Source organism: uncultured Ramlibacter sp. (assembly GCF_936925435.1).
Lineage (GTDB): Bacteria > Pseudomonadota > Gammaproteobacteria > Burkholderiales > Burkholderiaceae_C > Ramlibacter.
In genome coordinates this window covers 165,919-277,212 of the sequence record NZ_CAKZHQ010000004.1, presented here as the reverse complement: position 1 = coordinate 277,212, position 111,294 = coordinate 165,919, and the positions used below count along the sequence as shown (strand labels likewise).

The 111,294-nt window shown below is 67.9% G+C and carries 108 protein-coding genes (2 of these 108 cut by a window edge); 41 read left to right on the top strand and 67 right to left on the bottom strand.

Features of this window, described 5'->3' with window-relative positions:
• From Q0632_RS04945 to Q0632_RS04925, 5 genes are all read left to right on the top strand, one after another.
• Positions 1–321, top strand: the end of a protein-coding gene (locus tag Q0632_RS04945; protein ID WP_298925027.1) for a tripartite tricarboxylate transporter substrate binding protein BugE. 651 nt of this gene lie to the left of the window's left edge; 321 of the gene's 972 nt are visible here — the last part of the coding sequence; the start codon falls outside the window, past its left edge; its stop codon occupies positions 319–321.
• Between the two features lie 174 nt (positions 322–495).
• Positions 496–3,648, top strand: coding sequence for a response regulator (locus Q0632_RS04940; RefSeq protein ID WP_298925024.1), 3,153 nt, complete (start codon positions 496–498; stop codon positions 3,646–3,648).
• The gene (gene xerD, locus Q0632_RS04935) at positions 3,638–4,552 is read left to right on the top strand and encodes a site-specific tyrosine recombinase XerD (protein ID WP_298925022.1); all 915 of its coding nucleotides are present in this window, start codon (positions 3,638–3,640) and stop codon (positions 4,550–4,552) included. Before Q0632_RS04940 ends, xerD begins: the two co-directional genes overlap by 11 nt.
• 42 nt (positions 4,553–4,594) lie before the next feature.
• The gene (locus Q0632_RS04930; protein ID WP_298925020.1) at positions 4,595–5,554 is read left to right on the top strand and encodes a tripartite tricarboxylate transporter substrate binding protein; all 960 of its coding nucleotides are present in this window, start codon (positions 4,595–4,597) and stop codon (positions 5,552–5,554) included.
• A gap of 2 nt (positions 5,555–5,556) precedes the next feature.
• Positions 5,557–6,009 carry a MaoC family dehydratase gene (locus tag Q0632_RS04925; protein WP_298925018.1) on the top strand — a complete coding sequence of 151 codons (453 nt, stop codon included), beginning with the start codon at positions 5,557–5,559 and terminating at the stop codon, positions 6,007–6,009.
• Between the two features lie 18 nt (positions 6,010–6,027).
• Here Q0632_RS04925 and Q0632_RS04920 read toward each other — a convergent pair whose 3' ends face one another.
• On the bottom strand, positions 6,028–6,882 hold the full coding sequence (locus tag Q0632_RS04920) for a hypothetical protein (RefSeq protein ID WP_298925016.1): 855 nt from the start codon (positions 6,880–6,882) through the stop codon (positions 6,028–6,030).
• A gap of 200 nt (positions 6,883–7,082) precedes the next feature.
• Here Q0632_RS04920 and Q0632_RS04915 point away from each other — a divergent pair, with 200 nt between their 5' ends.
• On the top strand, positions 7,083–7,574 hold the full coding sequence (locus tag Q0632_RS04915; protein ID WP_298925014.1) for an MAPEG family protein: 492 nt from the start codon (positions 7,083–7,085) through the stop codon (positions 7,572–7,574).
• 32 nt (positions 7,575–7,606) lie between these two features.
• Here Q0632_RS04915 and Q0632_RS04910 read toward each other — a convergent pair whose 3' ends face one another.
• The 3 genes from Q0632_RS04910 to Q0632_RS04900 form a co-directional block, all read right to left on the bottom strand.
• Positions 7,607–7,870, bottom strand: coding sequence for a hypothetical protein (locus Q0632_RS04910; protein WP_298925012.1), 264 nt, complete (start codon positions 7,868–7,870; stop codon positions 7,607–7,609).
• A gap of 296 nt (positions 7,871–8,166) precedes the next feature.
• The gene (locus Q0632_RS04905; RefSeq protein ID WP_298925009.1) at positions 8,167–8,976 is read right to left on the bottom strand and encodes a ferritin-like domain-containing protein; all 810 of its coding nucleotides are present in this window, start codon (positions 8,974–8,976) and stop codon (positions 8,167–8,169) included.
• Positions 8,976–10,214 (bottom strand): EAL and HDOD domain-containing protein, encoded by a 1,239-nt coding sequence (locus Q0632_RS04900; protein ID WP_298925006.1) that lies wholly within the window; start codon positions 10,212–10,214, stop codon positions 8,976–8,978. Before Q0632_RS04900 ends, Q0632_RS04905 begins: the two co-directional genes overlap by 1 nt.
• A gap of 132 nt (positions 10,215–10,346) precedes the next feature.
• Between Q0632_RS04900 and Q0632_RS04895 the strand changes: the two genes are divergently transcribed.
• Positions 10,347–10,871, top strand: coding sequence for a gamma carbonic anhydrase family protein (locus Q0632_RS04895; RefSeq protein ID WP_298925002.1), 525 nt, complete (start codon positions 10,347–10,349; stop codon positions 10,869–10,871).
• 16 nt (positions 10,872–10,887) lie between these two features.
• Positions 10,888–11,865 (top strand): Hsp33 family molecular chaperone HslO, encoded by a 978-nt coding sequence (locus Q0632_RS04890; RefSeq protein ID WP_298924999.1) that lies wholly within the window; start codon positions 10,888–10,890, stop codon positions 11,863–11,865.
• Positions 11,866–11,869: 4 nt separating this feature from the next.
• Here the strand turns inward: Q0632_RS04890 and Q0632_RS04885 are convergent, their stop codons facing one another.
• The 8 genes from Q0632_RS04885 to Q0632_RS04850 form a co-directional block, all read right to left on the bottom strand.
• Positions 11,870–12,241: a response regulator gene (locus Q0632_RS04885; protein WP_298924996.1), complete on the bottom strand. Its 372-nt coding sequence runs from the start codon at positions 12,239–12,241 to the stop codon at positions 11,870–11,872.
• Between the two features lie 95 nt (positions 12,242–12,336).
• The gene (locus Q0632_RS04880; RefSeq protein WP_298924993.1) at positions 12,337–12,645 is read right to left on the bottom strand and encodes a hypothetical protein; all 309 of its coding nucleotides are present in this window, start codon (positions 12,643–12,645) and stop codon (positions 12,337–12,339) included.
• Positions 12,646–12,748: 103 nt separating this feature from the next.
• Positions 12,749–13,219: a hypothetical protein gene (locus Q0632_RS04875; RefSeq protein ID WP_298924991.1), complete on the bottom strand. Its 471-nt coding sequence runs from the start codon at positions 13,217–13,219 to the stop codon at positions 12,749–12,751.
• Positions 13,220–13,237: 18 nt separating this feature from the next.
• Positions 13,238–13,513 (bottom strand): septum formation initiator family protein, encoded by a 276-nt coding sequence (locus tag Q0632_RS04870; RefSeq protein ID WP_298924988.1) that lies wholly within the window; start codon positions 13,511–13,513, stop codon positions 13,238–13,240.
• 8 nt (positions 13,514–13,521) lie between these two features.
• On the bottom strand, positions 13,522–14,805 hold the full coding sequence (gene eno, locus Q0632_RS04865) for a phosphopyruvate hydratase (RefSeq protein ID WP_298924983.1): 1,284 nt from the start codon (positions 14,803–14,805) through the stop codon (positions 13,522–13,524).
• 36 nt (positions 14,806–14,841) lie between these two features.
• Complete coding sequence (locus Q0632_RS04860) at positions 14,842–15,132, bottom strand: DUF1330 domain-containing protein (protein WP_298924980.1); 291 nt, start codon at positions 15,130–15,132, stop codon at positions 14,842–14,844.
• A 5-nt stretch (positions 15,133–15,137) separates the two neighbouring features.
• Positions 15,138–15,992, bottom strand: coding sequence for a 3-deoxy-8-phosphooctulonate synthase (gene kdsA, locus Q0632_RS04855; RefSeq protein ID WP_298924977.1), 855 nt, complete (start codon positions 15,990–15,992; stop codon positions 15,138–15,140).
• 16 nt (positions 15,993–16,008) lie between these two features.
• Positions 16,009–17,679: a CTP synthase gene (locus Q0632_RS04850; RefSeq protein ID WP_298924970.1), complete on the bottom strand. Its 1,671-nt coding sequence runs from the start codon at positions 17,677–17,679 to the stop codon at positions 16,009–16,011.
• Between the two features lie 82 nt (positions 17,680–17,761).
• Between Q0632_RS04850 and coaBC the strand changes: the two genes are divergently transcribed.
• From coaBC to Q0632_RS04835, 3 genes are all read left to right on the top strand, one after another.
• Entirely contained in the window at positions 17,762–18,994 is a 1,233-nt protein-coding gene (gene coaBC, locus Q0632_RS04845; RefSeq protein ID WP_298924967.1) for a bifunctional phosphopantothenoylcysteine decarboxylase/phosphopantothenate--cysteine ligase CoaBC, read from the top strand.
• Between the two features lie 17 nt (positions 18,995–19,011).
• Positions 19,012–19,458 carry a dUTP diphosphatase gene (dut, locus tag Q0632_RS04840; protein ID WP_298924964.1) on the top strand — a complete coding sequence of 149 codons (447 nt, stop codon included), beginning with the start codon at positions 19,012–19,014 and terminating at the stop codon, positions 19,456–19,458.
• A gap of 146 nt (positions 19,459–19,604) precedes the next feature.
• Complete coding sequence (locus Q0632_RS04835; protein ID WP_298924961.1) at positions 19,605–20,108, top strand: glycine zipper 2TM domain-containing protein; 504 nt, start codon at positions 19,605–19,607, stop codon at positions 20,106–20,108.
• A 56-nt stretch (positions 20,109–20,164) separates the two neighbouring features.
• On the opposite strand, the gene Q0632_RS04830 is transcribed toward Q0632_RS04835, so the two are convergent.
• Entirely contained in the window at positions 20,165–20,683 is a 519-nt protein-coding gene (locus Q0632_RS04830) for a peptidylprolyl isomerase (protein ID WP_298924958.1), read from the bottom strand.
• A gap of 33 nt (positions 20,684–20,716) precedes the next feature.
• Here Q0632_RS04830 and Q0632_RS04825 point away from each other — a divergent pair, with 33 nt between their 5' ends.
• The 3 genes from Q0632_RS04825 (at position 20,717) to Q0632_RS04815 (ending at position 22,858) form a co-directional block, all read left to right on the top strand.
• Positions 20,717–21,850 carry a cupin domain-containing protein gene (locus tag Q0632_RS04825; protein ID WP_298924955.1) on the top strand — a complete coding sequence of 378 codons (1,134 nt, stop codon included), beginning with the start codon at positions 20,717–20,719 and terminating at the stop codon, positions 21,848–21,850.
• Entirely contained in the window at positions 21,840–22,346 is a 507-nt protein-coding gene (locus Q0632_RS04820; protein ID WP_298924951.1) for a hypothetical protein, read from the top strand. Before Q0632_RS04825 ends, Q0632_RS04820 begins: the two co-directional genes overlap by 11 nt.
• A gap of 203 nt (positions 22,347–22,549) precedes the next feature.
• On the top strand, positions 22,550–22,858 hold the full coding sequence (locus tag Q0632_RS04815; protein WP_298924948.1) for a hypothetical protein: 309 nt from the start codon (positions 22,550–22,552) through the stop codon (positions 22,856–22,858).
• Here Q0632_RS04815 and Q0632_RS04810 read toward each other — a convergent pair.
• The 7 genes from Q0632_RS04810 to Q0632_RS04780 all read right to left on the bottom strand — a co-directional run bounded on the left by Q0632_RS04810 (position 22,848) and on the right by Q0632_RS04780 (position 28,468).
• The gene (locus Q0632_RS04810) at positions 22,848–23,621 is read right to left on the bottom strand and encodes an MBL fold metallo-hydrolase (RefSeq protein ID WP_298924945.1); all 774 of its coding nucleotides are present in this window, start codon (positions 23,619–23,621) and stop codon (positions 22,848–22,850) included. The two genes, Q0632_RS04815 and Q0632_RS04810, sit on opposite strands and share 11 nt — an antisense overlap.
• 67 nt (positions 23,622–23,688) lie before the next feature.
• Positions 23,689–24,765 (bottom strand): outer membrane protein assembly factor BamC, encoded by a 1,077-nt coding sequence (gene bamC / locus Q0632_RS04805; protein ID WP_298924942.1) that lies wholly within the window; start codon positions 24,763–24,765, stop codon positions 23,689–23,691.
• Positions 24,766–24,795: 30 nt separating this feature from the next.
• Positions 24,796–25,683 carry a 4-hydroxy-tetrahydrodipicolinate synthase gene (dapA, locus tag Q0632_RS04800; RefSeq protein ID WP_298924939.1) on the bottom strand — a complete coding sequence of 296 codons (888 nt, stop codon included), beginning with the start codon at positions 25,681–25,683 and terminating at the stop codon, positions 24,796–24,798.
• Between the two features lie 33 nt (positions 25,684–25,716).
• Complete coding sequence (locus Q0632_RS04795) at positions 25,717–26,253, bottom strand: bifunctional 2-polyprenyl-6-hydroxyphenol methylase/3-demethylubiquinol 3-O-methyltransferase UbiG (protein WP_298924935.1); 537 nt, start codon at positions 26,251–26,253, stop codon at positions 25,717–25,719.
• An 8-nt stretch (positions 26,254–26,261) separates the two neighbouring features.
• Positions 26,262–27,074 carry an SDR family oxidoreductase gene (locus Q0632_RS04790; RefSeq protein ID WP_298924932.1) on the bottom strand — a complete coding sequence of 271 codons (813 nt, stop codon included), beginning with the start codon at positions 27,072–27,074 and terminating at the stop codon, positions 26,262–26,264.
• A 47-nt stretch (positions 27,075–27,121) separates the two neighbouring features.
• On the bottom strand, positions 27,122–27,253 hold the full coding sequence (locus Q0632_RS04785) for a hypothetical protein (RefSeq protein WP_298925285.1): 132 nt from the start codon (positions 27,251–27,253) through the stop codon (positions 27,122–27,124).
• Complete coding sequence (locus tag Q0632_RS04780) at positions 27,254–28,468, bottom strand: MFS transporter (RefSeq protein ID WP_298924929.1); 1,215 nt, start codon at positions 28,466–28,468, stop codon at positions 27,254–27,256.
• Positions 28,469–28,648: 180 nt separating this feature from the next.
• Here Q0632_RS04780 and Q0632_RS04775 point away from each other — a divergent pair, with 180 nt between their 5' ends.
• Genes Q0632_RS04775 through parC form a run of 5 tightly spaced genes read left to right on the top strand, consistent with a single transcriptional unit; the run spans position 28,649 to position 35,599 of the window.
• A complete protein-coding gene (locus Q0632_RS04775; RefSeq protein ID WP_298924926.1) occupies positions 28,649–30,616 on the top strand; it encodes a DNA topoisomerase IV subunit B in 1,968 nt (655 codons plus the stop codon).
• Position 30,617: 1 nt separating this feature from the next.
• A complete protein-coding gene (locus tag Q0632_RS04770; RefSeq protein WP_298924923.1) occupies positions 30,618–31,175 on the top strand; it encodes a GNAT family protein in 558 nt (185 codons plus the stop codon).
• Entirely contained in the window at positions 31,172–32,023 is an 852-nt protein-coding gene (locus Q0632_RS04765) for a lytic transglycosylase domain-containing protein (protein WP_298924920.1), read from the top strand. The genes Q0632_RS04770 and Q0632_RS04765 overlap by 4 nt, the downstream gene beginning before the upstream one ends.
• Positions 32,024–32,078: 55 nt before the next feature.
• Entirely contained in the window at positions 32,079–33,215 is a 1,137-nt protein-coding gene (locus Q0632_RS04760; protein ID WP_298924917.1) for a diguanylate cyclase, read from the top strand.
• Between the two features lie 26 nt (positions 33,216–33,241).
• Positions 33,242–35,599: a DNA topoisomerase IV subunit A gene (parC, locus tag Q0632_RS04755; RefSeq protein WP_298924914.1), complete on the top strand. Its 2,358-nt coding sequence runs from the start codon at positions 33,242–33,244 to the stop codon at positions 35,597–35,599.
• Positions 35,600–35,625: 26 nt separating this feature from the next.
• On the opposite strand, the gene Q0632_RS04750 is transcribed toward parC, so the two are convergent.
• From Q0632_RS04750 to Q0632_RS04730, 5 genes are all read right to left on the bottom strand, one after another.
• Positions 35,626–35,847 (bottom strand): hypothetical protein, encoded by a 222-nt coding sequence (locus Q0632_RS04750; protein WP_298925277.1) that lies wholly within the window; start codon positions 35,845–35,847, stop codon positions 35,626–35,628.
• 53 nt (positions 35,848–35,900) lie between these two features.
• Positions 35,901–36,464, bottom strand: coding sequence for a hypothetical protein (locus tag Q0632_RS04745; protein WP_298924912.1), 564 nt, complete (start codon positions 36,462–36,464; stop codon positions 35,901–35,903).
• Between the two features lie 111 nt (positions 36,465–36,575).
• Entirely contained in the window at positions 36,576–37,031 is a 456-nt protein-coding gene (locus tag Q0632_RS04740) for a RidA family protein (protein WP_298924909.1), read from the bottom strand.
• Positions 37,032–37,123: 92 nt separating this feature from the next.
• Positions 37,124–38,035: a transglutaminase family protein gene (locus Q0632_RS04735; RefSeq protein ID WP_298924906.1), complete on the bottom strand. Its 912-nt coding sequence runs from the start codon at positions 38,033–38,035 to the stop codon at positions 37,124–37,126.
• Positions 38,036–38,037: 2 nt separating this feature from the next.
• On the bottom strand, positions 38,038–40,644 hold the full coding sequence (locus Q0632_RS04730; RefSeq protein ID WP_298924903.1) for a circularly permuted type 2 ATP-grasp protein: 2,607 nt from the start codon (positions 40,642–40,644) through the stop codon (positions 38,038–38,040).
• A gap of 160 nt (positions 40,645–40,804) precedes the next feature.
• Here Q0632_RS04730 and Q0632_RS04725 point away from each other — a divergent pair, with 160 nt between their 5' ends.
• The gene (locus tag Q0632_RS04725) at positions 40,805–41,251 is read left to right on the top strand and encodes a surface-adhesin E family protein (RefSeq protein WP_298924901.1); all 447 of its coding nucleotides are present in this window, start codon (positions 40,805–40,807) and stop codon (positions 41,249–41,251) included.
• A gap of 19 nt (positions 41,252–41,270) precedes the next feature.
• On the opposite strand, the gene Q0632_RS04720 is transcribed toward Q0632_RS04725, so the two are convergent.
• Positions 41,271–44,663 (bottom strand): DUF2126 domain-containing protein, encoded by a 3,393-nt coding sequence (locus Q0632_RS04720; protein WP_298924898.1) that lies wholly within the window; start codon positions 44,661–44,663, stop codon positions 41,271–41,273.
• An 86-nt stretch (positions 44,664–44,749) separates the two neighbouring features.
• Between Q0632_RS04720 and Q0632_RS04715 the strand changes: the two genes are divergently transcribed.
• From Q0632_RS04715 to Q0632_RS04695, 5 genes are all read left to right on the top strand, one after another.
• Entirely contained in the window at positions 44,750–47,140 is a 2,391-nt protein-coding gene (locus Q0632_RS04715) for a DNA internalization-related competence protein ComEC/Rec2 (protein WP_298924895.1), read from the top strand.
• Positions 47,141–47,248: 108 nt separating this feature from the next.
• Positions 47,249–48,745 (top strand): circularly permuted type 2 ATP-grasp protein, encoded by a 1,497-nt coding sequence (locus tag Q0632_RS04710; RefSeq protein ID WP_298924892.1) that lies wholly within the window; start codon positions 47,249–47,251, stop codon positions 48,743–48,745.
• Positions 48,746–48,747: 2 nt separating this feature from the next.
• Positions 48,748–49,707, top strand: coding sequence for an alpha-E domain-containing protein (locus Q0632_RS04705; RefSeq protein ID WP_298924890.1), 960 nt, complete (start codon positions 48,748–48,750; stop codon positions 49,705–49,707).
• The gene (locus Q0632_RS04700; RefSeq protein ID WP_298924888.1) at positions 49,707–51,284 is read left to right on the top strand and encodes a tetratricopeptide repeat protein; all 1,578 of its coding nucleotides are present in this window, start codon (positions 49,707–49,709) and stop codon (positions 51,282–51,284) included. The genes Q0632_RS04705 and Q0632_RS04700 overlap by 1 nt, the downstream gene beginning before the upstream one ends.
• 87 nt (positions 51,285–51,371) lie before the next feature.
• On the top strand, positions 51,372–52,211 hold the full coding sequence (locus Q0632_RS04695) for an alpha/beta hydrolase (protein WP_298924886.1): 840 nt from the start codon (positions 51,372–51,374) through the stop codon (positions 52,209–52,211).
• Positions 52,212–52,224: 13 nt separating this feature from the next.
• On the opposite strand, the gene Q0632_RS04690 is transcribed toward Q0632_RS04695, so the two are convergent.
• The 5 genes from Q0632_RS04690 to Q0632_RS04670 all read right to left on the bottom strand — a co-directional run bounded on the left by Q0632_RS04690 (position 52,225) and on the right by Q0632_RS04670 (position 57,975).
• Positions 52,225–52,854 carry an N-methyl-D-aspartate receptor NMDAR2C subunit gene (locus Q0632_RS04690; protein ID WP_298924884.1) on the bottom strand — a complete coding sequence of 210 codons (630 nt, stop codon included), beginning with the start codon at positions 52,852–52,854 and terminating at the stop codon, positions 52,225–52,227.
• Between the two features lie 55 nt (positions 52,855–52,909).
• Positions 52,910–53,986, bottom strand: a complete 1,077-nt coding sequence (gene mltB / locus Q0632_RS04685) for a lytic murein transglycosylase B (protein WP_298924882.1) — start codon at positions 53,984–53,986, stop codon at positions 52,910–52,912.
• Complete coding sequence (locus Q0632_RS04680; RefSeq protein ID WP_298924880.1) at positions 53,986–56,001, bottom strand: DUF3488 and transglutaminase-like domain-containing protein; 2,016 nt, start codon at positions 55,999–56,001, stop codon at positions 53,986–53,988. Before Q0632_RS04680 ends, mltB begins: the two co-directional genes overlap by 1 nt.
• Entirely contained in the window at positions 55,998–56,945 is a 948-nt protein-coding gene (locus Q0632_RS04675; protein WP_298924878.1) for a DUF58 domain-containing protein, read from the bottom strand. The genes Q0632_RS04680 and Q0632_RS04675 overlap by 4 nt, the downstream gene beginning before the upstream one ends.
• Before the next feature lie 109 nt (positions 56,946–57,054).
• The gene (locus tag Q0632_RS04670) at positions 57,055–57,975 is read right to left on the bottom strand and encodes a MoxR family ATPase (RefSeq protein WP_298924876.1); all 921 of its coding nucleotides are present in this window, start codon (positions 57,973–57,975) and stop codon (positions 57,055–57,057) included.
• A gap of 35 nt (positions 57,976–58,010) precedes the next feature.
• On the opposite strand from Q0632_RS04670, the gene Q0632_RS04665 reads away from it, so the two are divergent.
• Genes Q0632_RS04665 through Q0632_RS04655 form a run of 3 tightly spaced genes read left to right on the top strand, consistent with a single transcriptional unit; the run spans position 58,011 to position 61,037 of the window.
• Positions 58,011–58,970, top strand: a complete 960-nt coding sequence (locus Q0632_RS04665; protein ID WP_298924874.1) for a histone deacetylase family protein — start codon at positions 58,011–58,013, stop codon at positions 58,968–58,970.
• Entirely contained in the window at positions 58,967–59,749 is a 783-nt protein-coding gene (locus tag Q0632_RS04660) for an enoyl-CoA hydratase (RefSeq protein WP_298924871.1), read from the top strand. The genes Q0632_RS04665 and Q0632_RS04660 overlap by 4 nt, the downstream gene beginning before the upstream one ends.
• A 22-nt stretch (positions 59,750–59,771) precedes the next feature.
• Entirely contained in the window at positions 59,772–61,037 is a 1,266-nt protein-coding gene (locus Q0632_RS04655; protein ID WP_298925274.1) for a mechanosensitive ion channel domain-containing protein, read from the top strand.
• Here Q0632_RS04655 and Q0632_RS04650 read toward each other — a convergent pair.
• From Q0632_RS04650 to Q0632_RS04640, 3 genes are read right to left on the bottom strand one after another with little or no spacing between them, the layout of a single operon-like run.
• A complete protein-coding gene (locus tag Q0632_RS04650; protein WP_298924869.1) occupies positions 61,006–62,298 on the bottom strand; it encodes a TRAP transporter large permease in 1,293 nt (430 codons plus the stop codon). The two genes, Q0632_RS04655 and Q0632_RS04650, sit on opposite strands and share 32 nt — an antisense overlap.
• 55 nt (positions 62,299–62,353) lie before the next feature.
• A complete protein-coding gene (locus Q0632_RS04645) occupies positions 62,354–62,839 on the bottom strand; it encodes a TRAP transporter small permease (RefSeq protein WP_298924866.1) in 486 nt (161 codons plus the stop codon).
• Positions 62,840–62,896: 57 nt separating this feature from the next.
• Positions 62,897–63,913, bottom strand: a complete 1,017-nt coding sequence (locus Q0632_RS04640; protein ID WP_298924863.1) for a TRAP transporter substrate-binding protein — start codon at positions 63,911–63,913, stop codon at positions 62,897–62,899.
• A 293-nt stretch (positions 63,914–64,206) separates the two neighbouring features.
• On the opposite strand from Q0632_RS04640, the gene Q0632_RS04635 reads away from it, so the two are divergent.
• The 5 genes from Q0632_RS04635 to Q0632_RS04615 all read left to right on the top strand — a co-directional run bounded on the left by Q0632_RS04635 (position 64,207) and on the right by Q0632_RS04615 (position 69,282).
• Entirely contained in the window at positions 64,207–64,956 is a 750-nt protein-coding gene (locus tag Q0632_RS04635; RefSeq protein WP_298924860.1) for an electron transfer flavoprotein subunit beta/FixA family protein, read from the top strand.
• Between the two features lies 1 nt (position 64,957).
• On the top strand, positions 64,958–65,890 hold the full coding sequence (locus Q0632_RS04630; protein ID WP_298924858.1) for an electron transfer flavoprotein subunit alpha/FixB family protein: 933 nt from the start codon (positions 64,958–64,960) through the stop codon (positions 65,888–65,890).
• 68 nt (positions 65,891–65,958) lie between these two features.
• Positions 65,959–67,749, top strand: a complete 1,791-nt coding sequence (locus Q0632_RS04625) for an acyl-CoA dehydrogenase (protein WP_298924855.1) — start codon at positions 65,959–65,961, stop codon at positions 67,747–67,749.
• Between the two features lie 89 nt (positions 67,750–67,838).
• Positions 67,839–68,798, top strand: a complete 960-nt coding sequence (locus Q0632_RS04620) for a nitronate monooxygenase family protein (protein WP_298924852.1) — start codon at positions 67,839–67,841, stop codon at positions 68,796–68,798.
• Positions 68,799–68,817: 19 nt separating this feature from the next.
• Positions 68,818–69,282, top strand: coding sequence for a DUF3592 domain-containing protein (locus Q0632_RS04615; RefSeq protein WP_298924849.1), 465 nt, complete (start codon positions 68,818–68,820; stop codon positions 69,280–69,282).
• Here Q0632_RS04615 and Q0632_RS04610 read toward each other — a convergent pair.
• The 5 genes from Q0632_RS04610 to Q0632_RS04590 all read right to left on the bottom strand — a co-directional run bounded on the left by Q0632_RS04610 (position 69,276) and on the right by Q0632_RS04590 (position 76,416).
• A complete protein-coding gene (locus Q0632_RS04610) occupies positions 69,276–70,304 on the bottom strand; it encodes a cytochrome d ubiquinol oxidase subunit II (protein WP_298924847.1) in 1,029 nt (342 codons plus the stop codon). The two genes, Q0632_RS04615 and Q0632_RS04610, sit on opposite strands and share 7 nt — an antisense overlap.
• Positions 70,305–70,315: 11 nt before the next feature.
• A complete protein-coding gene (locus Q0632_RS04605) occupies positions 70,316–71,698 on the bottom strand; it encodes a cytochrome ubiquinol oxidase subunit I (RefSeq protein WP_298924844.1) in 1,383 nt (460 codons plus the stop codon).
• Between the two features lies 1 nt (position 71,699).
• A complete protein-coding gene (locus Q0632_RS04600) occupies positions 71,700–72,278 on the bottom strand; it encodes a GbsR/MarR family transcriptional regulator (RefSeq protein ID WP_298924841.1) in 579 nt (192 codons plus the stop codon).
• 69 nt (positions 72,279–72,347) lie between these two features.
• Entirely contained in the window at positions 72,348–75,200 is a 2,853-nt protein-coding gene (locus Q0632_RS04595; RefSeq protein ID WP_298924838.1) for a PAS domain S-box protein, read from the bottom strand.
• A 4-nt stretch (positions 75,201–75,204) separates the two neighbouring features.
• A complete protein-coding gene (locus tag Q0632_RS04590) occupies positions 75,205–76,416 on the bottom strand; it encodes an adenylate/guanylate cyclase domain-containing protein (RefSeq protein WP_298924835.1) in 1,212 nt (403 codons plus the stop codon).
• A 191-nt stretch (positions 76,417–76,607) separates the two neighbouring features.
• Here Q0632_RS04590 and Q0632_RS04585 point away from each other — a divergent pair, with 191 nt between their 5' ends.
• Positions 76,608–77,693, top strand: coding sequence for a PA0069 family radical SAM protein (locus tag Q0632_RS04585; RefSeq protein ID WP_298924832.1), 1,086 nt, complete (start codon positions 76,608–76,610; stop codon positions 77,691–77,693).
• Between the two features lie 17 nt (positions 77,694–77,710).
• Here the strand turns inward: Q0632_RS04585 and Q0632_RS04580 are convergent, their stop codons facing one another.
• The 7 genes from Q0632_RS04580 to grpE form a co-directional block, all read right to left on the bottom strand.
• On the bottom strand, positions 77,711–78,274 hold the full coding sequence (locus Q0632_RS04580; RefSeq protein ID WP_298924830.1) for a hypothetical protein: 564 nt from the start codon (positions 78,272–78,274) through the stop codon (positions 77,711–77,713).
• Positions 78,275–78,310: 36 nt separating this feature from the next.
• Positions 78,311–79,117 (bottom strand): Crp/Fnr family transcriptional regulator, encoded by an 807-nt coding sequence (locus Q0632_RS04575; RefSeq protein ID WP_298924828.1) that lies wholly within the window; start codon positions 79,115–79,117, stop codon positions 78,311–78,313.
• Positions 79,118–79,282: 165 nt separating this feature from the next.
• Positions 79,283–79,678 (bottom strand): hypothetical protein, encoded by a 396-nt coding sequence (locus tag Q0632_RS04570; RefSeq protein WP_298924826.1) that lies wholly within the window; start codon positions 79,676–79,678, stop codon positions 79,283–79,285.
• A gap of 7 nt (positions 79,679–79,685) precedes the next feature.
• Complete coding sequence (locus Q0632_RS04565; RefSeq protein ID WP_298924824.1) at positions 79,686–80,072, bottom strand: hypothetical protein; 387 nt, start codon at positions 80,070–80,072, stop codon at positions 79,686–79,688.
• Positions 80,073–80,174: 102 nt separating this feature from the next.
• Complete coding sequence (dnaJ, locus tag Q0632_RS04560; protein WP_298924822.1) at positions 80,175–81,326, bottom strand: molecular chaperone DnaJ; 1,152 nt, start codon at positions 81,324–81,326, stop codon at positions 80,175–80,177.
• 107 nt (positions 81,327–81,433) lie between these two features.
• Positions 81,434–83,380, bottom strand: a complete 1,947-nt coding sequence (gene dnaK, locus Q0632_RS04555) for a molecular chaperone DnaK (RefSeq protein ID WP_298924819.1) — start codon at positions 83,378–83,380, stop codon at positions 81,434–81,436.
• Between the two features lie 82 nt (positions 83,381–83,462).
• A complete protein-coding gene (grpE, locus tag Q0632_RS04550; protein ID WP_298924817.1) occupies positions 83,463–84,029 on the bottom strand; it encodes a nucleotide exchange factor GrpE in 567 nt (188 codons plus the stop codon).
• 201 nt (positions 84,030–84,230) lie between these two features.
• On the opposite strand from grpE, the gene Q0632_RS04545 reads away from it, so the two are divergent.
• Positions 84,231–84,617 (top strand): RidA family protein, encoded by a 387-nt coding sequence (locus tag Q0632_RS04545; protein WP_298924815.1) that lies wholly within the window; start codon positions 84,231–84,233, stop codon positions 84,615–84,617.
• Between the two features lie 100 nt (positions 84,618–84,717).
• On the opposite strand, the gene Q0632_RS04540 is transcribed toward Q0632_RS04545, so the two are convergent.
• From Q0632_RS04540 to Q0632_RS04490, 11 genes are all read right to left on the bottom strand, one after another.
• Positions 84,718–85,074, bottom strand: coding sequence for an FKBP-type peptidyl-prolyl cis-trans isomerase (locus Q0632_RS04540; RefSeq protein ID WP_298925271.1), 357 nt, complete (start codon positions 85,072–85,074; stop codon positions 84,718–84,720).
• 11 nt (positions 85,075–85,085) lie between these two features.
• Positions 85,086–86,285: a fumarylacetoacetate hydrolase family protein gene (locus Q0632_RS04535; RefSeq protein WP_298924812.1), complete on the bottom strand. Its 1,200-nt coding sequence runs from the start codon at positions 86,283–86,285 to the stop codon at positions 85,086–85,088.
• Between the two features lie 107 nt (positions 86,286–86,392).
• Positions 86,393–86,701 (bottom strand): helix-turn-helix domain-containing protein, encoded by a 309-nt coding sequence (locus Q0632_RS04530; protein ID WP_298924810.1) that lies wholly within the window; start codon positions 86,699–86,701, stop codon positions 86,393–86,395.
• 169 nt (positions 86,702–86,870) lie between these two features.
• Positions 86,871–87,323 (bottom strand): MarR family transcriptional regulator, encoded by a 453-nt coding sequence (locus Q0632_RS04525; protein WP_298924805.1) that lies wholly within the window; start codon positions 87,321–87,323, stop codon positions 86,871–86,873.
• A 9-nt stretch (positions 87,324–87,332) separates the two neighbouring features.
• A complete protein-coding gene (locus Q0632_RS04520) occupies positions 87,333–88,079 on the bottom strand; it encodes an ABC transporter ATP-binding protein (RefSeq protein WP_298924802.1) in 747 nt (248 codons plus the stop codon).
• Positions 88,079–89,848: a branched-chain amino acid ABC transporter ATP-binding protein/permease gene (locus tag Q0632_RS04515; protein ID WP_298924799.1), complete on the bottom strand. Its 1,770-nt coding sequence runs from the start codon at positions 89,846–89,848 to the stop codon at positions 88,079–88,081. The genes Q0632_RS04520 and Q0632_RS04515 overlap by 1 nt, the downstream gene beginning before the upstream one ends.
• Positions 89,849–90,886 carry a branched-chain amino acid ABC transporter permease gene (locus tag Q0632_RS04510; protein ID WP_298924796.1) on the bottom strand — a complete coding sequence of 346 codons (1,038 nt, stop codon included), beginning with the start codon at positions 90,884–90,886 and terminating at the stop codon, positions 89,849–89,851.
• A 57-nt stretch (positions 90,887–90,943) separates the two neighbouring features.
• Positions 90,944–92,062, bottom strand: coding sequence for an ABC transporter substrate-binding protein (locus Q0632_RS04505; protein WP_298924793.1), 1,119 nt, complete (start codon positions 92,060–92,062; stop codon positions 90,944–90,946).
• A gap of 26 nt (positions 92,063–92,088) precedes the next feature.
• The gene (locus Q0632_RS04500; RefSeq protein ID WP_298924790.1) at positions 92,089–92,853 is read right to left on the bottom strand and encodes an SDR family NAD(P)-dependent oxidoreductase; all 765 of its coding nucleotides are present in this window, start codon (positions 92,851–92,853) and stop codon (positions 92,089–92,091) included.
• The gene (locus tag Q0632_RS04495) at positions 92,850–94,733 is read right to left on the bottom strand and encodes a feruloyl-CoA synthase (protein WP_298924787.1); all 1,884 of its coding nucleotides are present in this window, start codon (positions 94,731–94,733) and stop codon (positions 92,850–92,852) included. Before Q0632_RS04495 ends, Q0632_RS04500 begins: the two co-directional genes overlap by 4 nt.
• Complete coding sequence (locus Q0632_RS04490) at positions 94,730–95,503, bottom strand: crotonase/enoyl-CoA hydratase family protein (RefSeq protein ID WP_298924784.1); 774 nt, start codon at positions 95,501–95,503, stop codon at positions 94,730–94,732. The genes Q0632_RS04495 and Q0632_RS04490 overlap by 4 nt, the downstream gene beginning before the upstream one ends.
• Positions 95,504–95,615: 112 nt before the next feature.
• Here Q0632_RS04490 and Q0632_RS04485 point away from each other — a divergent pair, with 112 nt between their 5' ends.
• Positions 95,616–96,488 carry an amidohydrolase family protein gene (locus tag Q0632_RS04485; RefSeq protein ID WP_298924782.1) on the top strand — a complete coding sequence of 291 codons (873 nt, stop codon included), beginning with the start codon at positions 95,616–95,618 and terminating at the stop codon, positions 96,486–96,488.
• On the opposite strand, the gene Q0632_RS04480 is transcribed toward Q0632_RS04485, so the two are convergent.
• Genes Q0632_RS04480 through Q0632_RS04450 form a run of 7 tightly spaced genes read right to left on the bottom strand, consistent with a single transcriptional unit; the run spans position 96,489 to position 103,153 of the window.
• Positions 96,489–97,556 carry an ABC transporter substrate-binding protein gene (locus Q0632_RS04480; RefSeq protein ID WP_298924780.1) on the bottom strand — a complete coding sequence of 356 codons (1,068 nt, stop codon included), beginning with the start codon at positions 97,554–97,556 and terminating at the stop codon, positions 96,489–96,491.
• 2 nt (positions 97,557–97,558) lie between these two features.
• A complete protein-coding gene (locus tag Q0632_RS04475; protein WP_298924778.1) occupies positions 97,559–98,758 on the bottom strand; it encodes an FAD-binding oxidoreductase in 1,200 nt (399 codons plus the stop codon).
• Positions 98,751–100,169: an FAD-dependent oxidoreductase gene (locus Q0632_RS04470; protein ID WP_298924776.1), complete on the bottom strand. Its 1,419-nt coding sequence runs from the start codon at positions 100,167–100,169 to the stop codon at positions 98,751–98,753. Before Q0632_RS04470 ends, Q0632_RS04475 begins: the two co-directional genes overlap by 8 nt.
• Positions 100,166–100,456 (bottom strand): (2Fe-2S)-binding protein, encoded by a 291-nt coding sequence (locus Q0632_RS04465; RefSeq protein WP_298924774.1) that lies wholly within the window; start codon positions 100,454–100,456, stop codon positions 100,166–100,168. The genes Q0632_RS04470 and Q0632_RS04465 overlap by 4 nt, the downstream gene beginning before the upstream one ends.
• The gene (locus Q0632_RS04460; RefSeq protein WP_298924772.1) at positions 100,453–101,253 is read right to left on the bottom strand and encodes an ABC transporter permease; all 801 of its coding nucleotides are present in this window, start codon (positions 101,251–101,253) and stop codon (positions 100,453–100,455) included. Before Q0632_RS04460 ends, Q0632_RS04465 begins: the two co-directional genes overlap by 4 nt.
• Positions 101,253–102,113, bottom strand: coding sequence for an ABC transporter permease (locus tag Q0632_RS04455; protein WP_298924770.1), 861 nt, complete (start codon positions 102,111–102,113; stop codon positions 101,253–101,255). The genes Q0632_RS04460 and Q0632_RS04455 overlap by 1 nt, the downstream gene beginning before the upstream one ends.
• Positions 102,110–103,153, bottom strand: coding sequence for an ABC transporter ATP-binding protein (locus Q0632_RS04450; protein WP_298924767.1), 1,044 nt, complete (start codon positions 103,151–103,153; stop codon positions 102,110–102,112). The genes Q0632_RS04455 and Q0632_RS04450 overlap by 4 nt, the downstream gene beginning before the upstream one ends.
• Before the next feature lie 143 nt (positions 103,154–103,296).
• On the opposite strand from Q0632_RS04450, the gene Q0632_RS04445 reads away from it, so the two are divergent.
• On the top strand, positions 103,297–104,160 hold the full coding sequence (locus Q0632_RS04445) for an IclR family transcriptional regulator (RefSeq protein ID WP_298924765.1): 864 nt from the start codon (positions 103,297–103,299) through the stop codon (positions 104,158–104,160).
• On the opposite strand, the gene Q0632_RS04440 is transcribed toward Q0632_RS04445, so the two are convergent.
• Positions 104,133–105,218 (bottom strand): ionic transporter y4hA, encoded by a 1,086-nt coding sequence (locus tag Q0632_RS04440; protein ID WP_298924763.1) that lies wholly within the window; start codon positions 105,216–105,218, stop codon positions 104,133–104,135. The genes Q0632_RS04445 and Q0632_RS04440 overlap by 28 nt on opposite strands.
• Before the next feature lie 122 nt (positions 105,219–105,340).
• Positions 105,341–106,075: an aspartate/glutamate racemase family protein gene (locus tag Q0632_RS04435; RefSeq protein ID WP_298924761.1), complete on the bottom strand. Its 735-nt coding sequence runs from the start codon at positions 106,073–106,075 to the stop codon at positions 105,341–105,343.
• A gap of 171 nt (positions 106,076–106,246) precedes the next feature.
• Between Q0632_RS04435 and Q0632_RS04430 the strand changes: the two genes are divergently transcribed.
• The gene (locus tag Q0632_RS04430; protein WP_298924759.1) at positions 106,247–106,981 is read left to right on the top strand and encodes a GntR family transcriptional regulator; all 735 of its coding nucleotides are present in this window, start codon (positions 106,247–106,249) and stop codon (positions 106,979–106,981) included.
• Between the two features lie 6 nt (positions 106,982–106,987).
• On the opposite strand, the gene Q0632_RS04425 is transcribed toward Q0632_RS04430, so the two are convergent.
• Entirely contained in the window at positions 106,988–108,409 is a 1,422-nt protein-coding gene (locus Q0632_RS04425; RefSeq protein ID WP_298924757.1) for an amidase, read from the bottom strand.
• Between the two features lie 209 nt (positions 108,410–108,618).
• Between Q0632_RS04425 and Q0632_RS04420 the strand changes: the two genes are divergently transcribed.
• The 3 genes in view from Q0632_RS04420 to Q0632_RS04410 are tightly spaced (at most 49 nt apart) and all read left to right on the top strand, a layout consistent with a single transcriptional unit that may run on beyond the window.
• A complete protein-coding gene (locus Q0632_RS04420) occupies positions 108,619–109,704 on the top strand; it encodes an ABC transporter ATP-binding protein (RefSeq protein ID WP_298924755.1) in 1,086 nt (361 codons plus the stop codon).
• A gap of 49 nt (positions 109,705–109,753) precedes the next feature.
• Entirely contained in the window at positions 109,754–110,797 is a 1,044-nt protein-coding gene (locus Q0632_RS04415) for an ABC transporter substrate-binding protein (protein WP_298924753.1), read from the top strand.
• A gap of 2 nt (positions 110,798–110,799) precedes the next feature.
• Positions 110,800–111,294: the 5' portion of an ABC transporter permease gene (locus Q0632_RS04410; RefSeq protein WP_298924751.1), read on the top strand. It continues 375 nt past the right edge of the window; 495 of the gene's 870 nt are visible here — the first part of the coding sequence; its start codon is at positions 110,800–110,802; its stop codon lies off the right edge, out of view.

Here is a 111,294-nt window from a genome sequence, read left to right as displayed (position 1 = left end):
CTGGTGCCCATCGTGGTGGCGGCGCCGCAGCGCCTGGCAGTCTTGCCCAACGTGCCGACCTTCAAGGAAGTGGGCCTGGAGCCGGTCAACCGCATGGCCTACTACGGCATCTATGGCCCCAAGGGCATGCCCAAGGACGTGGTCGACAAGATCCACGCCGGCGTGCTCAAGGCCTTGCAGGACCCGGCGGTGAAAAAGCGCATCGAGGACACCGGCTCGCTGGTGGTGGGCAACACGCCGGCGCAGTTCGCCGAGCAGATCAAGGCCGAGTTCGAGGTCTACAAGAAGGTGGTCGAGAGCTCCAAGCTCAAGCTCGATTGATCCCGGCGCCACGCGGCACACATAGACGAGGCCGCCCGCGAGGCGGCCTTGTCGCGTGTGCGTATGATCAAAACCCATGCGGCCCAAGATCCTCGTCATCTGCGACATCCACATGCCGGGTGTCCAGGCTGGCGTGAAGCGCCTGACCAGGCTCTGAGGCGCAAGCAGATGCCTGTGCTGCCGCAAAGGATCCAGCGCTGGCTCCGCGGCCTGGCCGCGGGCCTGCTGCTGGCGCTGCAACTGCTGCCGGCCGGCGCCGATGCGCTGCCGCAGGCCCAACGCGGTGTGCTGGAACTGCCTTCCGTGCCGGCCCAGGGTGTGCGCCTGGAAGGCGAGTGGACGCTGGTGCGCGACGTCTTTCTCGATCCGGCTGCTGACGCTCTGCCGGGCACCTTTGTGGCCGTGCCCGGCCCCTGGAATGCTGCCGGCGGCGCGCTCGGCTGGGGCACTTATGCGCTGCAGGTCCGGTGCCCGGTCGGCCAGAAGCTGGCGCTGTCGGTGCCTGTCCAGCGCAGCGCCATGCGCCTGTATGTCAATGGCACGCTGGTGGTGCAGCAAGGTGAGCCCGGTCCTTCGGCCGAAGCCGCGCGCGCGGCCATGGGCGCGCGCGCCACCGTGACCGAGTCGTTCGCCTGCCCGCTGGCCGTGCGCGCGCACCTGTCCAACTTCAACCACCGCCAGGGCGGCATGGTCCGCGCCATCGCCGCCGGCGAGCGCATGCAACTGGGACTGGATATACGGCGGCAGCTGACCTACAACACCTTGATGCTGGGCGGCTATGCCATGCTGGGCCTGCTGTCGCTGTTCTTCTTTGCCGCGCGCCGCAAGGACGCGACGCCGCTGTACTTCGGCCTGTTCTGCCTGGTGCAGGCGACCTCCTCCGACATGGTGGGCGAGCGCAACCTGGTGCTGTCGTTCGGACGCGAGGTGCCATGGGAGCTCGCCCTGCGCATCGAGTACCTGGCCTGGTATGCCACCATGGCGAGCTTCCTCATGGTGGTGCACCGGCTCTTTCTGGGCGATGTGCGCTGGCGCGTGGTGCGGGTCTTCCTGGCGCTGATCGGCCTGGCCATGCTGGCGGTCGCGGTGCTGCCCGGCCGCATCTCCAGCCATCTGATCGTGCCGGGCCAGGTGCTGACCGTGGCCATGGGCGTGTACCTGACCAGGGCGGTGGCGGCGGCGGCCCGGCGGCGCGATCCCGATGCCATCGTCATGCTGGCCGGCCTGGTGTTTCTGCTGGTGGTGGTGGTGGTCGACGCGCTGTTGTACAGCACCGGCTACTGGCTGCGCTCGCTCACGCCGCTGGGCCTGGTGGGTTTTGCGCTGGCGCCCGGTTTCGTGATGACGCGCCGCGTGGCGCGTGCACTCAACGCCGAGGAGCTGCGTTCCCTGGAGCAGCGTGTGCGCGGCGACCTGCTGGTGCGCACCACCCAGGCCGGTATCTTCGACTGGGACACCACGCAGGACCGGCGCGGCTACTCGCAGCGCCTGCGCGAGATGCTGGGCGATCCGCCGCAGCTGCAGGGTGGCGACGGGCCCATGTTCCATGCCTTCGTCCATCCCGACGACCGCGAGCAGGTGGTGCGGCAGTTCGAGCAAGGCCAGGCCGGGCACGGCGTGGCCAGCGGCGAGCTGCGCCATCCGCCCAGCGAGTACCGGCTGGTGCGCGCCGATGGCGCCGTGGTGTGGGTGCTGGCCGAGGCGATCAGCCTGACCGGCACCGACGGCGGCACCCTGCGCTTCATCTGCTCCTTCCTGGACATCAGCAGGCACCGCGCCATGGAGGAGGGGCTCAAGGCCTCGCATGACCAGGTCGCCGAGCAGGCCGGCAAGCTGCGCAAGCAGAACGCCCAGCTCGAGCGCGACGCGCTGCTGCGCGAGGACGTGGAGCGCATGTCGCGGCACGACCTGAAGACACCGCTGAACAGCCTGATCGGCGTGGTGCGCTTGCTGCGCGAGGAGGCGCGGCAGCCGCCGCGCTCGCACGAGCTGCTGCGCATCGCCGAGCGGGCCGGCTACCGCATGCTGGAGATGGTCAACCTCTCGCTCGACCTGTTCCGCATGGAGCAGGGCAGCTACAGCTTCGAGCCCAGGGCAGTGGATCTGGCGGCCGTGGTGGCCCGCGTGCTGGTCGATACGCGCAGCCTGGCCGAAGGCAGCCAGGTGCAGATCGTGCTGGACAACGGTGCCGGGCCCTGGCCGGTGCGCGGCGAGGAGCTGCTGTGCTACAGCATCGTGGCCAACCTGGTGAAGAACGCGGTGGAAGCCACGCCGCCGGGCGGGCGCGTGGACATCGCCTTCCTGCCCGGCACGCCGGTGCGCCTGCGCATCCGCAACCCCGGCAGCCTGACGCCGGGCGTGGCCCGGGGTTTTTTCGACAAGTATTTCAGCAGCGGCAAATCCGGCGGCAGCGGGCTGGGCACCTACTCGGCGCGGCTGATGGCCCGGGTGCAGGAGGGCGAACTGACACTGGAGACCGGCCCCGGCCAGGGTGTGGCGGTGGTGCTGTCCTTGCGGCCTGCCGGGCCGGAGCTGCCTGCAGCCGTTGCCGTGGCCGGCGTGCCGGACTCGGCCCGGGAGAGCGCGCCGGCGGTGGCGCCGCTGGTCGGCCTGGTGCTGGTGGTCGACGACGACGACCAGAACCGGCTGGTCATCCGCCACAGCCTGCCGGGCGCGCCGCTGGAAGTGGAAACCGCGGTCCATGGCCGGGCCGCGCTGGAAGCCGTTGCGCGGCGCTGGCCTGACGTGGTGCTGATCGACATGGAGATGCCGGTGATGGACGGCCTGGAGGCGACGCGCCGCATCCGCCAGCACCAGCAGGCGCACCGTTTGCCGGCCTGCACCATCGTGATGATGTCGTCCAACGACGATGAGGCCTCGGTGCAGCGCGGCCTGCAGGCTGGCGCCGACCACTACCTGGTCAAGCCGCTGGCGCGCAGCGTCCTGCTGGGCATGCTGGCGTCGCTGTTACCGGCCGCACCACCGTCCGCTGCACCGGCGCAGGATGAGAGTGTCGGCGCGGCGCCGGCGATGGTGCAGGTCGATGCCGCCCTGCTGGCCGAGATCCCGGCCTTCCTGGCCTCGCGCCAGGAGCTGACGCTGGCCCTGGGCCGGGCGCTGGACGCGCAGGACCGGGCCACGCTGGGCGCGCTGGCCCACCAGTGCGGTGGCGCTCTGGCGATGTGGGGCTTTGACTGGGCTGCCCTGCAGTGCAAGCGCATCGAGCACGGCGCCGGCCATGCCGACCTGGCCAGCCTGCGCCGGGTGCTGGCCGCGCTGGAGCGCCATCTCGCGCAGGTGCGCGTCGAGGCGGCCGATGGCGACTGAAGCGGCCATTGCCGGCGCCGGCCAGCAGGCCATCGACGGCTTCATCGACGCCCTCTGGCTGGAGGAGGGCCTGGCCAAGAACACCCTGGCGGCCTACCGCCGCGACCTGGCGCTGTACGCGCGCTGGCTGGCCGGCGAGCGCGGCCTGCAACTGCCGGCGAGCTCGGAGGCCGATCTCAGCGCCTACTTCGCCGCGCGCCATGCCCAAACCCGGGCGACCTCGGCCAACCGCCGCCTGACGGTGTTCAAGCGCTACTTCCGCTGGGCCCTGCGCGAGCGTCTGATCCACGCCGACCCCACCCTCAAGCTGCAGGCCGCCAAGCAGCCGTTGCGGGTGCCCAAGACCTTGAGCGAGGCCCAGGTCGAGGCCCTGCTCGCTGCCCCCGACACCGACACGCCGCTGGGCCTGCGCGACCGCACCATGCTGGAGCTGATCTACGCCAGCGGCCTGCGGGTGAGCGAGCTGGTGACGCTCAAGACCTTCAACGTCAGCATGAACGAGGGCGTGCTGCGGGTGCTGGGCAAGGGCAGCAAGGAGCGCCTCGTGCCCTTCGGCCAGGTGGCCCGCGACTGGATCGCCAGGTACCTGGATGAGGCGCGCGCCGCCATCCTGGCCGGCCAGCAGACGGATGATCTTTTCGTCACCGCGCGCGGCGCCGGCATGACGCGCGCCATGTTCTGGGTGATCGTGAAAAAGCAGGCGCACGCCGCCCGCATCACCGCGCCGCTGTCGCCCCACACATTGCGCCACGCCTTTGCCACCCACCTGCTCAACCACGGCGCCGACCTGCGTGCCGTGCAGATGCTGCTGGGCCACGCCGACATCACGACCACCACCATCTACACCCATGTGGCGCGTGAGCGCCTCAAGCAGCTGCACGCCCAGCACCATCCGCGCGGCTGAGGGCTTGCGGCGCCAGCCGGGAGGCTCAAAGATAATCAGGCCATGAAGAAATTCCTCACCCTGCTGGCGCTTGCGGGCGCCGCCACGCTGGCCGGCGCACAGGCCTGGCCTTCCAAACCCATCCGCATCGTCGTCGCCTACCCGCCCGGCGGGGTCAGCGACGCGGTGGCCCGCGCACTGGCCGACAAGCTGGCCCCGGCCCTGGGCCTGCCGGTGGTGATCGACAACAAGGCCGGCGCCAGTGGCAGCATCGGCGTCGATGCGGTGGCCAAGGCGGCGCCCGACGGCCACACCCTGGGCTTCGCGGCCATCAGCCCGCTGGTGCTCAACCCGCACCTGGGCAAGTCGCCCTTCGACCCGGCCAAGGACATCGTGCCGGTGGCCAGCGTGATGTACTCGCCGGTGCTGCTGCTGGCCACCTCGGCCAGCGATGCCAAGGATCTGCCAGCCCTGCTGGCGGCCGCCAAGGCCAAGCCCGGCGCGGTGCGCTGGGCCACATCCGGTCCGGCCTCGCTCGGCCACATCATGCTTGAGCAGCTCAAGGCCGGCGCCAAGGTCGACATCACGCAGGTGCCCTACAAGGGCGGCGGCCAGCAGATCACCGATGCGCTGGGCGGCCAGTTCGAGGTGCTGTCGGTCAACAGCGCGCCGGCCATCCTGCAGCACATCAAGGCCGGCAAGCTGCGTGCCCTGGCCGTGGGCGCGCCCACGCGCGTCGACGCCCTGCCCAATGTGCCGACGCTGGCGGAGCTGGGCCTGCCGGCGGCCAACATGAGCTCGCTGTTTGGCATCTTCGCGCCGGCGGGCGTGCCGCCGGCGGTGCTGGCGCGCCTGAACGCGGAGATCAACAAGGCCATGGCCACGCCCGACATGCGCGCCCGTCTGGACGCCGCCGACAACGTGCCCACCGGCGGCAGCGCGGCCGACTTCGCCAAGCAGATCGCCGCCGAGTCGCAGAACAACGCCCGCGTCATCAAGGCGGCCGGCATCAAGGGGGACTAAGCATGGAACGCACGCTGTACCTGGACGACCTGAAGGTGGGCGACAGCTTCCGCAGCGGCGAGCATGTGCTGGACGAGGCGCAGATCATCGCTTTCGCCCGCGACTTCGACCCCCAGCCCTTCCACACCGATCCGGCGGCGGCGGTGCAGCACCCGCTGTTCCAGGGCCTGGCGGCCAGCGGCTGGCACACGGCGGCGCTGACCATGAAGCTGCTGGTCACCAGCGGTATCCCGCTGGCCGACGGCATCATCGGCTCGGGCGGCGCGCTGGCCTGGCCCCAGCCCACCCGTGCGGGCGACGTGCTGCATGTGGAGGCGCAGGTGCTGGAGGTGACGCCATCGCGCTCCAGGCCCGACCGCGGCATGGTCGTCATGCGCTTCGAAACACGCAACCAGCACGGCGAGCTGCTGCAAAGCTTCACGCCCAAGATGGTGGTGTCCAGGCGGCCGGCCTGAGGCCGGCCGGGACTGCCGTCAGGGACGGGCGGCCGGCGGATCGCAGGCCCACTGCGTGGGCGTGACCCAGCGGCAGCTGCCGATGCTGCGCTGCTGTTCCGCGGGCGCGGCAGCAGCTGCAGCAAGCGGTTTGCTGCGCGGCGTGAGCTGGTAGGCGTGGTCCGCCACGGCTTCGGTCATGGCGATGCTGGGATACGTCCCCCGTGCCAGCAGGGCCCGGTGCCGTTCCATGATCTGCTGCAATATGGCCTGGCCTTCTGCGGAGCGCAGCAGCGGGTAGTCGGTCATCGCACGCAGCAGCACGCGGTCGGATTCGGCGGCGACGTTGGCTTCCTCGCGTTTTTTCCGCTCCAGTTCCGCCGCCACCCTGGCGGCCGCGGCGCGTTGTTCCGCCGAACGCTGGGCGGCCTGCTGCGCTGCGATCTGGCTGGCGGTCAGGCGCTCGGTCTCGGCGCGCTCCGCGGCGGCGCGTTGCTCGGCCAGCCGTTCTTCCTGGACCCGCTCATAGGTGGCCATCGCGGCGGCCCGGCGGGCGGCTTCCTCGGGAGTCAGGGGAGCGGCGGCGGCTGCTGCTGCGGCGGCTCCGGCTGCCGCAGCAGCAGCCGGACTGCCGAGCGGCTGCTCGGTCTGGCTGCCAGAGCCGCTGGACGAGGAGCCGGAGTTGGTGCGGATCGTGACGGGCGGGATGTAGCTGCCGCTGCTGCTGTCGTGGTCGGACTTGCTGCTGCTATGGCTGCTGTGGCCAGTGCCGGAACTGCTGCGGCCGCGTCCGCCCTTGGCGTCGGCATCGGCAATGCCGGCCAGCACAAGGGCCGCGCAGACGGCCAGACGCCAGGCAGCAGCGGGCAGCACGGTAGACGAATTTTGTTGCATGGGTTTTTCTCCCTCCTCGCGCGCTCTGTGGACGCCATGATAGCTGCCGCGCCCGGCCAGTTTCTGCTTGCCGGCCGGCGCCGGAAAATCTATAAGCAGATGCATTCAGGCCTCGTGGCGGCAAGCGCAGCGGGGCTGGTTCAGGAGGGGTTCAAGTGGATCGCACACAACGCGGCGTGGCCGTCGGGATGGCATCGGCCTTGCTGCTGGCGCTGGCCATTTTCACCCTGGCCGCAGTCTTTGGCGCTCAGCGCATGGCCGCAAGTGCTGCCGTGGAATTGCGCCTGGCGCTGCTTGCCGGCTGCGTCATGGGGCCAGCGGTCGCGCTGCTGGTTTGCATTGCCCGCTTGGCCAAACACCGTTTTTTCACGCCGCAAGACATTGATGGCAGCGCGCTGACGGGGGGCACGCCGCGCGCCAGGCTGCTGCAGGCGTTGCTGCAAAACACGCTGGAGCAGCTCGCCCTGGCCCTGCCGGTGTACATGGCTTGCGCGTTGATCTTTCCGGCGCGTTGGCTGGTCCTCATCCCGGCGGCGGCCCTGATGTTCCTGCTCGGCCGCGTGCTGTTCTACGCTGGCTATGCCGGCGGCGCCCCGTCAAGAGCGTTCGGATTTGCCCTGACCTTCTATCCGACGGCGCTGCTCGCTGGCATGGCCATCGTGGTGCTGGCGGCCAAGGCCATCCCTGCCTGAGGCTGCGCAGGCCTCAGCTGGCCTGGCCGGCCTTAAGAGGCGGACTTGGCTGCTTTACGGGCAGCTAGGGCGACTTCCATCTTGGCGCGGCGCTCAGGCGTCCAGCCCGGTCGTGCCTTGGCCGTCTTAGCTGCCTTGGGCGTCTTGCCAGCCTTCGACTTCCGAGCGGCTTCTGCCAGCTTGGTGCCGATCCTTACCTTCGCACCGGACAGGGCAGCAAGAGCGGCTTCAAGGCTCTTAAGTTCTTCCTTGCGGCTCGCGATTTCCTTACGCAGTTGCTCAACGATGGTTGCCATGTGGTGCTCTTTCTCGTTAGAGGTCGTGATCGTACCCATTATTCGGACGCTCCTACGGCACCAACGCCGAACTGCACCGAAGTATGAAGGGTGCGCTATGTGCTGAAGGCCGCCGCCTAAAGTCCGGGATGAAAATCGTGCCGTCACGGGATCACGATGTGGACAAGGCCTAAAGAGACCCAGATGAGTTCCACCGACACGCGGCCTTTCAAACAGTCTTTGCCTGCGCGGTGTTTAGAGTTGGCCGCTCGACTTGCTACGCAGCCAAGCAAAGGCTGCGCTGGTCTGCCTGAGCCTCAGCTGGCTTGGCCGGTCAGCATGGCCAGCTCCGCATCGGTGAAGCCGGCCTGCTTGCGCGCCGCCTCGTTGAAGGGCGGGTGCAGCTTGGGCGCGTCATGGCGTTCGACCAGCACGCCGTAGTGGGCCACGGGGTCCAGGCCTTCATGGCCGCACAGCCAGCGGTACCAGTGGTTGCCGATGGCGACATGGCCGACCTCGTCGGCCAGGATGATGTCCAGGATCTCGACCGCGCGCAGCGCCGCCGGCGTGCCGACCTGGCGCAGCTTGCGCTGGATCAGCGGCGAGGCGTCCAGGCCGCGCGCCTCCAGCGTGCGCGGCACCAGGGCCATGCGGGCGATGACGTCACCGGCGGTGCGCTCGCACATGCTCCACAGGTTGTCGTGGGCGGGAAAGTCGCCATAGGCGTGGCCCAGCGTCGCCAGGTGCTCGCGCAGCAGGGTGAAGTGCAAGGCCTCTTCGGAGGCCACGCGCAGCCAGTCGTGGTGGAAGTCGGGCGGCATGCCGTCGAAACGCCAGGCCGCGTCCAGCGCCAGGTTGATGGCATTGAACTCGATGTGGGCGATGGCATGCAGCAGCGCGGCCAGGCCTTCGGGATTGAAGGGCGAGCGCCGCGGCACCTTGGCGGGGTGAATCAGTTCAGGGCGCAGCGGCCGGCCGGGCAGGGTAGCGCCGTTGGCCGCGGGTGCGTGCTGTGCAATCGTCAGCGTCGATGCGCGCGCATACAGGGCGCGCGCCAGCGTCGCCTTTTCCTGGGGGTCTGCAGTGCAAAGAGCGTGCAGGGCCAGCTGGCGCAGCTCGCGTTCCATCAGTCCCGCAGCAGGTGCGAGGCCCAGGCCAGGGCCTCCAGGTGGGCGGTGTTGACCTGGCGGCCCGACAGCTGCAGGGCGTTGGCGGCACGGGCGAAAGCCTCGTGGTTCATGTCCTCGCAGGCTTCGGTCAGTTCCAGGAAGGGCGCCAGCGTGCCCTTGCGCTGCAGCAGGGCTTGCAGCACCGGCTCGGGCAGCGAGATGCCCTCGAGGACGCGTTCCAGCGGCATGCCGGTCATGGCCTCGAGCAGCGAGAAGATGCCGACCACGAAGGCGTGGTCGCATTCTTCCGGCGTCAGCAATTCGGCGGCCAGCAGTTCCATCAGCCGGCCGCGCACCACGGCGGTGTGGCCGACGGCGGTGGCGCCGCCGTCGCGCGAGGTGGCGATCAGCAGGGCGGCCCATCGGAACAGGTTCTTCAGGCCCATGATCATCACCGCGTGACGGAATGAGCTGACCTCGCAGCTCAGGCCGAAGCCGGACGAATTGATGAAGCGCAGCAGGTTGAACGACAGGGCCGGGTCGCGCTTGAGCACGGCTTCGATCTCGCCGGTGTCGGCGTCGGTGCGCACCAGGTGGATCAGTTGCAGCACGGTGGCCTGGCCGGGCCGCATGGTCTGGTTGCGCACCAGCACCGGTCGGGCGAACCAGTTGCCCTGGAACATCTTGACGCCGGCGTCGACGGCGGCCTTGTGCTGTTCGGCGGTCTCGATGTTGCAGGCGATCAGGCGGGCGGCGGGATGGCGCCGGGCTTCCTTGACGGTGGCCTCGACCACGCCGGGCGGCAGCAGGGCCATGTCGAAGCGGATGAAAGAGGCGTTGAGCAGCCAGCTGCGCCAGGCCGGGGCCAGCACGCGGTGGTCGAAAGACAGGCGAAAGCCGCGTTTGCGGGCCGTGTGCAGGGCCACGGCGGCGGCGGCGATGCCGGCGGCGTCGATGGCCGGCGGCAGGGCGATCTCCAGCACCACGCGCGCGGCGTCGACCAGATCCAGGTGGCCGGTGGCCAGGGTCTCCAGCGAGCAGCGCATGAAGAGGGGGCGGTGATCGGCCGCTGCCGCGCTGTCGGCCAGCGACAGCACGTAAAGCAGGAACTCCGCATCGCGCGACTCGCCGGCCGCACCCGAGCGATCGAGCATTTCATAGCCGAAGACCGACAGCTTGCCGTCGATGATGGCCTGGCGGGCCATAGCGAAGGGCGTCTGGTCGGCGACAGGGCGGTCAGCGGTGGCGGCGTGCATGGGAGGGCTCGATGGAGTTCAGTCCGGACCATTCTAGGCAGGGCTGGCCGGCCGCAACGCCGGAACACCGGGCCGGGAATGCCTCTTTTCCGGCGCTCCCCGGGGTTCGCCGGCCAAGGTAACATGGCTTTCATGGCAATTTATGAACTCGAAGGCAAGGCGCCGCAACTGGCCGAGGGCGCCTGGGTGGCGGACAGCGCCGAGGTGATCGGCGACGTGGTGATGGGTGAAAACGCCAGCGTCTGGTGCGGCGCGGTGGTGCGCGGGGACTGCGACACCATCACCATCGGCAAGAACAGCAATGTGCAGGACCTGTCGGTGCTGCATGCCGATCCGGGCGTGCCACTGACCCTGGGCGACAACGTCACCGTCGGCCACCAGGTCATGCTGCACGGCTGCACCATAGGCGACGGCAGCCTGATCGGCATCCAGGCCGTGGTGCTCAACCACGCCAGGATCGGCCGCAACTGCATCGTCGGCGCCGGCAGCGTGGTCACCGAGGGCAAGGAGTTTCCTGACAACTCCCTGATTGTCGGCAGCCCGGCCAAGGTCATCCGCACCCTGGACGAGGCTGGCGTGGCCAAGCTGGCGCATCTGGCACCGCACTATGTAGCGAACGCCAGGCGCTTTGCCAAAGGCTTGAAGAAGATTGCCTGACCCCAAGCTGGTTTCGATGTCTGAACTGCACAAATTCCTGTTCGACGGCCTGCCGGTGCGCGGTGCCATCGTCCGACTGACCGACGCCTGGACCGAGATCCTGGCACGCCGCCGCGCCAACCTGGGCACGGGGGCATGGCCGCCGCCGGTGGCCGAACTGCTGGGCGAGATGGCTGCGGCCGGCGCGCTGATGCAGTCGAACATCAAATTCAACGGCGCCCTGGTGCTGCAGATCTTCGGCGACGGCCCGGTCAAGGTGGCGGTGGCCGAAGTCCAGCCCGACCTGAGCCTGCGCGTCACCGCCAAGGTGGTGGGCGATGTGGCCGTGGATGCGCGCCTGCCCGAGCTGGTGAACCTGGGCAACAAGGGCCGCTGCGCCATCACGCTGGACCCCAAGGACAAATTCCCCGGCCAACAGCCCTACCAGGGCGTCGTGCCCCTGTATGGCGACCAGGGAGAAAAGCTGGACAAGCTCAGCGACGTGCTGCAGCACTACATGCTGCAGTCCGAGCAGTTGGACACCACCCTGGTGCTGGCGGCCGACGACAAGGTCGCCGCCGGCCTGCTGATCCAGCGCCTGCCGCTGCAAGGCGAAGGCAACCTGGCCGGCAGCCTGACCAGCCAGGCCAATGAGGACGAGATCGGCCGCAACGAGGACTACAACCGCATCTCCATCCTGGCCTCCAGCCTCAAGCGCGAAGAGCTGCTGGAGCTGGACGTGGACACCATCTTGCGCCGCCTGTTCTGGGAAGAGAAAGTGCTGCGCTTCGAGCCGCAGGCGCCGCGCTTTGCCTGCACCTGCAGCCGCGAGCGCGTCAGCAACATGATCCGCAGCCTGGGCCGCGACGAGGCCGAATCCATTCTGGCCGAGCGCGATGAGATCGAGGTGAGTTGCGACTTCTGCGGCGAGCAGTACCGCTACGACGCGGTGGACGCGGCGCGCATCTTCGCCGCGCCGGGTGACCAGCCGCCAGTGACATCCGCCGTGCAGTGAGCTTTCAGGCCTGCTTGAGCGCCGAGCACCAGTCGATGAACCCGGTCGTGCCTTCGGACTTCTGGAACACTGCATCGGCGCCCAGCGACAGGCAGTGCTTGTGGATGCCGGGCGTTGCGTAGTCGCTGAACACCACGATCTTGCTGCCGGCCGCTTCGCGGCACTTGGCGATCACGCCCATGCCCGTGCCCTGCTCGAGGATCAGGTCGACCACCGCCAGATCCCAGCGCCCGGGGTTTTCCTCCAGCCAGAGCTTGGCTTCGGCTTCGGTGGACACCTCGCCCACCACCTCGAAGTCCCCGATGCTGGCCAGCAGATCGGCGATCACGGTGCGCAGGTGCTTGAGGTCTTCCACCAACAGGACGGCGATGCTCACTTGGTCTCCATTGCGCTGCGGCGCGGTACCACGCGCCCACTGCATTATTGCCCCAGGCGCCGCGCCGCGGGGGCCGCGCGGGCGCTTTTGCTGGCTCAGCCGCGCGCCTGGGCCAGTTGCGCTTCCAGGCGGACGCGCTCCTCGATCTCTTCTTCCAGCAGCTCCGTCACCACGGCCAGCTCCTCGGCCGCTTCCTGCACCTTGGCTTCGGTGCGCACATGCTGCTCCAGCGCGCGGCCGACATCGCCGTCCTTGGTCTGCGGCGGCAGGTGGCGCTCCAGTGCGGCATTGCTCAGGTGCAGTTCGGCGCCGGCCAGCTGCAGGTCCTGGCTGACGGTATCGGCCTTGTCCCTGGCCTGTTCGATCGGCTTGGGCTGGGCAGCGGGAAGGCTCTTGGGATCCATTGCTCTGACTCCATGGTGAACATGGGCCAAAAATAGTCAGGGCTGGCCCAGCCGTGTGTAGGCCGATGGCTGAGGCAACCGCCAGCCATCGCCCTGAGATGCCTCAGAGCCGGCCGCTGAAGATGCGGCGTTCGCACTGCGGATCGCCGCAGTTGGCGCAAAAATGGCGCCAGGTCGCACTATCATCGGGAAAGCGACTGCTTCCCCCCGCCGATTGGCCCTCTGATGCTATGGAATCGATAGCGCGCAAGGCGTTGGCCAGGCGCTGCGGGCCGATGCCATAAACCACCCGGTAGGCCAGGTCCTGTCTCTGCAGGGCAGTGCGGATGAGCGCGTCCACCGCCTCGCGCGCCTGCGGGCCGTCGGCCACCCAGGGCAGGTCCAGGCCGCACAGCAAGATGGCGTCGTAGCCGTGCAGCTGTTCCAGCGCAAAAGCAGAGAGTTCGCCTTCCGGGCACAGCATGGTGGCGGTCACCACAGTGACGGACTGGCCGCGGCTGCGCAGCGGTGTGGCCAGGGCGGTTGCCAGGCTGGTCTTGCCCGTGCTCTGAGCTCCCAGCAGGGCGATCTTCATGGCGGACTGCGCGTGGGCCTACTTGCCGTAATGGACGTAGATCTCGTTGGGCTTGACCATGCCCAGCTCCATCCTGGCCTTTTCCTCGACCATCTCCAGGCCTTCCTTGAGGTCGCGCACGTCCGAGGCCAGCCTCTCGTTGGCCAACTGGGCCTGGGCGTTGGCGGCCTTGCGGGCGTCGAGCTTGCGCTGCATCTCATCGACGTTGGACACGCTGCCTCGGCCGGACCACAGCTGCGCGTGCAGCACCAGCAGCAGCGCGACCAGCAGGGCGGGGACGAAGCGGTTGCCCAAGTGAGGGATCAGCGCAGGTTGTAGAACGCCGCCTTGCCCGGGTAGCTGGCGATGTCGCCCAGGTCTTCCTCGATGCGCAGCAGCTGGTTGTACTTGGCCGTGCGGTCGCTGCGGGACAGGGACCCGGTCTTGATCTGGCCGGCGTTGGTGCCCACGGCGATGTCGGCGATGGTCGAGTCCTCGGTCTCGCCCGAACGGTGGCTGATGACGGCGGTGTAGCCGGCGCGCTTGGCCATCTCGATCGCGGCAAAGGTTTCGGTCAGGGTGCCGATCTGGTTGATCTTGATCAGGATGGAGTTGGCGATCTTCTTGTCGATGCCTTCCTTGAGTATCCTGGTGTTGGTGACGAACAGGTCGTCGCCTACCAGCTGCACCTTGCTGCCCAGGCGCTCGGTCAGGGTCTTCCAGCCGTCCCAGTCGCTCTCACCCATGCCGTCTTCGATGCTGATGATGGGGTACTTGTCGACCCAGGAGGCCAGCACGTTGGTCCATTCGCCGGAGTCGAGCACCAGGCCTTCAGCCGACACGTTGTACTTGCCGTCCTTGTAGAACTCGCTGGCCGCGCAGTCCAGGCCCAGGGCGATCTGCTCGCCCGGGCGGTAGCCGGCGGCCTCGATGGCCTGCAGGATCATCTGGATGGCAGCTTCGTGGTTGGCCACGTTGGGGGCGAAGCCGCCCTCGTCGCCGACGGCCACGCTCATGCCCTTGTCGTGGATGATCTTCTTGAGCGCGTGGAAGACCTCGGCGCCGTAGCGCACGGCTTCACGGAAGCTGGGTGCGCCCACCGGAATGATCATCAGCTCCTGCAGGTCCAGGTTGTTGTTGGCATGGGCGCCGCCGTTGACCACGTTCATCATGGGCACGGGCAGGGACATGCCGCCCATGCCGCCGAAGTAGCGGTACAGCGGCAGGCCGGATTCTTCGGCCGCGGCGCGGGCCACGGCCATGGACACGGCCAGGGTGGCGTTGGCGCCCAGGCGGGCCTTGTTGTCGGTGCCGTCCAGGTCGATCAGGGTCTTGTCCAGGAAGGCCTGCTCGGAGGCGTCCAGGCCCAGCACGGACTCGGAGATCTCGGTGTTGATGTGCTCCACCGCCTTGAGCACGCCCTTGCCCAGGTAGCGGCTTTTGTCGCCGTCGCGCAGCTCGATGGCCTCGCGCGAACCGGTCGAGGCGCCCGAGGGCACGGCCGCGCGGCCCATGGTGCCCGACTCCAGCAGCACGTCGCATTCCACGGTGGGATTGCCGCGGCTGTCGAGGATTTCGCGGCCGACGATGTCAACGATTGCGCTCATTGTTGTAGTTCCGACTGAATTGAAGTTTGAAAAGGATCACACACCTTCGACGACGATCATGCGCATCACGGCGGCACCCTGGCGGGCCTTGCGCGCGGCGTCGTACTCGACTGAATCGTTGAAGGCTTTGGCGGCTGCGACCGAAGGGAATTTCAGAATCACCAGGCGGCTGGGCGACCAGTCGCCTTCGAGCACCTCGACCTGGCCGCCGCGCACGCAGACTTCGGCGCCATGGGCCTTCATCGCGATGCTGGAGAGCTTTTTGTACTCCTCGTATTGTTCGGGGTTGGTGACGGTGACGTTGGCAAGGATGTAGGCGCTGGGCATGGCTCTCAGGCGTTGAAGTTGTTCTCGAGGAAACCGTTCTTCTTGGTCACCGTGTCCAGCGCCAGCAGGGTCTCCAGCAGGGCCTTCATGTGCTTGAGGGGCACGGCGTTGGGGCCGTCCGACAGGGCCTTGGCGGGGTCGGGATGGGTCTCCATGAAGACGCCGGCCACGCCCACGGCGATGGCCGCGCGGGCCAGCACCGGCACCATCTCGCGCTGGCCGCCGGAGCTCGTGCCCTGGCCGCCGGGCAGCTGCACGCTGTGGGTGGCGTCGAACACCACCGGCGCGCTCTCGCGCATGATGGCCAGCGAGCGCATGTCCGACACCAGGTTGTTGTAGCCGAAGCTGGCGCCGCGCTCGCAGGCCATGAAGCTGTCGGCGTCCAGGCCCTTTTCGCGGGCGGCATCGCGCGCCTTGTCGATCACGTTCTTCATCTCGTGCGGCGACAGGAACTGGCCCTTCTTGATGTTCACCGGCTTGCCCGACTGCGCCGCGGCCCGGATGAAATCGGTCTGGCGGCACAGGAACGCCGGCGTCTGCAGCACGTCCACCACCTTGGCGGCTTCGGTGATGTCTTCCTCACTGTGCACGTCGGTCAGGATGGGAAGGCCCAGTTCGCGCTTGACCTTGGCCAGGATGTCCAGGCCCTTTTCGCGGCCGGGGCCGCGAAAGCTGGTGCCCGAGCTGCGGTTGGCCTTGTCGAAGCTGCTCTTGAAGATGAAGGGAATGCCCAGCGCGGAAGTGATTTCCTTGAGCGCGCCGGCCGTGTCCATCTGCAGCTGCTCGGACTCGACCACGCAGGGGCCGGCGATCAGGAAGAAGGGCTGGTCCAGCCCGATGTCAAAGTTGCACAGCTTCATGGTTTCAGTGCCCCGCTCATGCGACGGCTTTGAGCGCCTTGTTGCCCACCGCATGCTGGTCCACCGCCGCCTTGATGAAGGCATTGAACAGCGGGTGGCCGTCCCAGGGCGTGGACTTGAACTCGGGGTGGAACTGGACGCCCACGAACCAGGGGTGCACGTCCTGCGGCAGCTCGACGATCTCGGTCAGCTGCTCGCGCTGCGTGAGGGCCGAGATCACCAGGCCGGCCTGGCGCAGCTTGTTCAGGTAGTTGACGTTGGCCTCGTAGCGGTGACGGTGCCGCTCCGTGACGACATCGCCGTAGATCTTGTGGGCCAGAGTGTTCTTGGCCACATCCGAGCTTTGCGCGCCCAGGCGCATGGTGCCGCCCAGGTCGGAGTTCGCGTCGCGCTGCTTGATCGTGCCGTCGGCGTCCTTCCACTCGGTGATCAGGGCGATCACCGGATGCGGCGCGTCGGGCTCGAACTCCGTGCTGTTGGCGTCGGCCAGGCCGGCGACGTTGCGCGCGTACTCGATGGTGGCGACCTGCATGCCCAGGCAGATGCCCAGGTAGGGCAGCTTGTTCTCGCGGGCATAGCGGGCGGCGCAGATCTTGCCCTCGATGCCGCGCTTGCCGAAGCCGCCGGGCACCAGCACGGCGTCGTGCTTGGCCAACTGGCCCACATTGGCCGTGGTGATGGTTTCCGAGTCGATGTAGTCGATCTTGACCCGCACGTGGTTCTTCATGCCGGCGTGGCGCAGCGCTTCATTGAGCGACTTGTAGCTGTCGGACAGGTCGACGTACTTGCCGACCATGGCGATGCTGATCTCGCCTTTGGGATGCTCGGTCTCGTAGACCAGGTCGTCCCAGCGCTTGAGGCTGGCCGGCGGCGTGTTCAGACGCAGCTTGTCGCAGATCAGGCCGTCCAGGCCCTGCTCGTGCAGCATGCGCGGCACCTTGTAGATGGTGTTGACGTCCCACATGGAGATCACGCCCCACTCGGGCACGTTGGTGAACAGCGAGATCTTGGCGCGCTCGTCCTCGGGGATGGCGCGGTCGGCGCGGCACAGCAGGGCGTCGGCCTGGATGCCGATCTCACGCAGCTTCTGCACCGTGTGCTGGGTCGGCTTGGTCTTGAGCTCGCCGGCGGCGGCGATCCAAGGCACGTAGGTCAGGTGCACGAAGGCCGCGTTGTTCGGGCCCATCTTCAGGCTCATCTGCCGGGCCGCTTCCAGGAAGGGCAGGGACTCGATGTCGCCCACCGTGCCGCCGATCTCGACGATGGCCACATCGGCCGCGCCGGGCTCGCCATAGCGCGCGCCGCGCTTGACGTATTCCTGGATCTCATTGGTGATGTGGGGGATGACCTGGACGGTCTTGCCCAGGTAGTCGCCGCGGCGCTCCTTTTCCAGCACCGACTGGTAGATGCGGCCGGTGGTGAAGTTGTTCGCCTTGCCCATGCGGGTGGTGACGAAACGCTCGTAGTGGCCCAGGTCCAGGTCGGTCTCGGCGCCGTCGTCGGTGACGAAGACTTCGCCGTGCTGGAAGGGCGACATCGTGCCGGGATCGACATTGATGTACGGATCCAGCTTGATCAGAGTGACTTTGAGGCCCCGCGATTCCAAAATCGCAGCGAGGGAGGCTGAGGCGATTCCCTTGCCCAGGGAGGACACCACACCGCCGGTGACGAAGACAAATTTGGTCATGTCAGGGTCGGAAGGCTGGCTTCCGGGAGGTGGTAAAGCGAGATTATAGAGGGCTGCCCATGCCCTGCTACATTGCAATCCCATGAACGATCTGGCAGGCAAACACTTTGTCCTTGGACTGACCGGCGGCATCGCCTGCTACAAGGCGGCCGAATTGTGCCGCGCCCTCATCAAGGAAGGAGCGACGGTGCAGGTCGTGATGACCGAGGCAGCCGAGCGGTTCATCACGCCGGTGACCATGCAGGCGCTGTCGGGGCGGCCGGTCTACGGCTCGCACGATGCTTCGGGTTTTGATGGACGTGAAGCCAACGGCATGCCGCACATCAACCTGTCGCGCGAAGCCGATGCCATCCTCATCGCGCCTTGCAGCGCCGACTTCATGGCCAAACTGCTGCACGGCCGCGCCGACGAACTGCTCTCCCTGCTGTGCCTGGCCCGGCCCATCGCCCGCGTGCCGCTGCTGCTGGCGCCGGCCATGAACCGCGAGATGTGGGCCCATCCTGCCACCCAGCGCAACATGGCGCAGCTGGCCGCCGACAGCACCACCATCCTGGGCGTGGGCAGCGGCTTCCAGGCCTGCGGCGAAACCGGTGACGGCCGCATGCTGGAGCCGCCGCAACTGCTGCAGGACGTCGTCGCCTTCTTCCAGCCCAAGCTGCTGGCCGGCAAGCGGGTGCTGATCACCGCCGGCCCCACCTTCGAGGCCATGGACCCGATCCGCGGCATCACCAACCATTCCTCGGGCAAGATGGGTTTCGCCATCGCCCGGGCGGCGCAGGAAGCCGGCGCCGTGGTCACCCTGGTGGCGGGGCCAGTCCACCTGGAAACGCCGCGCGGCGTCGAGCGCATCGACGTCAAGTCGGCCCGTCAGATGCTGGAGGCGACGCTGCGCCACGCGCCGCTGTCGGATGTCTTTGTCGCCACCGCGGCCGTGGCCGACTGGCGGCCGGCGGCAGAATCGGAGCAGAAGATCAAGAAGGACGGCACGGGCCAGGCGCCCACCGTCGCTTTCACCGAAAACCCCGACATCCTGCTGACGGTGGCGCAGTCGGAGCGCGCCCAAAGCGGGGCATTGTTCTGCGTGGGCTTTGCGGCCGAGACCAACGACCTGGCCGCGCACGCCAAGGCCAAGCGCGAGCGCAAAGGCATCCCGCTGCTGGTGGGCAACATCGGCCAGCTCACTTTTGGCCTGGACGACAACCAGCTGCTGCTGGTCGACAAGGATGGCGCGCGCGAACTGCCACGTGCCTCCAAACTCGTTCTTGCTCGCCAATTGATAGCGGAAATCGCCCAGCGGACGGGGGCTACAGCCTGATTTACTTGTAAAAGACCATGAACATCGACGTCAAGATCCTGGACCCGCGCATGGCGGACCAGCTGCCTTCCTATGCCACGCCAGGCAGTGCCGGCCTGGACCTGCGCGCCTGCACGGACGAGCCCATCACATTGGCCGCCAATGCCTGGCGCCTGGTGCCCACCGGCATCGCCATCTACCTCAAGGACCCGGGCTACGCGGCGCTGATCCTGCCGCGCTCGGGGCTGGGCCACAAGCACGGCATCGTGCTGGGCAACCTGGTGGGCCTGATCGACAGCGACTACCAGGGCCAGTTGATGGTCAGCTGCTGGAACCGCAGCGACGTCGAATTCACCCTCCAGCCGATGGAGCGGCTAGCCCAGCTGGTGATCGTGCCGGTGGTGCAGGCGCAATTCAACGTGGTCAGCGAGTTCCCGCTGACCCAGCGCGGCGAGGGCGGTTACGGCTCCACTGGCAAAAGCTGAGCGCCCGGCGTCCTACACCTTTTCAAGTCAGTTCCTACAGCAAGGCGCGGCATCGGCCGTGCCGGCAGCGCGGCAGCATGCGCCTCAATGGCGGCACGGGAGGCCTGCCAGGCCTTTCCCCGTGTCAACAACACCAGGAGAATTCCATGCTTGCCTCTTCCCGCTTCCTCACCATTGCATCGGGCGCCGTGCTGGCCGCCGCGCTCGCCGCCTGCGGCACCACCAACCCGTCCCAGCCGGTCAGCAGCTATCCCAGCAGCACGCCGGTGGCCACGGCCCCGGCCGTTGGCACCGAATACGGCCGCATCACCAACATCGAATACCTCCCCGGCACCGGCACGACCACCGGCAGCACCACCAACAGCGCCATCGGCACGGTGCTCGGCGGCGTCGCCGGCGGCCTGCTGGGCAACCAGGTGGGTGGTGGTTCGGGTAAGACCGCGGCCACGGTGCTGGGCGCCGTGGGCGGCGCCGTGATCGGCAACCGCATCGGCAAGAACCGCGACGGCACGACCTACACCGGCCCGGCCTACCGCGTGACGCTGCAGGCCGACAACGGCGCCTGGCGCACCTACGAGGTCAGCTCCACCGGCGAACTGCGCGTGGGTGACCGCGTGCGCGTCGAAAACGGCGTGATCTACCGGGGTTAACGGACACAACACGGCACCACGGGCGCCGTGAGCTTCAGGCGCCTGCGGCGGGCAAATCAGTGCAGCGTGCTGCCGCCGGGCGCTTGGGCCTGCACCTTGAAAAAGCCCGTGCCGGCCGTGCCACGGCCGATTTCGTCTTCGGTGGCTTCGCGCACCGCTTCGACCTTGAGCGCCAGCCGGATGGCAATACCCGCCAGCGGATGGTTGCCGTCGAGCACCACGTGCTCGGGGTAGATCTCAGTCACCGTGTAGAGAACATCCTTGGGTGCATCGGGGTTGGTGCCCGGCGGCAGGCCTTCAAACGTCATGCCTTCTTCCAGCTCGGCCGGGAACATGCCGCGCGGCTCCAGGAAGACCAGTTGCTCGTTGTAGTCGCCGAAGGCTTCTTCCGGTTCCAGGTGGACGTCGATCTTCGCGCCGGGGCCGTGGCCTTGCAGCGCTTCCTCGATGCGGGCAAACAGGTCGCCGCCCCCGATCAGGAACTCCACCGGTTCATCCAGCACGTCCAGCGTCTCGCCCAGCGTGTCCTTGAGCGTCCAGGTCAGGGCCGCCACGCATTGTTCAGTGATTTCCATAGGAGAATTGTCGCAGTTTGACATCGGCGCTGCATGGACACCTCACAAGCTCTTCCCCTGTTGGGCGGCCTCACGGCCGACCAGTTCATGCAACGCCACTGGCAAAAGAAGCCTCTGCTGGTGCGCGGTGCGGTGCCGGGCATGGCGCCCCTGCTCGAGCGCGGCGATCTGTTCGCCCTGGCCGGCCAGGAGGCGGTGGAGTCGCGCCTGGTCTCGCAGTCGGCCAAGGGCTGGCAGATGCGCAGCGGACCGTTTGCGCGGCGCTCGCTGCCGCCGTTGGGGCGGCCGGGCTGGACCCTGCTGGTGCAGGGCATGGACCTGCACCACGCAGGCGTTCATGGGCTGCTGCAGCAGTTCCGCTTCGTGCCGGAGGCGCGGCTGGACGACCTGATGATCAGCTACGCCAGCGATGGCGGCGGCGTGGGGCCGCATTTCGACAGTTATGACGTGTTCCTGCTACAGGCCCAGGGGCGTCGGCGCTGGCGCATCGGCCGCCAGCGGGACTTCACGCTGCAAGAAGGCGTGCCGCTGAAGATCCTGGCCAATTTCGAGCCGGAGCAGGAGTACCTGCTCGAGCCCGGCGACATGCTCTACCTGCCGCCGCGCTATGCCCACGACGGCATCGCCGAAGGTGAGTGCCAGACCTATTCCATCGGCTTTCGCGCCCCCGGCCGCGGCGAGCTGGCGCGCGAGCTGCTGCAACGGCTGGCCGAGGACGCCGACGAGCTCGCCGGTGGCGATCTCTACCGCGACAAGGGCCAGAGCGCCACCGCCACCCCGGGCGCGATTCCCGCTGCCCTGCAGGACTTTGCCCGCGAAGCGCTGCAGGCGGCGCTGCGCGACGCTGACGCGCTGGCCCGCGGTCTGGGCGAATACCTGACCGAGCCCAAGGCCAACGTCTGGTTCGATGCCGGGCGCGCGCCGGCGCGGCTGCGCAGCCTGGCGCTGGACCGGCGCACGCGCATGCTGTACGACCAGCGCCACGTCTTCATCAATGGTGAGAGCTGGCGCGCTGCCGGCCGCGACGCGACCTTGCTGCGGGCTCTGGCCGACAGGCGCCAGCTGGACGCGAGCGAACTGGCGCGGGCCAGCCCGCAGGCGCAGGACCTGCTGGCGTCCTGGTGCGAGGCCGGCTGGGCGCACGAAGGAGGTGGCGATGGCCGATGACAAGCCGCAGGCCGCGGCCTTGCCGCAGGGCCGCTTCACCGGCCGTGCCGATTTCCAGCAACTGGTGCGCGACGCGCTGGCCTGCGCCGCCCGTGAAGGCTGGAGCGAAATCATCGTCAGCGATGCCAGCTTCGAGGACTGGCCGCTGGGCGAGCGGGCCGTGACCGAGTCGCTGCTGGCCTGGTCGGCCGGCGGGCGGCGCTGCACCTTGCTGGCCTGCAGCTACGAGGCGGTGCTGCGCCGGCACGCGCGCTTTGCCACCTGGCGGCGCACCTGGTCGCACATCATCGAGGCGCGGGCCTGCAGCTTTGCCGATCCGCTTGAGTTGCCCAGCGCGATCTGGAGTCCCGGTTGGGTGCTGCAGCGGCTGGATCCGGAGCGCAGCAACGGCTACAGCGGCAGCGAGCCGCAGCGGCGCGTGCTGCTGCGAGAAAGCCTGCAGGAGTGGCTGCAAAAGAGTGCGCCGTCCTTTCCCGCTACCACGCTGGGCTTGTGACTGGCTGCAGGAGAACCTAGGGTTTACCGGGGTTGATCATGCGTTTCACCATATAATTTGCGGCTGAGTATGAGGAGCTCGAGTCCTCTCTGCTCAGTCTCGGTTTTTCATTCTGGAAGGCCGGGACAATTTCCGGAAATTGTTTTAGTCCCCATCAAAGGAAACCTGAAAAATGAACAAATCGCTCGTCCTGGCGACCCTGATTGCTGCCGCTGCCCTGGCCGCTTGCGGCAAGAAGGAAGAGCCGGCGCCCGTCGCGGCTCCCGCTCCCGCTGCTGCTCCCGCACCGGCTCCGGCTCCCGCCGCTGCCCCGGCTGCTGACGCTGCCGCTGGTGCCGCTTCCGCTGCTGCTGGTGCCGCTGCTGCTGCCGCTGGTGCCGCCACGGCCGCGTCTGGCGCTGCTGCTGCTGCCGCTCCGGCTTCCGCCGCCAAGTAATCGGATTTTTCCGGTTCGCAAAAAAGCCGCCCTCGGGCGGCTTTTTTCATGGCCGGCCACCGGCCTCAGGCGCTGAGCCAGCTGCTGCCGCTGTGGGCGTCCGCCACATGGACGTCGACCCGTTCCCCCAGGGCCTGGGCCAGGGCATGACGGGCCAGCTCGGGCCGGTTGTTCTGCTCGCTCAGGTGGGCCGCCAGCACCTGGCGCAGGCCCAGCGGTAAGCCGGCCAGCGCGATCTGCGCGGCCGCCCGGTTGGACAGGTGTCCCCAGTCGCCGCCCACACGCCGCTTGAGAAAGGGCGGGTAGGAGCCGGCGGCCAGCAGGTCGGTGTCGTGGTTGCACTCCAGCAGCAGCGTGGCGCAGCCAGCCAGGTGGGCCAGCACATGCGCTGTCGCATGGCCCAGGTCGGTCAGCACACCCATGCGCTTTGCGCCATCCGAACAGGTCAGCTGCAAAGGCTCGCGCGCATCGTGGGGCACGGTAAAGGGCCGCAGCTGCAGCGCGCCCAGGGCGATGTCCTGGCCATCGCCGGCGATGCGCAGCAGGCCGTCGAAGTCGGGTTCGCCGATGGCCATGTAGGTGCCGCGGCTCATCCACACCGGGATGCGTTCGCGCAGGGCCAGGCGGTGCGCGCAACCGATGTGGTCGCCGTGCTCGTGGGTGATGAAGATGGCGTCGATCTGCTCGGCCAGCATGCCGGCCGCGCCCAGCCGGGTGTCGAGCTGGCGGATGCCCAGGCCGCAATCGACCAGCACATGGTTCAGCTGTGTGCCGCAGCGCGCCTGGATGACCGTCGCGTTGCCGGTGCTGCCGCTGCCGAGGCTTTTGAAGCGCAGCATCAAATGGCCCTAGTCAGTTGGCGACAGAGCAGATTGCTTCGCAATACTGGTCTGTCCCGCAAAGCAATTACTTCAAGTCGTCGGCGATGACCTGGACGATGCGCTGGGCATTGGCCGAGGCCTCGGGCGCGCCGGCGGCATTGAGCACCGAGACGGTGGTGGCATCGCCCTGGCTCTTGAGAGTGATGCGGTACTTCAGTGGCGTCACGGTCTTCTCGGAGCTGAACAGCTTGCCCAGGAAGCCCTTGTCCTGCTTGTCGGCATTGGGCTCGACATAGCGGACGAAGTAGGTGCCTTGCGCGCGGTCACGGTCCTCGACGGTGAAGCCGGTGCGGTCCAGCGACAGGCCGACACGGCGCCAGGCGCGGTCGAAGCCCTCGTCGATCTGCACCACGGGCGTGTTGTTCACGCTGGCCACGCGCGCCACCGGCTTGACCGCGCCGGACGCCACCAGGGCCTTGGCCTGCTCCTGCGGCGCGCCCAGCTTGATCATCAGGCGGCGCAGGAATTCGGCTTCCAGCTCGGGGTCGGTGGGGCGCGGCTGCCAGACGGTCTGGTCCTTCTCGCGGTTGGCGTAGACCTCGATCATGCCGCGGTGCGACACGTAGATCTCGGTGCCGCCGGTGGCGGTGCGCTCCAGGCGGGTGCGAAAGCGGTCGCGCTCGGCGGTGGAATAGAAGGAGTCGAGCAGCTTGCCCAGCGACTGGCGGATGAAGTCCTGCGGGATCTTGGCGCGGTTCTCGGCCCAGTCGGTTTCCATGATGCCCAGGTTGGACTGGTCCAGCGTCAGCAGGAAACCGTTTTCCTGCCAGAAGTCGCGGATCGGGTTCCACAGCTGGTCGGCCGGGCGGTTGATCACCAGCCAGCGCTGGGTGCCGGCGCGCTCGATGCGCACGTCGCCCAGCGTTGTTGCCGCGGTGGGCATGGTCGGCGCAGCCTGGCCGACCTGGAAGCTGCTGGCGGTGACTGCGCCGCCGGGGATGGTATAGCGCGTGTCGCGCGACAGCTGCGTCAGATCGGGAGGCACCTCCAGCGACACGCCCTTGCTCGCGCTCTTGTAGTCGATCTTGTCGCCATCGAGCACCGAGCACGATGCCAGCGCCGCGCACAGCGCCAGCAGGCTCAATTTTGCAGATTGCTTCACTTCATACCCTCTTGTTGGATCGGTCCGCGCTCAGCCCAGCAGGCCGGCGCTGCGCAAAGCGTCTTCCACCACTTTTTCATTGGCGGATTGCAGCGGCGTCATGGGCAGGCGCATCGCGCCGCCGCACAGGCCCATGCGCGCCATCGCCCACTTGACGGGGATGGGATTGGCCTCGACGAACAGCTGCTTGTGCACCGGCATCAGCTCGCGCTGGATGGCCATTGCGCCCCTGGCATCGCCGGCCACGGCCGCGACGCAAAGCTCGTGCATCAGCCGCGGCGCAATGTTGGCCGTCACGCTGATATTGCCCTGGCCGCCGCACATCATTAGGGCCACAGCGGTGGGATCGTCGCCGGAATAGACGGCGAAGCCCTTGGGAACATCGCGCACCAGCCATTGGGCCCGCTCGATGTTGCCGGTGGCTTCCTTGATGCCGATGATGCCGGGCACCTGGGCCAGCCGCAGCACGGTGTCATGCAGCATGTCCGCGACGGTGCGGCCGGGCACGTTGTACAACACGATGGGCAGGTCGCCGGTGGCCTCGGCGATCGCCTTGAAGTGCTGGTACTGGCCTTCTTGCGTCGGCTTGTTGTAGTAGGGCACGACCTGCAGCTGGCAGTCGGCGCCGACCTTCCTGGCGAACTTGGCCAGCTCGATCGCCTCGGCGGTGGAGTTGGCGCCGCAGCCGGCCATGATGGGCACGCGCTTGTTGGCCTGCTCGACCGACACGCGGATGATTTCCTGGTGTTCCTGCACGCTGACGGTGGGCGACTCGCCGGTGGTGCCGACCACGCCGATGCAGTCGGTGCCTTCGGCGATGTGCCAGTCGATCAGCTTGCGCAGGGTGGGGTAGTCGACGCTGCCGTCGTCGTGCATCGGCGTCACGAGCGCCACGATGCTGCCTGTAATCGGTGTCATGTCCGGGTTTGGTCGGGGAAACGCCAATTCTACCTAGAGCCGGTGGCGCGGCCGGGGTTCCTCCGGACCGGGCCGGACGGCGGCGATCCGCTGCACGAAGCGCTCGGGCGCTTCCAGGAAGCCGTCCTCGTAGGCCACCACGCGCAGGCCGGCGCAGGCGGCCAGCAATTCGCCCGGCTGCAAGAGGAAGTCCGGGCGCGAGGGCTTGCCCACGGTCTCGTTGCCGGCGGCGAAGGTTTCATAGAGCAGGACGCCGCCCGGCGCCACGCTGGCGACGATGGTGGGCAGCAGGGCGCGCCACAGGTAGTTGGTCACGACCACACCGCCGAACTCCTCACCGGCAAAAGGCCAGGGCCCGTCCTCGATGTCGGCGCGCACGGCGCGGCCTAGGCCTGCTACGGAATCGATAGCGTCCTGCGACCGGTCCACGCCGGCTACGGCATGGTTTTGTTGAGAAAACCAGCGCATGTGGCGGCCCGCGCCGCAGGCGACGTCCAGCACCGTGGCGCCGACAGGCACGAGGTGGGACCAGCGCTGGACCCAGGCGGAAGGGGTTTGGGTACCGTGCATGAAAGCTTTCAATGGGGTTTGACGCCGTCCTTGAGCGCGGACAGCGCCATCTTCTCCACCAGGCCCGGCGCGATGAGCTTGACGAAGCGGCCCAGCCTGCCCTTGGCCGTCATCACCACCTCGCGTTGGCGTTTGTCCATGCCGTCGATGATGAGCCTGGCGCATTCCTCCACGCTCATGGCATCCTCTTCCTTCAGGCCGCTGGAGCCGGCCGCCACGCCCTGGGCGTTCAGGCCGCGGTAGCGGATCTGGGTGGCGACCACACCAGGGTAGGCGGTGGTGACGCTGACCCCGGCACCCTTGAGTTCGGCGCGCAGGGCCTCGAAGAAGCCGGTCATGGCGAACTTGCTGGCGCTGTAGGCGGTGCGGCCGGGCACGCCGACCAGGCCGGCCAGCGAGGAGACGGCGACGATGCGGCCCCTGGACTGCTTCAGATAAGGCAGGGCCGCATGGGTGGCCCAGACGGCGCCCCAGAGGTTGATGCGCATCAGGTCCTCGTACCAGTGCAGGTCGCCGGGCTGGACGTCGGCGAACAGGGCCTGGGCCGAGACGCCAGCGTTGTTGACCAGCAGGTCGATGCCGCCGAAGTGCTGCAAGGCGATGTCGACCAACCGCCGGCACTCCGGCTCCTGGGACAGGTCAGCGGCAAAGGTCTGGACCTGCGCCCCCTGGGCCTGGCACTGCGTGGCGACGGCGTCGAGCTTGGCCTGGTTGCGGCCGGCCAGCATGAGGCTGGCCTGGGACTTGTGGCTGGCCGCGAGCTGGCGCGCCATTTCGGCGCCGATCCCGTCGGAGGCGCCCGTGATGATGAAGATAGGCATAAAACTCCTGGATCCCTGCGCCCGCGGGGATGACGGCCCTTCGGCCGTCAGTTGAAGCAGGCCCAGAGCTGGTCGGCGAGTGTGACCATGATCTGCGGCTGCGTGTACAGGGCAAACACTGCCAGCAGGGCGGCGGTGGCGCCGCCCCAGGCCAGCAGGGTGCGCGTGCGCCGCTTCACTCAGGCGCCTTGCGGCAGCGGCCGCGCGATCGGGGCCTCGCGCACCGGCAGGTTCACCAGGGCGGCGAAGATGCCCAGAGCGATGGCGATGTACCAGACGATGTCGTAGCTGCCGGTGCGGTCGTACAGGTAGCCGCCCAGCCAGACGCCCAGGAAGGAGCCGATCTGGTGGCTGAAGAAGACGAAGCCACCCAGCATGGACAAGTGGGCCACGCCGAAGATCTGCGCCACCGTGGCGTTGGTGGGCGGCACGGTGGACAGCCACAGCAGGCCCATCACGCTGGCAAAGACATAGACCGACAGCGGGCTCAAAGGCGCCCACAGGAAGACGGCGATGGCGATCGCCCGGCCCAGGTAGATGGCCGCCAGGATCTTGCGCTTGGCCAGCTTCTGGCCCAGGGTGCCGGCAATGTAGGTGCCGAAGACGTTGAACAGGCCAATCAGCGCCAGCGCGTAGCTGGCGACCTGGGGCGACAGGCCCTTGTCCTTCAGGTAGCTGGGCATGTGGACGCCGATGAAGACCACCTGGAAGCCACAGACGAAGTAGCCGGCCATCAGCAGCTGGAAGCTGGGGTGCTTGAAGGCTTCGCGCAGGGCCTGCAGGATGGACTGTTCGCGCACCGGCGCAGCGCCACCGGCAAAACCCGGCTCGCGCAGGCCGATGGCCAGGGGCGCGATCAGCAGCACCACCAGGCTCAGGGTCAGCAGAGCCTGTTGCCAGCCGAAGCCGCTGATCAGAAAGCCTTCCACCGGCACCATCAGGAACTGGCCGAAAGAGCCGGCCGCGGCTGCCACTCCCATCGCCCAGGAGCGCTTGGCCGGGTCGATCTGCCGGCCGATCACGCCGTAGACCACGGCATAGGTGGTGCCGGCCTGGGCTGCGCCCAGCAGCACGCCGGCCGTCAGGGTGAAGGTGAAGGGGGTGGGGGCCAGGGCCATGCCGGCTAGGCCGGCCCCATAAAAGAGGCAGCCGCCGACCAGCACGCGGAAGGCGCCGAAACGGTCGGCCAGCATGCCGGCGAAGACGCCAAACACGCCCCATGACAGGTTCTGGATGGCCAGGGCGAAGGAAAAGGTCTCGCGGGTCCAGCCCTGGGCCTGGGTGATCGGCAGCAGCCACAGGCCGAAGCCGTGGCGGATGCCCATGGACAGGGTGACGATGGCGGCGCCGCAGGCGAGGACCTGGGCCATGGACAGCTTGCGGGAAGATTGCATCGGGCGACTGTAGCGAAAGCCCGCGCCGCTTGCGCGCCGCCCCGGCGACAACCCTGTTGAAAGTTTTCGGGCGGATTGATGACCGCCAGGCATGAAAGGTGGGTCGGTGGTCGGTCCGACGGAAAGCCTGTATGCTTGTCCAGTATCTAAACCGGACGCGCCACTACAATCGCCCCTCCCATGGCCAGCAAACCCACACCCGAGTATTCCGAGGGCTCCATCCGCGTGCTCAAGGGCCTGGAGCCCGTCAAGCAGCGGCCGGGCATGTACACCCGCACCGACAACACCCTGCATGTGCTGCAGGAGGTGTTGGACAACGCCGCGGACGAGGCGCTGGCCGGCCACGGCAAGCGCATCAAGGTCACGCTGCACACCGACGGCTCCAGCAGCATCGAGGACGACGGCCGCGGCATCCCCTATGGCCTGCACCCGGAAGAAAAGGCCCCGGTGATCGAGCTGGTGTTCACCCGCTTGCACGCCGGCGGCAAGTTCGACAAGGGCAAGGGCGGGGCCTACAGTTTCTCCGGCGGCCTGCACGGCGTCGGCGTCTCCGTCACCAATGCCCTGGCCAAGCGGCTGGAGGCGGTGACCCACCGCGACGGCATGGTCGCCCGCCTGGTCTTCGAGGGCGGCGACGTCACCGAGTCGCTGCAGCTGCGCAAGGCTGCCGAGGGCGACCGCCGCCAGGGCACCTCGGTGCGGTTCTGGCCCGACCCGAAGTACTTCGAGTCGACCCAGCTGCCGATGGCCGAACTGGCCCACCTGCTGCGCAGCAAGGCGGTGCTCATGCCCGGCGTCACCGTCTCCCTGGTCAACGAGAAGACCAAGGAGACGCAAAGCTGGCAGTACAAGGGCGGCCTGCGCGACTACCTGATGCAGACCCTCAACGGCGAGCCTGTCATCCCCCTGTTCGAGGGCGAGGGCTTTGCCGACAGCAACGACAACTTCGCCGAAGGCGAGGGCGCCCAGTGGTGCGTGGCCTTCACCGAAGACGGCCAGCCGGTGCGCGAGAGCTACGTCAACCTGATCCCCACCAGCGCCGGCGGCACCCACGAGTCCGGCCTGCGCGACGGCCTGTTCAACGCCGTCAAGAGTTTCATCGAGCTGCATTCGCTGCTGCCCAAGGGCGTCAAGCTGATGCCCGAAGACGTGTTCGCGCGCGCTTCCTATGTGTTGTCCGCCAAGGTGCTGGACCCGCAGTTCCAGGGCCAGATCAAGGAGCGCCTCAATTCGCGCGACGCCGTGCGCCTGGTCTCGACCTTCGTGCGCCCGGCGCTGGAGCTGTGGCTCAACCAGCATGTGGAATACGGCCGCAAGCTGGCCGAGCTGGCCATCAAGGCGGCGCAGAGCCGGCAAAAGGCCGGCCAGAAGGTGGAAAAGCGCAAGGGCTCGGGCGTGGCCGTGCTGCCGGGCAAGCTGACCGACTGCGAAAGCAAGGACATCCGCCACAACGAGGTCTTCCTGGTCGAGGGCGACTCGGCCGGTGGCAGCGCCAAGATGGGCCGCGACAAGGAATGCCAGGCCATCCTGCCGCTGCGCGGCAAGGTGCTCAACACCTGGGAGGTCGAGCGCGACCGCCTGTTCGCCAACACCGAAATCCACGACATCGCGGTGGCCATCGGGGTCGACCCGCACGGGCCCAACGACACGCCCGACCTGTCGGGCCTGCGTTACGGCAAGGTCTGCATCCTGTCGGACGCCGACGTCGACGGCTCGCACATCCAGGTGCTGCTGCTGACGCTGTTCTTCCGCCACTTCCCCAAGCTGATCGACGCCGGCAACGTGTTCATCGCGCGGCCGCCGCTGTTTCGCGTCGATGCGCCGGCACGCGGCAAGAAGCCGGCCTCCAAGGCTTATGCGCTGGACGAGGGCGAGCTCATCGCCATCCTGGACAAGCTGCGCAAGGAAGGCGTGGCCGAGGGCAAGTGGAGCATCAGCCGCTTCAAGGGCCTGGGCGAGATGAACGCCGAGCAGCTGTGGGAGACCACGCTCAACCCTGACACCCGCCGCCTGCTGCCGGTGCACCTGGGGCAGAGCGACTTCGCCGCCACCGAGAGCCTGATCACCAAGCTGATGGGCAAGGGCGAGGCCGCCGCCCGGCGCGAGCTGATGGAACTGCACGGCGACGCCGTGGATGTGGACATCTGAAATGACAGCCGACGCCCCCGCCGTGTCAGCGCAGCGCGTGCGTCCGCGGGTGCGGCTGCGCCCGACCATGACCAGCGACCTGGAGTTCGTGCTGTCGCTGGAGCAGGACGAGGCCAACCTGCCTTTCATCACGCCCTGGGAGCGCACCCAGCATGAAGCCGCGGTGCGCTTCCCCGATTTTCGCCACTTCATCATCGAGGCCGGCGAGGGCCTGGAGGCGGCCGGCTTTCTGATCCTGATCGGCTGCCGCAGCCGCCACCAGTCGCTGGAACTCAAGCGCATGGTGGTCAAGGCCAAGGGCGCAGGCCATGGCCGCGCCGCCCTGCGGGTGGCCAAGAAAGTGGCATTTGACGACCTGGGCGCACACCGCTTCTGGCTGGACGTGAAGACCCGCAACGCCCGCGCCAAGGCCTTCTACGACAGCGAGGGCTTTGTCGTCGAAGGCCTGCTGCGCGAATCGGTGCGCACGGCAGATGGCTTCGAGTCGCTGATCGTCATGTCCATGCTGCAAAGCGAGTTCGCCGCGCGCCGTGCACAAGGCCTGGAGATGGCGGCATGAAGGCCTGCCTGCGTCCGCTGTGGGCCCTGGCCCTGGCGTTCGCGCTGGCGCCGGCGGCGCGGGCCGAGGTCTGGGGCTATGTCGACGCCAGGGGTCTGGCGCATTTCGCCGCCGAGAAGCTCGACGCGCGCTACGAGCTGTTCTTCCGCGGCGGCGAAAGCTTCGACACCGCCAGGGGCCTGCGTTCCGCCACGCCGCGCTCGGTGAGCGTGCCGACGGCGGCGCCCCGGCTGATCGCGTTTTTTGAGGTCTCGCCCAGCTACAAGCAGGTCAAGCACCACCTGCGGGAAGCGTCGAACACCCACGGCATCGACTACGAGCTGCTGCAGGCGCTGATCGCCACCGAGTCGGGCTTCGACGCCGGCGCCGTCTCGCCCAAGGGCGCGGTGGGCCTGATGCAGATCATGCCGGCCACGGCCGCGCGCTACGGCGTTGCCGCCGATCCCAAGACGACGGTGGAAATGAAGCTGGCCGACCCGCGCACCAACATCCGCACCGGCGCGCGCTACCTGGACTACCTGCTCAAGCTCTTTCCAGGCAACCTGGAACTGGCGCTGGCCGCCTACAACGCCGGGGAGGGCGCAGTGCAGCGCGCCGGCAACCGCGTTCCCAACTACCGCGAGACGCAGAACTACGTGCAGACGGTGCTGCAGCTGTATGCCATGCTCAAGCCGCCGGCCGCCCTGAGCGCGCCGCAGCGCGTGCGAATGGAAATGTCCGCGCCGCAGCGTGTGCAGGTGGGAATGTCCGTGCCCGGCGGCGCCATCGGCCGCGGCAATCTGCCTGCTGGCGCCGTCGCCGTGCCCGCGTTGGCCGCCGCAGCCAACCCATTCAGCTCCCCGCAGTGAGTGAGCCCGCCGGTCAACGCGATGCCGTTGCTCCCACCATCGCCGGGGAGGGCGCATGACCCTGGCCGATCCCACTGCACTGGTGGTGCTGGGCGCTTTTGGCGGCGCCATGGTGCTGGTGGTCTGCCTGAGCGTGGTCATCGCTAACGCCTACCGCGAGCGGGCGCTGCTGCTGCACGCGGCGGCCACCATGATGGCCGTGCTGTGCCTGCAACTGCAGGTGGGCAGCCAGCCCTACATGGCCGAGTCCGCCTTTCTGCTGCTGCTGGGGCTGGCCGGCCTGCAGCTGCGTGACCTGGTCAACCACGCGGGCGCCCTGCGGCTGCCGCGCCGCTGGCTGGTCGGCGTCAGTGCCGTGCTGCTGCCGGCGCTGGCGATCGCCGTGGTGGTGGCCAAGATCAACCTGCTGCTGCCCGGCCTGGCCGCCTGGAGCGCGGTGGCCAGCGTGCTGATGCTGCGCGCCTGGCCGCAAAGCCAGCCCTGGGTCCGCTGGCTGACCGCCGGCCTGGTGCTGCTGGTGCTGGCTGGCGCCTGGATCGGCTGGGGCGGCCTCGACGTGGACCCCGAGCCCGTGCTGCCGCAGGCCGCGCTGCTGCCGCTGTGGTCGGCTGCCGTGTTCCTGGCCACCATCTGGCGCAGCCGCATCTTCAGCGAGACCCGGGTGCGGCTGGACGCCCGCACCACGGTCGACCCGCTGACCGGCCTGTCGACCCAGCTTGTCTTCAACGAGCGCGTGCTGGCCGCGCGCAGCCTGGTCAAGCGCTACGGCCATCCCAGCCTGCTGCTGCTGGTGCACATCGACAACCTGCCCGGCCTGGCCAGCGAGTTCGGGCCCGAGGTCGCGGAGTCGGCCGTGCTGGTGGCGGCCAGCCGCATCCGCCAGGCCATGGGCGACGGCGACGTGGCGGCGCGTCTGTCGCATTCGCGCATCGCGGTGCTGGCCGAGGGCGTGGCCCCGGCCGAGGGCGCTTCCAACCTCGCCAGCCGCATCCTGGTGGCGGGCCTGAAGGAGCCGGTGCCGATGGCGCCGACCGAGTTTCTGCAGTTTCGCATCGTGCTGGCCCCGGTGCCGGCGGCCGACATGTCGGCCAAGTCCATCCTGCAGCGCCTGGGCGTGCGCATGGACGAACAGCTTTTCCATCCCTCCGAACGCCGCATCCACACCCTGGCTGCGGACGAACTGCGGGCCTAGTCCCTTACTTTTTCCGCCTGCATCCCATGGAGCAAGACCTCATCCCCCTGTCCAGCGGCGACGACAGCGAGCTCGACCTCGCCTCGTACGCCCAGCGCGCCTACCTGGAGTACGCGCTCAGCGTGGTCAAGGGCCGCGCACTGCCCGACGTCTGCGACGGCCAGAAGCCCGTGCAGCGGCGCATCCTGTACTCGATGTCCCGCATGGGCCTGGGTTTTGGCGGCCCCAACGGCGCCACCGGCGCCAAGCCGGTCAAGAGCGCCCGCGTGGTGGGCGACGTGCTGGGCCGCTTCCACCCGCATGGCGACCAGGCTGCCTACGACGCGCTGGTGCGCATGGCACAGGACTTCAGCCAGCGCTATCCGCTGATCGATGGCCAGGGCAATTTCGGCAGCCGCGACGGCGACGGCGCGGCCGCCATGCGCTACACCGAGGCCCGGCTGTCGCGCATCACCAGCCTGCTGCTCGACGAGATCGACGAAGGCACGGTGGACTTCATCCCCAACTACGACGGCAGCACCCAGGAGCCGCGCCAGCTGCCGGCGCGCCTGCCCTTTGCCCTGCTCAATGGCGCCAGCGGCATCGCCGTCGGCCTGGCCACCGAGATCCCCAGCCACAACCTGGCCGAGATCGCGGCGGCCTGCGTGGCCCTGGTCAAGACACCCAAGCTCAGTGACGAAGAACTGCTGGCCCTGGTGCCCGGTCCCGACTACCCCGGCGGCGGCCAGATCATCAGCAGCCCGACCGATATCGCCGAGGCCTACCGCACGGGGCGCGGGTCCCTGAAGGTGCGGGCGCGCTGGAAGATCGAGGAACTGGCACGCGGCCAGTGGCAGCTGGTGGTCAACGAACTGCCACCGGGCGTCAGTTCGCAGCGCGTGCTCGAGGAGATCGAGGAGCTGACCAATCCCAAGGTCAAGGCCGGCAAGAAGGCCCTCAGCCAGGACCAGGTGCAACTCAAGCAGAGCGTGCTGGCGGTGGTCGACGCGGTGCGCGACGAGTCCAGCAAGGACGCCGCCGTGCGCCTGGTGTTCGAGCCCAAGACCAGCCGCATCGAGCAGTCCGAGCTGATCACCACGCTGCTGGCCCACACCAGCCTGGAGACCTCGGCACCCATCAACCTGACGATGGTGGGCCTGGACGGCCGGCCGACCCAGAAGTCGCTGCGCCAGATGCTGGAGGAATGGATCGCCTTTCGCCAGCAGACCATCGAGAAGCGCTCGCGGCACCGCCTGGACAAGGTGCTGGACCGCATCCACATCCTCGAGGGCCGGCAGCTGGTGCTGCTCAACATCGACGAGGTGATCGCCATCATCCGCGGCGCCGACGAGCCCAAGGCGGCGCTGATCGCACGCTTCACGCTCAGCGAGCGCCAGGCCGACGACATCCTGGACATCCGGCTGCGGCAGCTGGCGCGGCTCGAAGCCATCAAGATCGAGCAGGAGCTCAAGGAACTGCGCGAGGAGCAAAAGAAGCTCGACGAAATCCTGGGCAGCCCGGCGGCCCTGCGCCGCCTGATGGTCAAGGAGATCGAGGCCGACGCCAAGCTGTTTGCCGACGCCCGCCGCACCCTGATCCAGGCCGACAAGCGCGCCACTGCCGAGATCAAGGTGGTCGACGAGCCGGTCACCGTGGTGGTCTCGCAAAAGGGCTGGGTGCGCGCCCGCCAGGGCCACGGCCACGACGCGGCCAGCTTCGCCTTCAAGGCCGGCGACGGCCTGTACGGCGCCTACGAATGCCGCACCGTGGACACGCTGCTGGCCTTCGGCAGCAATGGCCGGGTCTACACCGTGGCGGTGTCGCTGCTGCCCGGGGCGCGCGGCGACGGCCAGCCCGTCACCACCTTCATCGACCTGGAGGCCGGCACGCACCTGCTGCACTACTTTGCCGGCGCCAGCAACGCCTGGCTGCTGCTCAGCGGCTCGGGCGGCTATGGTTTCCTGGCGACGGTGGAAAACATGCTGTCGCGCCAGAAGGCCGGCAAGGCCTTCATCAGCCTTGGCGCGGACGAGACGGTGTGCCGGCCTTCACCGGCCAACCTGCCTGCGCCCGCGGGCGTGGAGGCAAGCGGCCTGTACACGCCGGCCACCCATGTGGCCTGTGTGTCGGCCAGCCGACGGGTGCTGACGTTCGAGATCGGCGAGCTCAAGGCCATGGCCAGTGGCGGCCGCGGCCTGATGCTGATGGACCTGGACGCCAAGGACAGCCTGGCCGGCGCCGCGGCTTACACCCGCAACGTGCGCATCACGGGCGTGTTCCGTGACAAGGAGCGCGAGGAAGTGCTGGAAATTCGCTCCCTGAACAACGCCAAGGGAGCGCGCGGCCGCAAGGGCAAGGACGGCAGCTTTACCTTCAAGCCAGTGACCGTCGAGCGCATGGAATAGCCGGGCACTGGCCCGGCTCTTATGGCCTAGTACTTGATGTCGCGGGCTTCCTGGCGGCCGCCCTGCTTGGTTTCGCGCTTGTCCTGGCGGCATGCCGCATTGCTCTTGTTGTTGGCCTGTCGGCAATCGATCTTTTCCGAACGCGCTTCCTGCTTGGTGTCCTGCCTGACATCGCGGCCGTCGCGGCGCTGGTTGGCCTGTTCGGTGGCCGCGGCCACAAACGGCAGGGCAGCCAGGCATGCTCCCATGAAGGCGGCGCGGATGAACTGTGTGTGCTTGCTGGTGGTCATTGGGAGTCCCTTCAGTTGAGATCAGAGTCTTTGTAGTACTTCGTGCCCTTGGCGGTGAGTTCCAGCGCCAGGCTGTTGCCGGTGACCTGGTAGAGCCAGACGCCCGGTGAGACGCTCACCGCGCCCTGGTAACTCGCACCCGTGTTGCCGCTCTTGGCCGATGCGGTGGCCTGGCCGCCGATCTCCCAGCCGGAATTGACGAACTTGTCCAGCGCCTGCTGGTTCTCGAACACCCACAGCAGCTGGAACTTCTTGATCCCGAAGCCCAGGCCCGCCTGGAGTTCGGCCATCTTCATGTAGGTGACGGCCTTGGTCTTGTTGTTGACCGCCGTGCCCTTGCCGGTGCCGCTGCCGGCGACCAGGATCTTCATGCCGAAGTTGCTGAAGGAGGCGTAGCCGGCGGACGATTCGACCGCCTTGCGCGCGCTGGGCTGCACCTTGTAGACGGCGGCCAGGGCGTCGCTGGCGGCCTTGCGGACCTCGGCGCGTTCCTTTTCCTTGTCATCGGCGGCAAGGACGAGGCTGGGGACTGCCGCCAGAACTCCGGCGGCAACAAGGGTGGCACGGCGCTTCATGGAAACTCCTGACGCCCACAGGGGCGAAACGTCAGCTCAGTGTAGCCCTGCCAACAGTTCAAGCCCCCAGGGTTAGGGGCAGTGTGGACAAGCCCGCGCCTTAGCGGCGCATCAAGCGATCTGGGCGATCAGCTCGATCTCCACGCAGGCGCCCATGGGGATCTGCGCCACGCCAAAGGCGCTGCGCGCATGGGTGCCGGCCTCGCCGAAGACCTGGCCCAGCAGTTCGCTGGCGCCGTTGGTCACCAGGTGTTGCTCGGTGAAGTCGCCGGTCGAATTGACCAGGCTCATCAGCTTGACGATGCATGTGACCTTGTTGAGATCGCCCACGGCCGCATGCAGCGTGCCCAGCAGCTCGATGGCAACGGCGCGGGCCGCGGCCTTGCCTTCCTCGGTGGCCATGTTCTTGCCCAGCTGGCCGGTCCAGACCTTGCCGTCCTTGCGGGCGATATGGCCCGACAGGAAGACCAGGTTGCCGCTGCGAACAAAAGGCGCATAGGCGGCGGCCGGCGTGGCCACCGGCGGCAGGGTGATGCCCATGTCCTGCAGCTTGTCGTAAATGCTCATGGCGCTCTCCTTGAGAAGGTAAACAACCTCAAGCCCCCGTGAAATGGGCTTGAGCAGCTATCAAATACGTAGCGGACGGGCCGCCCGGAACCTCAGGCGATTGTAGGGGCGGGCGGCGCATCGACCGGCGTGACGGTGACGGCCACGTGCAGCTGGTGGCTGGCGCCGCCGTGGATCACGCCGCGCATGGGCGCGACGTCGGCGTAGTCGCGGCCTGTCGCAAGGGTCACGTAGTCTTCGCCGGCGAAGCGGTCGTTGGTGGGATCGAGGTCGGCCCATGCGCCTGCCGCGTCATCCTCGCCGAACGGCAGGTAGACCGAGACCCAGGCATGCGAGGCATCGCTGCCCACCAGGCGCGGCTGGCCGGGCGGCGGCGTGGTCAGCAGGTAGCCGCTGACATAGCGTGCCGGCAAGCCAAGGCTGCGCAGGCACCCCAGCATGACATGGGCAAAGTCCTGGCACACGCCCTTGCGCAGCGCCAGCGCCTCCAGCGCCGGCGTGCCCACGTCGGTCACCTCGGCCTCGTAATCGAAGTCGGCATGGATGCGCGCTGTGAGTTCGCGCGCTGCCTCCAGCAGGGGTCGGCCCGCAGCGAAGCTGGGGCGCGCATAGGCGATGAAGTCCTCGTGCCGCGGCACATAGGGCGAGCCGAAGATGAACTCGGCCGCCGGGTCCCAGGCCGCCTCACGGTGGTAGCGCATGCGCTCGCGCACCTCTTCCCAGGCCATGGCGCTCCCGGGCAGCGCGGGCGCCGCAGTCGAGACCACGCTGTCGGCCACCACCTTGAGTTCCTCATGGGCCGACTGCAGGCTGAAGAAGGAGCGGGTGTTGCCATACACGTCCACCGTCTCGCCGCGCTGGGCCGGCTCCGGGCTGATCGCCAGGCTGTGGCGCAGCACCTGCTGGCGGCGGTTGTGCGCCGGCCGCAGGTGGGCCATGTGCTGGGCGGTCTTGACCGTCGGCACGTAGTCGTAGACGGTTTCATGGACGACGTGCAGCAGCATGGTCAGGCTCCGACGCTGTAGCGCGCTTCGCCCGAGTGGGTGAAGTAACGCGCGCCCAGGTCGTCCGAGAGCTGCCAGGCGGCATCGGCGCATTGCTGCAGCATCTCCAGCAGCCGGCTGTAGCGGCCATCGGCATCGCGCTCGCACATGGCCTCCAGCGACCAGTCCTTGGGGTCAGGCACGGTCAGGGCAATTTCGGGTACCTCGCCGGGCGCGCTGCCGGCCAGCCGAGCCAGGCGGCCGCGCAGGGTCTGGGTGACCCAGCCCAGCGAGCGCGGGTTGTCGCGGTCGAGCACCAGCAGGTCCAGCAGGGCCGGGATGTCGCGCCGCTGCTGGTACTGGGCGTGGAAGGTGATGGTGCTGTCGAACAGCGCCACCAGCGCCTCGAAGCCGCCCTCGTCAAAGACCGCGCCGGTCTCGAAGCCGCTGGCCAGGGCCGAGGCCAGGAAGCCCAGGCGCTCCAGGTGGCGTCCGCTGGACAGCAGGCGCCAGCCGTCGTCGCGCGTCATGCGGTCGGTCTGGGCGCCGGTCATGGCGGCCGTGTGGACCGACAGCTGCTCGAGCACCCGCACCGCTTCCACCGGCGAGTAGTCGCCGTCCTCGGTGCACAGGACGCAGCCGCGCTGGAACTCCTGCTCGGCGCGGTTGATGATGTTCCACTGCTCCAGCGACAGGCGCTCGCGCACCGCCGAGGCCGCGTTGCGCAGCGCCGCCAGGTTGTAGCCCACGCTGGCGGCATCCTCTGTGTCGGCCAGGCCGGCGATCAGCGAACGTTCGAACACGCGGCGCGACTGCGTGGCCGGCGGTACCGCCGGCAGCACCAGCGCATGTTCTTCCGCCAGCTCGGACAGCCAGGCCAGCAGGGGCTGGGAGGACTGGTCCTCGCCGTTGAGGCTTTCCAGCACCAGCCGGGCCAGCCGCGTGCTGTTCTCGGTGCGTTCGGTGTAGCGGCCCAGCCAGAACAGGTTCTCGGCGGCGCGGCTGGTCACCGTGCGGCTGCGGCGCGCGCCTGCGGTGTCGCTGGGGTCCTGGCGCAGCAAGCTGGTTCGGTCGACCTCGCCCCGGGTCAGAACCCAGGTGTCGGCGCTGCTGCCGCCGCGTTGCATGGAGGCGATCTCCAGCGTCGTGCCGGCGATGCGGGTCAGGCCGCCGGGCAGCACGCGCCAGGACTGGGGGCCGTCGGCGACGGCAAAGACGCGCAGCATCATCGAGCGCGGCTGCAGCCGCTCGCGCTTCCAGGTGGGCATCTGCGACAGCGGCAGATAGGCCTGCACCGTGTGGTCATCGGCTTCGCGCGCGATGCGGCCGGCCCATTCGTCCAGCTCGCGGCGCGACAGCGACTTGCCCAGCACGGAGGCGGCGCCTGCGCCGGCGCCGGCCCAGGTGGGCTTGATCACGCTGGCCTGCAGCTGTGGCAGGGCCGCTTCCATCGCCGCGCGTTCGCCGCACCACCAGGTGGGCAGCGAAGGCAGCTGCAGTTCCTCGCCCAGCAGGTGCCGCGACAACGCCGGCAGGAACCCCAGCAGCGCGGTCGACTCCAGAAAGGCCGAGCCCGGCGCGTTGGCCACCAGCACGTTGCCGGCGCGGATGGCCTGCAGCAGGCCGGGCACGCCCAGGCGCGAGTCAGAGCGCAGCTCCAGCGGGTCGAGGAACTCGTCGTCCAGGCGCTTCAAGATGCCGTGCACCGGCTCCAGGCCCTGCAAGGTCTTGAGGTACAGGCGCTGGTCGCGCACCGTCAGGTCGCTGCCCTCGACCAGGGTCAGGCCCAGGTAGCGCGCCAGGTAGGCGTGCTCGAAGTAGGTCTCGTTGTAGGGGCCGGGTGTGAGCAGCACGATGCGCGCCTCGCCGCGCGCCGGGCTCATGGCACGCAGGCCGTCGAGCAGGGCGCGGTAGCAGCCCGCCAGCCGCTGCACCTTGAGGTCGCCGAAGGCCTCGGGGAACAGCCGCGAGATGATGAGGCGGTTCTCCAGCAGGTAGCCCAGGCCCGACGGCGCCTGCGTGCGCTGCGAGGCCACCCACCAGGCGCCCGAGGGGTCGCGCGCCAGATCGAAGGCGGCAATGTGCAGATGGGTGCCGCTGGCCGGTTTGACCCCGTGCATGGGCCGCAGGTAGCCCGGATGGCCGTGCACCAGGGCCGGTGGCAGCAAATTGGCCGCCAGCAGATGCTGCGGGCCGTAGACGTCGGCCATCACCCGGTCCAGCAGCTTGACCCGCTGCAGCACGCCGGTCTCGATCTGGCGCCAGCTCTCGGGCGTGACGATCAGCGGGAACAGGTCGAGCGACCAGGGCCGCTGCGGCCCGTTGGCATCGGCGTAGACGTTGTAGGTGACGCCGTTGTCGCGCACCTGGCGCGCCAGGTTGACGGTGCGCCGGTTCAGGTCCTGGAAGCCTTCGGGGCCCAGGTTCTCGAAAAAGCGGCTCCAGTGGGCGGTCGGTGCGCCATGGGCGGCGACGGTGCGCCCGCCATGGCCGGCAGCGGGCGCGGAGACGCCGCCGCGCAGCTCGTCCCAATGGCCGGCGGCGGCCGGTGGCGCCAGGGCTGCCACCAGGGCGGCAGGGCTTTCTTCGGCACCGGGGCCGAGCAGCGAGTCGTTGTTTGTTTTGTCCACTTGAAACAGGATTGTTGCATCCGCCGCCGCAGCCGGCCATGGCGCTGTTGCCGGGCCACGACGCGCAGGGTGGGCCGGCCCGGCCCGAAGGTGGTCCAAGGTCCACTACCGGCCGGCTGGGCGTGGCGCGACCATTGCGGCAACAGAGGAGTGGTCGCAGATGGGTTCAGGCGCCGCAAGGGGATCTTGCGCGCTGGCAGGGCTGCTGGCGCTGGCAGTGCCGTGGGCGCAGGCCCAGGGCATCTGGCTGACCGTGGCGGGCGACCCGGCGGACAAGGCGGTGGACACGGTGCAGGTCGATCCGATCCCGCTGGAAGTGCAAGACAACGCGCGCACCATGCGGGTGCGTGTCAGCCGAGCCAACCCACGCACCAGCTGGGACGGCGTGCCTTACCGCTCCTATGTGGCCGACGTGCTGTTCGATTGCGGCGCCAACACGGCGCGCTACCTGTCCATCAGCTACTACGCACTGCCGCACTGGCCCGGCCAGCCCTCGCGCACCATCAGCTACAGCGGCGGGGAGCCGCGCTGGATGGAGTTCCGCCAGATCGAGCCCAATCCCACCCAGCGCATCCTCAACGCGGCCTGCAACCGGCCGGGCCGTTGAATCTTCTGACTGGTGCCTCTCAAGCCTGAGGCGGTGAGCGCAGGTCCAGGGTGAAGGGGAACTCGCGGCTGCCCGGCACCTCGATGGTCGCCGGCGGCACCTGCAGCTTGCCCGGCGTGTGGCCCATGCGGAAGAAACGCGCCATGCGCCGGCTTTCCGCCTCGTAGGAGTTGACCGGAAAGCTGTCGTAGTTGCGCCCGCCGGGGTGGGCGACGTGGTACTGGCAGCCGCCGATCGAGCGGTTCATCCAGGTGTCGACGATGTCGAAGGTCAGCGGCACATGCACGTCGATCGAAGGGTGCAGGGCCGATGGCGGGTTCCAGGCCTTGTAGCGCACGCCGGCGACGAACTCGCCCATGGTGCCGGTGGGCTGCAGGGGCAGGGCGCGGCCATTGACGGTGACGACGTGGCGGCTCTCGTTCAGGCCGGTGACACGCACCTCGATGCGCTCGAGTGACGAATCGACATAGCGCACCGTGCCGCCGGCCGAGCCTTCCTCGCCCATCACGTGCCAGGGCTCCAGGGCGTTGCGCAGGGTCAGCTCGATGCCGCTGGACTGCACCTCGCCTACCAGCGGGAAGCGGAACTCGAAGTGCGGCGCGAACCAGGCGGTGTCGAAGGCGTAGCCGGCCTCGCGCATCTCGGCCAGCACATCGTTGAGGTCGGCCTTGATGAAGGCCGGCAGCAGCCAGCGGTCATGCAGCTGCGTGCCCCAGCGCGCCGCCGGTGCCCGGTAGGGCTGCTTCCAGAAGCGCGCCACCAGGGCGCGGATCAGCAATTGCTGGGCGATGCTCATGCGTGCATGCGGCGGCATCTCGAAGGCGCGCAGCTCCAGCAGGCCCAGCCGGCCGGTGGCCGAGTCGGGCGAGTACATCTTGTCGATGCAAAACTCGCTGCGGTGGGTGTTGCCGGTGACGTCCACCAGGATGTTGCGCAGGCTGCGGTCGACCAGCCAGGGTGGCATCTCCTCGCCATGGAGTTTGCGGCTGTGGCCGATCTCGCCCAGCGCGATCTCCAGCTCGTACAGCTGGTCGTTGCGCGCCTCGTCGACGCGCGGCGCCTGGCTGGTCGGGCCGACGAACATGCCGGAAAACAGGTAGGACAGGCTGGGGTGGTTGTGCCAGTACAGCAGCAGGCTGGCCAGCAGCTCGGGCTTGCGCAGGAAAGGCGAGTCCGCCGGCGTGGCGCCGCCCAGCACGAAGTGGTTGCCGCCGCCGGTGCCGGTGTGGCGGCCGTCGGTCATGAACTTTTCGGCCGACAGACGGGTCTCGAAGGCCGCGTTGTAGAGGAACTCCGTGTGTGCCACCAGTTCGCCCCAGCTCGCGGCCGGGTGGATGTTGACCTCGATCACGCCGGGGTCGGGCGTGACGGCCAGCAGCTTCAGGCGGGCGTCGCGCGGCGGCGGGTAGCCTTCCAGCACGATCTGCACGCCCAGCGCCTGGGCCGTGTCTTCCACCGCCGCCAGCAGCTGCAGATAGTCCTCCAGCTTTTCCAGCGGCGGCATGAAGATGTAGAGCACGCCGTACTTGTGGCCGGTGCGCTCGGCCTGCGGGCCATTGGCGCGGCGCGGGTCGCGCGCTTCCACGCACAGGGCGGTGCGGGTCAGCTCCAGGGCCGACTCGAAGCGCTCGGGCGCGGGCGCGAAGCCGGTGGTTTGCGTTGGCAGGCTCGTGTCGTTGCGCAGCTGCAGCGCCACCGGCGGCGGCAGCGTCTCGCGCTGCACCGAGGGGTCTTGCTCCACCATGTAGGGATAGTCGGCCTTGCTGACCCAGGGCAGGGCGTCCAGCGGCAGGCGCAGGCCCATGGGCGAATCGCCGGGGATCAGGTACATGCGGTCGTCGCGGAAGTACCAGGGGCCGGTGGACCACACTGCTCCGGCCAGCGCGGGGCTCTTCTTCGACGCGGGGTTCGCCTGCAGCGGCAGCACATAGCCCACCACCGCATCGAGCTTTTGCTCGAAGACGCGGCGCAGCCGCATGCGTTCCATCTCGTCGTCCAGCCGCGAGTCAAAGGGATCGACGTTGACCGGCAGCTTGCGCTCGCGCCACAGGTAGTAGAAGACATCCTCGTAGCCGGGCCGGATGAATTTGTCGCTGAGATTCAGGCGGCCAGCCAACGCGCGGATGAAGCGGCCGGCGTCGGCCTGCGTGTACTGCGAGGGCTTGCGTTCGTCGGCGAACAGGGCCGGGTTGCGCCAGACCGGCTGGCCGTCGGCGCGCCAGTAGATGTTGAGCGCCCAGCGCGGCAACTGCTCGCCGGGATACCACTTGCCCTGGCCGAAATGCAGGAAGCCGCCGTCGCCGTATTCGGCGCGCAGTTTCTGCACCAGCTCGGTGGCGTAGCCGCGCTTGGTCGGGCCCAGCGCGTCGGTGTTCCATTCCGCCGCGTCGCGGTCCTGGGTGGCGACGAAGGTCGGCTCGCCGCCCATGGTCAGGCGCACGTCGCCGGCTTGCAACTCGCGGTCCACCGCCTCGCCCAGCGCCAGCACCTTCTCCCACTGCTCCTCGGTGTAGGGCTTGGTCACGCGCGGCGACTCGTGGATGCGCGTGACCTCCATGTGGTGGCTGAACTCGACCTCGGCCTTTTCCATCACGCCTTCGACCGGCGCCGCGCCCGAGGGCTGGGGCGTGCAGGCCAGCGGGATATGGCCCTCGCCGGCCATCAGGCCCGAGGTCGGGTCCAGGCCGATCCAGCCGGCGCCCGGCAGGTAGACCTCGCACCAGGCGTGCAGGTCGGTGAAGTCCACCGTCGTGCCGCTGGGGCCGTCGAGCGACTTGACGTCGGGCACCAGCTGGATCAGGTAGCCCGAGACGAAGCGCGCCGCCAGGCCCATGTGGCGCAGCAACTGCACCAGCAGCCAGCCCGAGTCGCGGCAGGAGCCGCTGGCGTTGCCCAGCGTCTGTTCCGGCGTCTGCACGCCGGGCTCCATGCGGATCAGGTACTTGACGTCGCCCTGCACCTGCTGGTTCAGGCCGACCAGGAAGTCGATGGTGCGCTTCTTCTTGCGGTCGATCTTGGCCAGGTAGGCCTTGACAAGCGGCGTGGCCGGCTCGGCCGCCAGATAGGGCGCCAGCTCGGTGGCGACTTCGGGCGCGTACGTGAAGGGGAAATTCTCGGCCTCGGGCTCGAGGAAGAAGTCGAAGGGGTTGTAGACCGCCATCTCCACCACCAGGTCGACCGTGACCTTGAATTCACGGGTCTTTTCCGGGAAGACCAGGCGCGCCTGGTAGTTGGCGAAGGGGTCCTGCTGCCAGTTGACGAAATGGCCGGCCGGCTCGATGCGCAGCGAGTAAGAGATGACGTTGCTGCGGCAGTGCGGCGCCGGCCGCAGCCGGACGACTTGCGGCCCCAGCTGCACCAGGCGATCGTATTTGTAATGGGTGACGTGGTTCAGCGCAGCATGGATGGGCATGCGCAGCATGCTAGCAAGACTGGGGCCCGCGCAGTGGACTTCGACCCTGTCGGCAGCGCGGCGCCATGCTCCGTTGAGCAGGCGACATGGACAAAGACCACGGCCACCGGGGCGGGCGCTGGCTGCTGCCGGTGCTGCTGGGCGCGCTCGCCGGCCCGGCCTGGCAGCTGCAGCAGCCGCAGCTCTGGCCCGTCCTGGTCTACGCTGTATTTCTTGCTGTAGCCCCCGTCCTCTGGTCTTTTCTTGCTATCAATCGAGGAGCGCTCTGGTGGCGTGGCGTGCTGCTGGCGCTCTCTGCCGGCGCGCTGGCGTTCGGCGTCTGCGGGCTGCGCGCGGCGCACTTCGCTGCCCAGGCGCTGCCGCCGGCGCTGGAGGGCCGGGACATCGTGGTCACAGGCGTCGTTGCCGCGATGCCGCAGCGCAACGCCCTGGGGCTGCGCTTTCGCCTGCGCATCGCGTCCGCGCAACTGGCGGGCGCGCCGGTGCGCCTGCCGGCCCAGGCCATGCTGGGCTGGTACGGCGGGGATGCGGTGCCCGAACTGCGCGCCGGCGAGCGCTGGCAGATGACAGTGCGGCTGAAGGCGCCGCACGGCAACCTCAACCCGCATGGCTTCGACCATGAGTTGTGGCTGTGGGAGCAGGGCCTGCAGGCCACCGGCTATGTGCGTGCCGATGCAGCGCCGCAGCGCCTGGAGCAGACCTGGAAGCACCCGGTGGAGCGCTCCCGGCAGGCGGTGCGCGAGGCGATCTTCGCGCGCGTGGCGGATCGCCAGGCAGCCGGGGTGCTGGCGGCCCTGGTGGTGGGCGACCAGAACGCCATCGAGCGGGCCGACTGGGACGTCTTTCGCGCCACCGGCGTCGCCCATCTGATGAGCATTTCGGGCCTGCACGTGACCATGTTCGCCTGGGCCGCCGCCTGGCTGGTGGGCTCGCTGTGGCGGCGCAGCCGGCGCCTGTGCCTGGCCTGGCCGGCCCAGCACGCGGCGCTGGCCGGTGGCGTGCTGCTGGCCGCCGCGTATGCCCTGTTCAGCGGCTGGGGCGTGCCGGCCCAGCGCACGCTGTGGATGCTGGCGGCCGTGGCCCTGCTGCGCCTGGCCGGCCGGCGCTGGCCCTGGCCCCTGCTGTGGCTGCTGGCCGGCGCCGTGGTGGTCAGCATCGACCCCTGGGCCCTGTTGCAAGCCGGCTTCTGGCTCAGTTTCGTCGCCGTCGGCGTCCTGTTTGCTACAGATTCAGGAGCATCTCAGGTCCAGCAGACGGGAGCTGGAGGCCGATTTGTTGCATTTTTTCGGGAGCAGGCGGTGGTCACGCTGGCCTTGGCACCCCTGTCGCTGCTGCTGTTCGGCCAAGTCTCCATCGTGGGCCTGCTGGCCAATGCCGTCGCCATTCCCTGGGTGACCCTGTGCATCACGCCGCTGGCCCTGGCCGGCGCGCTGCTGCCGGCGGCCTGGGATCTGGCGGCCTGGGCGGTGCAGGCCCTGGCCGCCTTCCTGGCCTTGTTGGCGGCCTTGCCCTTTGCCAGTTACAGCGGTGCCGCGCCGCCGCTGTGGGCCGGCGCCGCCGGCGTGCTCGGTGGCCTGCTGCTGGCCATGCGCCTGCCCTGGGCCGCGCGCGTGCTGGGCCTGCCCCTGCTGCTGCCGGTGCTGCTCTGGCAGGCGCCGCGGCCGGCGCCCGGCGCCTTCGAACTGCTGGCGGCCGATGTCGGCCAGGGCAACGCCGTGCTCGTGCGCACCGCGGGCCACACCCTGGTCTACGACGCCGGCCCGCGCTACAGCGCAGAGAGCGACGCCGGCCACCGCGTGCTGGTGCCCTTGCTGCGGGCGATGGGCGAGCGGGTCGACCTGCTGGTGGTCAGTCACCGCGACAGCGACCACAGCGGGGGCGCGGCTGCCGTGCTGGCGATGCAGCCGCAGGCGGCGCTGGCCAGTTCCATCGAGGCCAGCCATGAACTGCAGGCCTTGCGGCCGGCCCGCCGCTGCCTGGCGGGCCAGCGCTGGCAATGGGACGGCGTGGATTTCATGTTCCTGCACCCGCAGGAGGCCGGCTATGGCGCCGGCGGCAAGGCCAACGGCCTGAGCTGCGTGCTGCGCATCGCCAACGCCCAGGCCAGCGCGCTGCTGGCCGGCGACATCGAGCAGCCGCAAGAGGCGCAGCTGCTTGCGGACCGTGCTGTGCTGCGCTCCGACTTCCTGCTGGTCCCCCATCACGGCAGCAAAACCTCCTCCAGCGAGGCCTTCCTGGACGCAGTGCAGCCGCGCTGGGCCCTGGTGCAGGCCGGCTACCGCAACCGCTTCGGCCATCCGGCGCCGGCGGTGGTGCAGCGCTATGCGCAACGCGGCATCGCGCTGGTCGCCTCGCCAGCTTGTGGCGCGGCGCGCTGGTCCTCGGAGCAGCCCGGGCGCCTGGCCTGCGAGCGTGAGGAGGCGCCGCGTTATTGGCGGCACCTGGGGGCCAATTTCGCGCCGACGGGCCGCCCCTAGGCGCGAACGCCCCCTCGGGGGGCAGCGAGCCACACGCAGTGAGCGAGCGTGGGGGCCACATTTACGGCCCGGATATTGCTATCCTCATGTGACGGAGAACAGCCTTCCATGCACAAATTCGACGAGATGTACGCCCAGTTGCCCGCCTCGGGCCAGTTCCAGGTGCAAAGCCAGTCGCAGGGTGGGCAAAGCCAGGTCCAGCTCCAGGGGGTGCGCGAGCACTACCGCGACTACGCGCAATGGCTGGCCGGCCAGCCGCAGGACGCGATGCGCGATCGCCGCGAAGAGGCGGAAATGATCTTCCGCCGCGTGGGCATCACCTTTGCCGTCTACGGCGCCAAGGACGAGGACGGCGCGGGCACCGAGCGGCTGATCCCCTTTGACCTGATCCCGCGCATCATCCCGGCCCACGAGTGGGCGACCATGGAAAAAGGCCTGGTCCAGCGCGTCACCGCCCTGAACCGCTTCCTGCACGACGTCTACCATGGCCAGGAGATCCTGCAGGCTGGCGTCATCCCGGCCGAACAGGTCCTGAACAACGCCCAGTTCCGCAAGGAGATGATGGGCGTGTACACGCCCCACCATGTCTATTCGCACATCGCCGGCGTCGACATCGTGCGCGCCCCCAATGCCAAGGGCGAGGGCGAGTACTACGTGCTGGAAGACAACCTGCGCGTGCCCAGTGGCGTGAGCTACATGCTGGAAGACCGCAAGATGATGATGCGGCTGTTCCCGGATCTGTTCTCCAAGCACCGTGTGGCGCCGGTGATGCATTACCCCGACCTGCTACTGGAGACGCTGCGTTCCAGCGCCCAACCCGGCGCACCCGATCCCACGGTGGTGGTGCTCACCCCCGGCATGTACAACAGTGCCTACTTCGAGCACGCCTTCCTGGCCCAGCAGATGGGCGTGGAGCTGGTCGAGGGCCAGGACCTGTTCGTCAAGGACCGCTACGTCTACATGCGCACCACGCGCGGCCCCAAGCGGGTCGACGTGATCTACCGGCGCGTGGACGACGACTTCCTCGACCCGGACGTGTTCCGCCCGACCTCCACCCTTGGCACCAAGGGCCTGATCGACGCCTACAGCGCCGGCAACGTGACCATCTGCAATGCGGTGGGCACGGGCGTGGCTGACGACAAGTCGATCTACCCCTACGTGCCCAAGATGATCGAGTTCTACCTGGGCGAAAAACCCATCCTGAACAATGTGCCCACCTACATGTGCCGCAACGCGGACGACCTGAAGTACACGCTGGACAACCTCAAGGACCTGGTCGTCAAGGAGGTGCATGGCGCCGGCGGCTACGGCATGCTGGTGGGCCCGGCGTCCACCAAGGCCGAGATCGAGGACTTCCGTCAGGCCATCCTGGCCAACCCGGCCGGCTACATCGCCCAGCCCACGCTCAGTTTGTCGAGCTGCCCGACCTATGTGGACAGCGGCATCGCGCCGCGCCACATCGACCTGCGACCCTTCGTGCTCTCGGGCAAGGAGGTGCAGATGGTGCCAGGCGGCCTGACCCGCGTGGCACTCAAGGAAGGTTCGCTGGTGGTCAATTCGTCCCAGGGTGGCGGCACCAAGGACACCTGGATTTTGGAGGTCTGAACATGCTCTCAAGAACTGCCGACCACCTGTTCTGGATGGCCCGCTACACCGAGCGGGCCGAGAACACCGCCCGCATGCTGGACGTGAACTACCAGACCTCGCTGCTGCCGCAGTCGGCCGCCGTCGCCCAGGTCGGCTGGCAGGGCCTGCTGTCGATCAGTGAGCTGGTGCCCTCGTACACCGAGCAGCACGGCGAGATCACGCCCAAGGCGGTGATGGAGTTCATGGTCAAGGACGAGAACAATCCCTCGTCCATCATCTCCTGCCTGAAGGCGGCCCGCGAGAACGCCCGCGCGGTGCGCGGCTCGCTGACCACCGAGGCCTGGGAGACCCAGAACCAGACCTGGCTGGAAGTCGGCCGCATGCTGCGCAGCGGCGCCTTCGAGCGCGACCCCGCCCAGTTCTTCGAGTGGGTCAAGTTCCGCTCGCACCTGTCGCGCGGCGTCACGGTGGGCACCATGCTGATGGACGAAGCCTTGCACTTCATGCGCCTGGGCACCTTCCTGGAGCGCGCCGACAACACGGCCCGCTTGGTCGACGTCAAGTTCCATGCGGTGCAGAGCGACTTCTTCGGCGCCGCCACCGAGCAGGACCAGGAGTACGATTTCTACCACTGGAGCGCCATCCTGCGCTCGGTCTCCGGCTTCGAGATCTACCGCAAGGTCTACCGCGACGTGATCAAGCCCGAGCGCGTGGCCGACCTGCTGATCCTGCGGCCCGACATGCCGCGCTCGCTGCACGCCAGCATGAACGAGGTGGTGAGCAACCTCGAGATGGTGGCCAACGACCAGTCGGGCGAAACCATGCGCCGCGCTGGCAAGCTGCGCGCCGACCTCAAGTGGGGCCACATCGACGAGATCCTGGCCACCGGCCTGCATGCCTTCCTGACCCAGTTCCTGGACCGGGTCAATGAGCTGGGCGGTCGCATCAGCCGCGACTTCCTCGTGCCCGCCACCATCTGATGGGGCCTGCGCAGAGCCTGGCGCCGGGCGCGGCCCTGCTCGAGGGCGGGCGCTTCCACGAGGCCCTGGCCTTTTTCCGCGAGGCCTTGCAGCGCGAGCCCGGCTCGGTGGCGGCGCGCCTGGCGATGGCCCAGGCCTGTGCCGGCACAGGCGACGCGCTGACCGCCGCCGCCTGGCTGGGCGATGCCTGCCGCCTCGCGCCGCACGATCCCCAACCCTGGCAGCTGCTGGGCGAGTTGCAGCTGGGACGCCAGCTGTACCTGCAGGCCCTGCCTGCGTACGCCCACCTGTACGGCGCATTGGGCCAGCGCGACCGCGCCACCTTGCTGCACTACGGCTTTTGCCTGGAGCATGCCGGCGCCTTGCATGAGTGCGTGCAGCGCTACCGCGAGGCCGTGGCGCTGGAGCCCGAGTTCTTCGAGGCCCATGTCGACCTGGCGGGCGTGCTCTGGCGCATCGGTGATTTCGAGGGCGCCCTGGCCCATGCGCGCCAGGCCGAGGCGCTGCAGCCGGCCCATCCCTACGCGGTGCGCATCACCGGCACGGCGCTGCTCAATCTGAACCGGCTCGACGAGGCCGAGGCACAGCTGCGGCGTGCGCTCAACCTCAAGCCCGGTTTCGACCTGGCCGAACTCGACCTGGCCTTCACCCTGCTGCTGGCCGGCAAGCTGGCCGAGGGCTGGCGCTGGTACGCGACGCGCTGGAAGGACACGCAGCGGCTGCAGCGGCCGGCTTTCTTCAACCCGGCTTTCGAATGGCGCGGCCCGCGCGAGCAGCCCTTGGCGGGCCGGCGCGTCGCTGTCTATGCCGAGCAGGGTCTGGGCGATGTGCTGCAGTTCCTGCGCTATGTGCCGCTGCTGCAGCAGCAGGGCGCAACGGTCAGCTGCGTGGTCCAGCCCGAGTTGGCACCGCTGATCGAACACAGCCTGGCCGGCGTGCAATGCCTGGGGCCGCAGCAGCGCCTGGAAGTCGATTCGCATGTGGCCCTGCTGGAGCTGCCGCTGCACCTGGGCACGACCATGGACAGCATCCCGGCGGCCGTGCCCTACCTGCGCGCCAGGGCCGACACGGTGGCGCAGTGGCGCGAGCGCCTGGCACCCTGGAACGGCAAGTGCAAGGTCGGCATCGCCTGGTCGGGGTTCCAGGGCCAGGTGAACAACCACAACCGCGCCATCGCCCTGTCCGCCTGGCTGCCGCTGCTGCAGATGGAGGGCGTGCAGTGCTTCAGCCTGCAAAAGGCCGACGCCGGACCGTATTCGGACATCGCGTTGCCGGCCGGCCAGCTGCCCGATTTCACGGGCGACTGGCAGGACTTCAACGACAGCGCCGCCATGCTGGAAGCTTTGGACCTGGTCATCACCGTGGACACGGCGATTGCTCACCTGGCCGGCGCCCTGGGCCGGCCGACCTGGCTGCTGCTGGCGCCCAATGCCGACTGGCGCTGGCTGCTCGAGCGCGAGGACTCGCCCTGGTATCCGACCCTGCGCCTGTTCCGGCGCGGCTTCGGCGAGGACCGGGCGCAGCAGATGGCGCGGGCGGTGCAGGCTTTGCGGCAGCTGGCGCAGCCAGCGGACTAGGGCGGTCTAGGTCCTTGGGGCCATGGACGGGCGCAGCGGATGCGGGCCAAGATGGGGCGTGTTCTGCCAATCCCCAGGAGGAATGCCATGGCCCAGATTCCCCGCGAAGAGACCTTCCAAGGCAAGGGCGGCGTCAGGATCTTCTTTCGCAGCTGGCGGCCGGCCATCCCGGTGCGCGCTGTGGTGGTCATCTGCCACGGCGTCAATTCGCACGGCGGCCAGTACAGCTGGGTCGCGCAGCAGTTTTCCGCCAAGGGCATGGCCGCCTATGCCATCGACCTGCGTGGCCGCGGCAAGTCGGAAGGCGAGCGCTTCTACGTCGATGCGGTGGACGACTACGCCGACGACGTCAAGCGCCTGATCGCCATCGCCAAGGAGCGTGAGCCCGGCCTGCCGGTCTTTCTCCTGGGACACAGCGCCGGCGGCGTGGTCTCCTGCGTCTACGCCCTGGACAACCAGGCGCAGCTGGCTGGCCTGATCTGCGAGAGCTTTGCCTTCAAGGTGCCGGCGCCGGACTTCGCCCTGGCGGCCATCAAGGCCCTGAGCCACGTGGCGCCGCGGCTGCCGGTGCTCAAGCTCAAGAACGAGGATTTCTCGCGCAATCCGCAGGCCGTGCTGGCCCTCAACAGCGACCCGCTGACCGCGGGCGAGGTGCAGCCGGCCCAGACGGTGGCGGCCCTGGTGCGGGCCGACGAGCGGCTGGAAAAGGAGTTCCCGCGCATGACCCTGCCGGTGCTGATCATGCACGGCACGGTCGACAAGGCAACTTTGGCGCGCGGCAGCCAGTTCTTCTTCGATACCGTGGGCTCGGCCGACAAGACCCTCAAGCTCTATGAGGGGCACTTCCACGACCTGTTCAACGACTTCGGCCGCGAAGGCGTAATGGCCGACACCCAGCGCTGGATCGAGCGCCAGCTGGCGGGCTGAGCCGCGGCCCAGCCTAAGTCGGGGCCGCCAGCCGCGCCAGCGAGCGCTGCAGGTTGGCGCGGGCCTGCAGCTCGCAGGCCTGGTAGAAGCGCTCGGTGTTGTACAGCCGGGGGCGCGCCAGGAAGCCATTGAGAACGCGCCGGCGGCCCTGGCGGAACTCGGCCTCGGGCACATGGGCGAACTCGGCGCGGATCTGCGCATCGGACTCGTCGAAACGCGCCGGATCGGCGCCCAGGATGGACAGGTCCACGTCCACCAGCAGCCTGGCGTCCGGCTCGGCCGGTGCCTGCAGGTGCAAGGTGTCCATGATCAGGGCGTGGATGCGCTGCGCCACCTCGGCGCTCAGGCCGGCCTGCAGCACGGCGTCACGGGCCCAGGCGGCGCTCAGGGCCTCGTTGTCGTGGCGCTGCGGCTCATAGACCGCGTCGTGGAACCACAGCGCCAGCTCGATCTCGGCCGGCCGCTGCGCCATGGTGCGCACCGCATCGAACTGCTCCAGGCATTCGCGCAGGTGCTGCAGCGTGTGGTAGTGGCGGTGCTTCTCGCTGTAGCGCGCGATCAGGGTGTTGAACAGCGCGGTGTCGGGCGCCGTGGCGCCCAGTTCGCGCCAGCAGCGTTGCCAGGAGGCCAGAGTAACGCTCATGACGCAACCTCCGCGCGGCGCGCTGCGGTATTCACCTTGGGAGCGGCCCAGCGGTTCATGGCCCGCCCCGCTGCATTGCCTGCTGGACCTCGCGGCCCAGCTCGATCACCGCCATGGCGTAGTAGCTCGACCAGTTGTAGCGGGTGATCACGTAGAAGTTTTCCGTTCCCGCCACGTAGCGCGGCGCTGCTTCGCCCATTTGCAACTCCACCAGTGCCAGAGGCCCATTGTGCTGCAGGGCCTGGCCCTCCAGCACCGCGCCCTTGGCCGTGAAACTGGCCACGCTGAAACTGGGCAGGATGTCCGGCGCCAGCAGGGCCTCCTTGTCCAGCCGGGCGCTGTCGAAGGCCACCGGGTAGTGGGTGGGCATGCCGGTCTGCCAGCCATAGCCCTTGAAGTAGCTGGCGACCGAGCCGATGGCGTCGGCCGCGCTGTTGGACAGGTCGATGCGGCCGTCGCCGTCGAAGTCCACCGCCCACTTGACGTGGCTGCTGGGCATGAACTGCGGCAGGCCCATGGCGCCGGCATAGCTGCCCAGGGGCTGGAGCGGGTCGCCGCCGCTGCGGTGCTGCAGCGACAGGAACTGCTCGAGTTCGCCGCGGAAGTACTCGCTGCGCTCGGCGGCGCGCGGATGCGAGGCGGGGAAGTTGAACGCCAGGGTGGCCAGGGCGTCGATCACGCGGAAGTCGCCCGTGTTGCGGCCGTAGATGGTTTCCACGCCGATGATGCCCACGACGATGGCCGCCGGCACGCCGTATTCCTGCTCGGCGCGCTCGAGCGTGGCGCGGTTGTCTTGCCAGAAGCGCACACCGGCATTGATGCGCACCGGGTCGATGAAGCGGCTGCGGTAGACGCCCCAGTTCTTGCGCGTGCCGCCCGGCGGCGGCTGCATCAGGCGCGACACCACCGCCAGGTTCTGGGCGCTGCCGACGGCGCGGCGTGTCCACTCCGGGTCCAGGTCGCGCCGCTGCGCCACGTCTTGGGCAAAACGCATGGCCTGGTCGTTCGCGGCGAAGGGCGTTCCCTGCCGGGCTGCTACTTGGGTTTTGGCAGGTTTCTTGGCCTCAGCCCCCGCCGGTAGAGCGTGGATTGCTATCAGAAAAAGAGCAAAAAGGGTGAGTCGAAGGGACATCAAGATGGCCAGGCCAGTTGGTTGAATTCGCGTTGCAGGGTGGTCAGGCTGGCGCTCGGGGCGCGGGCATAGCGCTGCGCCTCCAGCCGCAGCAGCCAGTCTGCCAATCCTCGCCCATGGGAGCCGAAACGCGCTGTGACAGCCGTCGCAATTTGGCGCGGGCCGGCGGCAGCGGGCAGTTCCAGCCCGGCCTCGCGCAGGCGCTTGCGCGTGCGCCCCAACAAGCGCAGCCAGGGATCGTGCTGGCTGCGCTCCCACAGCGACCACAGGGCGCCGACCAGGGCCACCAGCACGATGAGCGCCAGCAGCACGTAGCTGAGGTCTTCCCAGCTGGGCGATTCAAAGCCGATGTCCTTGAGCAGGTTCAGCTGCTTGCTTTGCGTGTAGTTGAGAACCCACTGGTTCCAGCCGTTGTTCATTGCGTCCCAGGCGGCGCGCAGGCTGGCCGCCAAGGTGGGATTGAAGGTGCCGATGGCGCCGGCCAGCACACCTTGGGGCGGGCGCAGGCGCTGGAGGGCGCCGGTGCGGCCCGGGGCCACGGCGGAGGTGGGGTCGACCCGCACCCAGCCGCGGCCGGCCAGCCAGACCTCGGTCCAGGCGTGGGCGTCGGCCTGCCGCACCACCCAGAAGCCGTCCACCGTGTTCATCTCGCCGCCCTGGTAGCCGGTGACGACACGCGCGGGGATGTCCATGGCCCGCATCAGCACCACGAAGGCCGAGGCGATGTGTTCGCAAAAGCCCTCCTTGCGGTCGAACCAGAATTCGTCGGCGGTGTGCTGGCCATACACACCAGGGTCCAGCGTGTAGGTATAGCCGCCGCTGCGCAGATGCTCCAGGGCCCCACCCACCAGGGCGGCCTTGCCGGTCGTGCCCGTTGCAGCGTTGCGCACCAGCTCCTGCGCCAGTGCCTGGGTGCGCGGGTTGAAGCCCGGCGGTAACTCGCGGTATTCGGGCGGCAAGGACACAGCGCTGGCCTGTGGCCCATGGCGGAACTGGAAATAGCTCTCGGCCCGGTAGCGCAGCAGGTCGGTGACCGGCCGGTCGGCCACCCATTGCAGCTCGCTGGTCATCAGCGTTGCCATGCCCGGGACCTCGGGCGCGCTGGAGGCCGCGTCCAGCACCAGCAGCCAGGGCCGGTTATTGGCTTCCATCGTGACCTGGTAGCGTACCGGCGTGCCGGCCACTTGCAACAGGGAAGGCGCTTGCAACCCCGGTGCGAAGCGGTTGCCCAGGCGCTGCAGCGGGCGCCATTCACGGCCGTCGAAATTGGCCAGCACAGGGCCGCGGAAGTACAGGTCCTGCTGGGCCGGAGGCCGGCCTTCGAACTTGACCCGCATGGCGATGCTCTCGTCCAGCGCCAGGCTGGCCAGATTGCCCACCTGCATGCTGGCCGACAGGCCGCTGCGGCCGCTCATGGCGTCGCCGGGAATGCCCCAGAGCGGCGCGAAGCGGGGAAACAGAACGAACAGCACGGCCATGATGGGAGCACCCAGCAGCGCCATCCAGGCCGCCGTCTTCGCCGCTTGCGCCAGCGGCGGCCGGCCCACCGGCATGTGGGCATTGACCAGGGCGGTGAGCAGGCCCAGCAGCGCCACCAGCATGGCGGCGGCCACCGGCAGCGACTGCGAGAAGAAGAAGTTGCTGAGCATCACGAAGAAGCCCAGGAAGAAGATGACGAAGGCATCGCGGCGTCCGCGCAGTTCCAGCGTCTTGAGCGCCAGCAGCGCCACGATGAGCGTGACGCCGGCGTCGCGGCCCAGCAGTGTCCGGTAGCTGGCCAGGGTGGCCAGCAGGGTGACGGCCAGCACGCCCAGCAGCCACCACTTGCCCGGCAGCGGCCGCGCGGCCAGGGCCAGCCAGCCGCGCCATAGCAGGATGGCTGCCGTGCCCAGGCTGCACCACAGCGGCAGGTTACCGGCTTGCGGCAGCACCACCCAGGCGATCACCAGCAGCAGGAACAGGGTGTCGCGGCTGTCGCGCGGCAGGGCCGCGATGCGGGCGCGCAGCGCGTTCATGAGGTGGCCAGTGCTTCCAGGCAGCGCCGCTTGTGGGCCTCGCCGCTGTCCGGCGCGATCTCCTGACCGGGCAGGCGCAGGCCGTAGTCCAGCGCCAGCTTGTTGGCCTGCAGCACCCAGGCCGCCAGCCGCGACAGCCTGGCTTCTGCATCAAGGTGACCGCTCTGGGCATGGTCCAGCCACAGCTCGTAGCGCTGGGCCTGCTGGGTGTCGCGGCTGACCAGTTCGTCGGCCTTGGCGGCTTTTTTCCAGACCACGAGCTTGAGCGGGTCGCCACGGCGATAGGGGCGCACGCCATCGAATTCGCCGCTGGACTGGGGCTGTGCCAGCGCGCCGCCGCCCGAGCGCGGCTCGCCCGGCGGCAACGGCGGCGGGAAGGGCTCGGGCGCCGGGTAGACCATGACCTGGGCGGCCGGTCGCCACACTGTCCAGACACGGAAGGTGCCCAGCGGAAAGCGCGTTTCGGCCGTCAATGGCGGCACGCGGTGCAGGCCGCGCCGCGTGGGCTGGAAGGCCACATGCACGGTGGCGCTGCCCTGGGCTGGCACGTCGGTCCAGACCCAGCGGTCCGCATGGGTGGCGTCCAGCACGGCCAGGCCGATGCCGTGGCGCGCCGATTTGCGTTGGTTGTGCAAGGTGATGGCCAGGGTGGCGCTGCCACCGGCGAACTGCGCATCCGGCGCGCTCAGGTTCATGGCCAGCCCGCGCAGCGTGGCATGGCACACGTGCATGCCCACCACCGCGCTGCCCGCCAGCAGGAAGGTCAGCAGGTAGCCCAGGTTGAGCTGGTAGTTGATGGACGCGATGAGCAGCACCAGCAAGGTGGCGCCCAGCATGAAACCCGGCCGCGTGGGCAGGATGTAGACGTTGCGCTGGGTCAGGCTGATGCTGTCGGCCAGCGGCAGCCGCGCCTGCCACCATTGGCGGAATCTTGCACGCACCATTGCCACCGGATTCCATTCGTGGGCCGCCGTGGATCCGGCTTCGCCGGGCCACTGGGGGCGCCCCCTCGAGGGGGAGGCGCCGAAGGCGCTTCGGGGGTGGGCCATTTCTTCAGGGAAGGGGCGTTGCCTCGACCATGGCACGCACCTGCTCCACCGCGCCGCGGCCGGCATCGCCGACGGGAATGAGGCGGTGCGCAATGGTCTGCGGCAGGATGGCCTGGACATCGTCGGGCGCCACGTAGTCGCGGCCCGACAGCAGGGCCTGGGCCTTGGCCGCGCGCACCACGGCGATGCCGGCGCGTGGCGACAGGCCTTGCAGGAACCAGCGGCCCGAGCGGGTGGCGGCCACCAGGTCCTGCACGTAGTTGAGCAACGGCTCCGAGGTATGGACTTCCAGCACCTTGCGCTGCAACCAGTCCAGCTCGATGGGTGTCAGCGTGCTCTGCAGGTTCAGCACCATGTCGCGCCTGTCGTTGCCGGCCAGCAGCTGGCGTTCGGCGGCGCGGTCGGGATAGCCCAGCGAGATGCGCATCAGAAAGCGGTCCAGCTGCGACTCGGGCAGGGCGAAGGTGCCTAGCTGGTCGTGCGGGTTCTGGGTGGCGATGACGAAGAAGGGCGAGGGCAGGGCGCGTGTCTCGCCCTCGACCGTGACCTGCTTTTCCTCCATGGCCTCGAGCAGGGCGCTCTGGGTCTTGGGGCTGGCGCGGTTGATCTCGTCGGCCAGCAGCACCTGGGCAAACACCGGGCCGGGATGGAAGACGAAGGCCTCCTTGGCGCGCTCGTAGATGGACACGCCCGACAGGTCGCTGGGCATCAGGTCGGCGGTGAACTGCACGCGCGAAAAGTGCAGGCCGAAGGCCCGTGCCAGCGCGTGCGCCAGGGTGGTCTTGCCGACGCCCGGAACATCCTCGATCAGCAGGTGGCCGCCGGCCAGCAGACAGGCCACGCAGTCCTGCACCTGGGCCGCTTTGCCCACGATCACCGTGTTAAGCTGACCGAGGAGCGCCTTGATTTTTTCTTGTGCATCCATGGCACGACGTTATCCGAAAATCGGTTGAGTTGACGATGACTGCAAACAAAACCGGGTATTTCACCCACCCCGATTGCCGCAAGCATGAAATGGGTCCGGGCCATCCCGAATGCCCCGAGCGGCTCGATGCGATCGAGGACCGGTTGCTGGCCAGCGGCGTTGCCGATGTGCTGGAGCGGCGCGAGGCGCCGCGAGCTTCGGCCAGTGACATCGGTCTGGCCCACGACGAGCGCTACGTGAAAGCCATCGGCGAGATCGCGGCCGAACTGTCCGAGCATGTCGACAAGGGCGGCCGCGGCTACGCGCGCCTGGACGGCGACACCGCCATGAACACCTACAGCTTTGATGCCATCCTGCGCGCCTGCGGCGCGGTGGTGGCGGCCACCGACGCGGTGATGGCCGGCGAGCTGGAGAACGCTTTCTGCGCGGTGCGCCCGCCCGGCCACCATGCCTGTCACGACCGTGCCATGGGCTTTTGCATCTTCAACCAGGTGGCGGTGGGCGCGCGCTACGCGCTCGAGCACCATGGCCTCCAGCGCGTGGCCATCGTCGACTTCGACGTGCACCATGGCAACGGCACGGAAGACATTCTGTCGGGCGACGAGCGCGTGCTGATGGTGGGCATCTTCCAGCATCCCTTCTACCCGGGCACGGGCGAGAACCCGCTGGGCGACAACATGCTGAACCTGCCCATCCCGGCCTACACCAAGGGCGACGTCATCCGCAAGAAGATCGAGGAGCAGTGGCTGCCGCGGCTGGAGGAATTCAAGCCCGAGATGATCTTCATCAGCGCCGGCTTCGACGCCCACCGTGAAGACGACCTGGGCCAGCTCGGCCTGGTCGAGGCCGACTACACCTGGATGACCCAGCGCATCAAGGAGGTCGCCCGCAAGCACGCCAAGGGCCGCATCGTTTCCTCGCTGGAAGGCGGCTACAACCTCAGCGCCCTGGGGCGCAGCGTGGAAGCGCACCTGCGGGCGCTGGCCGACCTGTGAGCGCGGATGCCGCTGTCCTTAAGCAGCGCGACGCGCGCGGCGTTGTCACGCTGACCCTGAACCGGCCAGCCAGTTTCAATGCGTTGGGCCAGGAGATGCTGGCGGCGCTGCAGCAGGCGATCGACACCGTGGCGCACGACGAAGCTGCGCGCGTGGTGGTGCTGGCAGCCGCCGGCAAGGCCTTCTGCCCCGGCCACAACCTCAAGGAAATGCTGGCGCAGCCGCACCTGGCCCATTACCAGGCGCTGTTCGCGCAATGCAGCCGCCTCATGTTGGCCATCCAGAAGCTGCCGGTGCCGGTGATCGCGCGCGTGCACGGCATCGCCACCGCGGCCGGCTGCCAGCTGGTGGCCCAGTGCGACCTGGCCGTGGCCTCCACCGAGGCCCGCTTTGCCGTCAGCGGCGTCAACCTCGGCTTGTTCTGCGCCACACCCAGCGTGCCGCTGCTGCGCAGCATGGGCTCCAAGCAAGCGATGGAGATGCTGCTGACCGGCGACTTCATCAGCGCGCAGGAGGCCCAGCAGCGCGGCCTGGTCAACCGCGTGGTGGCGCCGGAGCAGCTCGATGCGCAAGTCGCCGCCCTGGTCGACAGCATCCTGCAAAAGCCCAGGCTGGCCATCGCCATGGGCAAGGAGCTGTTTTACCGGCAGCGCGAGATGGGGATCGAGGCGGCCTACCAGCTTGCCGGCCAGACCATGGCGCTGAACATGATGGACGCGTGCGCCCAGGAGGGCGTGCGCGCCTTCACTGAAAAGCGTGCCCCGTCCTGGAAGGCTTGAGCGTGTGAGCGACTTCGACAAGCTGCTCGCTGAACTCGGCCGCCCTGGCGTGCACACGGGCATCCTGGTGCTGCTTGCCTGCCTGGCGGTTGCCTATGGCGTGAGCTGGCTGGCCGGGCGTCACCGGCAGGCCGAGTCGGTCTGGTTCGGCCGCGCCATCTTCGACGGCCTGCTGTTCCCGCTGCTGGCCCTGGTGCTGAGTTACATCGCGCTGCTGGTGCTGAGCCACCTCAAGCAGTCCGTGCCCGTGCTGCGCATTGCCGTCCCGATCCTGATCTCGCTGGCCGGCATCCGTCTCGTCGCCCGCGTGCAGACGGCTGTGTTCCCGCAGTCGGGCCTGGCGCGCCTGGTGGAACGCCTGTTCTCCTGGATCGCCTGGGTTGCCGCCGTGCTGTGGATCGTCGGCCTGCTGCCCATGGTGCTGGAGGAACTGGAGTCCATCCAGTTCATGTTCGGAAAGACCCGGCTGAATCTGCTGACCATCATCCAGGGCATCCTGTCTTCGGGCGCGGTGCTGGTGCTGGTGCTGTGGATTTCGGCCACGGTGGAGCGCAACCTGCTGCGCGACACGGTGAGCGACCTGTCCTTGCGCAAGGTCGCAGCCAACACGCTGCGCGCCGTGCTGCTGCTGGTGGGCCTGTTGTTCTCGCTGTCGGCCGTGGGTGTGGACCTGACGGCGCTGTCGGTGCTGGGCGGCGCGCTGGGCGTGGGCCTGGGCCTGGGCCTGCAGAAGCTGGCCGCCAACTATGTCAGCGGGTTTGTCATCCTGTTCGAGCGCTCCTTGCGCATCGGCGACGTGATACGCGTGGACGGCTTCGAGGGCGAGGTGGTCGACATCAAGACGCGCTACACCCTGATCCGCTCAACCAATGGCCGCGAGTCCATCGTGCCCAATGAGAAACTCATCACCGAGCGCATCGAGAACCTCTCGCTGGACGACCCGCGCGTGCTACTGACCACTGAGGTCACGGTGGGCTATGCCAGCGACCCGGCGCTGGTCGAGCAGATCCTGGTGGATGCAGCCGCTGCCGCCGATCGCGTGCTCAAGGACCCCGCGCCGGCGGCCCGCCTGGCCCGGCTAGGCCCTGACGGCCTGGAGTTCAGCGTGCTGTTCTGGATCTCCGACCCGGTCAACGGCCAGCTCAACGTGCGCTCGGACATCAACCTGGGCATCCTGCGTGGTCTGCGCTCTGCGGGCATCGACATCCCATCGCCGCAGCGGGTGGTGCACTTGAAGCAGGTGCCCGATCCCGCAGTCATTTCATCAGGGACGGCAGCCACAGACTGATCTGCGGGAACGCGATCAGCAGGCCCAGCACGACGACCATCATCGCGACGAAGGGCCAGCAGCCGCGGAAGATGGCGGCCAGGCCGACGCCCGGCAGCAATGAGTTCAGCACGAACAGGTTCATGCCCACCGGCGGCGAGATCAGGCCGATCTGCACGATCATCACGATCAGCACGCCGAACCAGACCGGGTCGAACCCCAGCTGGGTGACGATGGGAAAGAACAGCGGGATGGTCAGCAGCACCATGGTCAGTTCCTCCATCACCGTGCCCAGCACCACGTAGATCGCCATCATGGCCACGATGACCATGGTGGGCGACAGGGCCAGGTGGGTGATCCAGTGCATCAGGTCGCCCGGCAGGCTGGTGAAGTTGATGAAGTTGGCGAAGATGGTGGCGGCGATCAACAAGGTGAACAGCATGGCCGTGGTGCGCGCCGACTCCACCAGCACCTGCAGCAAGATGGCCCAGGTCAGGCGCCTGCGGGCCAGGGCGAAGAAGAACGCGCCTGCGGCGCCGAAGCCCGCGCCTTCGGTGGCGGTGAAGAAGCCGCCGTAGATGCCGCCCAGCACCACCACCAGCAGCAGCAGCACGCCCCAGATGCCGCGCAGGGCGCGCCAGCGCTCAGGCCAGGAACTGCGCGCCCCCGGCGGCGCGTGTTCAGGATCGCGCAGGGTCATGACCGACACCGTCAGCATCAGCAGGGCGGCCGTCAGCAGGCCGGGGATGACGCCGGCGGCAAACAGCTTGCCGATGTTGGTCTGGGTGACGATGCCGTAGATCACCATGATGGTCGACGGGGGGATCATGATGCCCAGCGTGCCGCCGGCCGCCATCACGCCGGTGGACAGCGAATTGCTGTAGCCCAGTTTCTGCATCGAGGGATAGGCCACCTTGCTCATGGTCGCGGCGGTGGCGATGGACGAGCCGCAGATCGCGCCGAAGCCGGCGCAGGCGGCGATGGTGGCGTGGGCCAGGCCGCCGCGCACATGGCCGATGAAGGCGTAGGCCGCCTGGAACAGCTCGTGGGCCAGGCCGGCGCGCGCCACGAAGTTGCCCATCAGGATGAACAGCGGGATCACCGACAGCGTGTAGGCAAAGCCGGTCTCATAGACCACTTGCGCGGTGCTGGCCAGGGCGGGTGCCCAGCCGCGGGTCAGGGCTATGCCGGCCACGCCCACCAGGCCCATGGCAAAGGCCAGCGGGATGCGCAACAGGGCCAGGACGAAGATGGCGGCAAATCCAAGCAGGGCTTCAATCATTTGCAAGCCTCCGCGCGGCGCGCTGCGGCATTCGCCTTGGGAGCGGCCCAGCGGTTCATAGTGCTGCCCCTTCGCCTTCGGCCGGCTCGACCGGCGGCTGCGTGACCAGGCCCAGGTGGACCAGGCCGGTCAGCGCGCACAGCACGCCCATGGCGTAGATGAAGGGCGCCTTCAGGATCTTGAGCTGCGCCGTGGTCTCGCCGGTGGCCAGGAATTGCCCGCCCTCGCGCCACATCAGCCAGCCCAGCGCCAGCATGGCGGCCGCGCACAGCAGGTGCACCAGCATCGCCTGGCGCCTGCGCAAGCCAGCTGGCAGCCAGCTGTCCAGCGAGTCGAAGCTGACGTGCTCGGCGCGCAGCGACACCAGGGGCAGGGCGGCGAAGATCACCGCCACCATCATCAACTCGGTCAGCTCCAGCGAGCCGGGGATGGAGTTGTCCAGGAGCTTGCGGCTGCACACGTCCAGGAAGGTCAGGGCCATGATGCCGAACAGGGCAGCAGCGGCCAGCACACCGCAGGCGGTTTCAAGTGTTTTTTTCATGGACAGCAGAAAAAAGCGGCGCTCACCGGGAGGCCGCATGCCAGGACGGGACGGTGCTTACTTTTCCTGTTTGGCGATCTCGGCGCGGAAGTCGGCCAGCACCTTGCCAGCGTCCTTCAGGCCCTTGGCCTGCGCCTCCTTGACCCACTTGGCCTCCAGGCCCGAGGTCTTGGCCTTGACGTCGGCGACGAAGCCGGCGTCGGCCTTGGTCATCTGCACGCCGTTGGCCTGCATCAGGGCGATGCCGCGGCGGTCCACCTTGTCCCAGTTGCGGCCGAAGGTGCGCGCGGCGATCTCGCCGGAGATCGCGTCCACGGCTTTCTTTTCATCGGCGCTGAGCTTGTCGTATCTGCCCTGGTTCATCATGAAGACGAAGCTGGTGTTGTACAGGCCGCCGGGGAAGAAGGTGGCGTACTTGATGATCTTGTCGATCTTGAAGGACTCGGTCGATTCGGCCGGGAACAGCGTGCCGTCCATGACGCCGCCGGCCAGCAGTTCGTAGGAGTCCGGCGCCGGCTTGAGGGTAACGTTCATGCCCAGCGTCTTGGTGATCTCGTTGACCATGCCGCCGCCCACCCGCCATTTCAGGCCCTGCAGGTCCTCCGCCCTGGTGACCGGCTTCTTGGTGTTGAAGACGATGCCCGGGCCGTGCGTGAAGAAGGCCAGCACCTTGATGCCCTGGTGCTCGGCGGCGAACTCGGGGTGCGCCATCGCCACCTTGTTGAAGGCCACGGAGATCGGCTCCGAGGTGTTGCCCAGGAAGGGGAACTCGGCCATCTGGGTGTAGAGGAAGCGGCCCGGCGTGTAGCCGTGCACGGTGAAGGAGATGTCGGCCAGCCCATTTTTCACCGCGTCCAGTGTTCCGGGGGGCGCCGCCACGCCGCGCGGCAGGATGTTGCACTTCATCTTGCCTGTGGTGTTCTTTTCCAGCAGCTCGCACCACTCCTTCTGGGCGATGCTCAGCGAGTGGCTGGGCGGGACCCAGGTGGAGACGGTGAACACCGTCTGCGCGGCGACCGGGCCGCAAACCAGCGCCGCGGCGGCGGCGCTCAGGGTCAACAGGTGGCGATGCATGCAAGCTCCTTGGGATGGCTGCCCGACTGTATGACGGCATCCGCGCCCGCTCCGTCCAGACTTACCCGAATTCGCCAACCGTGCGGTCGGTCAATTGTCGTCCGCCCGACAAGCCGGCTGGTTTCTCTTGCCCGGCAGCGGAGGCCGCGGCCTATAATCGCAAAAGCGAACGGTCGTTCTTTTTTGAATGCATGCTGGCCTGTCACTGGCCGCAGCGGCGTCTGCGTGTTGCGTCGCCGCATAGAATTCCCGTTTACGTCAACGTCAATTCAAACCCTTAGGAGCGCCCCAGCATGAAGGTCCTGGTACCGGTCAAGCGCGTGGTGGACTACAACGTGAAGGTCCGCGTCAAGTCGGACAACACGGGTGTGGACATCGCCAACGTGAAGATGAGCATGAACCCCTTCGACGAGATCGCCGTGGAAGAGGCCGTGCGGCTGCGGGAAAAGGGCGTGGCCACCGAGGTGATCGCCGTGTCCTGCGGTGTTGCCCAATGCCAGGAGACCCTGCGCACCGCCATGGCCATCGGCGCCGACCGCGCCATCCTGGTGGAGACCACCGAGGAACTGCAACCCCTGGCCGTGGCCAAGCTGCTCAAGGCCCTGGTCGACAAGGAACAGCCCGGCCTGATCATCCTGGGCAAGCAGGCCATCGACGACGACTGCAACCAGACCGGCCAGATGCTGGCGGCGCTGTGCGACATCCCGCAAGCCACCTTCGCATCGAAGGTCGAAGTGGCCGACGGCAAGGCCAAGGTCACGCGCGAGGTCGACGGCGGCCTGGAGACCCTGTCGATCAGCCTGCCGGCGGTGATCACCACCGACCTGCGCCTGAACGAGCCGCGCTATGTGACGCTGCCCAACATCATGAAGGCCAAGAAAAAGCAGCTGGACACCTTCAAGCCCGAGGACCTGGGCGTGGACGTGACGCCGCGCCTGAAGACCCTCAAGGTCGTCGAGCCGCCCAAGCGCAGTGCCGGCATCAAGGTGCCCGACGTCGCCACCCTGGTGGCCAAGCTCAAGAACGAAGCGAAGGTGATCTGAGATGACCGCACTTGTTATTGCTGAACACGACAACGCCTCCATCAAGGGCGCAACCTTGAACACCGTCACGGCTGCATTGCAATGCGGTGGCGACGTCCACGTGCTGGTGGCCGGCGCCAACGCCGGCGAAGCAGCCAAGGCCGCGGCCCAGATCGCCGGCGTTGCCAAGGTCATCCACGCCGAAGGCGAGCAGTTCAACCACGGCCTGGCCGAGAACGTTGCCGCCCAGGTTCTGGCGATCGCCGCAGGCTACAGCCACATCCTGTTCCCGGCCACCGCCGCAGGCAAGAACATCGCCCCGCGCGTGGCTGCGAAGCTGGACGTGGCGCAGATCTCGGACATCACCAAGGTCGATAGCCCTGACACCTTCGAGCGCCCGATCTACGCCGGCAACGCGATCGCCACCGTGCAGAGCGCCGATGCCACCAAGGTCATCACCGTGCGCACCACCGGTTTCGACCCGGCAGCTGCCACCGGTGGCAGCGCCGCAGTGGAAGCTGCCAGCGCCGTGGCCGACAGCGGCAAGAGCCACTTCGAAGGCAGCGAGATCGCCGCTAACGACAGGCCCGAGCTGACGGCAGCCAAGATCATCGTGTCCGGTGGCCGTGCCCTGGGCTCGAGCGAGAAGTTCACCGAAGTGATGACGCCGCTGGCCGACAAGCTGGGTGCCGCCATCGGCGCCTCGCGCGCCGCGGTGGACGCTGGCTACGCGCCCAACGACCTGCAGGTCGGCCAGACCGGCAAAATCGTTGCGCCCCAGCTGTACATCGCCGCCGGCATCTCCGGCGCGATCCAGCACCTGGCCGGCATGAAGGACTCCAAGGTGATCGTGGCGATCAACAAGGACCCCGAAGCACCGATCTTCTCGGTCGCCGACTACGGCCTGGAAGCCGACCTGTTCACGGCAATCCCCGAGCTGATCGCTGCACTGTAACCGCTACGCTCCAGAGGAAAACAAGGCATCGCAAGCGATGCCTTGTACTTGTGGTTGTAGGAGACAAAATGACATACATCGCCCCCGTCAAGGACATGCTGTTCGACATCCGCCACCTGGCGGCCATCGACGAGATCGCAAAAATCCCGGGCTTCGAAGAAGCCGGCTTCGAGACGGCGCAGGCGGTGCTCGAGGAGTGCGCCAAGTTCAACGAGGGCGTGGTCGCGCCGCTCAACGTGGAAGGCGACCGCAACCCCTCCAGCTGGAAAGACGGCAAGGTCACGACCACGCCGGGCTTCAAGCAGGCCTTCAAGCAGTATGCCGAAGGCGGCTGGCAAGGCCTGCAGCATCCGCTGGACTTCGGCGGCCAGGGCCTGCCCAAGACCATAGGCGCGGCCTGCGGCGAGATGCTCAATTCGGCCAACCTGAGTTTCGCCCTGTGCCCGCTGCTGACCGACGGCGCCATCGAGGCGCTGCTGACGGCCGGATCGGATGACCTGAAGGCGACCTACCTGGAGAAACTGGTCAGCGGCCAATGGACCGGCACCATGAACCTGACCGAGCCGCAGGCCGGCTCCGACCTGGCCCTGGTGCGCACCCGCGCCGAGCCGCAGGCCGACGGCAGCTACAAGGTCTTCGGCACCAAGATCTTCATCACCTACGGCGAGCACGACATGGCGGACAACATCGTCCACCTGGTGCTGGCCCGCGTGGTGGGCGCGCCCGAAGGTGTCAAGGGCATCAGCCTGTTTGTCGTGCCAAAGTTCATGGTCAACAAGGACGGCTCGCTGGGCGCGCGCAACGACGCCCATTGCGTGAGCATCGAGCACAAGCTGGGCATCAAGGCCTCGCCGACCGCTGTTCTCCAATTTGGCGACAACGGTGGGGCTGTGGGTTATCTCGTGGGCCAGGAGAACCGCGGCCTCGAATACATGTTCATCATGATGAACGCCGCCCGCTACGCCGTCGGCGTGCAGGGCATCGCGGTGGCCGAGCGCGCCTACCAGCAGGCCGTGGCCTACGCCAAGGACCGCGTGCAGTCGCGCCCGGTGGATGGCAGCATCAATGCCAGCGCACCCATCATCCACCACCCCGACGTCAAGCGCATGCTGATGACGATGCGCGCTTCCACCGAAGGCTGCCGCGCCATGGCCAGCGTGGCGGCCGCCGCCTACGACGCGGCGCACCACCATCCCGATGCGGACGTGCGCAAGCAGAACCAGGCCTTCTACGAGTTCATGGTGCCCCTGGTCAAGGGCTACAGCACCGAGCAGAGCCTGGAGGTGACTTCGCTGGGCGTGCAGGTGCACGGCGGCATGGGCTTCATCGAGGAGACCGGCGCCGCCCAGCACTACCGCGACGCCAAGATCCTGACCATCTACGAAGGCACAACGGCCATCCAGGCCAACGACCTGGTGGGCCGCAAGACGGCGCGCGACGGCGGCCAGACCGCCAAGGCGATTGCAGCGCAGATCGAGAAGACCGAGGCCGCACTGGCCCAGTCCGCAACGCCTGCCGCGCAAGCCGTGCTCAAGCGCCTGAGCGCTGCGCGCAAGGCCTTTGTCGAGGTGGTGGACTTCGTCGCCGGCAATACCAAGGCTTCGCCCAATGCGGTGTTTGCGGGTTCCGTTCCCTACCTGATGCTGGCGGGCAACCTGATGGCGGGCTGGCAGCTGGCGCGCTCGCTGCTGGTGGCGCAGGAACTGCAGGCCAAGGGCGAAGACCTGGCCTTCATGCAGGCCAAGATCGCCACCGCGCGCTTCTATGCCGAGCACATCCTGGCCAAGGCGCCGGGCCTGCGCGACAGCATCGTCGAGGGCGCGGACAGCGTCACCGCCCTGGCCCTCGACGCCTTCTGATCGCTCCTTTTTCGATAGCGCCCTAGGCAGATTGGCCGGGGGCTACAGCCGGATTCAGCTCTTCAAACGCAAGAAAAGGCCTCTTCACCATGTCCAAGCTGCCCCAGACGCTGCAGAACCTGCCGCTGCCCATCATCGGCTCGCCGCTGTTCATCATCAGCAACCCCAAGCTGGTGATCGCGCAGTGCAAGGCCGGCGTCGTGGGTGCCATGCCGGCATTGAACGCGCGGCCCGCGTCGCAGCTGGACGAGTGGCTGCACGAGATCACCGAGACGCTGGCGGCCTACAACAAGGCCAATCCGGACAAGCCGGCCGCGCCCTTTGCCATCAACCAGATCGTGCACAAGAGCAACGAGCGCCTGGAACACGACATGGAGATGGTCGTGAAGTACAAGGTGCCGGTGATCATCACCTCGCTGGGCGCGCGCACCGATGTCAATGAAGCCATCCACAGCTACGGCGGCGTGGTGCTGCACGACATCATCAACAACTTCTTCGCGAAGAAGGCGATCGAGAAGGGCGCAGACGGCCTGATCGCGGTGGCGGCCGGCGCCGGCGGCCACGCGGGCGTGAAAAGCCCGTTCGCACTGATCCAGGAAATCCGCCAGTGGTTCGACGGCCCGCTGGCCCTGTCGGGCGCTATCTCCGCCGGCGGCCAGGTGCTGGCGGCCCAGGCCATGGGCGCCGACTTCGCCTACATCGGCTCGGCCTTCATCGCCACAGAGGAGGCGCGTGCCTCGGACGCCTACAAGCAGGCCATCGTCGAGGGCAACTCGGACGACATCGTCTACTCCAGCCTGTTCACCGGCGTGCACGGCAACTACCTCAAGCCCAGCATCATCGCCGCCGGCATGGACCCGGACAATCTGCCCGAAGGCGATGTCAAGACCATGAACTTCGCCAGCGGCGAAGGCAGCAAGAGCAAGGCCTGGAAGGACATCTGGGGCTGCGGTCAGGGCATTGGCGCGGTGACCGAAGTCACCAGCGCCGCAGCCTATGTGGACAAGCTCAAGCGCGAGTACAAGGAAGCGAAGGCGCGGCTGCAGTAGCCTTCGGCCGGGGCGTCCCATGCAGTCCCGATCCCGCAGCCCCATCGATGCGGTGACCGCTTGGGTGACCGCGCTGGCCGCCGCCGCCTGCGTGGCCCTTGCCGTCCTGCAGACGCCCATCGCCCTGCAGGACATGCAGGAGGATGCCTCGCTCGATGCGGACGGCCAAGTCACCAAGGGCAGGGTAACGGCCCACCGGCCCGATGAAGGCGCGTACCTGCACAGGTCAGCTGCCACGGTGGTGTTCCATGTGCACGGCCGGCCTTACGAGGCCAGCCTGGAGGGCGAGGGCGCCACGCCGGAGCGCTTGCCCGTCGGCGCGTCTGTCGACGTGGCCTATCTCCCGGCGACGCCGGAGGTGTCGCGCGCCAGCGCGCCGGATGCGCAAACCAGCCGGCTCACGCTGATGCAGTTGGGCGCGCTGTGGGTGCTGGCAGTGGCACTGTGCGCTGCCGCGTGGTTTCAGTACCGCCGCAGTCAGTAGTCCTTGCTGGCCGGCATGTAGCTCAGGATGCCGGCGCGGCCCCAGAACACCCGGTACAGGAAGACGGTGTAGGCGATGATGGCCGGCAAGGTGATGGCCACGCCGACGAAGATCACCACCAGCGACTCGTGGGCGCTGGCCGCCTGCCAGACGGTCAGGCGCTCAATCACGATGTAGGGGTAGATGCTGTAGGCCAGGCCCAGGAAGGCCATCATGAAGATCAGCACCGTGCTGGCAAAGACCACCCAGCCGTAGCCGGCTGCCACCGCCCTGGGCTTGCCCAGTACATGGAAGGCGGCATAGAAGGCCGCCGCACAGGCCAGCGGGATGGGCAGCAGGCCGATGATCTGCGGCATGCTGAACCACTTGTCGAACACCGTGCTGCTCACCATGGGCGTGGCCAGCGAGATGCCTACCAGTGCCAGGCCCATGGGCCAGAGCACGGCGCGGGCCCAGCCCACAGCCTTGGCCTGCAGTGCGCCGCCGGTCTTCATGATCAGCCAGCCGGCGCCCAGCATGGCGTAGGCCGTGGGCAGGGTCAGCGCGATGCCGGCGGCAAACAGCAGCGACCAGCCATGGTGGTCGAAGCCCGTGAGGTAGCTGCCCAGCATCCAGCCCTGGGCCATCGCCGCCAGCAGCGAGCCCAGCGAGAACAGCTTGTTCCACAGGCCCTTGCGGGCGGCCCGCGCCTTGACGCGGAAGTCGAAGGACACGCCGCGCAGGATCAGGCCGATCAGCATCAGTGCCACCGGCAGGTACAGGGCAGACAGCACGATGCCGTGCGCCATCGGGAAGGCCACCAGCAACACGCCGATGCCCAGCACCAGCCAGGTCTCGTTGGCGTCCCAGAAGGGGCCGATGCTGGCGACCATTAGGTCCTTCTCGTCGTCGCTGGCAAAGGGCAGCAGGATGCCCACGCCCAGGTCGTAGCCGTCCAGGATGACGTAGGCCAGCAGCGACAGGCCCATCACCGCCATGAAGATCAGCGGCAAGATGGTGGGCCAGGTGAGTTCGGGATGCATGGCGGTCTCCTTCAGGCGGGCCCGCCGATGGGTGTGGCGGCCTTGGGACTGAGCGGCGTCTCCGGTGTCGGCATGGCCGGGTGCTGGGCCATGTACATCAGCACCAGGATGTAGGCCGCCAGCAGGAAGGCATAGACCACCAGGTAGGCGATCAGCGTGCCCAGCACCATCTGCGGCGGATGGTCGGCCACCAGGTCCGCAGTGCGCAGCAGGCCGTAGACCAGGAAGGGCTGGCGGCCGATCTCGGTGACGCACCAGCCGGCCAGGGTGGCGACCCAGCCCGAGAAGGTCATGGCCGCCAGCAGGCGCAATTGCCAGGGTGACAAGGGTGTCTGCGCGGCGTCGCGCCGGTGCCGCCACAGCGTCCAGACGCTCCACCAGGACAGGGCCAGCATCAGCATGCCCATGCCGACCATCACGCGAAAGCTCCAGAACACCGGCGCCACCGGCGGATGGGCGTTGGGAAATTCGTTCAGGCCCTTGAGTTCGGCGTCCCAGTCGTGCGCCAGGACCAGGCTGGCCAGCTTGGGCACCTGCACGGCGTAGTCGGTGCGGCCTTCTTTCTCGTTGGGCCAGCCGAACAAGGTCAGGGGCGCGCCTTTCTCGGTGTGCCAGATGCCTTCGATGGCGGCGATCTTGGCCGGCTGGTGTTGCAGCGTGTTCAGCCCATGGAAGTCGCCGGCGACGATCTGCAGCGGGATGGCGATGGCCGCGGCGATGACGGCCGTGCGCAACGCGCGGTGCGTGCCCGCATTGGCGCTGCGGCGCAGCAGCTGCCAGGCCGACAGGCCGGCGATCAGGAAGGCCGCAGTCAGCGTGGACGCCAGCAGCTTGTGCACCAGGCGGTAGGGAAACGAGGGATTGAAGACGATGTCGAACCAGTTCGCCGCATGGAATTTGCCGTCGATGATGGTGTAGCCGGCGGGCGTCTGCATCCAGGAGTTGAGGCTGAGGATCCAGAAGGCCGACAGCGTGGTGCCGATGGCCACTGCCAGCGTGGCCGCCATGTGGACACGGTCGGAGACGCGGTCGCGACCGTACAGCATGATGCCCAGGAAGCTGGCCTCCAGGAAGAAGGCCGTGAGCACCTCATAGCCCAGCAGCGGGCCGGCGATGTTGCCGGCCTTTTCCATGTAGCCCGGCCAGTTGGTGCCGAACTGGAAGCTCATGGTCACGCCAGTGACGATGCCCAGCGCGAAGCTCAGGGCAAAGATCTTGGTCCACAGGTAGTAGGCCTCTTCCCAGGCCTGGGCCTGCGGCGTGCCCTGGGCCGCGCGGTTGCGCAGGCGGAAGTACACCAGGAACCAGCACAGGGCGATGTTGATGCTGGGGAACAGGATGTGAAAGCTGATGTTCGCCGCGAACTGGATGCGCGATAGCAGCAATGCGTCCATGTCAGCCTCCCTTGGGTTTGGCGGGGGACTTGCCGGTCATCCTGTCCTTGAACTCCAGCACTCGGGTCACGGTGGCGCCCATGCCCATGAGTTGCATCGCGGTTTCGGGCGCGAGCTTTTGCACATCGTCGAACCAGGTCATCAGGCGGTCGATCAACTCGTGCATCTGGCGCATGCGCTGCTGCGCGTGGCGGTCGGCCTCGCTGGCAGGCTCTTCGAGCAGGGCCATGCGCAGCATCGACAGGGTGGGCTCGATCTCGCGGCGGCGCCGCTCCTCGGCCAGCACCCGGAAGATCTCCCAGACATCGGCCGGCGCCTCGAAGTACTCGCGCCGGTCGCCCGGCTGGTGCTTCAGGCGCACCAGGCGCCAGGACTGCAGCTCCTTCAGGCCCATGCTCACGTTGGAGCGGGAAAATTCCAGGGTCTCGGCGATCTCGTCGGCGTTGAGCGCGCGCTGCGAGATGAAGATCAGGGCATAGATCTGGCCGACGGTGCGGTTGATGCCCCAGCGGCTGCCCATCTCACCGAAGTGGGCGACGAACTCACGGCTCAGGGGAGGCAGGCGGTCTTGCAGCGACATGGCCGCATTCTGCCTGAACTTCTTGAATTTTCAGTAATGACTGAAAACTCAGCAATGGCAACAGGGTTTTCAGGCCGGCTGGGCCTCGGGCAAGGCGGCTTCCAGCGCGTCCACCAGGGACGCCAAGGCCTGGCCGAAGCGTTCCAGATGGCCGTCGATGTTGGCGCGTGGCTGCTGCGCCCGGATCGCCGCCTCCAGCGCCGTGGCCAGGCTGGTCAGCGCCGTCGCGCCGATGTTGCCGGACACGCCCGCATTGGTGTGGGCCAGGCGCTCGGCCGTGGCCCAGTCGCCTGTGTCCAGCGCCGCGCGCACCTGGGCGGCGCAGCCGCGCTGGCCGTTGACGTACAGGCGCAGCATCGCCAGGTACAGCGGCATCTTGCCCATCATGCGGCGCAGGCCGGTGGCCATGTCCAGGCCGGGCACCGCCTGCAGGCCGGCTGCCGTGACTGCGGGTGCAGCAGGTAACGCCGGCGCCGGCGTGGCTGCGGCGGACGTCATCGGCTTGAGCCACTGGAGCAGCGTCTTGCACAGCTGGTCGGGGTCGATCGGCTTGGTGATGAAATCGTTCATGCCGGCGTTCAGGCAGCGGTCGCGGTCGCGCTGCATCACGTTGGCGGTCATGGCGACCACCGGCAGGTTGGCGTGCGCGTGGAGCTTGCGCAGCGCGATGGTGGCTGTCAGGCCGTCCATCACCGGCATCTGCATGTCCATCAGTACCAGGTCGTAGCGCGATGCGGCCACCATCTCCAGGGCTTCGCTGCCGTTGCCGGCGCAGGCGACCACGAAGCCCGCTTCTTCCAGGATTTCCATGGCCACGCGCTGGTTGATGTCGTTGTCCTCCACTAGCAGGATGCGCGCGCCGCGCACCGCCGCCAGTTCCGTCGCCAGCGGCGCCGGCAGCCGGCTGATGCCGGCATTGCGGCTGATGCCGGCGCGCACCGTGAACCAGAAGCTGCTGCCCTCGCCGAAGCGGCTCTCGACGCCAACGTCACCGCCCATGAGCTGGGCCAGCTTGCGCGAGATCGCCAGACCCAGACCGGTGCCGCCGTACTTGCGGGTGGTCGAGGAGTCGGCCTGCTGGAAGCTCTGGAAGAGGCCGCCCATCTGCTCGCTGGTCAGGCCGATGCCGCTGTCAGTGACGCGAAAATGCAGCAGCACCTGACCGTCGTCACGCTCCCGGGTGCGCACCGCGACCACGATCTGGCCTGCTTCGGTGTACTTGACGGCGTTGTTGACGTAGTTGATGAGGATCTGGCCCACCCGCAGCGAGTCGCCCACCAGGTGCAGTGGCACGTCGCCGCCGATATCGAACAGCAGATCGATGCCCTTGGCGGCGCACTTGTCGGTGACCAGACCGGCGACGTTGTCCAGCAGCGTCTGCAGGCTGAATTCGGCCTGCTCGATGCCCAGCTTGCCGGCCTCGACCTTGGAGAAGTCCAGGATGTCGTTGATGATGCCCAGCAGGTGCTGGCTGGACGATTGCACCTTGCCGATGTAGTCGCGCTGGCGCGGGTTGAGATCGGTCTTGAGCGCCAGGTGCGTCATGCCGATGATGGCGTTCATCGGCGTGCGGATTTCATGGCTCATGTTGGCCAGGAAGTCCGACTTCATCCGGGTCGCTTCCTCGGCCATCTCCTTGGCGCGCCGGATGTCTTCCTCGTTGCGCTTGCGCTCGGTGATGTTGCGGCCGATCGCCACCGTGCCCAGCAGATGGCCCTCGCCGTCGAACATCGGCGAGACCAGGGTCTCGAACAGGGCTTCGCGGCCGTCGGGGTAGCGGTAGGGGTCCTCGAAGCGGCGGGCCTGCTTGGACCGCGCCACCTTGGCGTCGCGGCCCGACAGGTGGCGGGCGATGGCCGGCGGGAAAATCTCGTGGGAGGTCTTGCCCATGATGTCGGCCGGCGAGCGGCCGGTCATCTCGGCAAATGCGCCATTGCCGCCCAGGTAGTGGCCCTCGGTGCTCTTGAACCCCACCGGGTCGGGAATCGAGTTGATCAGTGCCGTGAGCAGGGCCTGCTGGCGGCGTTTTTCCTGCGCCGCCTTTTTCTGCAGGGTCGTGTCCTTGTAGCTGACGATGTAGACCGACTTGTCGTCGTGCTCGACCAGGAAGGCCGTGCCGTCGACATGGCGGATCTCGCCGTTCTTGCAGATGAAACGGGTGCTGAAGCTGGCTGGCCGGCCGGTGCGCTTGAGTTCGTCCTCGAAGGGCTTGAGGGCGGCGGGCGAGTAGTCAGCATCGATGTCGAGCACCGAGCGGCCGGCGATGTCACTGGCGCGGTAGCCCAGGTGGTCGCAGGCAGCTCGGTTGGCATAAATCACCAGCCCGCTGTCGCGGTCGGCCCAGAGCATGGGACCGGAGCTTTCGACCACGATGTGGTTGAACATCAGCTTGTGCTCGAAGTCCACCCGCTGCGTCACGTCGCGGTAGTTGATGACCCGGCCCACGCTGCGGCCGCCGACGAGCTGTGGCTTCACGCTGCGCTCGAAGACGCGGCCATCCTTGAGTTCGACGATGCTGAAGTCCTCTGCATCCCGGTCGAGCGCGCTGTTGGCGGCGAGCAGCTCGTCGGGATTCTTCACCTGCACCGCTTGCAGGGCCAGCATCTGGTTTTCTTCCAGACAGCCCAGCATGTCGTCGGGAATCCCCCACATGCAGGAAAAAGCTGCATTGCAATGCAGTCTGCCGTTGGCGAAATGGACCGCGACAACCCCGTCGTTGGTGGAGTCCAGCGTGGCGCGCAGCAGCGACAGCGACGAACTCGTGCGCGCGAGCGCCAGCCTCTGCGCGTCCAGCTCGCTGCGCACCTGCGCCAACTCCAGCTTCAGCGCGCTGGTTTCGCAGGTGTCGCCGTCGGCGAAGCTGCGCCCGGCGTCGCCTGCGTCGCCGGCGGCGCTGAGGTCCAGGTCCAGCTCCTGGTTCATGGACTCAGTGCAGGCGCTCGGCCATCTCGCGGGGTTCGCTCGCCGTGGCTGTCGCTTCAGCCTGCGGCATCTGGTCCAGGTCGATCAGCACGCGCATGCCCAGCCGCTCCCAGCGGAAGACCTTGCGGGCCGGGGCCGCGCCATCGCCGGCCTCGCAGCGCACGGCGAACGCGTGGATGGGATTGGCAAAGCCCTTGGCAGCCAGGGGCGCGCGGGGATCGGCGGCGATTTCATCGCCGACCAGTTCATGCGTTGCGCTGGAAATGAGGATGCCGCCGGGGGCTGCGGCCTGTTCCAGCCGTGCCGCCAGGTTCACCTCGGGGCCGATGATGGTGTAGTCCATCCGCAGGTTGCTGCCGAAGTTGCCGACGTCGCAGTAGCCGGTGTTGATGCCGCAGCGGATCTGGAAGCTTTTGTCGGCGCCCAGCTCGCGCCACTGCTGCTGCAGCTCGCCCATGCGCCGCTGCATGGCCAGCGCCATCTTCACGCACTGCAGGGCGTCTTCCTTGATGCCGCGGCTGTGCGGGTCGCCGAAGAAGATCACCACGGCGTCGCCGATGAACTTGTCCAGGGTCCCGCCGTACTCGTGGGCGATCTTGGACATCTCCGAGAAGTAGCTGTTGAGCAGGTAGGTGATGTCCTGCGGCTGCCATCGGGCGGTGGCGGCGGTGAAGTCCTTGATGTCCGAGAAGAACACCGTCAGCTGCTTGCGCTGGGTCTGGATCTGCGCCTCGCGCGAGCCGTCGAAGAGCGACTGGTAGACCTGGGGCGCCAGGTAACGACCGAGCTGCTCCGACAGGGTTTGCAGGCGCCGCGCATTGGCGCTGCGTTCCAGGTGGCTGTGCACCCGCGCCAACACCAGCGGTGGGCTGATCGGCTTGGTGATGTAGTCGACCGCGCCCAGGTCCAGGCCGTACTGCTCCTGCTCGATGCTGCTCAGAGCGGTCAGGAAGATCACGGGGATGGAGGCGGTGGCGATGTCCTGGCCCAGCTGGCGCAGCACCTCATAGCCGTCCATCTCCGGCATCATGATGTCCAGCAGGATCAGCTCGGGCGGGCTTTCCGAACGGGCGATCTCCAGCGCCTGCGCGCCGCTGGACGCGGTCGAAACCGCGTATGCGTCCTCGAGCAGGGCTTGCATCAAATAGAGATTGTCCGGCGTGTCATCGACCACGAGAATCCGGGCCTTGCCGTCGGCTGCCTTGGCCTTGTCCATCGCTATGTCCTTTCTGGGACTTGCATCAGACCATTGCGTCCCTGCGCGCGCTTACGGGGATTGCTTCGGGCCGCTAGGCAAATCACTGATGGTGACGCCTGAAAAATCCCTCAAGTTTTGGCAACCCCTTGCGTGGCGTGGTTGTATGACGCATACTGTATAAATGAACAGTTCATGCATGAAGGCGCGCGATGGCTGAAGTCAGCGTGCCGCTCGATGCCATCAAGGGGCGCGGTGCAGCCAGCCGCATGGCGCACCGTTTCGAGCGCGACGCTCGCCAGGTCTTCGACGACGGCTGGACCACGCTGGACCAAGAGCAGGGCGAGCAGGCTGCGCCGCGAACCGAGGTGATCTGGGAGGACGCGCGCAGCATCATCACGGCCAACGATTCGCCAGACGTGTATTTCGAGCGCTCCATCAACCCCTACCGGGGCTGCGAGCACGGATGCATCTATTGCTATGCGCGGCCCACCCACAGTTACCTGAACATGTCGCCCGGCCTGGACTTCGAGACCAGGATCGTCGCCAAGCGCAATATCGCGGCGCTGCTGCGCGCCGAGCTGTCACGCAAGGGCTACCAGCCGCGCCCTCTGGCCATCGGCACGGCCACCGACTGCTACCAGCCGGTCGAGCGGGAGCTGCGCCTGACCCGTTCGGTGATCGAGTTGATGCACGAGACCGGCCATGCCTTTTCGCTGGTGACCAAGTCCAGCGGGGTCGAGCGCGACCTCGACCTGCTCGCGCCGATGGCGCAGAAAAAGCTCGTGGCGGTCTACGTCACCATCACCACCCTGGACAGCGAGCTCACGCGCAAGCTCGAGCCGCGGGCCGCGGCGCCACAACGCCGCTTGCGCATCCTGCGCACGCTGGCCGAACACGGTGTTCCCTGCGGGGTCAGCCTGGCGCCCCAAATCCCCTTTTTGACAGAAGATATGGAGCAGGTCATGCAGGCGTCCTGGGATGCCGGCGCGCGCAGCGCCTTCTACCATGTGCTGCGCCTGCCCTGGGAGGTCAGCCCCCTGTTTCGCCAGTGGCTGGCGCTGCACTATCCGCAGCGCGCCGAGCGCATCATGGCGCGCATCCACGACATGCGCGGCGGCAAGGACTACGACGCCGATTTCGCCACGCGGATGAAGGGCAGTGGCCCCTGGGCCGACCTGATCGCGCAGCGCTTTCGCAAGACGGCCCAGCGCCTGGGATTCAACCGCGTGCGGGTGGAGCTCGATGGCGGCGCCTTCCGCCGGCCGGGGCCGCCGGGGCAGGCCAGCCTGTTCTAGGCGCCGGCCGCAGGCATTCAGGCCAGAATACGTGCCAGCAGGTAGCCGCTGGCGGCCAGCACCACGCAGCCAATGACAGCGCCGCTGGCATTGAAGCCGAGCTGTTGGGAGCCGGGCAAGCGCCGCACCTGCACCAGGCGCAGCCAGAGCATGGGAGGTAGCGCCAGCGCTGCCAGCAGGGCCAGCAGCTGCCAGCGCACCAGGCTGGCCCCTGCCGGAAGCACCGGACTGCCCCTGTCCCAGAGCCCACCGTCAGCCGGCGGCGGTTGCAGCCACCAGGCGCAGGCAGCGACGGCAGCCAACAGCACCAGCAGGCTTGCGCAGGATTTGAGTGTGCGGCGCCAGCCCAGCAGGCTCAGCAGGATGCCCACCATGGCCGCCAGCAGCAGGGCCAGGATCAGCGCCCGGCCGGTGGCGGCGGCGCTACCCGACGCCAGCGCACGCCACAGAACTACGTTGCAGGCCAGGCCCACCCACAGGCTGATGGCCATCACCAGCCAGCCCGGGTGCATGGCAACGCGGGTCTCGCCCGGCACCAGAATGGACGAGTACCCCGTCGATCTGAACAATTTGAGCGTCATCGGCTGGCATTCTCGCTTTTTTGGCCGCGCAGACAACTAGGGGTGTGGCGCCGCTGCAGCAAGCCGGCCGTCCACGCTGGATGCAGCCTGCTCGCTCTGGGCCAGTTCCAGCTCCTTGACCATTTCCTCGATGCTCACCTGCCGCTCGAACAGGCGGTGGCGGTGCATGGTGTACGCCATGCGAACCCATGCGCGTGGGGCAACCATTTCCAGCCGGCTGTAATGGACGCGGACCCAGCCAGCCAGTTGCAGGACCTGCAGGTAGTGGGACAGCAGGGTGCGCGACACGCCGCACATCGCGGCGATCAGCGACTGCTTGATCGGCACGGCCAGGACGTCCTTGCCATCCCAAGAGGCAGACAGTGCCTCGGCGATCTGTGCCAGTCCCAGCACAGTGCGCACTGTGGGTGAGTCGATCTTGAGCGAAATGATCAGGTCCATCTGCAACTGCGCGTGCCGGGCTGTCATGCGCAGGACCTGGGCACCCAGTGCCGGCTCGGTCGCCACCAACTGCCGGAAGGTCTCCGCCGGCATGCGGATCAGCTGCACATCGGTGGCACAGACGTAGTCCAGCACGGTGGGTTCGTCATTGAGAAGGCAGACCTCGCCGAACCAGGATTGGGGGCCGTGCAGCGTCATGGGCAGGCGCTGGCCGCCCAGTCGCGGCGAGGTGCCGACGACGATGCCGGTCATGATGAAGCACCATGCGCCGAGCATCTGGTTTTGCAACCACACCGGCTGGCCGACGTCGTAGGAGGCGATGACCAACTTCGGTGCAATGCCGCGGGCCGATGGCTCGGTCAAGCCCAACTTGACCAGGATTTGTGCTGCATAGTCCGACACCGTAGTTCCGCCGAAGTGAGCCCGCAACCGGTTACGTGCTATTTCGCCGGCAAGGCGCCGACAAACTCGAGTATGCGCACGTCAGACTTTGTTTAAAAGAGTATCTATAGGCAAGCGCGTTGTAAAAAAATGCCATTGGCCTGTTTCTCCCACGGCGTGCGGGCATCAGGCCGGCTGATGGGCAAAGGCCTGGACCACCTGCAGCAGATCCTGCAGGTCAATCGGATGCGTCAGGTAGACCGGGGACACCTGGGAGAGCGTGGAGCGCATGCTTTTGAGCACGGTGCCTGAAGGCACCACCGGCACCATCACCGGCATGGGATCGCGCGAGCGTTGCCGGCGCACCAGGTCGCCGATCAGGTACCACTCGATCTGCGTGGCATCGGTCGGGATGTCGATGAAGATCATCTCGTAGGCATGCGCGTCGGCCTGCGAGATGGCCCGGGTGAGCGATGCCTTCTCCGCATGCAGGTTGGGCATGTTCATTTCCAGCCATGAAAATGACATCGCGCTGGCTTGCGAGAACTCCACCAGCAGGAGGTTGCAGTCGGCCGCTGGCATGGCCGGCCTAGAGCGCACGGCACTCCGCCAGCGGGGCTGGCAGCGTGTCGGGGGCGCGTTCGATGCCGAAACCGCTGTCATGCAGGGCTTCGTCAATGGCTTCTTCCAGCCGGCTGGCGGTGGGCACCACCTGCAGGCCGATGCGGGGAGCATCATTGCCCAGCAGCACGATGCGGCTGCCGTGGGCCTCGTTGACCAGGCGGAACACGGCCGACCAGTTTTTGCCGCGGGTGTCGATGACCGAAACGTCCGGCAGGACGTCGCTATCCGCCAGCGTGGCGTTCCAGACCTGCCAGTCTGCCAGCGGCGAGCGCATCTGACAGATCTCGGCTTCGGCCAGCTCCAGATCGCCTGGGGCATAGCCGCACAGCTCAATCTGTCTGAAACTCTGCATATGTAACCCCCGTGTTTCGGCTGGTCACGAGAATCTCTCAGAAGCCGTGCTTGGGTGTGTGCTTTTGTTCGCAGCGGAACAAAGCGCCCCAAAAACGCCGGATCAGCCTCCGAAAAGGCCGCGCAGCTTGTCGGACCAGCTGTTTTCGCCGGGGGAGTGCTTGGCGCCGCCCTTGCGCAGCGAATCGTCCAGTTCCCGCAACAGCTTGCGCTGGTGCTCCGACAGCTTGACCGGGGTTTCCACACTGACGTGGCAATACAGGTCGCCGGGGTAGCTCGAGCGCACGCCCTTGACGCCCTTGCCGCGCAGCCGGAACTGCTTGCCCGCCTGGGTGCCTTCGGGGATGTCGATCGCCGCCTTGCCTGCCAGGGTGGGCACCTCGATCTCGCCGCCCAGGGCCGCGCGGGTGAAGCTGATGGGCACCACGCAGTGCAGGTCGTCGCCGTCGCGTTCGAAGATGTCGTGCTTTTTCAGGCGGATCTCGATGTAGAGGTCGCCCGGCGGTCCGCCGTTGGTGCCCGGCTCGCCGTTGCCGGCGCTGCGGATGCGCATGCCGTCGTCGATGCCCACCGGGATCTTCACTTCCAGCGTTTTTTGCTTCTTGACCTTGCCCTGGCCTTGGCAGACGGTGCAGGGCTCGGGAATGATCTTGCCGGTGCCGCGGCAGGTCGGGCAGGTCTGCTGCACGCTGAAGAAGCCCTGGCGCATCTGCACCACGCCGGCGCCATTGCAACCGGTGCAGGTCTTGGCCTGGGTGCCGGGCTTGGCGCCGCTGCCGTGGCAGGTCTCGCATCCGTCCCAGCTGGGGATGCGGATCTGTGCCTCCTTGCCGGCGGCCGCCTCCTCGAGGGTGACTTCCATGGCGTAGGACAGGTCGCTGCCGCGAAAGACCTGGCGCCCGCCCCCCTGGCCGCGTCCGCCGCGCCCGCCGAAAACATCGCCGAAGATGTCGCCGAAGGCCTCCGCGAAACCGCCGAAGCCCTCCGCGCCCGGTCCCCCGGCGCCGCCGCGCATGTTCGGGTCCACACCGGCGTGGCCGTACTGGTCGTAGGCCGCGCGCTTGGCGGCGTCCGACAGCATTTCGTAGGCCTCCTTGGCCTCCTTGAACTTGGCCTCCGCGCCCTTGTCCGCGTCACCCTGGTTCCGGTCAGGGTGGTGCTTCATCGCCATCTTGCGATAAGCCTTCTTGATCTCCTCATCGGAGGCGTTCTTGGGGACGCCCAGGACGTCGTAAAAGTCTCGTTTCGTAGCCATGTTTTTCCGTCAAAAACCCAGGGTCTTCCAGCAACAACGCCGCGCCGACCTTCACCGGGGGTGAGTGTCGAACGCGGCGAACCGATGCGGCGCTTGCGCGCCCGCCATCAGCCTTTCTTGACTTCCTTCACTTCGGCGTCGACCACGTTGTCGTCGTCGCTGGGCCGGGATGCCGAAGCAGCTTCCGCGCCGGCGGCGCCGCCCGCGGCGGCCTGGGCGGCCTGCTGGGCCTGCTGGTCGGCATACATCTTCTCGCCCAGCTTCTGGCTGGCGGTCATCAGCTCGTTGGTCTTGGCCTCGATGGCTTCCTTGTCCTCGCCCTTGAGGGCTTCTTCCAGCTCCTTGAGCGAGGCTTCGATCTTTTCCTTCTCACCGGCATCGAGCTTGTCGCCGTACTCGCCCAGGCTCTTCTTGACGCTGTGCACCGTGGCCTCGCCCTGGTTCCTGGCCTGGACGATCTCGAGCTTCTTCTTGTCGTCGGCCGCGTTGAGCTCGGCGTCCTTGACCATCTTCTGGATCTCTTCTTCGGACAGGCCCGAATTGGCCTTGATGGTGATCTTGTTTTCCTTGCCCGTGCCCTTGTCCTTGGCGCCCACGTGCAGGATGCCGTTGGCGTCGATGTCGAACGCCACTTCGATCTGCGGCGTGCCGCGCGTGGCCGGCGGGATGCCTTCGAGGTTGAACTCGCCCAGCAGCTTGTTGCCGCTGGCCATCTCGCGCTCGCCCTGGAAGACCTTGATGGTCACGGCCGGCTGGTTGTCATCGGCGGTGGAGAAGGTCTGCGCGAACTTGGTCGGGATGGTCGTGTTCTTGGTGATCATCTTGGTCATCACGCCGCCCAGGGTCTCGATGCCCAGGGACAGGGGTGTGACGTCCAGCAGCAGCACGTCCTTGCGGTCGCCGCCCAGCACCTGGCCCTGGATCGCCGCGCCGACGGCCACGGCCTCATCGGGGTTGACGTCCTTGCGCGGCTCCTTGCCGAAGAACTCCTTGACCTTGTCCTGCACCTTGGGCATGCGGGTCATGCCGCCGACCAGGATGACGTCGTGGATCTCGCCGACGCTGACACCAGCGTCCTTGATGGCCATGCGGCAGGGCGCGATGGTGCGCTCGATCAGCTCGTCGACCAGGCTTTCCAGCTTGGCGCGGGTCAGCTTGATGTTCAGGTGCTTGGGGCCGGAGGCGTCGGCCGTGATGTAGGGCAGGTTGATGTCGGTCTGCGCGCTCGACGACAGTTCGATCTTGGCCTTCTCGGCGGCTTCCTTCAGGCGCTGCAGGGCCAGCACGTCCTTGGACAGGTCGACGCCTTGTTCCTTCTTGAACTCGCCGATGATGAAGTCGATGATGCGCTGGTCGAAGTCCTCGCCGCCCAGGAAGGTGTCGCCGTTGGTGGACAGCACCTCGAACTGCTTTTCGCCGTCGACGTCGGCGATCTCGATGATGGAGACGTCGAAGGTGCCGCCGCCCAGGTCATAGACGGCGATCTTGCGGTCGCCCTTTTCCTGCTTGTCCAGGCCGAAGGCCAGGGCCGCCGCGGTGGGCTCGTTGATGATGCGCTTGACGTCCAGGCCGGCGATGCGGCCGGCGTCCTTGGTGGCCTGGCGCTGGGCGTCGTTGAAGTACGCCGGCACCGTGATCACGGCCTCGGTGACTTCTTCGCCCAGGTAGTCCTCGGCGGTCTTCTTCATCTTGCGCAGGATGTCGGCGCTGACCTGCTGGGGCGCCATCTTCTTGCCGCGCACTTCCACCCAGGCGTCGCCGTTGTCGGCCTTGGCGATGGTGTAGGGCATCAGGTCGATGTCCTTTTGCACTTCCTTCTCGCCGAACTTGCGGCCGATCAGGCGCTTGATCGCGTACAGAGTGTTGCGCGGGTTGGTGACGGCCTGGCGCTTGCCGGAAGCGCCGACGAGGACTTCACCGTCCTCCTGGTAGGCCACGATGGACGGCGTGGTGCGCGCGCCTTCGCTGTTTTCGATGACCTTGGGCGTGTTGCCCTCCATGATGGCGACGCACGAGTTGGTGGTGCCCAGGTCGATGCCGATGATTCTTCCCATGTTTTTCTCCTTTAGCTGCGGCCTGTCGGCCAATTCAATAATCTTGTGGGTTACTTGTGGATATCTTGTGGGGTTTCAAGCGCTATTTGGGCGCCGCCACAGTCACCAGGGCCGGGCGCAGGATCCGGTCGGCGATGGAATAGCCCTTTTGCAGAACGCTCACCACGGTGTTGGCTTCCTGCTCGGCCGGCACCATGGAAATCGCCTGGTGCTGGTGCGGGTCGAACTTCGTTCCGGGGCTGGGGTCGATCTGGATCACCTTGTTGCGCTCCAGCGCGCTCTTGAGCTGGCGCAGCGTGGCTGCGGCGCCTTCACGGATGATCTCCGGCCCGGCGTCCTTGATGGCCAGGCCGGCTTCCAGGCTGTCGGCCACCGGCAGCAGGCTCTCGGCAAAGGCCTCGACGGCGAACTTGCGCGCCTTCGAGATCTCGTCCTCGGCCCGGCGGCGGGTGTTCTGCATGTCGGCCTGGGCCCGCAGGTATTGCTCCGACAGTTCGGTGTTCTTGGTTTTCAGGCCGGCCACTTCGGCCAGGACCTGGGCCAGGATATCGGCCTGGTTGGCGGCCTGGGCGGCCTCGCGTTCTTCGGGACTGGGGTCAGCGCCAAAGCCCATGGGCTGGCCGGGATCGTTTGGGTATTGGTCGGACATATGGTGGCTGCAAAAAAAGTGCGTTGCGCGTCATCTGGGGATGCGGGTGGCCCTTTTCAAGGCAGGGGTATCGCCCGCCGGCGCCCGGAAATGGCTGTCATTGATGAAAACTGGCACAAACCCCCGTGTTTTCTTGGGGTGGCGCTATCAATTCAGGAGTTTCGGAGGGGCTACAGTCTTCTTTTTTTGGGGGGCAGCGGCATGGCCAGACAGTTGATCAGTTCAGGGTCGTCGTTCGAGCGGGACATCGGCTATTCGCGCGCCGTGGTCGACGGTGACTGGGTCTTTGTCTCGGGCACCACCGGCTTTGACTACGCCAGCATGGCGCTGGCCGACGGCGTGGTGGCGCAGTGCGAGCAATGCCTGGTCAACATCGAGGCGGCGCTGCAGCAGGCCGGTTCCAGCCTGCGCGACGTGGTGCGGGTGCACTACATCCTGCCCGATCCCAAGGAGTTCGAGCCCTGCTGGCCGGTGCTGCGCAAGTACTTCGGCGAGGTCCGGCCGGCCGCCACGATGTTCAGTGCCGGCCTGATCGACCCGGCGGTGCGCATCGAGATCGAGGTCACCGCCCGCAAAAACACCGACTGACAAGTCCCCTTCCAGGGCCACCGCGGATCCGGCTTTGCCGGGCCGCTGGTGGCGCCCCCTTGAGGGGGAGGCGGCCGCAGGCCGCTTCGGGGGTGGGCTTTTAATGCGCGTCGAGCAGTTCGACGTCGAATTTGAGCGTGGCGTTGGGCGGAATCACGCCGCCGGCGCCGCGCGCGCCGTAGCCCAGTTCCGGCGGGATGACCAGGGTGCGCTTGCCGCCGATCTTCATGCCGGCCACGCCTTCGTCCCAGCCCCTGATGACCATGCCGGCGCCCAGGGAGAAGGCGAAGGGGTCGTTGCGGTCCAGGCTGGAGTCGAACTTGGCGCCTTGCACGCCGTCGTTGTAGAGCCAGCCGGTGTAGTGCACGTGGACGTGCTGGCCCTTTTGGGCTTCGCCGCCTTCGCCGACGGTGGTGTCTTCGTATTGCAGGCCAGAGGGGGTGGTGATCATGGGGATTCCTTCGATGGTCAGTTCAACAGTCCGCGGCGGGCCAGATCCCGCATCAGCGCGACAGCCCCATAAGTCCAGGGCGCCACGCGATCGCTGGTGTTGATGCGATTGGCGAGTGTACCGAGTTGCGGCGAGGCCACGGTGACGATGTCGCCCACCACATGGGTGAAGCCCTGGCCCGGGCCATGGCGGTCCTGGGTGGGCGCGTACATGGTGCCCAGGAACAGCACCAGGCCGTCCGGGTACTGGTGGTTGGGGCCCAGGGCCTGGGCCGCCAGGTCCAGCGGATCGCGGCTGATCATGGCCAGCGGGCTTTCGCCCTGCATGGCAAAGCCCTCGGGGCCGGCAACGCGGGTGGTGATCACGCACTGGCGCACGTCGGCGATGCCGAAGTGGGCATCGAACAGCCGGATGAAGGGGCCGATGGCGCAGCTGGCGTTGTTGTCCTTGGCCTTGCCCAGCAGCAGGGCGCTGCGGCCCTCGAAGTCGCGCAGGTTGACGTCGTTGCCCAGCGTGGCGCCGCGCACCTCGCCGCGGCTGTTGACGGCCAGCACGATCTCGGGTTCCGGGTTGTTCCAGGCGCTGCCCGGGTGGATGCCGGCGTCGGCGCCGGTGCCCACCGCGCTCATGGGCTGCGACTTGGTGAAGATCTCGGCGTCCGGCCCGATGCCCACTTCCAGGTACTGCGACCACACGCCCTGTTCGATCAGCACCTGCTTGAGCTGCGCGGCCTCGGGTGAGCCGGGCTTGACGGCGCTGAGGTTGTCGCCGATCACGCCCACCACGGCCTTGCGCACGGCCTCGGCGCGCGATGCATCGCCACGCGCCTGTTCCTCGATCACCCGCTCCAGCATGGAGGCGACGAAGGTCACGCCGGCGGCCTTGATGGCCTGCAGGTCGCAGGGCGCCAGCAGCCAGGGCAGGGCGGTGTCGCGCGCATCCTGGGCGCTGTTGGCCAGCACCGCCTGGGTATCGGCCAGCCGCGGCAAGCTGGCGGCGCGGATGGCGGCCGCCGGGTCGGCCAGTTCCAGCAGCTCGCTGCAGGTGGCGGCCACGGCCGACAGGTCGTAGACGCCGTCAGGACGCACCTGCACCAGGACGGCGCCCAGGCCGTGCACCCAGGCACGGCCGACCAGCAGAGCCTGGTGTGCATCAAGGGGCAGGGCGGTGGAAGCTTGCAGATGGGGCAGGAGGTTCATGGTGTGCGGACCGGGCATGGAGTGGAAGATGCGAACCGGGCGATGCTAAGGCAAACGGGCCGGCCAAAAAAAAAGGGACAGGGCGTGCGCCCCATCCCTGCCTGCAATGGTCGAAACTTGCCTTGTTATTTTTTCTTGCCCTGGCTCGTGACCCATTTGGCCGCGAACGCCTGCAAATCGTTGAGGCGCTTGAGCAGGTCGGAGCCGGTGGCGGTGACGCTGTAGCCTTCGCTGCCATGGCCCACCAGGCCGGCTTCGCGCAATTCCTTGATGCGGGTGTTCAATGTGTTCGGGGTGATGCCGCCCACGCTGTCTTGCAGCAGGCGGAAGGTCTGGGCGTGGCCATCCTTGAGCGCCCACAGCACGCGCAGCGCATACCGCGCTTCCAGCAGTTCCAGCAACTGGCTGACGGCGGCATTTTCCTTGGAACTCATGGGTCGTTTCTCCTGGGCCAGGCGGCCGCTTGACTGATGGCGGAGGTGCAGTGTACGCAGTTCCTGCTATGCAAACAATAGCACCGTGACGAAAGCGCAACGCCGGCTCCGCTACAAAGTTTGTAGCTGCTCACGTCCTGTTGGCGGGGGCTGCAGGCCGATTGGCATTTCAGAGATAGATCTTCTGAAGCAGCCGGATCAGGGTTTTGAGCTCGCTGACCGAGAGCCGGGAGGCCACTTCGCCCTCCAGCGCCGTGGCGGTGCGCTCTGCGTCGAGCATGAGCTTGTGGCCGGCCGCCGTCAGGTGCAGGCCCATGGCGCGGCCGTCGCGCGGGTGCGGCTTGCGGGTGATCAGCTCGCGCTGTTCCAGCGCGTTGAGCATGCCCACCAGGTTGGGCGGCAGGATGCCCAGGTTGCTGCACAGCTGGCGCGAGGTGATGCCCGGGTTGTGCGTGATCAGTGACAGCACCGAGAAGTTGACCGGCTTCATGCCGTAGACGGCCATGCGCTCCAGGAACACCGTGACCACGGCCAGTGAGGCCCGGCTGGCGTTGTAGCCCAGCAGGCTTTCCAGGTAGCTGGCGTCGACCTTTTCGACCGTGGGCGGGAGCTTGGCGGCCATGGCGGCGTCTCAGCCTGCGACGGCGGCGGGACGCGCCGCGCCGAGATAGGTTTCGATGACACGGGGATCGGCAGCCAGCTCAGAGGCAGGTCCCTGCAGGCTGATCTCGCCGGTCTCCAGCACGTAGCCGTGGTCGGCCACTTCCAGGGCGGCGCGGGCGTTTTGTTCCACCAGCAGGATGGACACGCCGTCGGCGCGCAAGCGCTTGATGATCTCGAAAATCTCGCGCACGACCAGCGGCGCCAGGCCCAGGCTGGGTTCGTCCAACATCAGCAGCTTGGGCTGCGACATCAGGGCACGGCCCAGGGCCAGCATCTGGCGCTCGCCGCCCGACAGCGTGCCGGCCAGCTGGTCGCGGCGCTCCTTCAGGCGCGGGAAGAGTTCGTACACGCGCTCCAGTCCATTGCGCCACTGCGGCACGCGCAGCTTCATCGGCCGGTAGCCGCCCAGCACCAGGTTGTCTTCCACCGGCATGGTGCCGAACAGCTCGCGCTTTTCCGGCACCAGGGCCAGGCCCAGCATGACGCGCTCTTCCAGCGTCGTGCCGGCCAGGTCGGTGCCGTCGAAGACGATGCGGCCTTGCGCCGGCAGCAGGCCCATCAGGGCATTGAGCGTGGTCGACTTGCCGGCGCCGTTGGGCCCGATCACGGTGACGACCTGGCCGCGCGGCAGCTGCAGGGCGATGCCCGACAACACCTCGGCACGGCCGTAGCCGGCGTGCAGGCCGGAGACTTCAAGCAGGAGGTCGGTGGCCATCAGTGTTCCGTTCCCAGGTAGGCGGCGCGCACTTCCGGGCTGGCCTGGACTTGTGCCGGCGTGCCTTCCATCAGCTTGGTGCCGAATTCCATCACCACGATGCGGTCGGTCAGACCCATCACGAATTCCATGTCGTGCTCCACCAGCAACAGGCTCATGCCTTCGCGTTTGAGTTGGCGCAGCACCTCGCCCAGGGCTTGCTTCTCCTTGTGGCGTAGGCCGGCAGCCGGCTCGTCCAGCAGCAGCAATGCGGGATCGGTGCACAGGGCGCGGGCGATTTCCATCAGCCGTTGCGGGCCCAGGGCCAGGTTGCCGGCGAGTTCGTGCATGCGGTCGGCCATTCCGATGCGCGCGAGCTGGCGCTCGGCTTCGGCGAACAGCTGGCGCTCTTCGGCGCGGTCCAGCCGCAGCATGGCGCGCGTGGTGCCGCTGCGGCTGCGCAGGTAGCCGCCCAGGGCCACGTTCTCCAGCACCGTCATCTCGGGGATCATCTTGACGTGCTGGAAGGTGCGCGAGATGCCGTGCCGCGCGATGTCCCGCGAGGCCAGGCCGGCGATGGGCTGGCCGCGCCAGCGCACCTGGCCGCCGCTGAGCGAGAGCACGCCGGTGATCAGGTTGAAGGTGGTGGACTTGCCGGCGCCGTTGGGGCCGATCAGGCCGACGATGTCGCCGCCGCGGATCTCGAAGCTGACGTCGTTGACCGCCAGCAGACCGCCGAACTGTTTGCGCGCCGCCTCGACCTGCAGCAGCAGCTCGCCGTGCGCAGGCTTGTCGCGCGCCGGCAGGGGCGCGGCATCCTCCCAGTCGCGCTTGCGGTCGGCGCGCGGCAGCTTGCGCACCACGAAGGTCCACAGGCCATCGGGCGCGTACTTGAGAACCACCACGATGACGATGCCGAAGACGATGGTCTCGAAATTGCCGCTGCTGCCAATCAGCTTGGGCAGCAGCACCTGCAGCTGGTCTTCGGTCAGCTTGACGACGGCCGCGCCCAGGAAGGCACCCCAGACATGGGAGACGCCGCCGAGAACCGCCATGAACAGGTACTCGATGCCCTTGGTCAGGGAAAAGGGTGTGGGATTGACGGTGCGCTGGAAAAAGGCGAACAGCCAGCCCGAGACGGCCGCCAGCACGGCGGCCAGCACGAAGACGGTGAGCTTGTAGCGGAAGGTCGAGATGCCCATGGCCTCGGCCATGGTGGAGCCGCTCTTGAGCGATCGGATGGCCCGCCCGGGCCGCGAGTCCAGCAGGTTGGCGCAGCCCAGGGCCGCGACCAGGGCGAACAGCCAGATCAGCACGTGCAGGCCGCGGCCCGTGCCCAGGTCGGCGCCGAACAGCTTGAGCGTGGGCACGCCCAGGATGCCGTCGTACTTGCCCAGCCACTCCATGTTGCCCATGGTGTAGTACAGCGCCAGGCCCCAGGCGATGGTGGCCAGAGGCAGGTAGTGGCCCGACATGCGCAAGGTGATGGCGCCCAGCAGCAGCGCGAAGACCACGGCCAGCGCCACGCCCACCAGCAGCGCCAGCCAGGGCGAGGCCGACAGCGTGACTGCCATGTAGGCCGCGGTGTAGGCGCCGACGCCGACAAAGGCGGCCTGGCCGAACGAGGTCAGGCCGGCCACGCCGGTCAGCAGCACCAGGCCCAGGGCGACCAGGGCGTACAGGCCGATGTAATTGCTCTGGGTGATCCAGAAGTCGGGCACCGGCAGGGCCGGCAGCGCCAGCATCAGCAGCGCGAAAACGGGGAAGGCGAAACGGCGCAAGTTGGACATTCAGTGCTCCTCCGGGTGCGGGTCGCGCAGCGAGCGCCACAGCAGCACCGGCAGGATGGAGGAAAAGACGATCACTTCCTTGAAGGAGCTGGCCCAGAAGGAGCCGAAGCTTTCCAGCAGGCCCACGGCCAGCGCGCCCACCAGGGCCAGCGGGTAGCTGGAGAGGCCGGCGAACACCGCGGCGACGAAGCCCTTCAGCCCGATCAGGAAGCCGCTGTCATAGAAGATGGTGGTGGTTGGCCCGATCAACAGGCCGGACAGGGCGCCGATCAGCGCCGCCATGGTGAAGGCCAGGCGGCCGGCGCCGTTGGACGAGATGCCCATCAGGCGCGCACCGGCGCGGTTGACGGCGGTGGCGCGCAAAGCCTTGCCCGTCAGCGTGCGCTCGAAGAACAGCCACAGCAACACGATCAGCGCCACCGAGGCAATGAAGATGATCAGGGTCTGGCCCGTCAAGGTGAGCGGGCCGGCCGACAGGCGGATGTCCCAGAAGCTGGGGTTGCGAAAGCCCTCGGCGCCGAAGAAAAACAGGCCCAGGCCGACCAGCGCGAAGTGCACGCCGACCGAGACGATGAGCAGCACCAGCACGGATGCATCGGCCAGCGACTCATAGGCCAGGCGGTAGATCAGGTTGCCGAAGGGCGCGACCAGGGCGATGGTCAGCAGGGCTTGCACGGCCAGGGGGAAGCCCTTGGGCGCGGCCCAGATGGCGACCAGGGAGGCGGCGACCGGCCAGGCCAGCGTGCGCAGCGCGTTCTGCGCGATGCGGCGCGACGGCAGCTTCTGGCGCCAGCCGCCCACCACGTCGGACAGCGCGGCCAGCACGGCCAGCCCCAGCAGAAACCACACAGTGCCGGGCACCTTGCCGGTCTGGAACAGCGCCAGGGTGAGTGCGCCGAAGGCGACGAACTCGCCTTGGGGAATGAAGATGACGCGCGTGACCGCGAACACCAGCACGGTGGCCAGCGCGAGCAGCGCGTACACAGCGCCGTTGGTCAGGCCGTCGAGCGCCAGGATGCCGGCAATGGAAAAGTCCATGGAGAGTCGCAAAAAGCGGGGCCACCGGGGCCCCGCTGTGGTGAAGGAAGACGGGGCTTATTTCTCGACGACGAATTTGCCGTCGGCAACCTTGAGCATCACACCGGTCTCGTTGGTGTAGCCCCAGTGGTCGTCCTTGGTCCAGTTCATCACGCCGTGGGAGAAGACGGTGCGGCCCATGCTTTCGAAAGCGTCGCGCAGGGCGGCGCGGAATTCCGGCGTGCCCGGCTTGGCCTTGGCCTTGGCCAGCGGCACGGCTTTTTGCAGCGCGATGGCGGCGTCATAGCTGTGGCCGGCGAACTGGTTGGGCGCGCCGAAGCTCTTCTCGTAGTTGGTGAAGAAGTCGATCGCCGCCTTCTTGGAGGGATGGCTGTCGGGCAGCTGGCTGCCGACCACGGCCGGGCCGGAGACCACAAAGGTGCCTTCCACCGCCTTGCCGCCCACGCGCATCAGGTCCTGGGTGGCGGCGGCGTGGGTCTGGTAGATCTTGCCCTTGTAGTTGCGCTCATGCAGGGCCAGTTCGGGCATCGCGGCGCCGGAGCCGGAAGCCACCACCAGCATGGCGTCGGGGTTGGCCGAGACGAGCTTGAGGGCCTGCGGCGTCACGCTGGTGTCGGTGCGCTGGAAGCGTTCGGTGGCGATGATCTTGATGCCGGCCTTGTCAGCCAGGGGCGTCAGCGCCTTGAGCCAGAGCTCGCCGTAGGCATCGGTGTAGCCCAGGAAGCCGACCGTCTTGACGCCCTGCTTCTTCATGTGCTCGACCACGGCATGGGCCATGACGTCGTTGCCCTGCGGCAGGCGGAACAGCCAGGGGCTGTCGCCGCCCACCGGCGAGGCGGCCAGTTGCACCGTCTTCGCCTCGGTGGCCACGGGCGTCATGGCGCCTGCCACCGGCGTCAGGCAAGAACCGATGATCAGGTCGACCTTGTCCTCGGTGACGAAGCGGCGGGCGTTGCTCACACCCTTGCCCGGATCCGACGCATCGTCCAGGATGATGAGGTTGACCTTCTCGCCGGCGATCTCCTTGGGGAACAGCTTGAACTGGTTCTGCATCGGGATGCCCAGGCCGGAGCCGGGGCCCGTCAGCGACAGGCTGACGCCGACGTTGATATCGGCCAGCGCGGCGCCGGCAGCGAGGGCCGCGGCAGCGGCGACGAGGGTGCGTACGAGTTTCATGGTCTTGTCTCCTGGGTTGAAAAGTTTCAGCGCGGCGCCATCCGCAAGGCGCCGTCAAGGCGGATCACTTCGCCGTTGAGGTGGTTGTTGGTGACGATGTGGGCGGCCAGCTGGGCGAACTCTTCGGGCTTGCCCAGGCGCGGCGGGAAGGGGATGGAGGCGGCCAGCGACTGCTGCACGGCCTCGGGCAGCTGCTGCATCAGCGGCGTGGAAAACAGGCCGGGCGCGACGGTGCAGACACGGATGCCGTGCTGGGCCAGGTCGCGCGCCATCGGCAGCGTCATGCCCACCAGGCCGCCCTTGGAGGCGCTGTAGGCCTGCTGGCCGACCTGGCCGTCGAAGGCCGCGACCGAGGCGGTGAACATCATCACGCCGCGCGCGCCGTCTTCCAGCGGATCGAGCTTGACGCAGGCCGCGGCAAACAGCCGGCTGACGTTGTAGCTGCCCACCAGATTGACGTTGATGACGCGGGCAAAGTCCTCCAGCGGCGCGGCATTGCCGTCCTTGCCGACGATGCGCTTGGCCGAGCCGATGCCGGCGATGTTCATCAGGATGCGCGCCGGCCCGTGGGCCGCGGCAGCCAGGGCCAGCGCCGCCGTCACGCTCTCGGTGTTGGTGATGTCGCACTGGCATGCGATGCCGTTGATCTCGGCCGCGACCTTTTGCGCCAGTTCGAGGTTGACGTCCAGCACGGCGACCTTGGCGCCCAGGCGTGCCAGTTCGCGTGCCGTGGCTTCGCCCAGGCCGGAGGCGCCGCCGGTGACCAGGGCTGCTTGTCCTTGGATGTTCATGGCTTGGCTTCAGGGATGAGGGTGAAGGGCAGGGCGCCGCCGTGCAGGGCCTGGACCAGGGCGTCGCGGTGCTTGAGCACGGCGCGCTGGTTGACCGAGCCCTTGTCGGTGACCTCGCCCTTGTCGATGGAAGGCGGCTCGTGCAGCAGGTGCATGCGGGCCACGCGGGTGGCGCTGCCGGTGGCGGTTGCAGCGCACTGGTTCAGGACGTTCCGGAAATGCGCCTGGACCGACGCGCTTTGCAGCACATCCTGCAGCGGCGCGTCGGCCGGCAGTCCGGCGAGCTTGCGCACAGCCTGCGTGGGGAAGACCAGGGCACCAACCTCGTTGCCGTTGATGCCGGTGATGACCGCGTCCTGGATGTAGGGCGCGCCGGCGGCAATGATCTTGGCGCGCAGCGGGCCGACGCTGACGAAGGTGCCGGTGGCCAGCTTGAAGTCCTCAGCGATGCGGCCGTCGAACTTCAGGCCCTGGTGGACGTCGGCCTCGTCGATCCACAGCACGGCGTCGCCGGTGCTGAAGAAGCCCTCTTCGTCGAAGGAGTCCTTCGTGGCCTCTTCATTGCGCCAGTAGCCCTGCGTGATGTTCGCTCCCTTGTAGCGGACCTCGGTCTTGCCGTCCACCGGCACCAGCTTGAGTTCCAGGCCCGGCGTGGGCACGCCCAGGTAGCCGGCCTTGACGTTGGGATTGGTGATGAAGATGGCGAAAGGCGAGGATTCGGTCATGCCCAGGCCCGTGCCCATGACGATGCGCTCGCCGATCTCGCGCTCCTGGCTCTCGTGCAGCGCGTCCCAGACAGGCTGGGCCAGCGCCGCGCCGGCGAAGAAGAACATCTGCACGCGCGACAGCAGCTTCTTGCGCAGGGCGTCGTCAGTCTTCATCGCGTTGGCGATGGCCTCGAAGCCTGTGGGCACGTTGAAGTAGACGGTGGGGGCGATCTCGCGCAGGTTGCGCAGGGTCTCGCCCATCAGGGCTGGCACCGGCTTGCCGTCGTCGATGTAGAGCGTGCCGCCGTTGTACAGGACCAGGCCGACGTTGTGGTTGCCGCCGAAGGTGTGGTTCCAGGGCAGCCAGTCGACCAGTACCGGACCGCCGCCGTCGATCTGTTCGCCCAGCACTGGCATGCTCTGGCGCATCTGCTGCTGGTTGGCGCACCACATGCCATGGGTGTTGACCACGGCCTTGGGCGCCTTGGTCGAGCCCGAGGTGAACAGGAACTTGGTGATGGTGTCGGGGCCGGTGGCGGCCATGGCGGCGTCGACGGCCGGCGTCGCTTCAGTGGCCAGCAGCTGCGCGAAGGGCGTGACTGCGCGGCCTTCCAGCGTGCCGGCGGCCAGCACCACTTCCACGTCCGTGCCGACGGTGGCGGCGATGGCCTTGCCGTAGCGTGCCGCATCCGCGGCGAACACCAGGCCGGGGGTGAGCGTGGCCAGCACGTGGCGCAGCTTGTCGTAGTCCTGGCTGACGGTGCAATAAGCCGGTGACACGGGGCAGTGGGGTACGCCGGCATACAGGCAGCCCAGGGCCAGCAGGGCGTGTTCCAGGCTGTTCTCGCTGAGGATGGCGACCGGTCTGTCCGCGCCCAGTCCGCGGTCCAGCAGGGCCTGTCCTATGCGCCGCGCGCTGTCCAGCGCCTGGCGCCAGCTGATGTGCTGCCAGTCACCGGTGCTGCCGTCGGCGTTCTTCACGCGCCGCGCCATGAAGGTCTTGTGGGGAATGACCTCGGCCCAGTGGACCAGGCGGTCCGTCATGCGGCGGGCGTAGGGCTGCAGCGGCTGATCGGCCACCATGTAACGCACGCCGCCGGCGCCCTCGCGCATCTGCACGCGGGTGACGCCGAACTTCAGCGGCCGGTAGCGCGGCGTTGCCAGGTCGCTCATGCCTTCTTGACCTTGTTGGCCCGGCCTTCGAGGAAGGCGCGCACGCGCTCCTTGGCCTCGGGCGCGCTCTGGGCGATGGCCGCCATCAGGGCTTCGGTGAGGAAGCCCTGGTCGGCTGGCTGCTCGGCGATGCGCGGCAGGGCGTGCATCAGGGCGTAGTTGGTCAGCGGCGCGTTCTCGGCCACGCGCTGGGCCAGCTCGAAAGCCTTTTCGGAGGCTGTGCCGGTGGGCACCAGGTACTGGGCCAGGCCGATGCGCTCGCCGTCCTGGGCGTTGTAGACGCGGCCGGTCAGCATCATGTCGGCCATGCGCGCCGCGCCGATCAGGCGGGGGATGCGCACCGCGCCGCCGCCGCCGACGAAGATGCCGCGCGAGCCCTCGGGCAGGGCGTAGAAGGTGCTCTCGTCGGCCACGCGGATGTGGCAGGCGCTGGCCAGTTCCAGGCCGCCGCCCACCACCGCGCCATGCAGGGCGGCGATGACGGGCACGGGACCGTACTGCAGGCTTTCCAGCGCGGCGTGCCACATGCGCGAGTGGTGCAGGCCCTGGCCGGCATCGCGCTCCTTGAGTTCGGACAGGTCCAGGCCGGCGCAGAAGTGCTCGCCCTCGCCGTCGATGACCGCGGCGCGCACCGTGTCGGGCAGGTTCTGGAAGACGTCGCGCAGCGCCAGGACGAGGCTGTCGGACAGGGCGTTGCGCTTGGCCGGACGGCTCAGGCGTACCACGGCGACGGCGCCGCGAATGTCGAGTTGAATGTCTTTGGTGGTCATCGGAAGGTTTGCCAATTGCCGCGATTATTGTTATAAACAATAATCAAATTCAACAGGTTCGCGGCGCATTTGCCTAGGGCTTTCCCTAGGGTCGCGACAACGGAGACGCCCTATGGACCACGCCAACCTCATCGCCATCGACGTGCACACGCACGCCGAGGTCAGCTGCTGGAACCCCTTTGACAACTACGGCGAGGAATACGATCGCGCCGCCGACAAGTACTTCCGCAATGCGCGCCGCCCGACCATCCAGGAAACCATCGATTACTACCGCGAGCGCAAGATCGGCCTGGTGATGTTCACGGTGGACAGCGAATCGCAGCTGGGCCGCCGCCGCATCCCCAACGAGGAGATCGCCGAGGCCGCGCAAAAGAACAGCGACATGATGATGTGCTTCGCCAGCATCGACCCGCACAAGGGCAAGATGGGCGCGCGCGAGGCCGAGCGGCTGATCAAGGACTACGGCGTCAAGGGCTTCAAGTTCCACCCGACGGTGCAGGGCTACCACCCCTACGACAAGATGGCCTGGCCGATCTACGAGCTGATCAACGCCCACAAGCTGCCGGCCATCTTCCACACCGGCCACAGCGGCATCGGCTCGGGCATGCGCTGTGGCGGCGGCCTGAAGCTGGAGTACAGCAACCCCATGCACCTGGACGACGTGGCCATCGACTTCCCCGACATGCAGATCGTCATGGCCCACCCCAGCTTCCCCTGGCAGGACGAGGCGCTGTCGGTGGCCACCCACAAGCCCAACGTCTGGATCGACCTGTCGGGCTGGAGCCCCAAGTACTTCCCCAAGCAGTTGGTGCAGTACGCCAACACCTTGCTGAAGGACCGCGTGCTGTTCGGCAGCGACTACCCGCTGATCACGCCCGAGCGCTGGATGAAGGACTTCGAGGAAGCCGGCTTCAAGCCCGAAGTGATGCCCGGCATCCTCAAAGGCAATGCCGTGCGCCTGCTGGGCCTGGACGCGGCTGCCTGATCAGCGTTCCACGGTCTTGTTCCAACGCGTGTTCCATTCGGGCCGGGCCGCGTTGATCGCATCCCAGTCCAGCGTGACCACGGTCTTCATGTAGCCCTTGAAGCGCTCCACGGTGGCCTGCGCTGCCGGTGTGCCGGGCTGGGTCTTGAGGTTGGATGGGATCTGGTTGCCAAATTCCAGGGCCGCTGCCTGGGCCTGGGGCGTCAGCAGGAATTCCGCGAGCTTTTGTGCCAGCGCCGGGTTGTCGTTTTTCGCGGTCACGCACTCCGCCACCATCAGCAGCACCGAGCCCTCCTTGGGCTGGGCGTATTCCATCGGCACGCCACGCGCTTTCTGGGTGGCCACCGCGGTGGGCGTGAGCGGGAAGATGGCGGCTTCGCCGTTTTGCACCATTTCCGACAGCTTGCCGGAGCTGGGGATGTACTCCAGCACGTTCGGGCCGATGGTGCTGGCCCATTTGCTGAAGCCCGGGTCCACGTTGTTGTCCTTGCCGCCCTGGATGCGGTTGAACATCAGGAAGCCGTGCAACCCGAAGGTGCTGGCAGGCAGCGACTGGAACACCACCTTGCCCTTGAACTTCGGGTCGGCGAAGTCCATCCACGAGGTGGGCGCGGCCCACTTCTTCTCGTCGAACATCTTCTTGTTGTACGCGATGCCGGTCATGCCCACGTTCACGCCGGCCGCCATGTCACCCGCCATGCGGGCGCTGGGATACAGGTCCTTGAGCGCAGGCGTATCGGCGAGCTTCTGGCACAGGCCCATCTTGATGGCACGCACCATCACGCCGTCGTCCAGGAACATCACGTGCACCGGGGGCTTGTCTTTGCTGGCCTGCACCTTGGCCAGGATGTCCGAGGACGTGCCGGGGACGACCACCACCTTGGCGCCGTGGATCTTCTCGAACGCCGGGAACACGTACTTGACGTAGGCGCGCTCCATGTCGCCGCCGTTCATGCCGATGTACAGCGTCTTGTCCTGGGCCTGGGCGCCGGCCGTGCCCAGCAGCGCGGCGGCCGAGAGCAGGCCCAGGCGGGCGAGGGTCTTCGATAGGGTGCGCGATGTGGACATGGTCAGTCCCTTTCCTCGGTGAGTCGGGCCTGTGGGGCATGCGGCGGCCGTGGCCGTGAACCGGCCGCTGCAGGGGTTGATTGCGCGATGTCCGGCGCGAACCGGTCCATCGAGAAGGCATCGAGCGGCGCGCTGCTGCGCCCCAGATGCACAAGTTCGGCCAGCGCCTCGCCCACGGCGGGCCCGGTCTGAAAGCCGGCGCCGCAAAAGCCGAAGGCGTGCAACAGCTGCGGCGTGCCGGGACTGGGCCCGATCACCGGCTGGTGGTCGGGCAGCGAGCCCTCGACACCGCTCCAGAAGCGGATCACATGGGCGTTGGCCAGCGGCGGGAACAGCTGCGCCATGTCGCGGCACAGCTGCTCCATGGCCACCGTGCTCGGTTGCGCGTAGAACGAGCCTTTGCCGACGCCCCGGCTACCGCCCATGACGCAGTTGCCGCGCTCGGTCTGCCGCCCGTAGATGCCGCCGCCTTCGACGCCGACGTTCACGTCCATGAAGCGCGGCACGGGCTCGGTGACGGCCATGCCAGGATGGATGGACGTCATGGGCGCGCTGTCGCCGAAGCGCCGCGCCACGTCCAGCGCCCAGGCGCCGGCGCAGTTGAGCAGCCACGGTGAGCGAACCTCCAGCCCGCGGCCGTCGCTCGCCACGAAGCCGGCGCCGGTGTGCTCCAGCTGCGTGACTTCACAACGCTCGATCACGCGGGCGCCCGCCGCCTGTGCCGCGCGGGCGAAGGCCGGCGACACCAGTCGCGGGTTGGCGTGGCCATCCTGCGCGCAGAAGCTGCCCGCGATCGCGCGATCGCCCAGCCAGGGGTAGGCCTCGCGAAAGGCGCGGCCGGTGATGAGATGCAGGTCCAGGCCGTGCTCGCGCACCCGTTCGCGGTAGGCCTGCAGGCTGTGCAAGTCAGCCTCCGAGCGCGCCAGCTTGAGGTGGCCCGAGGCTAGGTATTCGCCATCGATGCCGATGAACTCCGGCAGGCGTTCCCAGATGCGGCGCGCGCGCAGCGCCAACGGCAGCTGCGAGACCGGGCGGCCTTGCGTGCGCACGCCGCCATAGTTGACACCGCTGGCGGCCGCTCCACACAGGCCGCGTTCGAGCAGCACCACGCTCAGCCCGAAGCGACACAGGAACAGGGCCGCCGCACTTCCCACGATGCCGCCGCCGACGATGGTCACGTCGGCGCGGATGCGCTCACTCATCGTGCTCCTCCACCAGTTGCGCGGCGGGAGCGTTCTGGCTGGAGCCCGGGACGGCGCCCGGCATCAGCGCGATGGGCAGGGGCTTGACCGGCGGCTGGCCGCGCAGGCGGCCGGCATCTTCCAGGCTGCAGGCCGCGGCATCGGCCAGCAGGCGTGCGGTGGCCGGCGCACACATGCGGCCCTGGCAGCGCCCCATGCCGATGCGCGTCAGCGCCTTCACGCGGTTGACATCGCGCGCGCCTGTCTCAGCCACGCAGGCGCGCAGTTCACCGGCTGTGATCTCTTCGCAGCGGCAGACGACGAGGTCGTCAGGGGCATGGGCCGCCCAGTCCGGCGGCAGCGCCGTGAGGGTCTCCATGCCCTGGCGGAAACGCAGTTGGGTGGCTGTCTTGCGTTCGAGGTCCGCTGCAGAGCGCGCGCTGTGTTCGCCGCCGAAGTCATGCAAGGCTGCAAGCGCCGCGCGCGCGCCGCTGATTTCGGCTGCGTCGGCGCCCAACGTGGCGGCGCCGTCGCCGGCCAGGTAGACGCCGCGTACGCTGGCGCGGCCGGCGCCATCCCGCGTGGGCTGCCAGGCCTGCTCCAGCGCGCTGAAGGCGAATTCGCAGCCTGCCAGGTCGGCCAGTTGCGTTTCGCTGCGCAGGCCGTAGCCGAAGGCCACGGCATCGCAGGCCGTGGTGTGCGTCACGCCCGCTGCCTTCCAGGTCAGCGAGTCGACGCGTTCCTGGCCTTGGGCGCGCAGCAGGCTCGCGCCATGGTGGACCAGTACGCCCATCAGCCGCAGCCGCGCGAGGTAGTACGCGCCCTTGGCCAGAACGCCGGGGCGGGCCAGCATCTTGGGCAGGGCCTGCCAGGCGGCGCTGCGCGGCGCGGCATCCAGCACCGCTGCCACTTGCGCGCCATGGCTGGCGTACTGGAAGGCCACCAGGTACAGCAGAGGCCCGCTGCCGGCGAAGACCACGCGTGGCCCGAGCAGGCAGGCCTGGTATTTCAGCGCCACCTGCGCGCCGCCCAGCGTCGTCACCCCCGGCAGCGTCCAACCCGGGAAGGGCAGGACCCGGTCGGTGGCGCCCGTGGCCAGGATCAGTGCGTCATAGGCAATGGTGGCGTTGTGTCCCTGCGAGACGGTCTGCAGCGCATTCGCGGCGAGCTGCCACACCAGGGTGTCGGGACGGTAGTCGATATGCGGCCGCAGTGCCTCGAAGCGGTCGAGCACCGAGGCCGCCCGGCTGGCTTCGAAGCCGTACAAGGCGCGGCGGCTGCGCGCGAAGGCGGCCGGTGGCTGGCGGTAGATCTGGCCGCCGTGGCGCGGCGCTTCGTCCAGCACCACCGGCCGCACGCCGGCTTGCACCAGCTGTTCGGCGGCCCGCATGCCGGCCGGGCCGGCGCCGACGATGACGTAGCGCGCGCTCATGTGGCCGACCCCGTGACCAGCCGCATGCCGTCTTCCAGCAGCGTGGAGCAGGCACGCAGCCGGCGCCCTTCGTGGGTCTGCACCCAGCAGTCCTGGCAGGCGCCCATCAGGCAGAAGCCGGCGCGCGGCGCGCCGCTGGCCTCCGCCTGGCGCAGCCGCGTTGCCTGCGTCAGCACCGCGGTGAGCACGGTATCGCCCACCTGCGCCGTGCAGGCGACCCCGTCGAGCTCGAAGTGCAGCGCAGGGCGCGGCGCGCCGGGCAGGCGTTGCAGCAGCGCCTGCGTCATTTCTGGCCCACCAGGATCTTGTCCAGGCCGTAGAGCCGGTCCAGCACCACCATCACCAGGGCCGTCAGGCCCACGATCAGCGCCGAGACGGCCGCCATCATCGGGTCGATCGATTCGGTGGCGATCATGTACATGCGCACCGGCAGCGTCACCGTCTGCGGCGAGGTGATGAAGATGGACATGGTGACTTCGTCGAAGCTGTTGATGAAGGCCAGCATCCAGCCGCCGGTGATGCCGGGCAGCATCAGGGGCAGGGTGATGCGGCGAAACACCGTGGCGCGGCTGGCGCCCAGCGACAGCGCGGCCTGCTCCACACCCTGGTCCATGCCGGCCAGGGCCGCCAGCACCAGCCGCAGCGCATAGGGCGTGACCACCACCACGTGGGCCAGCGTGAGCCACAGCGAGGAGCCGCGCGCGTCCAGCAGTGCGAACAGGCGCAGCATGGCCACGCCCAGAACCAGGTGCGGCACGATCAGGGGCGACAGCAACAGGCCGTTGAGCGCCTGCCGGCCGGGGAATTCGAAGCGTGCGATGGCCAGGCCGGCCGGCACAGCCAGCGCCACCGACACCGTGGCCGCCACCGCCGCCACGGCAAGGCTGTTCCAGAACGACTGCACCAGGTCGGAGTGCTCGAACACCGCGCGGAACCAGCGCAGCGAATAGCTGCCCCAGGGGATGGACAGCGTGTTTTCGGGGGTGAAGGCCACCAGGCACACGATGACCAGGGGCGCCAGCATGAACATCACCACCAGCGTGTGGAACGCCAGGGCGAGAGGGCCGTTGCGCTGCGGCTGCATCAGCCCATCCGCTTGCGGTAGGCGCCTTCGAGCAGCGCGTTGTAGCTGAGCATGACGGCCAGGTTGACCAGCAGCAGGATCAGGGCGATGGCCGCGCCCAGTGGCCAGTTGAGTTCATGCAGGTACTCGTCGTAGATGATGGTGGCGACCATCTTCAGGCGCCGCCCGCCCAGCAGGCCGGGGATGGCCAGGGCGCTGGCGCTGAGCGCAAAGACGATCAGGCTGCCCGACAACAGGCCCGGCGTGACCTGGGGCAGGACCACACGCCGCATCACCGTCCATTGCGAGGCGTTGAGCGAGAGCGCGGCGTTCTCCACCAGGGGATCGAGCTTTTGCAGCGAGGTCCAGACCGGGATCACCATGAACGGCAGCATCACGTGCACCAGCGCGATGACCACCGCGGTGGAGGTGTAGAGCATGCGCTGGCGGCCAATGCCCACCATCTCGAAGACCTGGTTGACGATGCCGTTCGGGCCCAGCACCAGGCTCCAGCCGAAGGCGCGCACAACGACAGACACCAGCAGCGGCGCCAGGATGACCAGCAGGAACACCGAGCGCCAGGGATTGCCCATGCGGCTGAGGATGTAGGCCTCCGGCGCACCCACCAGCATGCAGATCAGCGTGGTCAGCAGCGCGATCCAGGCCGTGCGAAAGAAGATCTCGTAGTAGTAGCTGTCGCCCAACACATGCGCATAGGCCTTGAGCGTCAGGCCACCTTGCACGCCCAGCTGCTGGTCGTATTGCTGGAAGGACAGCACGGCCGTCAGCGCCAGCGGCAACAGCACCATCAGGCCGAACAGCGCCAGTGCCGGCGCGCTCAGCGCAAAGGGCGCCCAGCGGGCGGGGCGGTTCGTGCTCAAGGCGCCGCCACCGGTACCAGCCGCGCAACGTCGGGCGCCCAGTCGATCTGCACGGCCGCGCCTTCCGCATGGGGCGCGCTGCCGTCGTTGGCGCAGCTCACTTCCAGTTCGCCCAGTTGCGAACTGACGCGGTACAGCCACTGGCTGCCCAGGAAAAACCGCTCTTCGACACGCGCCGCCAGGCGTCCTTGCGCCACGAAGCGCAGCTTCTCCGGTCGCAGGCAGACCTTGACCGCGCTGCCGGCCTCGAAGCCCGTGCCGTCCACATCCACCGCCAGCCCGGGCGCAAGCGCGACGCTGCCAGCGCCAAGGCGGCCGGGCAGCAGGTTGGTCTTGCCGACGAAGCCCGAGATGAATTCGCTGCGTGGGTGCTCGTACAGGCGGTAGGGCGCATCGATCTGTGTGGCGCGGCCGGCCTCCATCACAACCACGCGGTCGCTGATGGACAGCGCTTCCGCCTGGTCGTGCGTGACCATGATGGTGGTGGTGCCGACCTTGCGCTGGATGCGGCGCAGCTCGAACTGCATCTCCTCACGCAGCTTGGCGTCCAGGTTGGACAGCGGCTCGTCCAGCAGCAGCACGGGCGGCGCGATGACCAGGGCCCGCGCAATCGCCACGCGCTGGCGCTGGCCGCCCGACAGCTCGCGCGGGTAACGCTGGGCCATGCTGTCCAGATGCACGAGCGCCAGCATCTCGGAAACGCGTGATGCGCATTCGGCCTTGGGGACCTTGCGCATCTCCAGGCCGAAGCTGACGTTCTGCGCCACCGTCATGTGGGGAAACAGGGCGTAACTCTGGAACACGATGCCCAGCCCGCGCTGGTTGGCCGGCAGGTGGGTGATGTCGCGGCCTTCCAGCGTGATGCGGCCCCGCGTCACCGGCACGAAGCCGGCCAGCGCTTGCAGCGTCGTGGTCTTGCCGCAGCCCGAGGGGCCGAGCAGCGAGATGAATTCGCCGCGTTCGACGGACAGGTCCATATCGACCAGCGCGCCGAAGGCGCCATAGAACTTGGAAACGTTCTCGAGGACCAGAAACGACATCGTGGGGCTCCGTCAGCCAATTCAGTGTGGGCGGTGACGCCGTGACGTGTCAATGACAAAACCCGGTGAACGGAATAAATATAGATAAAAAATCGAATATCGGAAAATAATGGATGAACATGTTTTAGTTCTTCCGATAGGCAATGAATCAAGCCAACGATGCCCCCGTGTCCAGCCTGCACCGCGCGCTGCAGATCGTCCGTGCCCTGGCGGCCAGCGCAGAGACCGGCCTGCGCGTGAGCCAGTTGTGCGAGCAGTTGGGCCTGACCCAGGCCACGACGCACCGCCTGCTGCAGCAGCTGGTGGAGGAAGGCCTGGTCGAGCAGCCGCCGCAGGGCAAGCTGTACCGCCTGAGCCTGGACCTGTTCTCGCTGGCTGCGCGTGCCGGCGACCAGGGCGGCTTGCGTGCCCTGTGCCGTCCCGCGCTGCTGCGTCTGGGCGCTTCGCTGGGCGACAGCCTGTTCCTGCTGGTGCGCTCGGGCTTCGACGCGGTCTGCCTGGACCGCTGGGAAGGGCCTTTTCCCGTGCGCACCTTCACCGGTGACATCGGCGGGCGGGTGCCGCTGGGCGTGGGGCAGGGCGCGATGGCCATCCTGGCGCACATGCCGCCGGCCGAGCAGGAAGAGGTGATGCGCTTCAACGTGCCGCGCATCCGGCACATGGGCGCGCTCGACGAGGTGTTCCTGCGCACCGAGGCGGCAAAGGCGCGCAGCCAGGGCTATGCCAACACCAACATGGGACTGATCGAGGGCATGGCCGGCGCGGCCGTGCCCGTGTTCGACTGCAATGGGCAGGTCGTGGGCGCCCTCAGCGTGGGCACGCTGTCCAACCGCCTGAACGCCGAGCGGCTGCCCGTGGTGGTGGACCTGCTGCAGCGCGAGGCCAGAAGCCTGTCGGCGCGGATCAACCCGTTTGACCGCTCGCTGCGGCGCGTGTCGGACGGGCTGGGCGCGGCGTCCGCCGCCCGGCCCGAGCCGCCTCAGGGCACGATGGTCGTGAACAGGTAGACCGCGAAGATCACCAGGTGCACCACGCCCTGCAGCACGGTGGTGCGGCCTGTGCCCAGCGACAGCGTGGCGACGATCAGGGTCAGCACCAGCAGCACGGTGGACTTCAGATCGATGCCCAGGGTCAGGGTCCAGCCTGTGGCCAGCGAGACGATGGCCACCGCAGGGATGGTCAGGCCGATGCTGGCCAGGGCCGAGCCCAGCGCCAGGTTCAGGCTGGTCTGCAGGCGGTTGGCGCGGGCGGCGCGCAGGGCCGCCAGGCTCTCTGGCATCAGCACCACGGCGGCAATGATCACCCCCACCACCGCCTTGGGCGCACCGGCGCCCGCCACCAGGGCCTCGATGTCCGCTGCCAGCGACTTGCCAAGCAGCACGACCGCGCCCAGGCAGGCCAGCATCAGTGCCAGGCTCAGCTGGGTGACGCGGGTGGACGGCGGGTCGGCATGGTCATCGCCGTCGGCATCGCCCACGTCCTCCGGCAGGAAGTAGTCGCGGTGCTTGATGGTCTGGACCAGCACAAAGGTGACGTACAGCACCAGAGAGACCACGGCGACGAAGGCCAGCTGGCCAGGGCTGTAGACCGGGCCGGCCACGGTGGTGGTGTAGTTGGGCAGCACCAGGGTCAGCACCACGATGGCGGCCAGCGCCGCCAGCGAAGCGCTGACACCGTGCTGGCCGAAGCTCTGCTCATGGTGGTGGTGCGCTCCCACCAGCAGGCACAGACCCAGCATGCCGGTCAGGATGATCATCACCGCGGCGAAGACGGTGTCACGCGCCAGCGCCGCCGTGCTGGGCCCGCCGGCCAGCATCAGCGAGACGATCAGAGCCACCTCGATCACCGTGATGGCCACCGCCAGCACCAGGGTGCCGTAGGGCTCGCCGACCTTGTGCGCCACCACCTCGGCGTGGTGCACGGCGGCCAGCACGCTGCCGAACAGGCTGATGGTCAGCACGATGGACAGCCAGCCGCCCAGGCCCAGCGTGCTGGCGCCCAGCAGCAGCCAGGCGCCCACGGGCGCGGCGATGGTCCACAGCGGCATGCGTGCAAAGCGCTTCATGCAGCCGATGATACGGGCGCAACGGCCCGGAGCCGTTGTTCGCGAGCAAAAACGGCCGCTAGCCCCCGGGGAATGGACCGTGGATGCTATTGAAAAAGTAGCAACACGCGGTCTGCCCCGGGTCAAAGGCCAAACAGGCTGCCCCAGCTCTGCACGCGGCGGGTGTCGACGCCGGCGAGTTTGAGTGACTTCCAGACCGCCGTGGCGATGGTGTCGTAGACAGGGACGCCGAACTCGGCTTCGAGGTCGGCAACCAGTGGCGCGCCCGCCAGGTTGGTGCAGAAGATCGCCACCGCCTGGGGGCGTGTGTCCGGCGCGCCGGACATGACCTCGGCCACCATGGCGCGCAGCTGCTCGGGTGTCACATCGGCGAAGGAAAAGTTGTCCCGCAGGCCCAGGTGGCGCTCGGCGGCGCACGCAATGCCTTCGGCGGCGTAGTTGCGCACGATGGCTCTCTGGACGTCCTCGGTGTAGGGCGTCACCAGTCCGAGCCGGCGCACTCCCGTCATCTGCAGGACTTCATTGAGCGCCAGCACCGAGGTACAGGCCAGGGCGCCGCTGCTGCGCTGGATCGCCGCGCACAGCTGCCGGTCCGACTCGAACCCCAGCCAGCCCGACGAGGTGCCGTTCCAGGCGATCACCTGGCAGCGCGCATGCGACAGCAGTTCGGCGGCGGCGAGGATCTCGTGGTTGTCGAACTGCGCCAGCGCATTGGCCGACAGCGCGATCTCGGTGACCCGAAAGCGCCCGAAATGCGCGCTCACCTCCGGCAGGCTGGACAGCATGGAGGCGGTCACCGGCTCCAGCATGGTGTTGGAGGACGGGGTGAGCATGCCCAGGATGGTTCGCGCTGACATGGGTCTCTTCCTTGGTCGGGAGGGCGTCGTGAACGCGAGAACCGTGCCAATGGCGCGCATAGTGGATACGATCCCTGGATCGCAATGGATACAGCGGGACGCGCCGGCTTGCACGATCCTTGCAGGATTCTTGCTCACTGCCCACCATTGACCGGATTGCCTCCAGCCACCATGACCCGAACCACAGCCCCCGCAGGGAAAAAGCAGGCCCTGCCTGCGGCGCGCAGCGCAGCGAGCCAGGCCGACATCCACCAGAGCATTTACGACGCCATCGTCGAGCACCGGCTGCTGCCCGGCACCAAGCTGTCGGAGGAGCGCGTCGCCGAGCTGTTCAACGTCAGCCGCACCCAGGTGCGCGGCGCCTTGCAGCGGCTGGCCACCGAGCAGTTGGTCACGGTCATCCCCAACCGCGGCGCCTTCGTGACCACACCCAGCGCGGAAGAGGCGCACGATGTGCTCTCGGTGCGGCGCACGCTGGAGCCGGCGGCCGTGCAGCGCCTGATCGAGCGCATCAGCGCCGGCAAGGCCGCTGGGGCGGTCAAGCAGCTGCGGGCCCTGGTCAAGCGCGAGCAGCAGGCCCATGCGCGCGGCGACCGCCGCCAGGCCGTGCGCCTGTCGGGCGACTTTCATGTTGTGCTGGCCGAGCTGTCCGGCAGCACCATCCTCGCGCGGCTGATGCGTGAACTGACGCCGCTGACCTGCCTGGCCATCCTGACCTTCGAGACGCCCACTGCCGTTGCCTGTCCGAACGACGAGCACGCGCTGCTGCTCGACGCGATCGAAGCCGGCGACGTTGCCGGTGCGTCCCGGCTGATGGTCGAACACCTGCACCACATCGAGAAGGCCCTCAAGCTGGACGCGCAGGAGGTGCAGGAGGTCGACCTGGCCGAGGTCTTGTTCGGCTGAGGCCGTTCAGTCCATCAGCGGCGAGGGGGGCGATGCGCCCAGGATCTGCTCGGCCTGCCAGGCCAGTTGCAGGACCAGCGCGTCGGCAAAGCGCGTTCCGGCGATTTGCAGACCCACTGGGAGGCCCTGGCGCCCCGTTCCGCAAGGTAGGGACAGCGCCGGCACGCCGCCATAGTTGAAGATCGGCGTGAAGGCCGCGTGGCCGCGCGGGCCGGCCGGTTGGCCACCGATCCGTGCCGGGCCGAGACTGCCCAGCGGCCAGGCCTCCACCGGGCTGACCGGGCAGAGCAGGGCATCGTGCGCGTTGAAAAAACGCGTGAAGCTGGCGTGGAATTCCTCGCGCAGCTTCAGCAGCTCAGACATCCGCGTTCCGCTGACGGACAGGCCCAGCTCGATCTGCGCGCCGATATCGGGATCGAGCAGTTCCGGCGTGCGCCGCCAGATGGCACCGAAGCGCTGCGCAAGGCCGGCCTGCTGCAGGGCGATGAGCGGGTACTCGTTGGCGCCCGCCGGCCACACCGGGTCGGCCTGTTCGATCTGCCAGCCTGCGGCGCGCAGCTTGTCGATGGCCGCTTCCAGCGTGGCCAGCACGTCGGCGTCGATCGCCAGGCCGCAGCCGATCTGGGGCGACCAGGCCAGGCGCAGCGGCCGCAACGGCTGCTTGAGCGAGGCCAGCGCATCGGGCAGCGCGAACGCCGGGCAAGACAGGGTGTCGGCCGGCTCCCAGGCGGTGAGCGCGTCCAGCAGGAAGGCCACGTCTTCCACATTGCGCCCGATCTGGCCGATCACCGACAGCAGGTGGTTGGGGTCGTCGAAGCCCCAGGGGTTGGGCACGCGCCCCAGCGTGGGCTTCATGCCGACCAGACCGGTGTGCGCGGCCGGCCGGCGCACCGAGCCGCCGGCGTCCGTGGCCAGCGCGATCGGCCCCAGTCCGGCGGCCACCGCGGCCACGGCGCCGCCGGAGGAGCCGCCTGGCGTGCGTTGCAGGTCCCAGGGGTTGCGGGTCTGGCCGTGCAGGGGCGTGTCGGTGATGCCCTTGCAGGCGAACTCGGAGCAGTTGCTCACGCCCAGCGGCACGGCCCCCAGGGCGCGCAGCCGCGCCACGCACCAGGAGTCGCGCGGCGCCACGAAGTCAGCGAACACCTTGGAGCCGAAGGTGGCGGGACGGCCGCCCAGCCAGAGGTTGTCCTTGACGGTGAAGGGCACGCCGGCCAGGGGCAGGGCCTGGCCGGCGGCCAGGCGTGCATCCACCTCTTGTGCCGATGCCAGCGTCAGGGAGGGGGCGAGGTCGGCGAAGGCGTTGAGCTGGGGTTGGAGTCGGGCGGCCCGCGCCAGCATGGTCTGCGCGACCTCGGTGGCCGACACCTGGCGCGCCGCCACCTGCTGCGCCATGTGGCGAGCCGTCCAGCGGTGTAAATCGTCTTTCATGCCTGGTCCTTGCTCTGTCTGTGGATGCACCACGGTGGATGTTTTGTATCCAATCTGGTGCGGCGACAAGATGATTTGCATCTGCGCCCCACATCGACTGGTCAGTGAGTTCCTCCTTGCAAGACTGGTTCCAGGTGATGGCAGTCGGCAAGTCAGCCGGTCCGCTAGATTGGATACAAAGTTGGCACGGCATTTGCGAGATCACCGGCATGAACCCTGCCGCCGGACAAAGCCTCACGCTGGACGACATCGTCCACCGCTATGCCGCTTCGACGGCTGTGGACCACGTCACCCTGGAAGTGAAGGCCGGCGAACTCGTGGCCCTGCTGGGCCCCAGCGGCTGCGGCAAGACCACCTTGCTGCGCATCATTGCCGGCTTCATCACGCAGACCTCGGGCAAGGTGGTGATCGGCGGCAAGCGCATTGACGAATTGCCGCCCGCGCGCCGCGATGTGGGCATCGTGTTCCAGAACTACGCGCTGTTCCCACACATGACGGTGGCGCAGAACGTGGGCTACGGTCTGGCCGCGCGCGGCACGGAGCGCAATGCGGCCCGCAAGCGCACGGCCGAGATGCTGGAGATGGTGCAGCTGGGCCACCTGGCCGACCGCCTGACCAAACAACTCTCAGGCGGCCAACAGCAACGGGTTGCACTGGCCCGTGCATTGGCGATCGAGCCGCGCGTGCTGCTGCTCGACGAGCCGTTCTCGGCGCTGGACAAGAGCCTGCGCCTGGACATGCAGATCGAGATCAAGCGCATCCAGCGCGCCGCCGGTACCACGGCCATCATCGTAACCCACGACCAGGAAGAGGCGCTGGGCATGGCCGATCGGGTGGCCGTGCTCAGCCAGGGCAAGCTCGAGCAGTTCGCCCCACCGTCGCAGGTGTACGACGCGCCGGCGAGCTTCTTTGTCAACCAGTTCGTCGGCACGGCGAATGTGCTGCCCGGCACGCTGGACAGCGTCACGGGCGACAGCGCCACGGTGCGCCTGGACGGCGGCGGCCTGTTGGCCGCCCGCGCGCCGATCGGTCTGGCCCCCGGCGCCAAGGTCGTGGCTTGCATCCGCCCCGAGAACATGGGCCTGGTGGACAGCGCCGATGGGGCGCTCCAAGGCACGGTCGAATTCGGCATGCCGCTGGGCGCCATCATCGTCCACGAAATCCGCACCCGCGACGGCATCCGCATGAAGCTGTCCGAGGCGCGCGCCCACGGCACGGCGGCGCGCGAAACCGGCACGCCCGTCTGGCTGCGGCCCCTGTCCCCGGCCAGTGTCGCGGTGTTTGCCGCGCCCTGAATTTCTCTCCCACGTCGTTCCAGCCATCCATCACTTCACGAGGACCGTCATGCAACTCAACCGCCGCAACCTGCTCACCAGCGCGCTCACGCTGAGCGCCCTGGAGCTGTTTCCCGGCATCAGCCATGCGCAGGCGCGCAAGCTGGTGTTCGCCACCTTCACCGGAAGCTGGGAGGAAGCGCACCGCGACGTGATCGTCCCGGCTTTCAAGAAGGCGACAGGCCAGGACATGCTGCTGGACGCGATGCTGTCGGTCGACCAGATCGCCAAGGTCCAGGCGGCGCGCGCCAACCCGCCGATCGACATCATGCTGCACGACCCGGGTCCGGCCCTGACCGCGATCGGCCAGGACCTGGTCGAGCCCTTCCCCGTGGCCAGCAGCAAGCACTACAAGGACCTGATCCCCGAGGCGCAGGAAGTGAGCGGCCCGTCGATCTTCTTTCAGGCCGTGGGCCTGACCTACAACCCCGAGAAGATCAAGACACCGCCGACCTCCTGGGCCGACCTGTGGAAGCCCGAATACAAGGGCCGCGTGGGCATCACCAACCTGAACTCCACGCTGGGCACGGGCTTCCTGGTCGAGATCTCGCGCATGCACGGCGGCAGCGAGGGCAATGTGGAAGCGGGTTTCAAGGCCATCGAGAAGCTCAAGCCCAACCTGGCTGCGGTCGCTGCCAACCCCGGCGCGCTCGCCGCGCTGTACCAGCAAGGCCAGATCGACATCAGCCCGGGCAACTTCAACGCCATCCAGATCCTCAAGGCGCGTGGCGTGCCGGTCGAGTTCGTGGCCCCCAAGGAGGGCGCCATCGCCTTCAAGACCAGCATCCACATCGTCAAGAATTCGCCGAACAAGGCCCTGGCCGCCCAGATGATCGACGTGGCCCTGTCGCCCGAGGTCCAGGCCAAGCTGATGCAGGCGCCCTATCTGATCATGCCGACCAACACCAAGGTGAAGATGGAAGGCGAGATCGCCAAGGTGCTGGCCAAGGACACGGCCGACATGAAGAAGAAGTTCGTGTTCCAGGACTGGAAGAAGATCAACGAGAACCGCGCCGCCTGGATCGACCGCTTCAACCGCGAAATCAAGCTCTGAGCATGACCACCGCCGCCAGCACACAGGGTCCACCGGTCACAGGCTACAGCCTGGTGTTTGCCACGCCGCTGGCGGCGTTCTTCTTCCTGTTTTTTCTGGCGCCGCTACTGCTGCTGATCTTTATCAGCTTCTACACGACGCCCGAGCTCAAGGCCTTCGGGGCTGACCAGTACGTCAAGATCGCCACCGACGGCTTCAGCCTGCCGGTGCTGCTGGACACGCTGTGGCTGGGCGTGCAGACCACAGCGCTGTGCCTGGTGCTGGGCTACTCGCTGGCCTGGTGCTATGTGCGCAGTCCGGGCACGCTGCAGAAGGTGCTGATGCTCATCATCATCATGCCCCTGCTGACCAGCGTGGTCGTGCGCACCTTTGCCTGGGTCGTGATCCTGGGCCGCCAGGGCATCGTGAACTCTGTGCTGCTGGAGTTCGGCTGGGTCGACGGCCCGGTCAAGCTGCTCTACACGCGCTGGGGGCTGATCGTCGCCCTGGCCAACGTG

Coding starts and splice junctions, on each gene's coding strand:
- xerD (WP_298925022.1), top strand. CDS start 3,638: ATGGCGACTGAAGCGGCCATTGCCGGCGCCGGCCAGCAGGCCATCGAC.
- Q0632_RS04930 (WP_298925020.1), top strand. CDS start 4,595: ATGAAGAAATTCCTCACCCTGCTGGCGCTTGCGGGCGCCGCCACGCTG.
- Q0632_RS04925 (WP_298925018.1), top strand. CDS start 5,557: ATGGAACGCACGCTGTACCTGGACGACCTGAAGGTGGGCGACAGCTTC.
- Q0632_RS04920 (WP_298925016.1), bottom strand. CDS start 6,882: ATGCAACAAAATTCGTCTACCGTGCTGCCCGCTGCTGCCTGGCGTCTG.
- Q0632_RS04910 (WP_298925012.1), bottom strand. CDS start 7,870: ATGGCAACCATCGTTGAGCAACTGCGTAAGGAAATCGCGAGCCGCAAG.
- Q0632_RS04905 (WP_298925009.1), bottom strand. CDS start 8,976: ATGGAACGCGAGCTGCGCCAGCTGGCCCTGCACGCTCTTTGCACTGCA.
- Q0632_RS04900 (WP_298925006.1), bottom strand. CDS start 10,214: ATGCACGCCGCCACCGCTGACCGCCCTGTCGCCGACCAGACGCCCTTC.
- Q0632_RS04895 (WP_298925002.1), top strand. CDS start 10,347: ATGGCAATTTATGAACTCGAAGGCAAGGCGCCGCAACTGGCCGAGGGC.
- Q0632_RS04890 (WP_298924999.1), top strand. CDS start 10,888: ATGTCTGAACTGCACAAATTCCTGTTCGACGGCCTGCCGGTGCGCGGT.
- Q0632_RS04880 (WP_298924993.1), bottom strand. CDS start 12,645: ATGGATCCCAAGAGCCTTCCCGCTGCCCAGCCCAAGCCGATCGAACAG.
- Q0632_RS04875 (WP_298924991.1), bottom strand. CDS start 13,219: ATGAAGATCGCCCTGCTGGGAGCTCAGAGCACGGGCAAGACCAGCCTG.
- eno (WP_298924983.1), bottom strand. CDS start 14,805: ATGAGCGCAATCGTTGACATCGTCGGCCGCGAAATCCTCGACAGCCGC.
- Q0632_RS04860 (WP_298924980.1), bottom strand. CDS start 15,132: ATGCCCAGCGCCTACATCCTTGCCAACGTCACCGTCACCAACCCCGAA.
- kdsA (WP_298924977.1), bottom strand. CDS start 15,992: ATGAAGCTGTGCAACTTTGACATCGGGCTGGACCAGCCCTTCTTCCTG.
- Q0632_RS04850 (WP_298924970.1), bottom strand. CDS start 17,679: ATGACCAAATTTGTCTTCGTCACCGGCGGTGTGGTGTCCTCCCTGGGC.
- coaBC (WP_298924967.1), top strand. CDS start 17,762: ATGAACGATCTGGCAGGCAAACACTTTGTCCTTGGACTGACCGGCGGC.
- dut (WP_298924964.1), top strand. CDS start 19,012: ATGAACATCGACGTCAAGATCCTGGACCCGCGCATGGCGGACCAGCTG.
- Q0632_RS04835 (WP_298924961.1), top strand. CDS start 19,605: ATGCTTGCCTCTTCCCGCTTCCTCACCATTGCATCGGGCGCCGTGCTG.
- Q0632_RS04830 (WP_298924958.1), bottom strand. CDS start 20,683: ATGGAAATCACTGAACAATGCGTGGCGGCCCTGACCTGGACGCTCAAG.
- Q0632_RS04825 (WP_298924955.1), top strand. CDS start 20,717: ATGGACACCTCACAAGCTCTTCCCCTGTTGGGCGGCCTCACGGCCGAC.
- Q0632_RS04820 (WP_298924951.1), top strand. CDS start 21,840: ATGGCCGATGACAAGCCGCAGGCCGCGGCCTTGCCGCAGGGCCGCTTC.
- Q0632_RS04810 (WP_298924945.1), bottom strand. CDS start 23,621: ATGCTGCGCTTCAAAAGCCTCGGCAGCGGCAGCACCGGCAACGCGACG.
- dapA (WP_298924939.1), bottom strand. CDS start 25,683: ATGACACCGATTACAGGCAGCATCGTGGCGCTCGTGACGCCGATGCAC.
- Q0632_RS04795 (WP_298924935.1), bottom strand. CDS start 26,253: ATGCACGGTACCCAAACCCCTTCCGCCTGGGTCCAGCGCTGGTCCCAC.
- Q0632_RS04790 (WP_298924932.1), bottom strand. CDS start 27,074: ATGCCTATCTTCATCATCACGGGCGCCTCCGACGGGATCGGCGCCGAA.
- Q0632_RS04780 (WP_298924929.1), bottom strand. CDS start 28,468: ATGCAATCTTCCCGCAAGCTGTCCATGGCCCAGGTCCTCGCCTGCGGC.
- Q0632_RS04775 (WP_298924926.1), top strand. CDS start 28,649: ATGGCCAGCAAACCCACACCCGAGTATTCCGAGGGCTCCATCCGCGTG.
- Q0632_RS04770 (WP_298924923.1), top strand. CDS start 30,618: ATGACAGCCGACGCCCCCGCCGTGTCAGCGCAGCGCGTGCGTCCGCGG.
- Q0632_RS04765 (WP_298924920.1), top strand. CDS start 31,172: ATGAAGGCCTGCCTGCGTCCGCTGTGGGCCCTGGCCCTGGCGTTCGCG.
- Q0632_RS04760 (WP_298924917.1), top strand. CDS start 32,079: ATGACCCTGGCCGATCCCACTGCACTGGTGGTGCTGGGCGCTTTTGGC.
- parC (WP_298924914.1), top strand. CDS start 33,242: ATGGAGCAAGACCTCATCCCCCTGTCCAGCGGCGACGACAGCGAGCTC.
- Q0632_RS04750 (WP_298925277.1), bottom strand. CDS start 35,847: ATGGGAGCATGCCTGGCTGCCCTGCCGTTTGTGGCCGCGGCCACCGAA.
- Q0632_RS04745 (WP_298924912.1), bottom strand. CDS start 36,464: ATGAAGCGCCGTGCCACCCTTGTTGCCGCCGGAGTTCTGGCGGCAGTC.
- Q0632_RS04740 (WP_298924909.1), bottom strand. CDS start 37,031: ATGAGCATTTACGACAAGCTGCAGGACATGGGCATCACCCTGCCGCCG.
- Q0632_RS04735 (WP_298924906.1), bottom strand. CDS start 38,035: ATGCTGCTGCACGTCGTCCATGAAACCGTCTACGACTACGTGCCGACG.
- Q0632_RS04725 (WP_298924901.1), top strand. CDS start 40,805: ATGGGTTCAGGCGCCGCAAGGGGATCTTGCGCGCTGGCAGGGCTGCTG.
- Q0632_RS04720 (WP_298924898.1), bottom strand. CDS start 44,663: ATGCCCATCCATGCTGCGCTGAACCACGTCACCCATTACAAATACGAT.
- Q0632_RS04715 (WP_298924895.1), top strand. CDS start 44,750: ATGGACAAAGACCACGGCCACCGGGGCGGGCGCTGGCTGCTGCCGGTG.
- Q0632_RS04710 (WP_298924892.1), top strand. CDS start 47,249: ATGCACAAATTCGACGAGATGTACGCCCAGTTGCCCGCCTCGGGCCAG.
- Q0632_RS04705 (WP_298924890.1), top strand. CDS start 48,748: ATGCTCTCAAGAACTGCCGACCACCTGTTCTGGATGGCCCGCTACACC.
- Q0632_RS04700 (WP_298924888.1), top strand. CDS start 49,707: ATGGGGCCTGCGCAGAGCCTGGCGCCGGGCGCGGCCCTGCTCGAGGGC.
- Q0632_RS04695 (WP_298924886.1), top strand. CDS start 51,372: ATGGCCCAGATTCCCCGCGAAGAGACCTTCCAAGGCAAGGGCGGCGTC.
- Q0632_RS04690 (WP_298924884.1), bottom strand. CDS start 52,854: ATGAGCGTTACTCTGGCCTCCTGGCAACGCTGCTGGCGCGAACTGGGC.
- mltB (WP_298924882.1), bottom strand. CDS start 53,986: ATGTCCCTTCGACTCACCCTTTTTGCTCTTTTTCTGATAGCAATCCAC.
- Q0632_RS04680 (WP_298924880.1), bottom strand. CDS start 56,001: ATGAACGCGCTGCGCGCCCGCATCGCGGCCCTGCCGCGCGACAGCCGC.
- Q0632_RS04675 (WP_298924878.1), bottom strand. CDS start 56,945: ATGGTGCGTGCAAGATTCCGCCAATGGTGGCAGGCGCGGCTGCCGCTG.
- Q0632_RS04670 (WP_298924876.1), bottom strand. CDS start 57,975: ATGGATGCACAAGAAAAAATCAAGGCGCTCCTCGGTCAGCTTAACACG.
- Q0632_RS04665 (WP_298924874.1), top strand. CDS start 58,011: ATGACTGCAAACAAAACCGGGTATTTCACCCACCCCGATTGCCGCAAG.
- Q0632_RS04650 (WP_298924869.1), bottom strand. CDS start 62,298: ATGATTGAAGCCCTGCTTGGATTTGCCGCCATCTTCGTCCTGGCCCTG.
- Q0632_RS04645 (WP_298924866.1), bottom strand. CDS start 62,839: ATGAAAAAAACACTTGAAACCGCCTGCGGTGTGCTGGCCGCTGCTGCC.
- Q0632_RS04640 (WP_298924863.1), bottom strand. CDS start 63,913: ATGCATCGCCACCTGTTGACCCTGAGCGCCGCCGCCGCGGCGCTGGTT.
- Q0632_RS04635 (WP_298924860.1), top strand. CDS start 64,207: ATGAAGGTCCTGGTACCGGTCAAGCGCGTGGTGGACTACAACGTGAAG.
- Q0632_RS04630 (WP_298924858.1), top strand. CDS start 64,958: ATGACCGCACTTGTTATTGCTGAACACGACAACGCCTCCATCAAGGGC.
- Q0632_RS04625 (WP_298924855.1), top strand. CDS start 65,959: ATGACATACATCGCCCCCGTCAAGGACATGCTGTTCGACATCCGCCAC.
- Q0632_RS04620 (WP_298924852.1), top strand. CDS start 67,839: ATGTCCAAGCTGCCCCAGACGCTGCAGAACCTGCCGCTGCCCATCATC.
- Q0632_RS04615 (WP_298924849.1), top strand. CDS start 68,818: ATGCAGTCCCGATCCCGCAGCCCCATCGATGCGGTGACCGCTTGGGTG.
- Q0632_RS04610 (WP_298924847.1), bottom strand. CDS start 70,304: ATGCATCCCGAACTCACCTGGCCCACCATCTTGCCGCTGATCTTCATG.
- Q0632_RS04605 (WP_298924844.1), bottom strand. CDS start 71,698: ATGGACGCATTGCTGCTATCGCGCATCCAGTTCGCGGCGAACATCAGC.
- Q0632_RS04600 (WP_298924841.1), bottom strand. CDS start 72,278: ATGTCGCTGCAAGACCGCCTGCCTCCCCTGAGCCGTGAGTTCGTCGCC.
- Q0632_RS04595 (WP_298924838.1), bottom strand. CDS start 75,200: ATGAACCAGGAGCTGGACCTGGACCTCAGCGCCGCCGGCGACGCAGGC.
- Q0632_RS04590 (WP_298924835.1), bottom strand. CDS start 76,416: ATGGACAAGGCCAAGGCAGCCGACGGCAAGGCCCGGATTCTCGTGGTC.
- Q0632_RS04585 (WP_298924832.1), top strand. CDS start 76,608: ATGGCTGAAGTCAGCGTGCCGCTCGATGCCATCAAGGGGCGCGGTGCA.
- Q0632_RS04580 (WP_298924830.1), bottom strand. CDS start 78,274: ATGACGCTCAAATTGTTCAGATCGACGGGGTACTCGTCCATTCTGGTG.
- Q0632_RS04570 (WP_298924826.1), bottom strand. CDS start 79,678: ATGCCAGCGGCCGACTGCAACCTCCTGCTGGTGGAGTTCTCGCAAGCC.
- Q0632_RS04565 (WP_298924824.1), bottom strand. CDS start 80,072: ATGCAGAGTTTCAGACAGATTGAGCTGTGCGGCTATGCCCCAGGCGAT.
- dnaJ (WP_298924822.1), bottom strand. CDS start 81,326: ATGGCTACGAAACGAGACTTTTACGACGTCCTGGGCGTCCCCAAGAAC.
- dnaK (WP_298924819.1), bottom strand. CDS start 83,380: ATGGGAAGAATCATCGGCATCGACCTGGGCACCACCAACTCGTGCGTC.
- grpE (WP_298924817.1), bottom strand. CDS start 84,029: ATGTCCGACCAATACCCAAACGATCCCGGCCAGCCCATGGGCTTTGGC.
- Q0632_RS04545 (WP_298924815.1), top strand. CDS start 84,231: ATGGCCAGACAGTTGATCAGTTCAGGGTCGTCGTTCGAGCGGGACATC.
- Q0632_RS04535 (WP_298924812.1), bottom strand. CDS start 86,285: ATGCCCGGTCCGCACACCATGAACCTCCTGCCCCATCTGCAAGCTTCC.
- Q0632_RS04530 (WP_298924810.1), bottom strand. CDS start 86,701: ATGAGTTCCAAGGAAAATGCCGCCGTCAGCCAGTTGCTGGAACTGCTG.
- Q0632_RS04525 (WP_298924805.1), bottom strand. CDS start 87,323: ATGGCCGCCAAGCTCCCGCCCACGGTCGAAAAGGTCGACGCCAGCTAC.
- Q0632_RS04520 (WP_298924802.1), bottom strand. CDS start 88,079: ATGGCCACCGACCTCCTGCTTGAAGTCTCCGGCCTGCACGCCGGCTAC.
- Q0632_RS04515 (WP_298924799.1), bottom strand. CDS start 89,848: ATGTCCAACTTGCGCCGTTTCGCCTTCCCCGTTTTCGCGCTGCTGATG.
- Q0632_RS04510 (WP_298924796.1), bottom strand. CDS start 90,886: ATGGACTTTTCCATTGCCGGCATCCTGGCGCTCGACGGCCTGACCAAC.
- Q0632_RS04505 (WP_298924793.1), bottom strand. CDS start 92,062: ATGAAACTCGTACGCACCCTCGTCGCCGCTGCCGCGGCCCTCGCTGCC.
- Q0632_RS04500 (WP_298924790.1), bottom strand. CDS start 92,853: ATGAACATCCAAGGACAAGCAGCCCTGGTCACCGGCGGCGCCTCCGGC.
- Q0632_RS04495 (WP_298924787.1), bottom strand. CDS start 94,733: ATGAGCGACCTGGCAACGCCGCGCTACCGGCCGCTGAAGTTCGGCGTC.
- Q0632_RS04490 (WP_298924784.1), bottom strand. CDS start 95,503: ATGACCACCAAAGACATTCAACTCGACATTCGCGGCGCCGTCGCCGTG.
- Q0632_RS04485 (WP_298924782.1), top strand. CDS start 95,616: ATGGACCACGCCAACCTCATCGCCATCGACGTGCACACGCACGCCGAG.
- Q0632_RS04480 (WP_298924780.1), bottom strand. CDS start 97,556: ATGTCCACATCGCGCACCCTATCGAAGACCCTCGCCCGCCTGGGCCTG.
- Q0632_RS04475 (WP_298924778.1), bottom strand. CDS start 98,758: ATGAGTGAGCGCATCCGCGCCGACGTGACCATCGTCGGCGGCGGCATC.
- Q0632_RS04470 (WP_298924776.1), bottom strand. CDS start 100,169: ATGAGCGCGCGCTACGTCATCGTCGGCGCCGGCCCGGCCGGCATGCGG.
- Q0632_RS04465 (WP_298924774.1), bottom strand. CDS start 100,456: ATGACGCAGGCGCTGCTGCAACGCCTGCCCGGCGCGCCGCGCCCTGCG.
- Q0632_RS04460 (WP_298924772.1), bottom strand. CDS start 101,253: ATGCAGCCGCAGCGCAACGGCCCTCTCGCCCTGGCGTTCCACACGCTG.
- Q0632_RS04450 (WP_298924767.1), bottom strand. CDS start 103,153: ATGTCGTTTCTGGTCCTCGAGAACGTTTCCAAGTTCTATGGCGCCTTC.
- Q0632_RS04445 (WP_298924765.1), top strand. CDS start 103,297: ATGAATCAAGCCAACGATGCCCCCGTGTCCAGCCTGCACCGCGCGCTG.
- Q0632_RS04440 (WP_298924763.1), bottom strand. CDS start 105,218: ATGAAGCGCTTTGCACGCATGCCGCTGTGGACCATCGCCGCGCCCGTG.
- Q0632_RS04435 (WP_298924761.1), bottom strand. CDS start 106,075: ATGTCAGCGCGAACCATCCTGGGCATGCTCACCCCGTCCTCCAACACC.
- Q0632_RS04430 (WP_298924759.1), top strand. CDS start 106,247: ATGACCCGAACCACAGCCCCCGCAGGGAAAAAGCAGGCCCTGCCTGCG.
- Q0632_RS04425 (WP_298924757.1), bottom strand. CDS start 108,409: ATGAAAGACGATTTACACCGCTGGACGGCTCGCCACATGGCGCAGCAG.
- Q0632_RS04420 (WP_298924755.1), top strand. CDS start 108,619: ATGAACCCTGCCGCCGGACAAAGCCTCACGCTGGACGACATCGTCCAC.
- Q0632_RS04415 (WP_298924753.1), top strand. CDS start 109,754: ATGCAACTCAACCGCCGCAACCTGCTCACCAGCGCGCTCACGCTGAGC.